105 protein-coding genes and 7 tRNA genes (2 of these 112 only partly in view) are annotated in these 111,942 nt (G+C 74.1%); 78 read left to right on the top strand and 34 right to left on the bottom strand.

Annotated features, from left to right (window positions below):
- Positions 1–337, top strand: partial view of a MerR family transcriptional regulator gene (locus tag ACFYNX_RS23010; protein ID WP_388663697.1) — the 3' portion only. Its footprint begins 311 nt before the window's first position; 337 of the gene's 648 nt are visible here — the last part of the coding sequence; its start codon lies beyond the left edge, outside the window; it ends in the stop codon at positions 335–337.
- A gap of 177 nt (positions 338–514) precedes the next feature.
- On the opposite strand, the gene ACFYNX_RS23005 is transcribed toward ACFYNX_RS23010, so the two are convergent.
- Complete coding sequence (locus ACFYNX_RS23005; RefSeq protein ID WP_365539987.1) at positions 515–1,351, bottom strand: siderophore-interacting protein; 837 nt, start codon at positions 1,349–1,351, stop codon at positions 515–517.
- A gap of 84 nt (positions 1,352–1,435) precedes the next feature.
- Positions 1,436–2,341 (bottom strand): 5'-3' exonuclease H3TH domain-containing protein, encoded by a 906-nt coding sequence (locus ACFYNX_RS23000; RefSeq protein ID WP_388663930.1) that lies wholly within the window; start codon positions 2,339–2,341, stop codon positions 1,436–1,438.
- Between the two features lie 273 nt (positions 2,342–2,614).
- Between ACFYNX_RS23000 and ACFYNX_RS22995 the strand changes: the two genes are divergently transcribed.
- The 4 genes from ACFYNX_RS22995 to ACFYNX_RS22980 all read left to right on the top strand — a co-directional run bounded on the left by ACFYNX_RS22995 (position 2,615) and on the right by ACFYNX_RS22980 (position 7,104).
- On the top strand, positions 2,615–3,811 hold the full coding sequence (locus tag ACFYNX_RS22995; protein ID WP_365539986.1) for a glycine betaine/L-proline ABC transporter ATP-binding protein: 1,197 nt from the start codon (positions 2,615–2,617) through the stop codon (positions 3,809–3,811).
- Positions 3,804–5,591, top strand: coding sequence for an ABC transporter permease/substrate binding protein (locus ACFYNX_RS22990; RefSeq protein WP_388663694.1), 1,788 nt, complete (start codon positions 3,804–3,806; stop codon positions 5,589–5,591). The genes ACFYNX_RS22995 and ACFYNX_RS22990 overlap by 8 nt, the downstream gene beginning before the upstream one ends.
- A gap of 174 nt (positions 5,592–5,765) precedes the next feature.
- Positions 5,766–6,317, top strand: coding sequence for an XRE family transcriptional regulator (locus ACFYNX_RS22985; protein ID WP_365539984.1), 552 nt, complete (start codon positions 5,766–5,768; stop codon positions 6,315–6,317).
- 61 nt (positions 6,318–6,378) lie between these two features.
- A complete protein-coding gene (locus ACFYNX_RS22980; RefSeq protein ID WP_388663692.1) occupies positions 6,379–7,104 on the top strand; it encodes a helical backbone metal receptor in 726 nt (241 codons plus the stop codon).
- Here the strand turns inward: ACFYNX_RS22980 and ACFYNX_RS22975 are convergent.
- Entirely contained in the window at positions 7,031–8,206 is a 1,176-nt protein-coding gene (locus ACFYNX_RS22975; protein ID WP_388663690.1) for a TDT family transporter, read from the bottom strand. The genes ACFYNX_RS22980 and ACFYNX_RS22975 overlap by 74 nt on opposite strands.
- Before the next feature lie 433 nt (positions 8,207–8,639).
- Here ACFYNX_RS22975 and ACFYNX_RS22970 point away from each other — a divergent pair, with 433 nt between their 5' ends.
- Positions 8,640–9,524: a LysR family transcriptional regulator gene (locus ACFYNX_RS22970; protein WP_388663928.1), complete on the top strand. Its 885-nt coding sequence runs from the start codon at positions 8,640–8,642 to the stop codon at positions 9,522–9,524.
- A gap of 11 nt (positions 9,525–9,535) precedes the next feature.
- Here the strand turns inward: ACFYNX_RS22970 and ACFYNX_RS22965 are convergent, their stop codons facing one another.
- Positions 9,536–11,164, bottom strand: a complete 1,629-nt coding sequence (locus ACFYNX_RS22965; RefSeq protein ID WP_388663688.1) for an amidohydrolase — start codon at positions 11,162–11,164, stop codon at positions 9,536–9,538.
- Positions 11,165–11,404: 240 nt separating this feature from the next.
- Positions 11,405–12,055 (bottom strand): TetR/AcrR family transcriptional regulator, encoded by a 651-nt coding sequence (locus tag ACFYNX_RS22960; protein ID WP_388663686.1) that lies wholly within the window; start codon positions 12,053–12,055, stop codon positions 11,405–11,407.
- 69 nt (positions 12,056–12,124) lie between these two features.
- Here ACFYNX_RS22960 and ACFYNX_RS22955 point away from each other — a divergent pair, with 69 nt between their 5' ends.
- The gene (locus ACFYNX_RS22955; RefSeq protein ID WP_365539979.1) at positions 12,125–13,579 is read left to right on the top strand and encodes a cytosine permease; all 1,455 of its coding nucleotides are present in this window, start codon (positions 12,125–12,127) and stop codon (positions 13,577–13,579) included.
- 12 nt (positions 13,580–13,591) lie between these two features.
- Here the strand turns inward: ACFYNX_RS22955 and ACFYNX_RS22950 are convergent, their stop codons facing one another.
- The 3 genes from ACFYNX_RS22950 to ACFYNX_RS22940 all read right to left on the bottom strand — a co-directional run bounded on the left by ACFYNX_RS22950 (position 13,592) and on the right by ACFYNX_RS22940 (position 16,646).
- Positions 13,592–14,278, bottom strand: a complete 687-nt coding sequence (locus tag ACFYNX_RS22950) for a gamma-glutamyl-gamma-aminobutyrate hydrolase family protein (RefSeq protein WP_365539978.1) — start codon at positions 14,276–14,278, stop codon at positions 13,592–13,594.
- Positions 14,279–14,308: 30 nt separating this feature from the next.
- A complete protein-coding gene (gene eat, locus ACFYNX_RS22945) occupies positions 14,309–15,790 on the bottom strand; it encodes an ethanolamine permease (RefSeq protein WP_388663683.1) in 1,482 nt (493 codons plus the stop codon).
- 127 nt (positions 15,791–15,917) lie between these two features.
- Positions 15,918–16,646, bottom strand: a complete 729-nt coding sequence (locus ACFYNX_RS22940) for an FCD domain-containing protein (protein ID WP_365539976.1) — start codon at positions 16,644–16,646, stop codon at positions 15,918–15,920.
- A gap of 89 nt (positions 16,647–16,735) precedes the next feature.
- Here ACFYNX_RS22940 and ACFYNX_RS22935 point away from each other — a divergent pair, with 89 nt between their 5' ends.
- From ACFYNX_RS22935 to ACFYNX_RS22920, 4 genes are all read left to right on the top strand, one after another.
- On the top strand, positions 16,736–18,100 hold the full coding sequence (locus ACFYNX_RS22935; protein ID WP_388663681.1) for a glutamine synthetase family protein: 1,365 nt from the start codon (positions 16,736–16,738) through the stop codon (positions 18,098–18,100).
- 8 nt (positions 18,101–18,108) lie between these two features.
- The gene (locus ACFYNX_RS22930; protein ID WP_388663679.1) at positions 18,109–19,464 is read left to right on the top strand and encodes an aldehyde dehydrogenase family protein; all 1,356 of its coding nucleotides are present in this window, start codon (positions 18,109–18,111) and stop codon (positions 19,462–19,464) included.
- A gap of 5 nt (positions 19,465–19,469) precedes the next feature.
- Positions 19,470–20,255: a 3-oxoacyl-ACP reductase gene (locus tag ACFYNX_RS22925; protein ID WP_388663677.1), complete on the top strand. Its 786-nt coding sequence runs from the start codon at positions 19,470–19,472 to the stop codon at positions 20,253–20,255.
- Between the two features lie 68 nt (positions 20,256–20,323).
- Positions 20,324–21,580: an HAD family hydrolase gene (locus ACFYNX_RS22920; protein WP_388663675.1), complete on the top strand. Its 1,257-nt coding sequence runs from the start codon at positions 20,324–20,326 to the stop codon at positions 21,578–21,580.
- Between the two features lie 21 nt (positions 21,581–21,601).
- Here ACFYNX_RS22920 and ACFYNX_RS22915 read toward each other — a convergent pair whose 3' ends face one another.
- Positions 21,602–22,804, bottom strand: coding sequence for an amino acid deaminase/aldolase (locus ACFYNX_RS22915; RefSeq protein WP_125665443.1), 1,203 nt, complete (start codon positions 22,802–22,804; stop codon positions 21,602–21,604).
- Positions 22,805–22,912: 108 nt separating this feature from the next.
- On the opposite strand from ACFYNX_RS22915, the gene ACFYNX_RS22910 reads away from it, so the two are divergent.
- From ACFYNX_RS22910 to ACFYNX_RS22900, 3 genes are read left to right on the top strand one after another with little or no spacing between them, the layout of a single operon-like run.
- Positions 22,913–24,445, top strand: coding sequence for a hypothetical protein (locus tag ACFYNX_RS22910; RefSeq protein WP_388663673.1), 1,533 nt, complete (start codon positions 22,913–22,915; stop codon positions 24,443–24,445).
- Positions 24,442–25,659, top strand: coding sequence for a type VII secretion-associated serine protease mycosin (gene mycP, locus ACFYNX_RS22905; protein WP_388663671.1), 1,218 nt, complete (start codon positions 24,442–24,444; stop codon positions 25,657–25,659). The genes ACFYNX_RS22910 and mycP overlap by 4 nt, the downstream gene beginning before the upstream one ends.
- Before the next feature lie 9 nt (positions 25,660–25,668).
- Positions 25,669–26,418: an SseB family protein gene (locus ACFYNX_RS22900; RefSeq protein WP_388663669.1), complete on the top strand. Its 750-nt coding sequence runs from the start codon at positions 25,669–25,671 to the stop codon at positions 26,416–26,418.
- Positions 26,419–26,449: 31 nt separating this feature from the next.
- On the opposite strand, the gene ACFYNX_RS22895 is transcribed toward ACFYNX_RS22900, so the two are convergent.
- Positions 26,450–26,827, bottom strand: coding sequence for a DUF1844 domain-containing protein (locus ACFYNX_RS22895; protein ID WP_030214668.1), 378 nt, complete (start codon positions 26,825–26,827; stop codon positions 26,450–26,452).
- 330 nt (positions 26,828–27,157) lie between these two features.
- Here ACFYNX_RS22895 and infC point away from each other — a divergent pair, with 330 nt between their 5' ends.
- The 10 genes from infC to ACFYNX_RS22845 all read left to right on the top strand — a co-directional run bounded on the left by infC (position 27,158) and on the right by ACFYNX_RS22845 (position 38,666).
- The gene (gene infC, locus ACFYNX_RS22890) at positions 27,158–27,841 is read left to right on the top strand and encodes a translation initiation factor IF-3 (RefSeq protein WP_365539967.1); all 684 of its coding nucleotides are present in this window, start codon (positions 27,158–27,160) and stop codon (positions 27,839–27,841) included.
- A 123-nt stretch (positions 27,842–27,964) separates the two neighbouring features.
- The gene (gene rpmI, locus ACFYNX_RS22885; RefSeq protein WP_015032399.1) at positions 27,965–28,159 is read left to right on the top strand and encodes a 50S ribosomal protein L35; all 195 of its coding nucleotides are present in this window, start codon (positions 27,965–27,967) and stop codon (positions 28,157–28,159) included.
- 106 nt (positions 28,160–28,265) lie between these two features.
- On the top strand, positions 28,266–28,652 hold the full coding sequence (gene rplT, locus ACFYNX_RS22880; protein WP_019884941.1) for a 50S ribosomal protein L20: 387 nt from the start codon (positions 28,266–28,268) through the stop codon (positions 28,650–28,652).
- Positions 28,653–28,824: 172 nt separating this feature from the next.
- Complete coding sequence (locus ACFYNX_RS22875; RefSeq protein ID WP_388663667.1) at positions 28,825–29,664, top strand: TrmH family RNA methyltransferase; 840 nt, start codon at positions 28,825–28,827, stop codon at positions 29,662–29,664.
- 92 nt (positions 29,665–29,756) lie between these two features.
- Positions 29,757–30,908, top strand: coding sequence for an ATP-binding protein (locus ACFYNX_RS22870; protein ID WP_365539965.1), 1,152 nt, complete (start codon positions 29,757–29,759; stop codon positions 30,906–30,908).
- A gap of 157 nt (positions 30,909–31,065) precedes the next feature.
- On the top strand, positions 31,066–32,205 hold the full coding sequence (gene pheS, locus ACFYNX_RS22865) for a phenylalanine--tRNA ligase subunit alpha (RefSeq protein ID WP_388663664.1): 1,140 nt from the start codon (positions 31,066–31,068) through the stop codon (positions 32,203–32,205).
- Positions 32,205–34,733 (top strand): phenylalanine--tRNA ligase subunit beta, encoded by a 2,529-nt coding sequence (pheT, locus tag ACFYNX_RS22860; protein WP_388663662.1) that lies wholly within the window; start codon positions 32,205–32,207, stop codon positions 34,731–34,733. The genes pheS and pheT overlap by 1 nt, the downstream gene beginning before the upstream one ends.
- A gap of 321 nt (positions 34,734–35,054) precedes the next feature.
- Positions 35,055–36,122, top strand: a complete 1,068-nt coding sequence (locus ACFYNX_RS22855) for a PP2C family protein-serine/threonine phosphatase (RefSeq protein ID WP_388663660.1) — start codon at positions 35,055–35,057, stop codon at positions 36,120–36,122.
- A gap of 464 nt (positions 36,123–36,586) precedes the next feature.
- Positions 36,587–37,927 (top strand): transcriptional regulator, encoded by a 1,341-nt coding sequence (locus ACFYNX_RS22850; RefSeq protein WP_388663658.1) that lies wholly within the window; start codon positions 36,587–36,589, stop codon positions 37,925–37,927.
- Positions 37,928–38,135: 208 nt separating this feature from the next.
- Positions 38,136–38,666 (top strand): NUDIX hydrolase, encoded by a 531-nt coding sequence (locus tag ACFYNX_RS22845; RefSeq protein WP_185893396.1) that lies wholly within the window; start codon positions 38,136–38,138, stop codon positions 38,664–38,666.
- Between the two features lie 111 nt (positions 38,667–38,777).
- On the opposite strand, the gene ACFYNX_RS22840 is transcribed toward ACFYNX_RS22845, so the two are convergent.
- Positions 38,778–39,638 (bottom strand): 3-hydroxybutyryl-CoA dehydrogenase, encoded by an 861-nt coding sequence (locus tag ACFYNX_RS22840; protein WP_125663463.1) that lies wholly within the window; start codon positions 39,636–39,638, stop codon positions 38,778–38,780.
- A gap of 198 nt (positions 39,639–39,836) precedes the next feature.
- Between ACFYNX_RS22840 and ACFYNX_RS22835 the strand changes: the two genes are divergently transcribed.
- Entirely contained in the window at positions 39,837–41,102 is a 1,266-nt protein-coding gene (locus ACFYNX_RS22835; RefSeq protein WP_388663656.1) for a glycoside hydrolase family 10 protein, read from the top strand.
- A 7-nt stretch (positions 41,103–41,109) separates the two neighbouring features.
- On the opposite strand, the gene ACFYNX_RS22830 is transcribed toward ACFYNX_RS22835, so the two are convergent.
- Positions 41,110–41,310, bottom strand: coding sequence for a DUF1918 domain-containing protein (locus tag ACFYNX_RS22830; protein WP_365539960.1), 201 nt, complete (start codon positions 41,308–41,310; stop codon positions 41,110–41,112).
- Positions 41,311–41,481: 171 nt separating this feature from the next.
- The gene (locus tag ACFYNX_RS22825; protein WP_388663654.1) at positions 41,482–42,558 is read right to left on the bottom strand and encodes an EamA family transporter; all 1,077 of its coding nucleotides are present in this window, start codon (positions 42,556–42,558) and stop codon (positions 41,482–41,484) included.
- On the opposite strand from ACFYNX_RS22825, the gene ACFYNX_RS22820 reads away from it, so the two are divergent.
- From ACFYNX_RS22820 to ACFYNX_RS22795, 6 genes are all read left to right on the top strand, one after another.
- The gene (locus tag ACFYNX_RS22820; protein ID WP_388663652.1) at positions 42,557–43,993 is read left to right on the top strand and encodes a PLP-dependent aminotransferase family protein; all 1,437 of its coding nucleotides are present in this window, start codon (positions 42,557–42,559) and stop codon (positions 43,991–43,993) included. The two genes, ACFYNX_RS22825 and ACFYNX_RS22820, sit on opposite strands and share 2 nt — an antisense overlap.
- A gap of 135 nt (positions 43,994–44,128) precedes the next feature.
- A complete protein-coding gene (locus tag ACFYNX_RS22815) occupies positions 44,129–44,584 on the top strand; it encodes a GNAT family N-acetyltransferase (protein ID WP_388663650.1) in 456 nt (151 codons plus the stop codon).
- Positions 44,585–44,616: 32 nt separating this feature from the next.
- The gene (locus ACFYNX_RS22810; protein ID WP_125668497.1) at positions 44,617–45,192 is read left to right on the top strand and encodes a histidine phosphatase family protein; all 576 of its coding nucleotides are present in this window, start codon (positions 44,617–44,619) and stop codon (positions 45,190–45,192) included.
- A gap of 120 nt (positions 45,193–45,312) precedes the next feature.
- On the top strand, positions 45,313–46,473 hold the full coding sequence (locus ACFYNX_RS22805; RefSeq protein WP_388663647.1) for a methyltransferase: 1,161 nt from the start codon (positions 45,313–45,315) through the stop codon (positions 46,471–46,473).
- A 120-nt stretch (positions 46,474–46,593) separates the two neighbouring features.
- Positions 46,594–47,610: an MDR family NADP-dependent oxidoreductase gene (locus tag ACFYNX_RS22800; protein ID WP_388663645.1), complete on the top strand. Its 1,017-nt coding sequence runs from the start codon at positions 46,594–46,596 to the stop codon at positions 47,608–47,610.
- A 39-nt stretch (positions 47,611–47,649) separates the two neighbouring features.
- A complete protein-coding gene (locus tag ACFYNX_RS22795; protein ID WP_365539954.1) occupies positions 47,650–48,120 on the top strand; it encodes a MerR family transcriptional regulator in 471 nt (156 codons plus the stop codon).
- Between the two features lie 82 nt (positions 48,121–48,202).
- Here ACFYNX_RS22795 and argG read toward each other — a convergent pair whose 3' ends face one another.
- Entirely contained in the window at positions 48,203–49,648 is a 1,446-nt protein-coding gene (gene argG / locus ACFYNX_RS22790) for an argininosuccinate synthase (RefSeq protein ID WP_125668573.1), read from the bottom strand.
- Between the two features lie 229 nt (positions 49,649–49,877).
- Between argG and ACFYNX_RS22785 the strand changes: the two genes are divergently transcribed.
- The 6 genes from ACFYNX_RS22785 to ACFYNX_RS22760 all read left to right on the top strand — a co-directional run bounded on the left by ACFYNX_RS22785 (position 49,878) and on the right by ACFYNX_RS22760 (position 56,290).
- Positions 49,878–51,233, top strand: a complete 1,356-nt coding sequence (locus tag ACFYNX_RS22785) for an ankyrin repeat domain-containing protein (RefSeq protein WP_388663642.1) — start codon at positions 49,878–49,880, stop codon at positions 51,231–51,233.
- Positions 51,234–51,343: 110 nt separating this feature from the next.
- Complete coding sequence (argC, locus tag ACFYNX_RS22780; RefSeq protein WP_388663640.1) at positions 51,344–52,372, top strand: N-acetyl-gamma-glutamyl-phosphate reductase; 1,029 nt, start codon at positions 51,344–51,346, stop codon at positions 52,370–52,372.
- Positions 52,373–52,460: 88 nt separating this feature from the next.
- Positions 52,461–53,627, top strand: a complete 1,167-nt coding sequence (gene argJ, locus ACFYNX_RS22775; RefSeq protein WP_365539951.1) for a bifunctional glutamate N-acetyltransferase/amino-acid acetyltransferase ArgJ — start codon at positions 52,461–52,463, stop codon at positions 53,625–53,627.
- On the top strand, positions 53,624–54,535 hold the full coding sequence (gene argB / locus ACFYNX_RS22770; protein ID WP_365539950.1) for an acetylglutamate kinase: 912 nt from the start codon (positions 53,624–53,626) through the stop codon (positions 54,533–54,535). The genes argJ and argB overlap by 4 nt, the downstream gene beginning before the upstream one ends.
- A 14-nt stretch (positions 54,536–54,549) precedes the next feature.
- Complete coding sequence (locus ACFYNX_RS22765) at positions 54,550–55,752, top strand: acetylornithine transaminase (protein WP_388663926.1); 1,203 nt, start codon at positions 54,550–54,552, stop codon at positions 55,750–55,752.
- A 7-nt stretch (positions 55,753–55,759) separates the two neighbouring features.
- Positions 55,760–56,290 (top strand): arginine repressor, encoded by a 531-nt coding sequence (locus ACFYNX_RS22760; protein ID WP_030214728.1) that lies wholly within the window; start codon positions 55,760–55,762, stop codon positions 56,288–56,290.
- Positions 56,291–56,300: 10 nt separating this feature from the next.
- Here the strand turns inward: ACFYNX_RS22760 and ACFYNX_RS22755 are convergent, their stop codons facing one another.
- The 3 genes from ACFYNX_RS22755 to ACFYNX_RS22745 are packed head-to-tail and all read right to left on the bottom strand — an operon-like array spanning position 56,301 to position 59,019.
- Positions 56,301–57,005, bottom strand: coding sequence for a L,D-transpeptidase (locus ACFYNX_RS22755; RefSeq protein ID WP_388663636.1), 705 nt, complete (start codon positions 57,003–57,005; stop codon positions 56,301–56,303).
- Positions 57,006–57,061: 56 nt separating this feature from the next.
- The gene (locus tag ACFYNX_RS22750; protein ID WP_365539948.1) at positions 57,062–57,670 is read right to left on the bottom strand and encodes a pyridoxamine 5'-phosphate oxidase family protein; all 609 of its coding nucleotides are present in this window, start codon (positions 57,668–57,670) and stop codon (positions 57,062–57,064) included.
- A gap of 23 nt (positions 57,671–57,693) precedes the next feature.
- Positions 57,694–59,019 (bottom strand): hypothetical protein, encoded by a 1,326-nt coding sequence (locus tag ACFYNX_RS22745; protein WP_388663634.1) that lies wholly within the window; start codon positions 59,017–59,019, stop codon positions 57,694–57,696.
- 185 nt (positions 59,020–59,204) lie between these two features.
- Between ACFYNX_RS22745 and argH the strand changes: the two genes are divergently transcribed.
- The 3 genes from argH (at position 59,205) to ACFYNX_RS22730 (ending at position 62,953) form a co-directional block, all read left to right on the top strand.
- Positions 59,205–60,632: an argininosuccinate lyase gene (gene argH, locus ACFYNX_RS22740; protein WP_365539946.1), complete on the top strand. Its 1,428-nt coding sequence runs from the start codon at positions 59,205–59,207 to the stop codon at positions 60,630–60,632.
- A gap of 228 nt (positions 60,633–60,860) precedes the next feature.
- Positions 60,861–61,412, top strand: a complete 552-nt coding sequence (locus tag ACFYNX_RS22735) for a helix-turn-helix domain-containing protein (protein ID WP_365539945.1) — start codon at positions 60,861–60,863, stop codon at positions 61,410–61,412.
- Complete coding sequence (locus tag ACFYNX_RS22730; RefSeq protein WP_365539944.1) at positions 61,409–62,953, top strand: MFS transporter; 1,545 nt, start codon at positions 61,409–61,411, stop codon at positions 62,951–62,953. The genes ACFYNX_RS22735 and ACFYNX_RS22730 overlap by 4 nt, the downstream gene beginning before the upstream one ends.
- A gap of 75 nt (positions 62,954–63,028) precedes the next feature.
- Here ACFYNX_RS22730 and ACFYNX_RS22725 read toward each other — a convergent pair whose 3' ends face one another.
- A complete protein-coding gene (locus tag ACFYNX_RS22725; RefSeq protein WP_125665922.1) occupies positions 63,029–63,700 on the bottom strand; it encodes a 1-acyl-sn-glycerol-3-phosphate acyltransferase in 672 nt (223 codons plus the stop codon).
- A gap of 241 nt (positions 63,701–63,941) precedes the next feature.
- On the opposite strand from ACFYNX_RS22725, the gene ACFYNX_RS22720 reads away from it, so the two are divergent.
- The 3 genes from ACFYNX_RS22720 to ACFYNX_RS22710 all read left to right on the top strand — a co-directional run bounded on the left by ACFYNX_RS22720 (position 63,942) and on the right by ACFYNX_RS22710 (position 66,456).
- Positions 63,942–65,129 (top strand): glycerophosphodiester phosphodiesterase, encoded by a 1,188-nt coding sequence (locus ACFYNX_RS22720; protein ID WP_365539943.1) that lies wholly within the window; start codon positions 63,942–63,944, stop codon positions 65,127–65,129.
- Positions 65,130–65,238: 109 nt separating this feature from the next.
- Positions 65,239–65,934 (top strand): sigma-70 family RNA polymerase sigma factor, encoded by a 696-nt coding sequence (locus ACFYNX_RS22715; RefSeq protein WP_388663630.1) that lies wholly within the window; start codon positions 65,239–65,241, stop codon positions 65,932–65,934.
- 36 nt (positions 65,935–65,970) lie between these two features.
- Positions 65,971–66,456, top strand: a complete 486-nt coding sequence (locus tag ACFYNX_RS22710; protein WP_365539941.1) for a GNAT family N-acetyltransferase — start codon at positions 65,971–65,973, stop codon at positions 66,454–66,456.
- A 10-nt stretch (positions 66,457–66,466) separates the two neighbouring features.
- Here ACFYNX_RS22710 and ACFYNX_RS22705 read toward each other — a convergent pair whose 3' ends face one another.
- Both ACFYNX_RS22705 and ACFYNX_RS22700 read right to left on the bottom strand, forming a co-directional pair.
- Positions 66,467–66,874: a hypothetical protein gene (locus ACFYNX_RS22705; RefSeq protein WP_125665930.1), complete on the bottom strand. Its 408-nt coding sequence runs from the start codon at positions 66,872–66,874 to the stop codon at positions 66,467–66,469.
- A gap of 2 nt (positions 66,875–66,876) precedes the next feature.
- Positions 66,877–67,239, bottom strand: a complete 363-nt coding sequence (locus ACFYNX_RS22700; RefSeq protein WP_365539939.1) for a hypothetical protein — start codon at positions 67,237–67,239, stop codon at positions 66,877–66,879.
- Positions 67,240–67,843: 604 nt separating this feature from the next.
- Between ACFYNX_RS22700 and ACFYNX_RS22695 the strand changes: the two genes are divergently transcribed.
- From ACFYNX_RS22695 to ACFYNX_RS22660, 8 genes are all read left to right on the top strand, one after another.
- The gene (locus ACFYNX_RS22695; protein ID WP_388663627.1) at positions 67,844–68,926 is read left to right on the top strand and encodes a methionine ABC transporter ATP-binding protein; all 1,083 of its coding nucleotides are present in this window, start codon (positions 67,844–67,846) and stop codon (positions 68,924–68,926) included.
- The gene (locus tag ACFYNX_RS22690; protein WP_125668062.1) at positions 68,923–69,591 is read left to right on the top strand and encodes a methionine ABC transporter permease; all 669 of its coding nucleotides are present in this window, start codon (positions 68,923–68,925) and stop codon (positions 69,589–69,591) included. The genes ACFYNX_RS22695 and ACFYNX_RS22690 overlap by 4 nt, the downstream gene beginning before the upstream one ends.
- Before the next feature lie 94 nt (positions 69,592–69,685).
- Positions 69,686–70,543 carry a MetQ/NlpA family ABC transporter substrate-binding protein gene (locus tag ACFYNX_RS22685; RefSeq protein ID WP_388663624.1) on the top strand — a complete coding sequence of 286 codons (858 nt, stop codon included), beginning with the start codon at positions 69,686–69,688 and terminating at the stop codon, positions 70,541–70,543.
- 181 nt (positions 70,544–70,724) lie between these two features.
- Positions 70,725–71,360, top strand: a complete 636-nt coding sequence (locus tag ACFYNX_RS22680; RefSeq protein ID WP_388663621.1) for a GNAT family N-acetyltransferase — start codon at positions 70,725–70,727, stop codon at positions 71,358–71,360.
- A 73-nt stretch (positions 71,361–71,433) separates the two neighbouring features.
- Positions 71,434–72,678, top strand: a complete 1,245-nt coding sequence (gene cbiE / locus ACFYNX_RS22675; protein ID WP_388663619.1) for a precorrin-6y C5,15-methyltransferase (decarboxylating) subunit CbiE — start codon at positions 71,434–71,436, stop codon at positions 72,676–72,678.
- Between the two features lie 303 nt (positions 72,679–72,981).
- The gene (cobT, locus tag ACFYNX_RS22670; RefSeq protein WP_388663617.1) at positions 72,982–76,419 is read left to right on the top strand and encodes a nicotinate-nucleotide--dimethylbenzimidazole phosphoribosyltransferase; all 3,438 of its coding nucleotides are present in this window, start codon (positions 72,982–72,984) and stop codon (positions 76,417–76,419) included.
- A 302-nt stretch (positions 76,420–76,721) separates the two neighbouring features.
- Positions 76,722–77,981 carry a uroporphyrinogen-III C-methyltransferase gene (gene cobA, locus ACFYNX_RS22665; RefSeq protein ID WP_365539934.1) on the top strand — a complete coding sequence of 420 codons (1,260 nt, stop codon included), beginning with the start codon at positions 76,722–76,724 and terminating at the stop codon, positions 77,979–77,981.
- A gap of 70 nt (positions 77,982–78,051) precedes the next feature.
- Positions 78,052–78,870 (top strand): RNA methyltransferase, encoded by an 819-nt coding sequence (locus tag ACFYNX_RS22660; protein ID WP_365539933.1) that lies wholly within the window; start codon positions 78,052–78,054, stop codon positions 78,868–78,870.
- A gap of 14 nt (positions 78,871–78,884) precedes the next feature.
- Here ACFYNX_RS22660 and ACFYNX_RS22655 read toward each other — a convergent pair whose 3' ends face one another.
- Complete coding sequence (locus ACFYNX_RS22655; RefSeq protein ID WP_365539932.1) at positions 78,885–80,096, bottom strand: serine/threonine-protein kinase; 1,212 nt, start codon at positions 80,094–80,096, stop codon at positions 78,885–78,887.
- Positions 80,097–80,617: 521 nt separating this feature from the next.
- On the opposite strand from ACFYNX_RS22655, the gene ACFYNX_RS22650 reads away from it, so the two are divergent.
- The 3 genes from ACFYNX_RS22650 to ACFYNX_RS22640 all read left to right on the top strand — a co-directional run bounded on the left by ACFYNX_RS22650 (position 80,618) and on the right by ACFYNX_RS22640 (position 82,274).
- Complete coding sequence (locus ACFYNX_RS22650; protein WP_365539931.1) at positions 80,618–80,785, top strand: hypothetical protein; 168 nt, start codon at positions 80,618–80,620, stop codon at positions 80,783–80,785.
- Between the two features lie 159 nt (positions 80,786–80,944).
- A complete protein-coding gene (locus tag ACFYNX_RS22645; protein ID WP_388663613.1) occupies positions 80,945–81,913 on the top strand; it encodes a phosphotransferase in 969 nt (322 codons plus the stop codon).
- A gap of 67 nt (positions 81,914–81,980) precedes the next feature.
- Positions 81,981–82,274 (top strand): zf-TFIIB domain-containing protein, encoded by a 294-nt coding sequence (locus ACFYNX_RS22640; protein WP_356548418.1) that lies wholly within the window; start codon positions 81,981–81,983, stop codon positions 82,272–82,274.
- Positions 82,275–82,328: 54 nt separating this feature from the next.
- On the opposite strand, the gene ACFYNX_RS22635 is transcribed toward ACFYNX_RS22640, so the two are convergent.
- From ACFYNX_RS22635 to ACFYNX_RS22615, 5 genes are all read right to left on the bottom strand, one after another.
- Positions 82,329–82,403 (bottom strand) — tRNA-Val (locus ACFYNX_RS22635).
- A gap of 40 nt (positions 82,404–82,443) precedes the next feature.
- Positions 82,444–82,515, bottom strand: a tRNA-Val gene (locus tag ACFYNX_RS22630).
- A gap of 34 nt (positions 82,516–82,549) precedes the next feature.
- Positions 82,550–82,621: transfer RNA gene (locus ACFYNX_RS22625), tRNA-Val, on the bottom strand.
- A gap of 1 nt (position 82,622) precedes the next feature.
- A tRNA-Cys gene (locus tag ACFYNX_RS22620) sits at positions 82,623–82,696 on the bottom strand.
- Between the two features lie 39 nt (positions 82,697–82,735).
- Positions 82,736–82,808, bottom strand: a tRNA-Gly gene (locus ACFYNX_RS22615).
- Positions 82,809–83,064: 256 nt separating this feature from the next.
- Here ACFYNX_RS22615 and ACFYNX_RS22610 point away from each other — a divergent pair.
- The 3 genes from ACFYNX_RS22610 (at position 83,065) to ACFYNX_RS22600 (ending at position 85,861) form a co-directional block, all read left to right on the top strand.
- A complete protein-coding gene (locus tag ACFYNX_RS22610; protein ID WP_388663611.1) occupies positions 83,065–84,132 on the top strand; it encodes a chorismate-binding protein in 1,068 nt (355 codons plus the stop codon).
- Positions 84,129–84,959, top strand: coding sequence for an aminotransferase class IV (locus ACFYNX_RS22605; protein WP_388663609.1), 831 nt, complete (start codon positions 84,129–84,131; stop codon positions 84,957–84,959). The genes ACFYNX_RS22610 and ACFYNX_RS22605 overlap by 4 nt, the downstream gene beginning before the upstream one ends.
- A 62-nt stretch (positions 84,960–85,021) precedes the next feature.
- A complete protein-coding gene (locus ACFYNX_RS22600; RefSeq protein ID WP_388663607.1) occupies positions 85,022–85,861 on the top strand; it encodes a GNAT family N-acetyltransferase in 840 nt (279 codons plus the stop codon).
- A gap of 18 nt (positions 85,862–85,879) precedes the next feature.
- Here ACFYNX_RS22600 and ACFYNX_RS22595 read toward each other — a convergent pair whose 3' ends face one another.
- Positions 85,880–86,395: a DsbA family protein gene (locus ACFYNX_RS22595; RefSeq protein WP_365539926.1), complete on the bottom strand. Its 516-nt coding sequence runs from the start codon at positions 86,393–86,395 to the stop codon at positions 85,880–85,882.
- Positions 86,396–86,578: 183 nt separating this feature from the next.
- On the opposite strand from ACFYNX_RS22595, the gene ACFYNX_RS22590 reads away from it, so the two are divergent.
- Both ACFYNX_RS22590 and ACFYNX_RS22585 read left to right on the top strand, forming a co-directional pair.
- A complete protein-coding gene (locus ACFYNX_RS22590; RefSeq protein ID WP_388663605.1) occupies positions 86,579–86,995 on the top strand; it encodes a hypothetical protein in 417 nt (138 codons plus the stop codon).
- 121 nt (positions 86,996–87,116) lie between these two features.
- Positions 87,117–87,305 (top strand): hypothetical protein, encoded by a 189-nt coding sequence (locus ACFYNX_RS22585; RefSeq protein ID WP_388663603.1) that lies wholly within the window; start codon positions 87,117–87,119, stop codon positions 87,303–87,305.
- An 18-nt stretch (positions 87,306–87,323) separates the two neighbouring features.
- On the opposite strand, the gene ACFYNX_RS22580 is transcribed toward ACFYNX_RS22585, so the two are convergent.
- Both ACFYNX_RS22580 and ACFYNX_RS22575 read right to left on the bottom strand, forming a co-directional pair.
- Entirely contained in the window at positions 87,324–87,881 is a 558-nt protein-coding gene (locus tag ACFYNX_RS22580; protein WP_125667926.1) for a CGNR zinc finger domain-containing protein, read from the bottom strand.
- 191 nt (positions 87,882–88,072) lie between these two features.
- A complete protein-coding gene (locus ACFYNX_RS22575) occupies positions 88,073–88,486 on the bottom strand; it encodes an SsgA family sporulation/cell division regulator (protein ID WP_003959770.1) in 414 nt (137 codons plus the stop codon).
- A gap of 189 nt (positions 88,487–88,675) precedes the next feature.
- On the opposite strand from ACFYNX_RS22575, the gene ACFYNX_RS22570 reads away from it, so the two are divergent.
- Both ACFYNX_RS22570 and ACFYNX_RS22565 read left to right on the top strand, forming a co-directional pair.
- The gene (locus tag ACFYNX_RS22570; protein WP_365539923.1) at positions 88,676–89,098 is read left to right on the top strand and encodes a TIGR02611 family protein; all 423 of its coding nucleotides are present in this window, start codon (positions 88,676–88,678) and stop codon (positions 89,096–89,098) included.
- A 53-nt stretch (positions 89,099–89,151) separates the two neighbouring features.
- Positions 89,152–89,226: transfer RNA gene (locus ACFYNX_RS22565), tRNA-Val, on the top strand.
- Between the two features lie 69 nt (positions 89,227–89,295).
- On the opposite strand, the gene ACFYNX_RS22560 is transcribed toward ACFYNX_RS22565, so the two are convergent.
- Positions 89,296–91,944: an SCO7613 C-terminal domain-containing membrane protein gene (locus ACFYNX_RS22560; protein WP_388663600.1), complete on the bottom strand. Its 2,649-nt coding sequence runs from the start codon at positions 91,942–91,944 to the stop codon at positions 89,296–89,298.
- An 83-nt stretch (positions 91,945–92,027) separates the two neighbouring features.
- Here ACFYNX_RS22560 and ACFYNX_RS22555 point away from each other — a divergent pair, with 83 nt between their 5' ends.
- Together ACFYNX_RS22555 and ACFYNX_RS22550 are read left to right on the top strand one after the other, a co-directional pair.
- A complete protein-coding gene (locus ACFYNX_RS22555; protein WP_388663598.1) occupies positions 92,028–92,468 on the top strand; it encodes an SRPBCC family protein in 441 nt (146 codons plus the stop codon).
- Positions 92,469–92,507: 39 nt separating this feature from the next.
- Positions 92,508–92,579, top strand: a tRNA-Val gene (locus ACFYNX_RS22550).
- Positions 92,580–92,642: 63 nt separating this feature from the next.
- Here the strand turns inward: ACFYNX_RS22550 and ACFYNX_RS22545 are convergent.
- Positions 92,643–93,371: a 3'-5' exonuclease gene (locus ACFYNX_RS22545; protein ID WP_365539920.1), complete on the bottom strand. Its 729-nt coding sequence runs from the start codon at positions 93,369–93,371 to the stop codon at positions 92,643–92,645.
- A gap of 121 nt (positions 93,372–93,492) precedes the next feature.
- Here ACFYNX_RS22545 and ACFYNX_RS22540 point away from each other — a divergent pair, with 121 nt between their 5' ends.
- From ACFYNX_RS22540 to thrS, 3 genes are all read left to right on the top strand, one after another.
- Positions 93,493–94,059, top strand: a complete 567-nt coding sequence (locus ACFYNX_RS22540; protein WP_356548406.1) for a DUF4365 domain-containing protein — start codon at positions 93,493–93,495, stop codon at positions 94,057–94,059.
- Positions 94,059–95,495 carry a hypothetical protein gene (locus ACFYNX_RS22535; protein ID WP_388663596.1) on the top strand — a complete coding sequence of 479 codons (1,437 nt, stop codon included), beginning with the start codon at positions 94,059–94,061 and terminating at the stop codon, positions 95,493–95,495. The genes ACFYNX_RS22540 and ACFYNX_RS22535 overlap by 1 nt, the downstream gene beginning before the upstream one ends.
- A gap of 140 nt (positions 95,496–95,635) precedes the next feature.
- Positions 95,636–97,621 carry a threonine--tRNA ligase gene (gene thrS, locus ACFYNX_RS22530; protein WP_365539918.1) on the top strand — a complete coding sequence of 662 codons (1,986 nt, stop codon included), beginning with the start codon at positions 95,636–95,638 and terminating at the stop codon, positions 97,619–97,621.
- A 23-nt stretch (positions 97,622–97,644) separates the two neighbouring features.
- Here thrS and ACFYNX_RS22525 read toward each other — a convergent pair whose 3' ends face one another.
- Positions 97,645–98,340 carry a potassium channel family protein gene (locus ACFYNX_RS22525; protein ID WP_388663594.1) on the bottom strand — a complete coding sequence of 232 codons (696 nt, stop codon included), beginning with the start codon at positions 98,338–98,340 and terminating at the stop codon, positions 97,645–97,647.
- A gap of 65 nt (positions 98,341–98,405) precedes the next feature.
- Between ACFYNX_RS22525 and ACFYNX_RS22520 the strand changes: the two genes are divergently transcribed.
- Complete coding sequence (locus ACFYNX_RS22520) at positions 98,406–98,969, top strand: HIT domain-containing protein (RefSeq protein WP_125667736.1); 564 nt, start codon at positions 98,406–98,408, stop codon at positions 98,967–98,969.
- Positions 98,970–99,038: 69 nt separating this feature from the next.
- On the opposite strand, the gene ACFYNX_RS22515 is transcribed toward ACFYNX_RS22520, so the two are convergent.
- Positions 99,039–100,679 carry a hypothetical protein gene (locus ACFYNX_RS22515; RefSeq protein ID WP_365540148.1) on the bottom strand — a complete coding sequence of 547 codons (1,641 nt, stop codon included), beginning with the start codon at positions 100,677–100,679 and terminating at the stop codon, positions 99,039–99,041.
- A 193-nt stretch (positions 100,680–100,872) separates the two neighbouring features.
- Entirely contained in the window at positions 100,873–103,125 is a 2,253-nt protein-coding gene (locus tag ACFYNX_RS22510; RefSeq protein ID WP_388663592.1) for an elongation factor G-like protein EF-G2, read from the bottom strand.
- 342 nt (positions 103,126–103,467) lie between these two features.
- On the opposite strand from ACFYNX_RS22510, the gene pgsA reads away from it, so the two are divergent.
- The 11 genes from pgsA to ruvB all read left to right on the top strand — a co-directional run.
- Positions 103,468–104,130, top strand: coding sequence for a phosphatidylinositol phosphate synthase (gene pgsA / locus ACFYNX_RS22505; protein WP_366377597.1), 663 nt, complete (start codon positions 103,468–103,470; stop codon positions 104,128–104,130).
- Entirely contained in the window at positions 104,127–105,161 is a 1,035-nt protein-coding gene (locus ACFYNX_RS22500; protein ID WP_388663589.1) for a phosphatidylinositol mannoside acyltransferase, read from the top strand. The genes pgsA and ACFYNX_RS22500 overlap by 4 nt, the downstream gene beginning before the upstream one ends.
- Complete coding sequence (locus ACFYNX_RS22495; RefSeq protein WP_388663587.1) at positions 105,158–106,312, top strand: glycosyltransferase family 4 protein; 1,155 nt, start codon at positions 105,158–105,160, stop codon at positions 106,310–106,312. Before ACFYNX_RS22500 ends, ACFYNX_RS22495 begins: the two co-directional genes overlap by 4 nt.
- Positions 106,313–106,526: 214 nt before the next feature.
- Positions 106,527–107,168, top strand: a complete 642-nt coding sequence (locus ACFYNX_RS22490) for an N-acyl homoserine lactonase family protein (protein ID WP_388663585.1) — start codon at positions 106,527–106,529, stop codon at positions 107,166–107,168.
- Positions 107,169–107,179: 11 nt separating this feature from the next.
- Positions 107,180–107,722: a hypothetical protein gene (locus ACFYNX_RS22485; RefSeq protein WP_125659606.1), complete on the top strand. Its 543-nt coding sequence runs from the start codon at positions 107,180–107,182 to the stop codon at positions 107,720–107,722.
- Between the two features lie 115 nt (positions 107,723–107,837).
- Positions 107,838–108,752: a pyridoxal 5'-phosphate synthase lyase subunit PdxS gene (pdxS, locus tag ACFYNX_RS22480; protein WP_121831719.1), complete on the top strand. Its 915-nt coding sequence runs from the start codon at positions 107,838–107,840 to the stop codon at positions 108,750–108,752.
- Between the two features lie 6 nt (positions 108,753–108,758).
- On the top strand, positions 108,759–109,352 hold the full coding sequence (gene pdxT, locus ACFYNX_RS22475) for a pyridoxal 5'-phosphate synthase glutaminase subunit PdxT (RefSeq protein WP_356549003.1): 594 nt from the start codon (positions 108,759–108,761) through the stop codon (positions 109,350–109,352).
- Between the two features lie 62 nt (positions 109,353–109,414).
- Positions 109,415–110,167: a YebC/PmpR family DNA-binding transcriptional regulator gene (locus tag ACFYNX_RS22470; RefSeq protein WP_365539911.1), complete on the top strand. Its 753-nt coding sequence runs from the start codon at positions 109,415–109,417 to the stop codon at positions 110,165–110,167.
- Between the two features lie 108 nt (positions 110,168–110,275).
- The gene (gene ruvC, locus ACFYNX_RS22465; protein WP_125659616.1) at positions 110,276–110,842 is read left to right on the top strand and encodes a crossover junction endodeoxyribonuclease RuvC; all 567 of its coding nucleotides are present in this window, start codon (positions 110,276–110,278) and stop codon (positions 110,840–110,842) included.
- A complete protein-coding gene (gene ruvA, locus ACFYNX_RS22460; protein ID WP_365539909.1) occupies positions 110,839–111,468 on the top strand; it encodes a Holliday junction branch migration protein RuvA in 630 nt (209 codons plus the stop codon). The genes ruvC and ruvA overlap by 4 nt, the downstream gene beginning before the upstream one ends.
- Before the next feature lie 50 nt (positions 111,469–111,518).
- A protein-coding gene (gene ruvB / locus ACFYNX_RS22455; RefSeq protein ID WP_388663581.1) for a Holliday junction branch migration DNA helicase RuvB crosses the window boundary here: on the top strand, positions 111,519–111,942 show its beginning. Its footprint extends 677 nt past the window's final position; the window shows 424 of its 1,101 coding nt (coding positions 1–424); it begins with the start codon at positions 111,519–111,521; its stop codon lies off the right edge, out of view.

The raw sequence follows: 111,942 nt of genomic DNA, 5'->3' as shown, positions 1-111,942 counted from the left end.
GAGGAAGAGGGCCGCCGCGCTGATCGAGGCGCGCGGATGGCGCACGTACGAGGGGAGCCCCGCGGCGGAGGCCCTGGCGACGGCGATCGCCGCGCTCGAGGAGGTCGGCCACGGCCGGTTCGTCGAGGTCCTCGACGCGTACGCGGACGCGGCGGAGCGGGTGGCGCGGGTCGACCTGGAGTACGTGGCGCGGCGGGTGGCGCGGGAGGAGCTCGTGGAGAGCGTGGTCGTCGGCACGGTCATCGGCGACGCCGTCTTCGCCGCCATGCGCCGGCTCGCCCACGTGGACGCGTCGGACCGGGTCTTCGGGGAGCGGCGGGATGCCCTGACGGACTGACGGACTGGCGTACTGACAGGCTGGCGTACTGGCGTACTGGCGTACTGGCGTACTGGCGTACTGGCGTACTGATGGGCCGGCGGACTGGTGGACTGGTGGTGTGTTCGGTCGGTGCCGGTCAAGCGGACGGGGGTGGCCGGGGCGTTTCGCCCCCGCCACCCCCGTCCGAGAGGCCGCTCAGCTCTCCTGTTCGCGTTCCACCTGGTCGTTCCACTCGCGCTTGATCGCGCGCCAGGCCTCGTCCGTCTTGCCCAGGCGCCAGTAGCCCGAGATCGACAGGCGCTCGCGCGGCACCTCCCGGTCCAGGCGCAGGTGGCGGCGGAGCTCCTTCACGAAGCCCGCCTCGCCGTGGACGAAGGCGTGGACGTCACCCGCCGGGAAGTCCAGCGTCCGGACCGCCTCGACCAGCGCCTCGCCCACCGGCCGGCCGGCCCGGTGGAGCCACGTGATGTCGACGCCCGCCGCCGTCTCCGGCTTCTGCTCCTCCGACGCGTCCTCGATCTCCACGAAGGCGTGCGCCCGCGCCCCGGCGGGCAGCCGCTCCAGGGCCGCCGCGATCGCCGGAAGGGCGCTCTCGTCGCCCACGAGCAGGTGCCAGTCCGCCGTCTCGTCCGGCGCGTAGCCGCCGCCGGGGCCGAGGAAGCGCACGGTGTCGCCCGCCTCGGCGCGCGCCGCCCACGGACCCGCGAGGCCCTCGTCGCCGTGGACCACGAAGTCGATGGTCAGCTCGCGCCGCTCCGGGTCCCAGGCCCGGACCGTGTAGGTCCGCGTCGTCGGCCACTGCTCCCGGGGGAACTCCTCCCGGATCCGCTCCATGTCGAACGGCTCCGGGTAGGTGACGCCCTCGGGGGCGAAGAGCAGCTTCACGTAGTGGTCGGTGTACTCGCCGACCTCGAAGCCGTCGAGCCCCGGACCCCCGAGGACGAGCCGCACCATGTGCGGAGTGATCCGCTCCGTGTGCACCACGCGCGCTTCGGTGGCCTTCGGTGACCTGCGGGCCGGCTGCTCTGCCACGACGTGCTCCCCTGACTCTGCGTACTTAGGTATGCCTAAGCTAGCACCTCGCCGTGCGGAGGGTCCGGTTCCGGCCCGGCCGGTTCAGCGCTCCAGGACGGGCAGCAGACGTCCCACGGCCCCGGTGAGGCCCCAGCGCTTCACCAGCGCGTCCAGAGCCGCCGGATCGCGGGGCCCCGCGGGCAGGGCGGGGTCGAACTCCGGCAGCGGCACGTCGGCGGCGACCCGCACCACCGTCGGCGCCACGTCCAGGTACGCGGCCGCCTCCACGATCCCGCGCCGCTTGGCCGGGGTCAGCCTCGACGCCGGGTCCTCCGCCGCCGCCCGCACCCCCGCCAGGTCCCCGTACTCCGTGATCAGTTGCGCCGCCGTCTTCTCGCCGATGCCCTTCACGCCCGGCAGCCCGTCGCTGGCGTCGCCGCGCAGCGCCGCGAAGTCCGCGTACTGGTCGGGCCGCACCCCGTACTTCGTACGGATCAGCTCGCCGTCCACCAGATCGCAGTCGCCGACGCCCTTGCGCGGGTACAGCACCCGCACCCCCCGGGCGTCGTCCACCAACTGGAACAGGTCCCGGTCGCCCGTGACGACGTCCACCGGCCCGGCGGCCCGCCCCGTCAGCGTCCCGATCACGTCGTCCGCCTCGTACCCCGCCGCCCCGATCCGCGCGATGCCGAGCGCCGCCAGGACCTCCTCGATCACCGGCACCTGCGGGGACAGGGTGTCCGGCACCTCCTCCTCGTCCGGGCCCGTCTCCGTCTCCACGGCCACCCGGTGCGCCTTGTACGACGGGATCAGGTCCACCCGCCACCGCGGCCGCCAGTCCTCGTCCCAGCAGGCCACCAGATCGTCCGGGCGGTGGTCCTGGACGAGCCGGCCGATGAAGTCGAGCAGCCCGCGCACGGCGTTCACCGGCGTGCCGTCGGGGGCCCGGACGGAGTCCGGCACGCCGAAGTAGGCGCGGAAGTAGAGGCTGGCGGTGTCGAGGAGCATCAAACGTCGCGTCACCCGGCCGATCCTATGGCGCGGCGCGGCGCACCGGGGGAACACCGGAAACGGGACGTCCGGACCGTTCTGCCGTGACCCCCGTCACCTTTGCGTTTGCGACCTTCGGCCCCGGGCATGCGCGGCCCCGGAGTGAACCCCGGTGCGGAATCCGACCCAAGGATCCCGCACGCGGCGGGGCGCGGGCCGATCCCGCGGGCTCCACGGTCCGGCCTCGCGGGGGTGGCGGGGCCGTTCTTCGTTCCTACCCGTGAGGTGTATGTGTCCAGGCTCCAGGCCGACCACCTGTACAAGGTGTTCGGCAGACGACCCGACGAAGCCGTTCGCAGGCTGGCGGACGGCGCCGATCGCGAGGAGCTGCGCGCCGAGGGGACGACAGCGGCCGTCGTGGACGCCGGCTTCGTCGTCGAGCCCGGCCAGATCTTCGTCGTGATGGGCCTGTCCGGCTCCGGGAAGTCCACGCTCCTGCGCATGCTCAACGGGCTGCTCGAACCCACCGCCGGCCGGGTCCTCTTCGACGGCGACGACCTCACCGCGCTCTCCCCCCGGGACCTGCGCGCGGTCCGCTCCCGCCGGATCAGCATGGTCTTCCAGCACTTCGCGCTCTTCCCGCACCGGAACGTCCTGGAGAACGCCGCCTACGGCCTGGAGGTCCAGGGCGTGCCCCGCGCCGAGCGCGAGACCCGCGCCGCCGAGGCCCTCGCCCTGTGCGGCCTCGCCGGCTGGGAGAAGTCCTGGCCCGACGAGCTCTCCGGCGGCATGCAGCAGCGCGTCGGCCTGGCCCGGGCGCTCGCCACCGACGCCGACCTGCTCCTCATGGACGAGTCGTTCAGCGCGCTCGACCCGCTGATCCGCCGCGACATGCAGGACCAGCTCCTCGTCCTCCAGAAGCAGTTGAAGAAGACCATCGTCTTCATCACCCACGACCTCAACGAGGCCATGCGCCTCGGCGACCGGATCGCCGTCATGCGCGACGGCAGGATCGTCCAGCTCGGCACCGCCGAGGACATCCTCGTCCGTCCCGCCGACGACTACGTGGCCTCCTTCATCCAGGACGTCGACCGCTCCCGGGTGCTCACCGCCTCCGCCGTCATGACGGAGGGCGCCGCCGCGGCCGACTGCCCGGACGACTGCGCCTGCCGGTCCGTCGCGCCCGACACCCTCGTCGCGGACCTGTGCGCCGTCGCCGCCGGCGCACCGCACCCCGTGACCGTCGAGGACCCCGACGGCACCGTCCTCGGGGTCGTGTCCCCGGAGCGCCTCCTCGGCGTGATGGGCGGCCTCGGCACGCACGACGCCACCGTGGACGACATCACCACGAAGGGCGTCGAGAACAGGCGCGCGGCCACCAAGGGCCCCGGCGCGGAGAAGGCCGACGCCCGGAACGCCGTCACGAAGGGCGGCGCCGCCGAGAACGTCCCCGCGAAGAACGGGCAGGAGGTGACCGCCGGTGCCTAGGCTGCCCCTCGGCCGGTGGGTCGACAGCTCCGTCGACTGGCTCCAGGCCCAGCTCTCCTGGCTCTTCGACGCCGTCACCACCGGCGTCACCGGCCTCTACGACGGCATCGACGCCGTCCTGTCCGCGCCCCAGCCCCTGCTGTTCGCCGGCATCCTCGCCGTCGTCGCCTGGTGGCTGCGCGGCTTCGCCGCCGGCCTCCTCGCCTTCGCGGGCTTCGCGCTCGTCGACTCCGTCCAGCTCTGGGACGAGGCCATGGCGACGCTCTCCCTGGTCCTCGTCGCCACCCTGGTCACCCTGGTGATCGCCGTGCCGCTCGGCATCTGGGCGGCCCGCTCGAAGACCGTCAGCGCCGTCATGCGCCCGGTCCTCGACTTCATGCAGACCATGCCGGCGATGGTCTACCTGATCCCCGGCATCATCTTCTTCGGCGTCGGCGTGGTCCCCGGCATCATCGCCACCATCGTCTTCGCGCTGCCCCCGGGCGTCCGGATGACCGAGCTCGGCATCCGCCAGGTCGACGGCGAACTCGTCGAGGCCGCCGAGGCGTTCGGCACCACCCCGCGCAACACCCTGCTGCGCGTGCAGTTGCCGCTCGCCCTCCCCACGATCATGGCCGGCGTCAACCAGGTCATCATGCTGGGCCTGTCCATGGTCGTCATCGCCGGCATGGTCGGCGGCGGCGGACTCGGCGGCGCCGTCTACCGCGCCATCGGCAACGTCGACATCGGCCTCGGCTTCGAGGCCGGTGTCTCCATCGTCGTCCTCGCCATGTACCTCGACCGGATGACCGGCGCCCTCGGCCGCCAGGTCTCCCCGCTGGGCCGCCGCGCCGCAGCCAAGGCGCGCGCCGCGACCGCCAAGCGCCCCGGCGCCAAGCTGTGGGCCCACCGACCGCAGCCCGTCACCGCCCTCGTCGGCGTCGTCGTCCTCGCCCTCGTGGCGGGCGGCACCGGCTTCCTCGGCACCGGCTCCGGGAACGCCGGCGGCAACGGCAAGAAGGTCAGCATCGGCTACATCCCCTGGGACGAGGGCATCGCCTCCACGTACCTGTGGAAGGAGCTCCTGGAGCGGCGCGGCTACGAGGTCGACACCAAGCAGTTGGAGGCCGGCGCGCTCTACACCGGTCTGGCCGGCGGACAGCTCGACTTCCAGACCGACTCCTGGCTCCCGGTCACCCACGCCCAGTACTGGGAGAAGTACAAGAACAAGCTGGAGGACCTCGGCTCCTGGTACGGCCCCACGTCCCTGGAGCTCTCCGTCCCCTCGTACGTGAAGGGCGTCGACTCCCTCGCCGACCTCAAGGGCAAGGCGGGGCAGTTCAAGGGCCGGATCGTCGGCATCGAACCCAGCGCCGGAATGATGGGCATCCTCAAGGACAAGGTCCTCGAGGAGTACGGCCTGGAGGGCGAGTACAAGGTCGTCGACGGCTCCACGCCCGGCATGCTCGCCGAGCTGAAGCGCGCGTACGAGCGCAGGGAACCGGTCGTCGTCACCCTCTGGTCCCCGCACTGGGCCTACTCCGCCCACGACCTGAAGAAGCTGAAGGACCCCAAGGGGGCCTGGGGCAAGGGCGACGGCGTCCACACCCTCGCCCGCAAGGGTTTCACCGAGGAGAACCCCGAGGTCAGCGCCTGGCTGAAGGACTTCGAGCTGTCCGAGAAGCAGCTCACGGACCTCGAAGCCGTCGTCCAGGAGACCGGCAAGGGCAAGGAGCAGCAGGCCGTCCGCACCTGGCTCGACCGCAACCCGGGCCTCGCGGAGAAGCTCACCCCGCAGTAGCCGCCCGACGGGACCGGAACGGTTCCCGTCCGAAAAGGGGTGGTCGCCGTACGTGTCCGGCGACCGCCCCTTTTTCGGCACGACGCGAAACCCCGCCCCAAAGCTGCGTAAGGTTCAGGTAACCGACCGGTACGAGGATCGCGACGGGCACGCGGCGAGAGGGAGGGAGCCGACATGGACGAGAAGGAGTCACCCCGCGTGGGCGCGGCCGTCAAGAGGCGCCGCAGAGCGCTCCAGCTCACCCTGGCCGTCGTCGCCTCCCGCAGCGGCCTCTCCGTGCCCTTCCTCAGCCAGGTCGAGAACGACCGGGCCCGCCCCAGCCGCCGCTCCCTCGAACTCGTCGCCGGGGCCCTGGAGACCACGGCCGGCGAACTCCTCGCCGTCGCCGAGTCCTCCCGCACCGTCGACGTCGTCCGGTCCGGGGAGGACTCCCCCGACCTGCCCGAGGGCATCCGGTCCCTCGTCCGGGGCCGCCACCAGTTGCACGCCCTGGAGTTCACCGGCGAGCAGGACGCGGGCCGCGAGTTCCAGCACCGCAACGACGAGCTGCTCTACGTGGCCGACGGCGCCGCCGAGGTCGAGGCCGAGGGCCGCGCCTACCGGCTCGACCGGGGCGACACCCTCTACCTCTCCGGCGGGGTGCGCCACCGCTGGCGCGCCACCGAGCCCGGCACCCGGCTCCTGGTCGTGGCCGTGGGGGAGCACGTGGAGGCGGAGGAGGAATGACGGGCCGGGGGGATTCCGGGAGCACGGCCACGAACGACCGAGGGATCCCGGAGGTACGGCGATGAGGGTCGTCTCGCTCGTGCCCTCCCTCACCGAGGCCGTCGCCTTCACCCTGCCCGGCGTCCTCGTCGGCGCCACCGACTGGTGCGCGCACCCCGCCGGCCTCGACGTCGTCCGGATCGGCGGCACCAAGAACCCCGACGTCCCCGCGATCACCGCCCTGCGTCCCGACCTCGTCCTCGCCAACGAGGAGGAGAACCGCGCCCCCGACCTCGACGCCCTGCGGGCCGCCGGACTCGACGTCCTCGTCACCGAGGTCCGCACCCTCGACCAGGGCCTGCGCGAACTGGAACGGGTCCTCACCGCCTGCGGCGCGCCCCGGCGGCCCCGCTGGCTGGCGGAGGCCGAGGACGCCTGGGCCGCGGTCGCACCCCTGCGCCCGGAGGCACCGCTCACCGCCGTCGTGCCGATCTGGCGCCGCCCCTGGATGGTCCTGGGCCGCGACACCTTCGCCGGCGACCTGCTCGCCCGCCTCGGGATCCGCAACGCGTACGCCGGCCACCCCGAGCGCTACCCCCGCCTCCCGCTCGACGAGCTCCGCGCCGCCGCCACCGACCTGGTCGTCCTGCCCGACGAGCCCTACCGCTTCACGCGCGACGACGGCCCCGAGGCCTTCCCCGGGACCGCCGCCGCCCTCGTCGACGGGCGGATGCTCACCTGGTACGGGCCGTCACTGGCCGAGGCTCCGGAGAGGCTCGCCCGGGCCCTGCGAGCAGCGCGCCGCTGACGAGCCCGCGCAGGGTGTGGAGACCGGCCACCAGCCAGGCCGCCACGAGGAACGCGTACAGCCCGACCGCCAGCCACCGGAAGGCGGCCAGACCGGTGTGTCCGGCCAGCCCCTCGGCGCCGGTCACGCACGTCCCCACCGGGAAGGTGAACGCCCAGAAGGTCATCGCGAAGCCCATGCCCCGGCGGCGCGCCCGCAGCACCATCGCCCCGGCGAGCGCCAGCCACAGCAGCGCGAAGCCCATGACGGGCACCCCGTAGAGGACGGCGAAGGCGGCGAAGCCGTGCGCGTACGGCTCGGGCAGCACGCCCGGGGCCGCGTCGGCGAACTTGTTCGCGGCGGTCGTCGACTGGCCGAGGGGGCCGAGGACCAGGAAGAGGGTGGGGGTGAGCGCGAGCGGCGGCGGACCGCCGGTGACGAGCCGCCCGAAGACCAGGGGCAGCACGACCAGGGTGGCGAGCAGGCTGAGGCCGAACAGCGCGTAGCAGGCGATCAGGAGCGTCTGCCGGGCCTGCCCCGGGGGCAGGTGGGGGACGAGCAGCGGGCCGAGGGCGGCGGAGACCATGGGGGCGACCAGCGGCAGCAGCCACACCGGGGACGCGGTCTCGATCCGGTGGCGCACCACCATGAGGTACGGGACGGCCACGGCCGTCACCAGGCCGATCAGCGTGCCGGCGCCGAACAGGACGGTGTCGAGCGCGACGGCCGCCGGGAGTCCGATCCAGTCCCGGCCCACGACCAGGGCCCCGCCGCCGACCGCGAGCAGCGCCATCGAGAGGCAGCCGTAGAACGGGGCCACGGCCGGGTCCAGGAGGTGGGCGCGGGCCTGGTCGCGGTGGTGGATCCAGTGCAGCGCGCGGGCCGGGAGCAGGACGAGCAGCATCGCGAGCGACAGGGCCCAGACCGCCGCGCAGGCGGTACGGAGGCCGGGGACGTGCACCGGGAGGACGGCGCCCGCGGTGGCGACGATCGCCGTGCCCATCACGGAGGCGTACCAGTTGGGTCCGAGGTGACGGACGGAGCGGATCCGCAGACCCGGCCCGGCGCCGGGGGTGGTGGCGCGGGGGAGGGGTGCGGGACGGGGAGGTGCGACGCTTGCCATGGCTCCACCGTCGTCCCGTTCCGGCACCCGGACCAGGGATCATGCGGCTATGACGTCATAAGCTGGGTTTATGAGCAGGGGAACGCGGGGCGGCGAAGCCCACGGGGACGGGACGGGCGGGGACGGGACGCGGGGCGGTGCGGCTTCGAGTGGTGCGGCTTCGAACGGTGCCGTGTCCGGGGGCGGGCCGGTGGTCGGAGGCGGTCCGGCGGCTGGAGACGGTCCGCTGACCGGAGACGGTCCGGTGACCAGTGGCGGCCCCGCATCCCCCCGCGGCCCCGCGTCCGCCGACGTCCCCACGTCCGCCCGCGGTCCCGCGAGCCGTGGCGGTCCCGCGGTCTCCGGGGCCCGTGGTGGTCCGGGCGCTTCCGGTGGGGCCGGAGCCCCACGCCCCCACCTCTCCCACCGCGTCCCCGACCTCGGCGCGCTCGAGCTGCTCCTCGCCGTCGCCCGGCACGGCAGCCTCGGCGCCGCGGCCCGCGAGGTGGGGATCACCCAGCCCGCCGCGAGCAGCCGGATCCGCTCCATGGAACGGCAGTTGGGGGTGGCCCTGGTCGACCGTTCGCCGCGCGGCTCCCGGCTCACCGACGCGGGCGCCCTCGTCACGGACTGGGCGCGGCGGATCGTGGAGGCGGCGGAGGCCTTCGACGCCGGGGCGCAGGCCCTGCGCGGCCGGCGCGACTCGCGGCTGCGGGTGGCCGCGTCCATGACGATCGCCGAGTACCTGCTGCCCGGTTGGCTGATCGCCCTGCGCGCCGAACGCCCCGACACCGCCGTGTCGCTCCAGGCCGGGAACTCGGCGGCCGTCGCGGAACGCCTCTTCGCGGGCGACGCGGACGTCGGCTTCGTGGAGGGCCTCGCCGTGCCGGACGGCCTCGACGGCGTGGTCGTCGCCCGCGACCGGCTCGCGGTCGTCGCCGCCCCCTCGCACCCGTGGGCTCGCCGCCGCGCCCCGCTGGACCCGGCCGAGCTGGCCGCGACCCCGCTGGTGCTGCGGGAGCGCGGCTCGGGCACCCGGCAGGTCCTCGACGCGGCGCTCGCCGACCACGGGGGCCTCGCGCGACCGCTCCTCGAACTCGCCTCCACGACCGCGGTGAAGGCCGCCGCCGTCAGCGGGGCGGGCCCGGCCGTCCTCAGCGAACTCGCGATCACCGAGGAACTGGCCTCCCGCCGCCTGGTCGCCGTCCCGGTCGAAGGGGTGCTCCTCCGCAGGGACCTGCGGGCCGTCTGGCCCGCAGGCCACCGCCCCACGGGCCCGGCCCGGGACCTGCTCTCCCTGACCCGCGACCGGCCCGGCGACCTGTCCCGGGGGCGCTGAGAGGGCGCCGATCAGACGCCCGCCGCCCGGTGGGTGATCCGCCCGTCGAGGACCGTCAGCAGGACCGGCAGGTCCGGCAGGTCCGTCGCGGCCGTGGTCAGCGGGTCGCCGCCGAAGACGGCCAGGTCGGCGCGGTGGCCGAGGGCGATCCGGCCCGCCTCGTGCTCCTCGCCCGCCGCGTACGCCGGAGCCGTCGTCAGGCCCCGCAGCGCCTCCAGCGGCGTCAGCGCCTGCTCGGGGCCGTGCGGCGCCTGCCCGAGGTCGCGGCTCGGGCGCCGGTGCCGGGCCCCGGCCATCACGCCGAGCGGCGGGAACGGCGCGATCGGCCAGTCCGAGCCGAGGACCACGGTCGCCCCGGAGTCCAGCAGGTCCCGGCAGCGCCACGCGCGCGAGGCGCGCTCCTCGCCGAGCCGGCGCGACCAGTTGTCGGTGTGGTCGGCGCGGGTGAAGTCGCAGCAGTGGGTGGGCTGCATGGAGGCGAGGACGCCCAGCTCCGCGAAGCGGCGCAGGGTGTCGTCCGGGACGGTCTCGATGTGCTCGACCCGGTGCCGCACCCCTTCGCCGCCCGAGGCGCGCGCCTTCTCGACGGAGTCGAGGACGTGCCGGACGGCCGCGTCCCCGATGGCGTGCGTCGCGGTGGGCACGCCCGCCCGGTGCAGCTCGCCGACGATCCGGGTGTACGCCTCGGGGTCCGGCCAGAAGGCGTGCGTGGACTCGCCGTGGCAGTCGGGGCGCTCCAGCCACGCGGTGCCGTTGTCGATGGTCCCGTCCATGAAGAGCTTCACGCCGGCGACCCGCCACAGCGCCCCGCCGGTGCCCTGCCGCCCGATCAGCTCGCGCACGCCGTCGGCGTCGGTGCCGGGCTGGCACCAGGGCGCCACCCGCAGCCGCAGCGGCAGCTCACCGGCCGCGTCGAGCTCTCCGTACAGGGCGAGGCTGTCGCCGTTGGCGTCCATGGCGTGGCCGCCGGTCAGGCCCGCGGCGGCCATGGAGCGCAGCGCGGCCGCGAGCCGCTCCCGGCTCTCCTCGCGCGTCGGGCGCGGGGCGACCCGCTCGACCAGCTCGCAGGCGGCGTCCTCCTGGAGGAGGCCGGTGGGGCGCCCGTCGGCGTCGCAGACGACCTCGGCGGAGGCCTGGTCGAAGGTGCGGGGGCCGTCGACCCCGGCGAGTTCGAGGGCCCGGCGGCTGGCGAGGGCCGAGTGGGCGTCGAAGAGCAGCAGGAAGGCGGGCACCCCGTCGAGGACGGAGTCGAAGGGGGCGGTGCCGACGGGGTGGCCGCCGAAGACGTTCGGGTCGAGGCCCCAGCCGAACAGCCACGCCCCGCGCTCCAGGGTCCGCACCTCGCGGGCGAGGGCCTCCCGCACGTCGTCGAGGTCGGCGCAGTACGACAGGTCGAGGCCGTGCGTCAGCTCGGCGCCGCTGACGGGGTGCACGTGGCCGTCGACGAGCCCGGGGGTGACGACGGCCCCCCTGAGGTCGACGACGGTGGTGGCCGGCCCGGCGAGCGCGCGGATCTCGCGGTCGTCGCCCAGGGCCGCGATCCGGCCGTCCTCGGACACGGCGAGCGCGGTCTCCGGCAGGAACGCCCCCGTACCGGGGTCGAGCAGACGGGCGGAGAGCAGGACGAGACGGGTGCGCACGGGTGGCTCCAGGGGTGCGGGACGGTTCTTCGGCGGTACGGGTGTGGGTGTACGGGCACGGGGGCGGGCCGCGGGGGAGGGCGGAGGCGGGCCGTGAGGGAAGGCGGAAGCGCGTACAGGGGACGGGCCGCGGGGGAGGACGGAAGCGCGTACGGGGCGGCCCCGCGGGGAAGGCCGGTGCGGATCAGTCTGTACGCACCGGGCCCGCCCGGCGGGCCGACGTGCCGTACGACCGGCCGCTCAGTCCGGCACGGTCGGCGGCGGCGTCCCCGTCAGCGTCCCGGCCGCCAGGCCGAGCGCGCGTTCCGCCGTGGTGACGGCCATCCGGGTCACCGCCTCCGGCCGGTCGGTCCGGTCGGTGTTGGCGTGGGCGCCGAGGCCGTCGAGGACGACCAGGATCTGGATGGCCGCGGTGCGCGGGTCGTCCGTGCGGAACTCGCCCCGCTCGACGCCCTCGCGGATGAGCCCTTCGAGGCGGTCGTCGGAGGCGCGCTCCTGCTCGGCGACCCGGTCGCGCAGCACGGGCCGGTAGCGGCTGAGGTGCCGGGCGTTGATCCACAGGCGGCTGATGTCGTCGTACGCCTCCCCGGCCGAGAGGGCGAAGTAGCGCGCGAGGTACTGCGCGGGGGTGCCGTGCGGCCGCTCGGCGGGCAGCAGGGAGTCGAGCTCGCCGGTGGAGGCCACGGCGAACGCCTCGGCCACCAGCTCCTCCGCCGAGGGGAAGTAGTGGCTGATCAGGCCCGGCCGCACGGCCAGCTCCTCGGCGATCCGCCGCAGGGTGACGCATTCCAGGCCCTCGGTCAGGGCGACCCGGGCCGCGGTCTCCACGATCTCCGCCCGCCGGGCCTCCGGAGTTTTCCGAACGCGCTTGCGCTCGACGCTTGACGACATACCGGGGATGCTATTGAGTGTGCGACCAATAAGCAACCAGGTGGGCACCACACGCTTCCGGAGGGCCGCATGGCTTCCACGATCCCCGACCAGAACCCGGCTCCCCGGGCCGCACAGGTCACCCCTCCGGCCGCCGACCGGCCCGGCCGCATCGAGGCCCACGGCATCGACCACATCCCCGACGAGGAGCGCCACGGACACCCCCGCGAGCTCTTCTCCGTGTGGGCCGCGGCGAACGTCAACTACCTGAGCCTGGTCATCGGCGGCGCCCTCGTCCTCATGGGCCTGAGCCTCTGGCAGGCCCTCGGCGTGATCGTCGTGGGCAACCTCTTCTGGCTCCTCACCGGACTGCTCGCCACCTCCGGTCCGGCCGCCGGCGCGCCCAGCGAGGTGATCACCCGGGCCGTCTACGGCGTCCGCGGCAACCGCGTGAACAACGCGATCGGCGGCTGGCTGGTCTCCGTCTGCTACTTCGCCCTCAACCTGGCCGCCGCGGCCACCGCCGCCTTCGCGCTCGTGGAGAAGGCCGGCGCCGCGGTCACCGTCCCCGTCGAGGTGGCCGTCGTCGTGGTGATCGCCGCCCTCACGCTGGTCATCAGCGTCTACGGGCACGGCCTGATCATCAAGCTGTACCTGCCGATCACGCTCGCCCTCGCCGCGGCCTTCGCCGTCGTCGCGTTCGCCGTCCTGCGCCACGCCGACTTCTCGTACGCCCCCGCCGCCCGCCTCTCCGGCGCCGAGCTGTGGTCGCTGCTCCTCGCGGGCACCACGATGATCGCCTCGGGCCCGCTCTCGTACACCACGAGCGCCGACTTCTCCCGCTACCTGCCCCGCACCGCCTCGAAGAAGGCGATCGCCGGCTGGACCGCCCTCGGCGCCTTCCTGCCCAGCGTCGCCGTCTGTGCGCTCGGCGCCCTCGCGGCCACCGCCGTCGACATGACCGATCCGCAGACCGCGCTCCAGGAGATCCTGCCCGGCTGGTTCGTGCCGGTCTTCCTGCTCGCCCTGGTCCTCGGCACCATCGCCATCAACGCCCTGACCGCCTACAGCGCCGGACTCGCGCTCCAGGCCGTCGGCCTGCGCGTCCGCCGCTCCGTCAGCGTCCTCCTCGACGGCGCCGTGGCCGTCGCCCTCACCCTGTACGGCGTGCTCGTCTCCCACTTCCTGGAGACCGTGAGCAACGCCCTCCAGGTGATCACGGTCCTGGTCGGCCCGCTCATGGCGGTGTACGCCACCGACGTCCTGCTGCGCCGCTGCCGCTACGACGGCGTCGCGCTCTCCGACGAGACCCCCGGCGGCCCCTTCTGGTACACCGCCGGGGTCAACCGGGCCGGGGCACTCGCCCTCGTCGCCGGCGTCGCCGCCGCGTCCCTCTGCGTCGACACCCTCTACACCGGGCCCGTGGCCACCGCACTCGGCGGCCTCGACCTCTCCCTGCCCGTCGGCATGGGCGTCTCCGCCGCCCTCTACGCCCTCCTGATGCGCGGCGACCGCACGGTGCTCGCCGCCCGCGCGGCCGCCTGACCGGTCCTTACGTCAGGTCCGGGCCGCTGCCGCTTCGATCAACCCCCGCATCACCCGCGTGTCCTCGCCCATCTCCGGGTGCCACTGCACGCCGAGGGCCCAGGCCGGCGCGGCCAGTTCCACCGCCTCCACCGTGCCGTCCTCCGCGTGGGCCGAGGCCGCGAGCCCCGCGCCCAGCCGGTCCACGGCCTGGTGGTGGTAGGTCGGGACCTCGGCCGGCTCCGGGACCAGGGAGGCGTAGAGGCTGCCCGGCACCGGCTCGACCTTGTGCCGGCCGATCACCCCGACCGCCTCCGCGTGCCCGTCCAGGTGCTGCACCAGCGTGCCCCCGAGCGCCACGTTGAGCAGTTGCATCCCCCGGCAGATGCCCAGGAGCGGGGTGCCGGAGGCCAGGGCCGCGTCGATCAGGGCAAGCTCCCAGGCGTCCCGCTCCCTGGCCGGAGGGCCGGTACGGGGGTCGGGCTCGGCCCCGTACCGCACGGGCTCCACGTCCGCCCCGCCCGCCACGACCAGGCCGTCGAGCCGGGCCACGACCGCCGCGGCGGCGGCCGGTCCGTCCGGCGGGAGCATCACCGCGAGCCCCCCGGCCTCCCGTACGAGCCGGGGGTACGCGGCGGGCAGCAGCGCGGCCTCCATGTCCCACACGCCCCAGCGGGCCCGGTTCAGATAGGTGGTCACGCCGATGAGCGGCTCGGACACCACAGTTCCTCCAAGGGGGTCGGGACGACGTCAGCCGCGTTCGAGTTCGGCCTCGGCCGCGGCGAGCGCCGCGAACTCCTCCTCGGGCGCCTTCGCCACCAGGTGGTGCCGACTGTAGAACGCGAAGTAGGCGAGGGCGATCACGTACACCCCGAGCGCCATGAGCGCCGCCGTCCGGTCCACCAGGAAGGTCGCCACCAGGGCCGACAGGGCCAGGACGAGGGCCGTCGACGAGGTCGCGATCCCGCCGGGCGTGCGGTACGGCCGGTGCAGGTGCGGCTCGCGGCGGCGCAGCACGATGTGCGAGAGCGCCATCAGGGCGTACGAGATGGTGGCGCCGAAGACCGCGATGTTCAGCATCCGCGCCCCGTTCCCCGTCCCGGCCGCGAGCGCGAAGCCGATCGCGCCCGGGATGAGGAGCCCCAGGTAGGGCGACTTGCGGCGGCTGGTCAGGGAGAGGAAGCGGGGCAGGTAGCCCGCCCGGGAGAGGGCGAACAACTGGCGCGAGCCGGCGTAGATGAGGGAGAAGAAGGAGGCGACCAGACCGGCCAGGCCCGCGTAGTTCACGAACCGGCTGAGCGCCGTCGGCTCCCCGTCGCCCTGGAGCGCCACGACCAGCGGGTTCCCCGCCTCCTGGACGGCCGCCGAGCCGCGCGCCCCGGTGGCGGCGAAGAAGGTCATGACGGCGAGCAGCACCAGGACGCCGAGCGAGATCGCCAGCGCCCTCGGCATGGACCGGACCGGGTCCTTCGCCTCCTCGGCGGCCAGCGGCACGCCCTCGACGCCGAGGAAGAACCACATGCCGAAGGGGAACGCGGCCCAGATCCCGAGCAGGCCGAACGGCAGCCAGGAGTTCGAGCCGAACGCCTCGCCGTCCACCGGGATGTCGTTCAGGCCGTCCACGTGGAAGTCGGTGAACGCGCCGAGCGCGAAGACGACCAGGGCCGCGACCGCGATCGCCGTCACGACCAGGCTGAACCGCAGCGCCTCGCCCACGCCCCACAGGTGGATCCCGATGAAGAGCGCGAAGCAGACCAGGTAGACCGGCCAGCCGGACTCCAGGCCGAAGAGCCCGAGCGACTCGACGTAGTCGCCGATGAAGATGGAGATCGCGGCGGGGGCGAGGACGTACTCGATGAGGATCGCGGTGCCGGTGAGGAAGCCGCCCCAGGTGCCGAGCGCCCGGCGGGCGAAGCCGTAACCGCCGCCCGCCGTGGGCAGGATGGCGGAGAGCTCGGCGAGCGCGAAGACCAGACAGGCGTACATCGCGCCCATCAGGACGGTGGCGACGGCGAGCCCGCCGAAGCCGCCCTTCGACAGGCCGATGTTCCAGCCGGAGAAGTCCCCGGAGACGACGTAGGCGACGCCGAGGCCGGTGAGCAGCAGCCAGCCGGCGCTGCCGCGGCGCAGCGCGCGCCGCTCCAGGTAGTCGTCCTCCGGCGGGGCTCCGGACGTCTTCCCGTCCCCGGGTGTCTTCCCGGACGTGCTCCCGGTCGTGTCTTCGAGCGTCATGGCAGCGTCAGCTCCCCGCAACGGGCCCAATGGATTGAGGCCATACCTTTGCGCCGCCCCGGCGGGAACGCAACCCCCGTGCGTTACTTTCGGGTTACGGGACCCCTTCGTGCGGCCCGGACGCCGCTCACGTCAGGAAGCCCCGCAGCAGCGCCGCCGTGCCCGCGCAGTGCTCCCGCATCACCTCGCGCGCCGCGTCCGCGTCCCCGTCGAGGACCGCCTCCACGAGCGCGGTGTGCTGGTGCTGGGAGTGCTCCAGGTTCCGCACGAGCAGCGGGATGCAGTCGAGCAGGTCGTTCACCGTCGCCCGGACCGCCGCGTACTGAGCCGTCAGGGTCGGCGAGCCGGACAGCTCCGCGAGCGTGAGGTGGAGCAGGGTGTCCTGGCGCCGGTAGTCGCCGAGCGGGGCGTCGTGGGTCGCCGCGAGGGCGGACCGCAGCCGCCCGGCGCCCGCCGCGTCGAGGCCGTGGGCCGCGCACAGCCCGGCGGCCCCCACCTCCAGGACCTCGCGGAAGCGCAGGGTGTCCTCCATGTCGACCGAGGCGATCCGGCGGCGCAGCTCGTCCTCGTCGCCCGTCCGCACCCGGGGCAGCACGAACGTCCCGCCGTACCGGCCGCGCCGGCTCTCCACGAGCCCCTGCTCCTGGAGGACCTTGAGGACCTCGCGCAGGGTCACCCGGCTGATCCCCATCCGGTCGGCCAGCTCCCGCTCGGCGGGCAGCCGCTCCCCGTCCGGCACCAGGCCGAGCCGCACCACCTGGAGGATCTGCTCCAGGGCCTCCTCGAACCCGTTGCCCGCCCGCACCGGCCGCAGCACGGGCGTCAGCCGGTCCGCCGGTCCACTCGTACTGGCCACGTTCTCGTTTCCTTTCCTCCGGTACTTCCCAAGCAATGGTCTTCCGCAATACCTTATGGCTCCCGGCAGGCCGAAGGAGGAGCAATCCCGTGGCAGACCGCACACCCCCGCTCGACGTCGAGGAGCTGCGCGCCCTCGTCGCGAGCGGCGAGATCGACACCGTAGTCCTCGCCTTCCCCGACATGCAGGGCAGGCTCCAGGGCAAGAGGTTCGCCGCGCAGTTCTTCCTGGACGACGTCCTCGGCCACGGCACCGAGGGCTGCAACTACCTCCTGGCCGTCGACACCGAGATGAACACCGTCGACGGCTACGAGATGTCCTCCTGGGACCGCGGCTACGGCGACTTCGCCATGCACCCCGACCTCACCACCCTCCGCCGCGTCCCCTGGAACGAGGCCACCGCCATGGTGACGGCCGACCTCGCCTGGGGTGACGGCACCCCCGTGGTCGCCGCGCCCCGCCAGATCCTCCGCCGCCAGCTCGAACGCCTCGCGGAGCACGGGCTCACCGCCCACGTCGGCACCGAGCTGGAGTTCATCGTCTTCAAGGACACCTACGAGCAGGCCTGGGACGCCAATTACCGCGGCCTCACCCCCGTCAACCAGTACAACGTCGACTACTCCGTCCTCGGCACCGGACGCGTCGAACCCCTCCTGCGCCGCATCCGCAACGAGATGACCGCCGCCGGACTGACCGTCGAGTCCGCCAAGGGCGAGTGCAACCCCGGACAGCACGAGATCGCCTTCAAGTACGACGAGGCCCTCGTCACCTGCGACCGGCACGCCGTCTACAAGACCGGCGCCAAGGAGATCGCCGCCCAGGAGGGCTGCTCGCTCACCTTCATGGCGAAGTACAACGAGCGCGAGGGCAACTCCTGCCACATCCACCTCTCCCTCCAGGACGCCGAGGGCACGAACGTGATGGCCGGGGACGACGAGCACGGCATGTCCGCGACCATGCGGCACTTCCTCGCCGGACAGCTCGCCGCCCTCCGCGACTTCTCCCTCCTCTACGCCCCCAACGTCAACTCCTACAAGCGGTTCCAGCCCGGCTCCTTCGCCCCCACCGCCGTCGCCTGGGGCCACGACAACCGCACCTGCGCCCTCCGCGTCGTCGGCCACGGACGCTCCACCCGCTTCGAGAACCGCCTCCCCGGCGGCGACGTCAACCCCTACCTCGCCGTCGCCGGCCTGGTCGCCGCCGGCCTCCACGGCATCGAGCAGCGCCTCGAACCGCCCGAGCCCTGTACGGGCAACGCCTACGCCGCCGACTACGCCCACGTCCCCACCACCCTGCGCGAGGCCGCCGAACTCTGGGAGACCAGCGAGATCGCCAAGGCCGCCTTCGGCCCCGAGGTCGTCGCCCACTACCGCAACATGGCCCGTGTCGAACTCGACGCCTTCGACGCCGCGGTGACCGACTGGGAACTGCGCCGCTCCTTCGAACGCTTGTGAGGAAAGAGTTGCTCCAGGTACTGAACCCGGCGACCGAGGAACACGTCGCCCACGTCCCCGCGGCCACCCCCGCCGACGTCGACGCCGCCGTCGCCCGGGCCGCCGCCGCCCAGCGGGGCTGGGCCGCCGCCGCACCCGCCGACCGCGCCCGGCTGCTCCGCCGCTTCGCCGCCGCCGTCGACGGACACACCGAGGAACTGGCCCGCCTGGAGGTCACCGAGGCCGGCCACACCCTCGGCAACGCCCGCTGGGAGGCCGGCAACGTCCGCGACCTGCTCGACTTCTCCGCCGGGGGAGTGGAGCGCCTCAACGGACGCCAGATCCCGGTGGCCGGCGGCCTCGACGTCACGATCCTCGAACCCCTCGGGGTCGTCGGCGTCATCGCTCCCTGGAACTTCCCGATGCCGACCGCCGCCTGGGCCACCGCGCCCGCCCTCGCCGCCGGCAACGCCGTCGTCCTCAAGCCGGCCGAGACCACCCCGCTCACCGCGCTCCGCCTCGCCGAACTCGCCCTGGAGGCGGGCCTGCCCGAGGGACTCTTCCAGGTCCTCCCCGGCACCGGCCCGGTCGCCGGGAACGCCCTCGTCGAACACCCCGGCGTCGCCAAGATCGTCTTCACCGGTTCCACCCGGGTCGGCAAGTCCATCATGGCCAAGTGCGCCGACCGGGTGAAGCGGGTCACCCTCGAACTCGGCGGCAAGAGCCCCAACGTCGTCTTCGCCGACGCGGACCTCGAAGCCGCGGCCGCCGCCGCCCCCATGTCCTTCCTCGACAACAGCGGCCAGGACTGCTGCGCCCGCACCCGCATCCTCGTCCAGCGCGGCGCCCACGACCGCTTCCTGGAGCTGCTCGCCCCCGCGATCGAGGAGATCGTCGTCGGCGACCCCTCCGACGAGCGCACCCAGATGGGCCCGCTCATCTCCCGGGCCCAGCTCGACCGCGTCCGCTCCTACGTCCCCGACACCCTCGAAGGGATCCGGGGCAAGGCGCCCGAGGGCCCCGGCTTCTGGTTCCCGCCGACCGTCCTCACCGGCCTGCCCGAGGACGCCCCCTGCGCCGTCGACGAGGTCTTCGGACCCGTCGCCGTCGTCCTCCCCTTCGAGGACGAGGCCGACGCGATCCGGCTCGCCAACGCCACCGAGTACGGCCTGTCCGGCTCCATCTGGACCCGGGACGTCGGCCGCGCCCTGCGCGTCTCCCGCGCCGTCCGCGCCGGCAACCTCTCCGTCAACTCCCACTCCAGCGTCCGCTACTGGACCCCGTTCGGCGGCTACCAGCAGTCCGGCCTCGGCCGCGAACTCGGCCCCGACGCCCTGACCGCCTTCACCGAAACCAAGAACGTCTTCATCAGCACGGAGGCCTGAACCGCATGACCACCGAAGAGAACATCTGCCGCCGTCTGGTCGGCCGCACCGCCGTCATCACCGGTGCCGGCAGCGGCATCGGCCTCGCCACCGCCCGCCGCCTCGCCTCCGAGGGCGCGAACGTCGTCTGCGGCGACATCGACGAGACCGCGGGCAAGGCCGCCGCCGAGGAGGTCGGCGGCACCTTCGTACGGGTCGACGTCACCGACCCCGAGCAGGTCGAGGCGTTGTTCAAGACCGCCTTCGACACCTACGGCTCCGTCGACGTCGCCTTCAACAACGCCGGCATCTCGCCCCCCGACGACGACTCCATCCTGGAGACCGGCCTGGAGGCCTGGAAGCGCGTCCAGGACGTCAACCTCACCTCCGTCTACCTCTGCTGCAAGGCCGCCCTGCCCTACATGCGCCGCCAGGGCCGGGGCTCCATCATCAACACCGCCTCCTTCGTCGCCCTCATGGGCGCCGCCACCAGCCAGATCTCCTACACCGCCTCCAAGGGCGGCGTGCTCGCCATGTCCCGCGAGCTGGGCGTCCAGTTCGCCCGCGAGGGCATCCGCGTCAACGCGCTGTGCCCCGGGCCCGTCAACACCCCGCTCCTCCAGGAGCTGTTCGCCAAGGACCCCGAGCGGGCCGCCCGCCGCCTCGTCCACATCCCCGTCGGCCGCTTCGCCGAGGCCGACGAGATCGCCGCCGCCGTCGCCTTCCTCGCCAGCGACGACTCCTCCTTCGTCAACGCCACCGACTTCCTCGTCGACGGCGGCATCGCGGGCGCGTACGTGACGCCCCTCTAGCAGCCACCCCTCCGACAGCCGGGCGTCGCAAGGCGCCCGGCTGTCCGCGTACCGACAGGAGCCTGTCCGTGAACCACCGCCTCCGCACGTCCGCCGCCGTCGCCGCGCTCGCCCTCGCCGCGACCACCCTCGTCTCGGCCGCCCCGGCACAGGCGAAGCACCGCCCGTGCCCCACCCTGAGCGTCTCCGGCGGCTGGTACGGCGACAACAAGGCCCGGCTCGACCGCCTGATCGCCGGCCACTGCGCCGACGCGAGGACGAAGGGCCGGAAGCCCCTCGCCGTCTTCGACTGGGACAACACCGTCATCAAGAACGACGTCGGCGACGCCACCCTCTACTGGCTCCTGCGCAACGACCGCGTCCGCCCGCCCCGGAACGACGACTGGTCCACCACCAGCCGCCACCTCACCCCCGCCGCCGCGACCGCCCTCCGCGCGGCCTGTCCCACCGGCGTGCGCACCCTGCCCACCGCCACCGACACCCGCTGCGCCGACGAGATCCGCTCCGTCTACTCCGACGGCGCCACCACCGGCGGGGCGGCCGCGTTCGCCGGCTTCGACCACCGCCGGACGGAACCCCAGTACGCCTGGCTGGCCCAGCTCCTGCGCGGCTGGACCGTCCGCGAGGTCGAGTCCTTCGCGGCCGCCGCCCGCGCCGAGAACCTCGCCGCCCCGCAGGGCGCCACCCAGCGGGTCGGCACCGCCCGGGTCACCGGCTGGGTCCGCCACTACGACCAGCAGCGCGACCTGATCGACACGCTCCGGCGGGCCGGATTCGACGTCTGGATCGTCTCCGCCTCGCCCGAGCCCGTCGTCGACGTCTGGGCCCGGGGCGTCGGCATCGACCCCTCGCACGCGATCGGCATCCGCAACACCACCGAACACGGCCGGCTCACCGCCCACTTCCAGGGCTGCGGCACCGTCCGGGACGGCGAGGACACGATGATCACCTACATCGACGGCAAGCGCTGCTGGATCAACCGGGAGATCCTCGGCGTCCGGGGCCCCGCCGCCGAACGCGTCCAGCCCGCCGCCCGACGCCAGGTCCTCGCCGCCGGGGACTCCGACACCGACGTCACCTTCCTGCGGGACGCCACCGGGCTCCGCCTGGTCCTCAACCGCAACAAGGACGAGCTGATGTGCCGGGCGTACGAGAACGGCGACGGGCGCTGGCTCGTGAACCCCGTGTTCATCGAGCCGAAGGCCCGGAAGACCACCCCGTACCCCTGCGCCACCACCGGCCACACGGCGGGCGACGGCACGGCGGGGCCGGTCCGGCGGGCCGACGGCAGCGTGATCCCGGACCAGGAGGACACGGTGTACTAGCGGTGCACCGGAGGCCGGCCGCTAGAGAAAGGTGCGGCCCTCGCCCCGGTACGTCGGCACGGTCGCCGTGATCCGGTCGCCCTCGACCAGGTGCAGGCTCTCGAACCGCTCGCACAGCTCGCCGGCCTTCGCGTGCCGGAACCACACCTTGTCGCCGATCCGCAGGTCGTCGGCCGGCGAGCCGAGCAGCGGGGTCTGCACCTCGCCGGCCCCCTCCCGCGGGTCGTACCGCAGCCCCTCCGGCAGGTACGGCACGGGCAGCCGGTCCGGGCCCGCCGCCCCGGAGGCCGGATAGCCGCCGCCGAGCACGGTCACCACGCCCACGCCCGGCCGCCGGACCACGGGCTGCGCGAAGAGCGCGGCGGGCCGGCCGCTGAAGGAGGTGTAGTCGTCGAAGAGGCGCGGCACGAAGAGGCCCGAACCGGCGGCGATCTCCGTCACCGCGTCCTCGGCGGCCGTGTGCTGCACGCTGCCGGTGCCGCCGCCGTTCACGAACTCCAGGTCCGGCGCCACCGCCCGCACGGCCCGCACCACGGCCGCCCGGCGCTCCGCCAGCTCCCCGCGGGCGGCGGACTGCATCAGCCGGACCGCCCGCGACCGCAGCGGCCGGCCCGCGACCGCGTCCCCGACCCCCGCGACGTGCCCCTCGTACGCCATGATCCCGACCAACCGGAACCCCGGCCGCCGACCCACCGAGCGGGCCAGCTCCGCCAGCTCGGCGGGCTCCCGCAGCGGGGAGCGGCGGGCGCCGATCCGGATCCGGCCGCCGAGCAGGCTGAGCGCGGTGTCCAGCTCCAGACAGACCCGGACCTCCTCCGTCCCGCCCGCGCGGGAGGCGTCGATCAGATCGAGCTGCGCCACGTCGTCCACCATCACGGTCACGGCGGCGGCGAGCTTCGGGTCCCGTGCCAGCTCCCCGAACCCGGCGCGGTCCGCCGACGGGTACGCGAGCAGGACGTCCTCGAACCCGGCCCGCGCCAGCCACAGCGACTCGTCGAGCGTGAACGACATGATCCCGGCGAAGCCCTCCCGCGCGAGCGCCCGCTCCAGGAGCGCCCGGCACCGCACGGACTTGCTCGCCACGCGTACGGGCTTGCCCCCGGCCCGGCGCACGAGGTCCGCCGCGTTGGCGTCGAAGGCTTCGAGGTCGACGATCGCCACGGGCGCGTCGAGGTGAGCGGTGGCCCGGTCGTAACGGGCCCGGTCGCCGGCACGGGGAGTCATGGCCCGAGCTTGCCAGACAGGTTTACGGGTGGGTAGCCCCTGAGTTCCCGTGCGGCGGGGAACAGCCCGTAGAGTGACGGGCATTGTCGACACGAGCGGGAGACGGGGATGACCAGCGAGCACCGCCCCACGTCCTCCCGCATCACGGAACTCCTCCTCCCGACGCCCCCTGCCACGGCAGGAACCCCCACCACCACCGACCCGGCGACACCCGAAACCCCCGGCCCCTCCGCTCCCACCGGCCCGCCGGCCCCCGGGACCTCCGCCCCCGGCCCGCCGGCCTCCGGAACCGCCACCACCGGCCGCTCGCACGACTCCGTGACCTCGACTCCCACCGGCCCGCCGGCCTCCGGAACCACCACCGGTCACCACCCGGCACCCGGCACCTCCGCCCCCGCCCGCCCGGTGACGGCCGGCGCCGCCGGCCTGCCCGCCGTCGAGACGACGGCCCGGCTCCGCGCGATCCGCCCCACGGACCCCACGCCACCGACGGGCCCGGCGCGCCCGGCGCAGGGCCCGTCCGCCCCGGCGCACCCGTCATCCGCACCGCCGCAGGCGGCACCGCCCCGGCCGTCGTCGCCGCCCGCCCCGTCCGGGCCGCTCGCCCCGCCCCCTCGGACGTCCGCGTTCCCCGCCCCGGCGCGCCCGGCGGCCGTACCGGCCCAGCCGTCGGCCGCCCGCCCCGCGCCGCCGCGGGCGACACCGCCCTCGCCGGCCCCGGTGCTTCCGGTGGCACCGCCGGTGGTCCGGCCCGCGGCCGCGCCCGCCGCCTTCGCACCGCCTTCGCCGCCGTCGTCGTACGGCCGCGTCCCCGGTCACCCCACGAGCCACGTCCTGCCGCCCGAGGCGCCCGTCGAGACCACCACGCGGCTGCGGCCCGTCCGGGACCGGGGGAGCGCCGGGCGGACGGCCGCGGTCGCCGCCTGCGCCGTGCTCGGGTTCGGGCTCATCGGCGGCGCCCTCGCCGGGGTGTGGCTGGCGGCCTCCGAGCCCGGGAAGCGCGCCGAGCCCGCCGGGTACGCCGAGGCCCGGGAGCTCTGGCACAACGCCCCCGTCGACACCCTCTTCCCCCGCACCCTCGACGGCCCCCACACCGGCCCCGGCGCGGCCGGACGCACCTGGACCCGGATCGTCGTCGCCCCGGACGCCCCCTGCTCGTCCGCCGTCCTCGCCGAGCGCCTGCTCGCCGCCGTCGAGCCGCTCGGCTGCGAGCGCGTCCTGCGCGCCACGTACACCGACGCCACCGCCAGCAGCGTGATCACCGTCGGCCTCGTCTTCACCCGCGCCGACGCCACCGCGCAGCGCGCCCTCGGCCGGGGCCTCACCGCCCGCCTCGGCCAGGACGTCCCCCCGGCCCTCCCCGGCCCCGCCACCGTCGCCGCCCGCTTCGGCGACCGGCAGCGCGCGAGCTGGTGGACCAGCGCCCCCGCCGACCTCCCCGTCGTCGTCACCGCCGTCTCCGGCTTCGCCGACGGCCGCACCGTCGACGCCCCCCAGCCCGCCGACCGGGCCACGGCCGAGGGCCGCACCGACGCCGTCGCCCAGTCCGGCCTCGGCCACGAGGCCAAGGGCATCACCGAACGCCTCGAACGCCTGCTGCGCACGACCGCCACCGCCGCGGCGAAGGAGGAGAACCGGTGACCCGCCCCGTCCGCCGGCACGCGCGCGGCGGCGCGGCCCTCCTGCTCGCCACCGCCTTCTCCGTCCTGCCCGCCACCACCGCGCCCGCGCACGCCGACACCATCCGGGCCCGGCAGTGGGGCCTCGAAGCCCTCCACACCGCCGAGGCCTGGCGCACCACCAAGGGCGCGGGCGTCACCGTCGCCGTCCTCGACACCGGTGTCGACGCCGAGCACCCCGACCTCGAAGGCTCCGTCCTGCCCGGCCACGACCTCATCGGCTTCGGCGCCGAACGGGGCGACCGCGCCTGGGCCCGGCACGGCACCGCCATGGCCGGGATCATCGCCGGGCACGGCCACGGCCCCGACGGCGAGGACGGCGTCCTCGGCATCGCGCCCGAGGCCGAGATCCTGCCCGTACGGGTCATCCTGGAGTCCCGCGACAAGGCCCGCGACAAGGCCCGCAAGAGCCGCGGCACCGCCCTCGCCCAGGGGATCCGCTGGGCCGCCGACCACGGCGCCGACGTCATCAACCTCTCCCTCGGCGACGACTCCAAGTCCGCCCACCCCGACGCGGGCGAGGACGCCGCCGTCCAGTACGCCCTCTCCAAGGGGGTCGCCGTCGTCGCCTCCGCCGGCAACGGCGGCGAGAAGGGCGACCACATCTCGTACCCCGCCGCCTACCCCGGCGTCATCGCCGTGACCGCCGTCGACCGCTACGGCACCCGCGCCTCCTTCTCCACCCGCCGCTGGTACGCCACCGTCAGCGCCCCCGGCGTCGACATCGTCATCGCCGACCCCGACCGCCGCTACTACGAGGGCTGGGGCACCAGCGCAGCCGCCGCGTTCGTCTCCGGGGCCGTCGCCCTCGTCCGGGCCGCCCACCCCGACCTCACCCCGGCCCAGCTCAAGACCCTCCTCGTCGACACCGCGCGCAGCCGCCCCGAGGGCGGCCGCAGCGACGCCAAGGGGTACGGGACGGTCGACCCGGCCGCGGCCATCGAGGCGGGCGCCCGGTCGAAGGGCGGCGACCCGAAGGACACCGCCGCCGGCTACCGGGGGCGCTACTTCGGTCCCGGCCCCACCGCCCCCGCCGAGGAGCCCCGCTCCTTCGGCCTGCTCGCCCCGCTCCTCGGCGGCCTCGGCGCCCTGCTGCTCCTCACCGCCGTGGTGCTCCGGCGCGCCCACCGCTCCGGCCGGCACCCGGCGGACCTGGCGCACCGGCCCGGCGGCTAGGCTCGGGGCGTGGCGCTCAAGAACATTCCGGACCCCGGTTTCTCCGACGACGACGGCACCGCCGACCCGCGGCTCGCCGCGGCCCTCGCGGCCTGGGCGGAGGACAGAACCGCCCACGGCCCCGTCCTCGCGGCGCTGCGGGAGGCCCGGCTGCTCGTCCCCGTGGTCGCCGTCCTCGGCGAGGTCGAGACCGACGAGAACGGTCTGCGCCGCGAGAAGACCAGCGACATGGCCGTCCCCACCCTCACCGCCGGCGACCGGCGGGCCCTGCCCGCCTTCACCTCGACCGCCTCGCTCGCCCTCTGGGACCCGCAGGCCCGGCCCGTGGCCGTCCCGCTGCACCAGGCGCTCCAGGCCCTCGCGCACGAGAAGGCGGACACGCTCGTCCTCGACCTCGCGGGACCCGTGCCGTACCAGGTCACCGGCCCGGCCCTGCTCGCCCTCGCCGAGGGCCGCGCCGACGTCGATCCGCTCGCCGACCCCGCCGTGCGGGAGGCGGTCCGCGCGGCCGTCGCCGCCGAGCCCGCCGTGCTCCGCGCCCACCTGGGTCCCGGCGCCGCCGACGGCACCCTCGCCCTGGTCCTCGCCGGGGACGCCTCCCCGGCGGAGACCGCCCAGCGCGTGGCGCGCGCCCTGGCCGCCGACGCAACACTGAGGGCCCGCCTGGTGCGGGGCCTCGACCTGGCACTCCTGCCGGCCTCGGCCACGCCTCCGGGCGAGCCCTTCTACGTACGGAACGTGCAGACGTACGGAACGTAAAGACGTACGGAACGCGCGGACGTACGCGTTCCTAGCCGTACACCGGCCCCGTGTACTTCTCGCCCGGTCCCTGGCCCGGCTCGTCCGGGATCAGGGACGCCTCGCGGAAGGCGAGCTGGAGGGACTTCAGGCCGTCCCGCAGGGGCGCGGCGTGGAAGGAGGAGACCTCCGTCGCGCCGGCGTCGAGGAGACCCGCGAGCGCGTGCACCAGCTTGCGGGCCTCGTCGAGGTCCTTGTGCTTGTCGCCCTCCTCGGTGAGCCCGAGCTTCACCGCGGCGGCGCTCATCAGGTTGACGGCGACGGTCACGATCACCTCGACCGCCGGAACCTCGGCGATGTCACGGGTCATGGCTTCGAAGTCGGGGGTGTCGGAGGAGTCGGGGGACTCGTTCTGGGGCGTCTCGCTCATGCCCCACACGATATGCCGGTCCCCGGTTAGCGGAGACCGCCGGGTCCTGCTAACCTTGTGTAACGACCGGCTGGACACGTGTGTGCCCGGCCCACAAGTGGAGGCTCCGTACTCCCACCCGACCACCCTCACGGGCGGCGGGTCACCGGTCAGGTGGCGCCCATCGTTCCGTACGGACGATGGAGCCGCCCGATGCGCGCCCCGCGGTTGACCGCGGCGGTGTTCCGGTATTCCCCTGGAGCCCCGCCTGTGTCCCGTCCGGGGCATTTTTCATGTACCGGCTCGGTTGGTCTCATAAACAGACGTTGCGCGTCCGTCCGCCAGGCGGTCGTGTGGTGCTACCGAGGAGGATCCATCAGCGCCGAGCCCCGCATCAACGACAGGATTCGCGTTCCCGAGGTGCGACTTGTCGGACCCAGCGGCGAGCAGGTCGGGATTGTTCCGCTTGCCAAGGCCCTGGAGCTCGCACAGGAGTACGACCTCGACCTGGTCGAGGTGGCGGCGAACGCCCGTCCTCCCGTGTGCAAGCTCATGGACTACGGGAAGTTCAAGTACGAGTCGGCCATGAAGGCCCGTGAGGCGCGCAAGAACCAGGCGCACACGGTCATCAAGGAGATGAAGCTCCGGCCGAAGATCGACCCGCACGACTACGACACCAAGAAGGGTCACGTCGTCCGGTTCCTCAAGCAGGGCGACAAGGTCAAGATCACGATCATGTTCCGTGGTCGTGAGCAGTCCCGCCCCGAGCTCGGCTTCCGGCTGCTGCAGCGGCTGGCGTCGGACGTCGAGGAGCTTGGCTTCATCGAGTCCAACCCGAAGCAGGACGGCCGGAACATGATCATGGTTCTCGGCCCGCACAAGAAGAAGACCGAGGCCATGGCCGAGGCGCGTGAGGCCCAGGCCGCACGCAAGGCCGAGCGCCAGGGCGTCACCGCCGAGGAGACGTCCGAGGCCCCGGCGCCCGAGGCCGAGGCCCCGGCCACCGAGGCTCCGGCCGAGACCCCCGAGGCGTGATCCGAGGGGCTGCCACCCAGGCAGCCCCGGGCTCCGCCCGGACCCACCGAACGAAGAACTGACGCTCCCGGATGTCCGGTGCCCGCACCGGGGGGAGCGCCACTGACGAGGAGATACGGCGCGATGCCGAAGAACAAGACGCACTCCGGTGCCAAGAAGCGCTTCAAGGTCACCGGCTCCGGCAAGATCCTGCGCGAGCGCGCCGGCAAGCGCCACCTGCTCGAGCACAAGTCGTCCAAGCTGACGCGTCGCCTCACCGGCAACGCGGAGATGGCCCCGGGCGACGCGGCCAAGATCAAGAAGATGCTGGGCATCTGATCTGATCACCCGCCCTCGGCGACGAGGGCCACCGGCCAGGTCCGGGACCCATTCGTTTTTCGGGTCGTGTGAGTCCAACCACGACCCCGCTACAAGGAGTTAACAAGTGGCACGCGTCAAGCGGGCAGTCAACGCCCACAAGAAGCGCCGGGCGATCCTCGAGCAGGCCTCCGGCTACCGCGGTCAGCGTTCGCGCCTGTACCGCAAGGCCAAGGAGCAGGTCACCCACTCGCTGGTCTACAACTACAACGACCGCAAGAAGCGCAAGGGCGACTTCCGTCAGTTGTGGATCCAGCGCATCAACGCCGCTGCCCGCCTGAACGGCATGACGTACAACCGCCTCATCCAGGGTCTGAAGGCCGCCAACATCGAGGTGGACCGCAAGATCCTCGCCGAGCTGGCCGTCAACGACGCCAACGCGTTCGCCGCCCTCGTCGAGGTCGCGCAGAAGGCCCTCCCGGCCGACGTCAACGCGCCGAAGGCCGCCGCCTGATCTTCCAGGCCGCAGTCCCTCCGCCCGGACCCGCAGACGCTCACGCGCCTGCGGGTCCGGGTGCGTCCGCCCCCTGGACCACCCGGCCCGCGCCGCGTCCCGTGCCGTACCGGAGCGCGACCGCACCCGGCTTCCGCAGCCCCCGGCCCCGAAGAGAGAACCGCCGCACGCCATGGTCACCCCCGAGCTGATCTCCCCGCGTTCCCCGCGCGTCGTCGCCGCCCGACGGCTCGCCAAGCGCAACTTCCGGGGCAAGGACCGCCTCTTCATCGCCGAGGGTCCCCAGGCCGTCCGCGAGGCCGTCGAGCACCGGGGGCCCGGCGGGGAGCCCACCCTCGTCGAGCTGTTCACCACCGTCGAGGCCGCCGAGCGCTACGCCGCCATCATCGAGGCGGCCCACGCCGCCGGGGCCCGCGTCCACCACGCCTCCGACGCCGTCCTCGCCGAGGTCTCCCAGACCGTCACCCCGCAGGGGCTCGTCGGCGTCTGCCGGTTCCTCGACTCGCCGTTCGAGGAGATCGTCGCGGCCCGCCCCAAGCTGGTCGCCGTCCTCGCCCACGTGCGCGACCCCGGGAACGCCGGCACCGTGCTGCGCTGCGCCGACGCGGCCGGCGCCGACGCCGTCGTCCTCACCGACGCCTCCGTCGACCTCTACAACCCCAAGTCCGTGCGCGCCTCGGTCGGTTCGCTCTTCCACCTGCCGGTGGCCGTCGGCGTCCCCGTCGAGCAGGCCGTCGCCGGGCTCAAGGCCGCGGGCGTACGGATCCTCGCCGCCGACGGGGCCGGTCGGGACGACCTCGACGACGAGCTGGACGCCGGGACCATGGGCGGGCCCACCGCCTGGATCTTCGGCAACGAGGCCTGGGGGCTGCCCGAGGAGACCCGGGCCCTCGCCGACGCCGTCGTCCGCGTCCCGATCCACGGCAAGGCCGAGAGCCTCAACCTCGCCACCGCCGCCGCGGTCTGCCTGTACGCCTCCGCGCGCGCCCAGCGCCCCCGCACCTCCGCCTGAGGCACCCCGGAAGGGACCATTCCGCCCCGCCCGCCCAGTAGAGTGACGCACTCGGGGGCCCACTGCGCTACACGGAGGGGTGGGGGACGGGGATGACGGTCGGCACGGACAGTCCCGCGGAGGCACGGAGCGACGGTCCGCACGCCCCGGAACGGGCCGAGCCCGCGGACGCCACGGCCCCCGCGGACTTCGCCGGGATCTCGCCCGACGACCTGCCCGACGGGCTCGTCGTCGCCGACGGGACGGGCCGCGTCGTCTGCTTCAACGCCGCCGCCGCCCGCATCACCGCCGTCCCCGCCGACCGGGCCCTCGGCCTCCCCCTCGACCGGGCGCTGCCCCTGGAGGACCTCAAGGGCCGCCGCTGGTGGCCGCTGACCGACCCGTACGGCGGACTCGCCACCCGCAGCGGACAGCCCGAGCGCAACCTGCTCCTCCCCGGAGGACGCGAGGTCCTCGTCTCCGCCCGCTACGTCCGGGAGCACCCCACCGGCCCCGTCCGCCGGGTCGTCGTCTCCCTGCGCGGCACCGAGGCGCGCCGCCGCACCGAGCGCAGCCACGCCGAGCTCATCGCCACCGTCGCCCACGAGCTCCGCTCCCCGCTCACCTCCGTCAAGGGCTTCACCGCCACCCTCCTCCACAAGTGGGAGCGGTTCACCGACGAGCAGAAGCGGCTGATGCTGGAGACCGTCGACGCCGACGCCGGCCGCATCAAGCGGCTCATCGCCGAACTCCTCGACATCTCCCGGATCGACTCCGGCCGCCTGGAGGTCCGCCGCCAGCCCGTCGACATCGCGGCGGCCGTCGGCCGGCACGTCCACGCCCACACCGCCGGCGGCCAGTCCCCGGACCGCTTCTTCGTACGGATCCGGCCGCAGTTGCCCCCGCTCTGGGCCGACCCCGACAAGATCGACCAGATCCTCGGGAACCTCCTCGAAAACGCGGTGCGCCACGGCGAGGGAACCGTCACCATCGAGGTGGCACCCACCACGGCGGGCGACGACGGAGAAGAGGGGACGGAGGTCACCGTGAGCGACGAGGGCCCCGGCATCCCCGAGGAGTCCGTGAGCCGCGTCTTCACCCGCTTCTGGCGGGGCAGCAAGCGCGGCGGCACCGGTCTCGGCCTCTACATCGTCAAGGGCGTCGTCGAGGCCCACGGCGGAACCATCACCGTCGGACGGGGCCCCCGCGGCGGGGCCGAGTTCCGATTTATCCTGCCCGTCGGCACGCCGGCCCACCTCCTCTGACGTCCCGCTCCGCGAGACCGCGGACGACCAGGAGCCGCCCGGCCCGCCCACGGGCTCATTCGCGTCCCCCCACCCCGTTAGACTCGACCTTTGGCACGTTTGCGCCCTTGACGTCGAGCGGGGCCGCCCAGCCAAGCCAACGGAAGCACGGGAAGAGATGTCCGCACCCAATAAGTCGTACGACCCGGTTGAGGTCGAGGCACTGAAACCGGAAGAGATCGAGCGCATGCGGGACGAGGCGCTCGCCGCCTTCGCCGCCGCGGGCGACCTCGACGCGCTCGCACACGCGAAGACCGCGCACACCGGTGGCACCTCGCCGCTGGCGCTCGCCAACCGGGAGATCGGCGCCCTGCCCCCGCAGGCCAAGGCCGCCGCCGGAAAGCTCGTGGGCCAGGCCCGCGGCGCCGTCTCCAAGGCGCTCGCCGCCCGCCAGAGCGAGCTGGAGGCCGAGCGCGACGCCCGCGTCCTCGTGGAGGAGGCCGTCGACGTCACCCTGCCGTACGACCGCGTCCCGGCCGGCGCCCGCCACCCGCTCACCACCCTCATGGAGCGCGTCTCCGACGTCTTCGTCTCCATGGGGTACGAGATCGCGGAGGGCCCCGAGGTCGAGGCGGAGTGGTTCAACTTCGACGCCCTCAACTTCGTCCCGGACCACCCGGCGCGCCAGATGCAGGACACCTTCTTCGTCGAGGGAACGTCCGTCGGGGGAACGGTCACCACGGGCGACGAGTCCGGTGTCGTGCTGCGCACCCACACCTCCCCGGTGCAGGCCCGCACGCTCATCGACCGGGAGCCCCCGGTCTACGTCGTGTGCCCCGGCCGCGTCTACCGCACCGACGAGCTCGACGCCACGCACACCCCGGTCTTCCACCAGATCGAGCTGCTCGCCGTCGACGAGGGCCTCACCATGGCCGACCTCAAGGGCACCCTCGACCACATGGTCCAGGCGCTCTTCGGCCCGGACATGAAGACCCGGCTGCGCCCGAACTTCTTCCCGTTCACCGAGCCGTCCGCCGAGATGGACATGCTCTGCTACGTCTGCCGCGGCGAGTCCGTCGGCAACCCGGACCGCCCCTGCCGCACCTGCGGCAGCGAGGGCTGGATCGAGCTCGGCGGCTGCGGCATGGTCAATCCGAAGGTGCTCGTCGCCTGCGGCGTGGACCCCGAGAAGTACAGCGGATTCGCCTTCGGGTTCGGCATCGAGCGGATGCTGATGTTCCGCCACAACGTCGAAGACATGCGAGACATGGTCGAGGGTGACGTCCGGTTCACCCGGCCGTTCGGGATGGAGATCTGATGCGGGTCCCGCTTTCTTGGCTGCGGGAGTACGTCGACCTGCCGGCGACGGAGACCGGCCGAGACGTCCAGGCCAAACTCGTTTCGGCAGGCCTGGAGGTCGAGACCGTCGAGCGGCTCGGCGCCGGCCTGTCCGGCCCGCTGGTGGTCGGCAGGGTCCTCACCATCGAGGAGCTGACGGAGTTCAAGAAGCCCATCCGCTTCTGCACCGTCGACGTCGGGCAGGCCAACGGCACCGGCCAGCCCCAGGAGATCATCTGCGGCGCCCGGAACTTCGCCGAGGGCGACAAGGTCGTCGTGGCCCTGCCCGGCGCCGTGCTCCCCGGCGACTTCCGGATCGCCGAGCGCAAGACGTACGGCCGCGTCTCCCGGGGCATGATCTGCTCCGGCGACGAACTCGGCATGGGCGACGACGGCTCGCACGGCATCATCGTGCTGCCGCCGGAGCACGAGGTCGGCACCGACGCCACGGTCCTCCTGGAGCTGTTCGACGAGGTCCTCGACATCGCCGTCACCCCGGACCGCGGCTACTGCCTCTCGATGCGCGGCGTCGCCCGCGAGACGGCCACCGCCTACGGCCTGCCGCTGCGCGACCCGGCGCTGCTCGACGTGCCCGCGCCGAACTCGTACGGCTACCCGGTCCAGATCACCGACCCGATCGGCTGCGACCGCTTCACCGCGCGCACCGTCGTCGGCCTGGCGCCCGAGGCCCGCTCCCCGATCTGGCTCCAGCGCCGCCTCCAGAAGGCCGGCATGCGCCCGATCTCGCTGGCCGTCGACGTCACCAACTACGTGATGCTGGAACTCGGCCAGCCGCTCCACGCCTACGACCGCACCCGGCTCGACGGCCCCATCGGGGTCCGCCGCGCCGAGGCCGGCGAGAAGATCACCACCCTCGACGGCACCGTGCGCGTCCTGGACGCCGCGGACCTGGTCATCACCGACAACCGCGGCCCGATCGGCATCGCGGGCGTCATGGGCGGCGCCCACACGGAGATCGCCGACCCGGTCACCGACCCGGAGACCGGCGTCGTCACCGGCACCTCCGAGGTCGTCGTCGAGGCCGCGCACTTCGACCCGATCTCGATCGCCCGCACGGCCCGCCGCCACAAGCTGGCCTCCGAGGCGTCCAAGCGCTTCGAGCGCGGCGTCGACCCGCAGGCCGCCGCCGCTGCCGCGCAGCGCACCGTCGACCTGCTCGTACTGCTCGCGGGCGGCACGGCCGAGGCCGGCGTCACCGAGGTCGTGGCCCCGTCCGCGCCCCGGACGATCGTCGTCCCGGCGGACCACCCGGACAAGGTCGCGGGCGTCGCCTACGGCCGCGAGACCGTCGTCCGCCGCCTCCAGGAGGTCGGCTGCGACGTCTACGGCCAGGACGAGCTGATCGTCACCGTCCCCTCGTGGCGGCCCGACCTCAACGAGCCGAACGACCTGGCCGAAGAGGTCATCCGCCTGGAGGGCTACGAGAACCTGCCCTCCACGCTGCCCAAGCCCCCGGCCGGCCGCGGGCTCACCGAGCGCCAGCGCGTCCACCGCCGGGTGGGCCGCGCCCTGGCCGGCGCCGGCTACGTCGAGGCGCTGAACTACCCGTTCATCGGCGAGCAGGCCCTCGACAACCTCGGCCTCGACGCGGACGACGCCTCCCGCCGTCTGGTGAAGCTGGTCAACCCGCTCTCCGACGAGGAGCCCGCGCTCCGCACGACGCTGCTCCCGGGCCTGCTCGGGGCGCTGCGCCGCAACGACAGCCGGGGCGGCCACGACCTGGCCCTCTTCGAGACCGGCCTGGTCTTCCGGGCCGGCGAGCGGCCGGGCGTCGCCGTGCGCCTCGGCGTCGACCGGCGTCCCACGGACGAGGAGATCGCCGAGGTCAACGCGGCCCTGCCCGCGCAGCCCCGGCACGCCGCCGTCGTCCTCGCCGGCGCGCGCGAGCAGGCCGGCTGGTGGGGCAGGGGCCGCCCGTCCGACTGGGCGGACGCGGTCGAGGCCGCCCGCACGGTCGCCCGCGAGGCCGGCGCCGAGCTGATCGTGCGCCAGGGCCAGTACGGTCCGTGGCACCCGGGCCGCTGCGCCGAGCTGCTCGTCGTCGTCGACGGCGAGGAGCGCACGGCGGGCCACGCGGGCGAGCTGCACCCGCGCGTGGTGAAGTCCTTCGGCCTGCCGGCCCGGACCAGCGCCATGGAGCTCGACCTCGACCTGGTCGAGGCGGCGTCCGAGGGTCCCCTCAAGGCCCCCCGGATCTCCTCCTTCCCGGTCGCCACCCAGGACGTCGCCCTGGTCGTCGCCGCCGGCGTCCCGGCCGCCGCGGTCGAGGCCGCCCTGCGCGAGGGCGCGGGTGAACTCCTGGAGTCCATCCGGCTGTTCGACGTCTACACCGGCGACCAGCTCGGCGAGGGCACCAAGTCCCTCGCCTACGCCCTGAAGTTCCGCGCCCCGGACCGCACCCTGACGGTCGACGAGGCCACGGCGGCCCGCGACGCGGCCGTCGCCCTGGCGTCCGAGCGCACCGGCGCCGTCCTGCGCGGCGCCTGACCTCGCGGCGGTACCCAGGAGGGCCGTCCCGGAGACCTTCTCCGGGGCGGCCCTCCGTCGCTTGCGGAACCGTGGACCTCTGCTATGTAAGAGCAGAGTTCCATCCTTGAGCTACGCACCTCTGTACGGGAACGGCGCGCCCGTGCCGATGGCGCACCCCTGGCGCGGGGCGGCGCGCCGAGGGCGCTCACTCCTTCGGGTGAGATCGCCGGAGGGCGTTCCGCGAGGGTGCGCGCGGTCGGGAGAATCGACGCGGTCGCAGGGGCGGACCTGCGTGCCGCGGCGCCTCCGGGCGCCGTCGGGGCTCGGGAAGGGCCGTGCATGATCCGTACGAGGTCGTTGTACTCCGATGGCTCCCGGCTCCGCCGGCCGGCCCTGTTCGCTCTTCCCGCCGCCTGGGGCGCGACGGCCGTGGCGTGGAGGTTCGCCTGCCCGCCCGCCAGGGAGCCGGGGCTGCCGATGCGGATCGCCGCCGGCGTCGTCTTCCTCTCGGTCGGCATCGGTCTCGTCCTCGGCGTCCGGCGCGGGCTCATACGCGAGCTGGCCCGGGCGCGGGCCGTCGCGGCCGCCACCCAGCAGGTGCTGCTGCGACCGCCGCCGGGCCGCCTCGAAGGGCTGACCCTGGCCGCCGGGCAGCTCTCCGCCTCCCGGGGCGCCTCCGTCGGCGGGGACCTGTACGAGGCGGTGGCCACCCCCTACGGGGTGCGGATCGTCCTCGGGGACGTCCGGGGCCACGGGCTCGCCGCGCTCGGCGCCGTGGTCGCGGTGCTCGGCAGTTTCCGCGAGGCCGCCCACGACGAACCCGAACTCGCCGGGGTGCTGCGGCGGTTGGAGCGGGCCCTGGAACGGCACCTGCGGGAGCGGGCCCGGGACGAGCACCCGGCGCGGGCCGGGACGGACCCCGAACACCCGGCGGCGGAGGAGTTCGTGACGCTGCTGCTCCTGGAGATCGGGCCCGACGGGCGGCTCGCCCTGTTCAACTGCGGCCACCCCGCCCCGTACCGCCTCGGCCGGAAGCCTGAGCGGCTCCCCGTGGGGGACCCGCTGCCCCCGCTCGGGGTGCTGCCGCTGCCCGCCGGCCTCGCGCCGCACACGGCGGCCCGGCTGCTGCCCGGTGAGACCCTCGTCCTGCACACCGACGGCGCGGAGGAGGCCCGGGACCGCCGGGGCCGGTTCTTCGCGCTCGACGCCGCCCTGGCCGGGCCGCCCGGCGAGGCGCCCGCGGCCCTGGTCCGCCGGGTCCACGCGGAGCTGCTGCACCACACGGGCGGCAGGCCCGCCGACGACGTCGCGCTCCTCGTCGTGCGGAACGACCGCGCCAGGGTGCCGGCGCAGCCCGCCGAACCCGGGCTGCGCCGGCCCCGGCCCGCCCCCTCCTCCCACTGTTGAGGGGAGGGGGACGGGCACCGGCGCCGCCCGCCCCGCCACGGAGTGTCGGGCAGATCAGCGGGGCGGGCGACGCGGACCGGGCGGCCGCACTGTACGAGGGGGAGCCGGCGGCCCGGTCGTCGCCTTGCGGCGAGAAGCACAGTCAACCGGGGCCGGGCCGGGCGCGGCAGAGCGCGCGGACCGGAAGAACGGGTGCTCCGTTCACACCCCGTGCGAAACCCCGGTACAGAACCCCGGACGAAGCTCCGGTGAGGAACCTCCGGTCCGGAACCCCCCCGTCCGGAACCCCCGGTCCGAAACCCCCGGACGAAGCTTCGGTGCGGAACCCCCACGGGAGGTCTCCGTGCCCCTCCGCGCGTACACCTCGTGCACGCGATCCCCCTCGTACGGGCCACTCCCCGCCACTTCGCCCCGTACGAAATCGGCCACCGCTACGCTGAGTTCACCGAGCGACCGGAGCGGCCATGCAGCCCAACACCTTGCTCGACGCCCTGCTCGACGAAGCGGGCGTCTCGCACGCCGGCCTCGCCACCCGGGTGAACCGGGCCGGCCGGGCCAGGGGACTCACCCTGCGTTACGAACACACCGCTGTAGCGCGCTGGTTGAAGGGCCAGCGGCCGCGCGGCCAGGTGCCGGACCTGATCTGCGAGGTGCTCGCCGCCCGGCTGGACCGGCAGGTGACCCTGGACGACATCGGCCTCGGGGTCCCGGGCGGCCCGGTCCAGGCGCCCGGTTCGCCGCTCTCCGGCTTCGTGGACCGGGCGGCCGCCCTCTGGCGCTCCGACGAGCAGCAGCGGCCGTACGTCGTCTCCGCGCCGGCCCTGACCGGCACCCCCGCGGTGATCCCCGTGTGGGAGTGGGAGAACCCGCCGGAGGACGTGGACGTCTCCCGTACCGGCCGGACCGCCGTCTCGGCCGCCGACATCGCCGTCCTGGTCGCCGCCCGGTCCCACTACGAGCAGATGTACCGCAAGGCCGGGGGCGTCGCGACGCGGGCCCGGATCGTCGGCTTCCTCACCGCCGAGACGGCGCCGCTGCTCCGGGGCACGTACGGCGACGCCCTCGGGCGGGAGCTGCACCGCGCCGCCGGCGGTCTGGTGGCGGTGGCCGGGATCTGCGCCTACGACGCCGACGCGCACGGCCTGGCCCAGCGCTACTTCCACCAGGCGCTGCGGCTCGCGAAGGCCAGCGGGGACCGGGGGCTCGGCGCGTACGTGATCGCCCTCCTCGTCAACCAGTCGCTGTTCGCGGGGGAGTACCGGCAGGCGGTGGCGTTCGCGGAGGCGGCGCTGCGGTCGGCGGGGCGGCGGATCACCCCGGCGCTCGCCGCCGACCTGACGGCGATGCAGGCGAAGGCGTACGCGCACCTGGGCGACCGGGTGACCGCGCTCGCCTGCATCCGGCGGGCCGAGGAGGCGGCGGAGCGGATCAGTCCGGGGGAGGAGCCGGCCGAGACGGGCTACGTGCAGCCGGGGCTCGTCAACGTGCAGATCGCGGAGGCCCTCCTCGGCCTGGGCGACCTTCCGGCGGCCCACGACCACGCCGTGGCGGCGGTCGGGGCGCCCTCGCACGACCGGGGGCGGGTGCACCGGCTCGCCATGCTGTGCCGGGTCCAGTTGCGGCAGGGGGAGGCCGACGGGGCGGCGCGCACGGCGGTGGAGATGACCGAGCGGGCGCGCGGAATGGAGTCGCGGAGGCTGCGGGACCGGCTGCGGGAGGTGCGGGAGCACCTCCTCGCGAGCGACGCGGCGGACGCGCGGGAGGCGGCGGCCCTCATCGACGGGGCCCTGCGCGTTCCCCTCTGACCCCCTGCCCCTGATCCTCCGGCCCCCCGACCCCCTGATCCTCCGGCCCCCCGCCCCCCTGATCCTCTGGTCCCCCGACGCTTCTGGCCTGTTCCGGTCGTTTCCGGCCGTCTCTGTCCTTCTCCGCTCTCCTGCGATCCCCTTCGGTCTCCCAGTGCTGCGATATTGCCACCAAACAAGCTCCGATCAGTCGGAAGGTGGCAAGAACGTGCAGTGGACGAAGTTGAGCGAACGCTCTGTCTATGAGAACCGTTGGTTCCGAGTGAACCTCGCGGACGTCGAACTCCCGGACGGCCGCCACCTGGACCACTATCTGATCCGGCTCCGGCCGGTCGCCGTCGCGACCGCCGTCAACGAGGCCGACGAAGTCCTGATGCTCTGGCGCCACCGCTTCATCACCGACAGTTGGGGCTGGGAACTGGCCGCCGGAGTGGTCGAGGACGGCGAGGACGTCGAGTCCGCCGCCGCCCGCGAGATGGAGGAGGAGACCGGCTGGCGGCCGGGGCCGCTGCGCCACCTCCTCACCGTCGAGCCCTCCAACGGCCTCACCGACGCCCGCCACCACCTCTACTGGGCGGAGCGGGCCACGTACACCGGACCGCCCGAGGACGCGTTCGAGTCCTCGCGGCGGGCCTGGGTCCCGCTGAAACAGGTCCCCGACATGATCGCCCGGGGCGAGGTCCCGGCCGCGAACACGGCCGCCGGGCTGCTGATGCTCCACCACCTGCGCCTCGGCTGAGCCGGGAAAGGCCGGACGGCCCGTACCTGTGCGGGAGTACGGGCCGTCCGGGTGGTGCGGAGAGTGGTCTGTGAAGGGACCCCGGGAGCGAGGGCCCGGGAGGCGGGGGCCTCAGGAGTACGGGTAGAAGCCCGAGCCCGTCTTCCGGCCGAGCCGGCCCGCGTCCACCATGCGCTGGAGCAGCGGGGGAGCGGCGTACAGCGGCTCCTTGAACTCCGAGTACATCGAGTCGGCGATCGAGGCGATCGTGTCCAGGCCGATCAGGTCGGACAGCTTCAGCGGGCCCATCGGGTGGGCGCAGCCGAACTCCATGCCGTTGTCGATGTCCTCGCGGCTCGCGATGCCCGACTCGAACATCCGGATCGCGGAGAGCAGATACGGCACGAGCAGCGCGTTCACCACGAAGCCGGAGCGGTCCTGCGCGCGGATCGCGTGCTTGCCCAGCGCCTTCTCGGCGAAGGCCTGGGCCCGGCTGATCGTGCCCTCGGAGGTGGTGAGGGCGGGGATCAGCTCGACGAGCTTCTGCACCGGGGCCGGGTTGAAGAAGTGGATGCCGATGACCTGGTCGGGGCGGGAGGTCGCCACGGCCAGCTTCACCAGCGGGATCGAGGAGGTGTTCGAGGCCAGGATGGCGTCCGGACGGGTGATCACCTGGTCGAGGATCTGGAAGATCTCGGTCTTGACCTGCTCGTTCTCCACCACGGCCTCGATCACGAGGTCGCGGTCGGCGAACTCGCCCAGGTCGGTGGTGAAGCTGAGGCGCGCGAGGGTCGCGTCCCGCTCCTCCTCGCTGATCTTGCCGCGCTCGGCGGCCTTCGCCAGCGAGTTGTAGAGCCGGGTGCGACCGATCTCCAGCGCCTCGCCGGTGGTCTCGGCGACCCTCACATCGAGGCCGCTCCGGGCACACACCTCCGCGATGCCCGCGCCCATCTGGCCGCAGCCCACCACTCCGACGCGCTCAATGTCGGCCATGGAGTCCGTCACCTCGTGCCTTTCGCTCTTCTGCCGGCGGCGGGCCCGTGTGATTCCGGTGCGTCCGCCTCGATCCCCCGACGTTACCGCTCATTAACCGATGATCGATCGCCCGGGACGTGGGCATGCTCTCCCGGTGAGTGTGACGTATCCGACAGAGGAGGGGTACAAGTGCGGCTTATCGGGAGAAGAGGGTTCGTGGTCGGCACCACGGGAGCGGCGCTCGCCGTGACGGGAACGACAGGGACGGCGACGGCGGACGAGACGGCTCGCGGGGACGCGGAGGCGGGCGCGGCACCCGAAGTGAGGAGCCAGGCCCGGGGGAGGCCGTACCGCCGCCGGGAGTTCCGCGGCATGTGGCTGGCGACGGTGAGCAACATCGACTGGCCCTCCGCGCCCGGCCTGACCGCGGACCAGCAGCGCGCCGAACTCCTCGTCCACCTCGACACGGCGGTCGAGCGGCGCCTCAACGCCGTGGTCCTTCAGGTCCGGCCGACCGCCGACGCCCTGTGGCCCTCGCCGTACGAGCCGTGGGCGGCGTGCCTCACCGGCACCCAGGGCCGCGACCCCGGCTGGGACCCGCTGGGCACGGCCGTCGTCGAGGCCCACGCGCGGGACCTCCGGCTGCACGCCTGGTTCAACCCGTACCGGGTGGCGAACCACACCGATCCGGCCCGGCTCGTCGCCTCCCACCCGGCGCGGCGGCACCCGGAGTGGGTGCTGCCCTACGGCGGGAAGCTGTACTACGACCCCGGCCTCCCCGAGGTCCGGCGCTTCGTCCAGGACGCCATGCTGGACGCGGTGCGCCGCTACGACGTCGACGCCGTGCACTGGGACGACTACTTCTATCCGTACCCGGTCGCCGGGCAGGACTTCGGCGACGACGGGACGTACGCGCGTCACGGCGGCGACTTCCCCGACCGGGCGTCCTGGCGGCGGCACAACACCGATCTGCTGGTCTCCGAGATGTCCGCCCGGATCAAGGAGGCCAAGCCGGACGTGGCCTTCGGCGTGAGCCCCTTCGGGGTCTGGCGGAACGCCGCCACCGACCCAGAGGGCTCGGACACCGCCGCCGGCGTCCAGACGTACGACGACCTGTACGCCGACACCCGCAAGTGGGTGCGGGAGGGCTGGCTCGACCACATCGTGCCCCAGCTCTACTGGCACATCGGCCTGGCCGCCGCCGACTACGCCGCGCTGTTGCCCTGGTGGGACGAGACGGTACGGGGCACCGGCGTCGGCCTCTACGTCGGCGAGGCGCTCCACAAGGCGGGCGACCCCGCCCAGCCCGCCGCCTGGCAGGACCCCGCGGAGCTCTCGCGCCACCTGGAGCTCGCCAAGGGGTACGCCGGGGTCGGCGGCCACTGCTTCTTCTCGGCGAAGGAGGTCGCGCGGGACCGGATCGGGGCGATGGCCAGGGTGGTGGCCGATCACTACCCGACCAGGGTCCGCCCGCCGGAGTGACGGCCCTTCAGCCGGTCCCCGCCTCCGGGTGGTGACGCACGACGGTGTCGGGGCCGGGCGACATCAGGGCCTCGTGTCCGTCGTCGAACTTCACGCGGTACGGGGGAGTGCCGTCCTCCCCCAGTACCTGAAGGACCTCGGCCGTACGGTCGTGGTGGCCGACGGTCCGTCCGTGCACCAGCAGTGTGTCGCCCACGCTCGCCTGCATCGGGGTGACCTCCTCGCGACCGGACGCGTGCCGGTTCTCGCTCTTCGGAGTCCTTGCTTGCCATTGTGACCGTTTCGCCCGGTTCCGTCGCCCCGGGCTCCCCGGGCTCCTTGAGCTCCTTGGTCACCCCCTCACCCCGCCACCTCGTCACCCGGTCACCCGGTCACCCGGTCACGACTTCGACCGCTGGGTGACCGCGATGCAGACCAGGACCGCGACCGCCGCGACGGGGGCGGTCGGCGACAGGTCCTCGCCGAGCAGGGAGACCGACCAGACGAGGGTGAGGAGCGGCTGGGCGAGCTGGAGCTGACTGGCCTTCGGGATGCCGATCGCCGCCATGCCCCGGTACCAGACGTACAGGCCGAAGAAGGTCGAACCGGCGGCGACCCACACCAGGCCGACGACCCCGTGGGCGTTCAGGTGGACCGGCTCCAGGGACAGGGCGACGGCCGAGGCCACCAGCATCGGCGGCAGGCAGAACACCAGGGCCCAGCCGATCACCTGCCAGCCCGGCATCAGGGCGGCGAGCCGGCCGCCCTCGGTGTAGCCGGCCGCGCACACGAGCAGCGCCCCGAAGAGGTACAGGTCGCCGGTGGAGGGCGCCCCGCCGCTCTCCGCGAGCGTGAAGCCGAGCACCACCACGGCGCCGGAGACGGCCGCGATCCAGAAGGTGCGGGAGGGGCGCCGGCCCGTCCGCAGGGCGGCGAAGGCCGCAGTGGTGAGCGGCAGGAGGCCCACCACCACGGCGGCATGGGAGGTGGTGGAGGTCTGCAGGGCCAGGCTGGTCAGGAGCGGGAAGCCGACGACGACCCCGCCGGCGACCACCGCGAGCCCCGCCCAGTGGCGCCGCTCCGGCAGCGGCACCCGGCCGGCGAGCAGGAAGACGCCGGCGAGGAGGGCGGCGAGCGTGGACCGCACGGCCACGAGCGACCAGGGGCCGAAGCTTTCCAGGCCCCAGACGGTCGACGGGAAGGTGAGCGAGAACGCGACGACGCCGAGCCCGGCGAGCAGGGTGCCCCGGGACCGGGGGTCGGACGCGGGGGTACGGGAGGGGGCCGCGGGGCCCGGAGCGCCGGACGGCCCGGTGGCGGAGGAGACGGCTCCGGGAGCCGAGGGCCCGGACGGCCCGGTGGTCCGGGAGGCACCTCCGGTCCCGGCGGCTGAAACGCCCGACGGTCCGGCCGTGCGGGGCTCCGGGGCGGTGACCGCTATCGCGGTGGAGGCAGTAGCGCTATCGTGTGCTCTCATGCATGAGCGTAGCAGTGTCGCGGAACTGGTAAAATCCCTGAAGAGTGAGCTCGACCGCTACTCTCCAGGTGGAAAGCTGCCATCGAGTCGCGCGCTCGTCGAGCGCTACCGCGTCTCCCCGGTCACCGTCACCCGCGCCCTCGCCCAGCTCGCCGCCGAAGGGCTCGTCGTCACCCGGCCCGGCGCCGGCGCCTTCCGCGCGGAACCCCGCACCCCCGCCCCGGCCGCCGGGGACACCTCCTGGCAGGAGGTCGCCCTCAGCGCCGACACCGCCACCGAGCTCGTGCCCCGGGCCGTCGACGCCTCCGGCGTCCTCGTCACCCTCTCCGCGCCCCCGCCCGGCGTGATCGAGTTCAACGGCGGCTACCTCCACCCCGCCCTCCAGCCCGAGCGGGCCCTCGCCGCCGCCCTCGCCCGCGCCGGCCGCCGCCCCGGCGCCTGGAGCAGGCCGCCCGTCGACGGCCTGCCCGAGCTGCGCGAATGGTTCGCCCGCGAGATCGGCGGCAGCGTCACCGCCGCCGAGATCCTCGTCACCGCCGGGGGGCAGTCCGCGATCACCACCGCCCTGCGCGCCCTCGCCCCGCCCGGCACCCCCGTCCTCGTCGAGTCGCCCACCTACCCGGGCATGCTCGCCGTCGCGCGCGCCTCCGGACTCCGCCCGGTCCCCGTGCCCACCGACGCCGGGGGAGTCCGCCCCGAGCTCCTCGAAGCCGCCTTCCGCGCCACCGGGGCCCGCGTCCTCGTCTGCCAGCCGCTCTTCCAGAACCCGACGGGCGCCGTCCTCGGACCGGAGCGGCGCCGGGAGGTCGTCCGGATCGCCCGCGCCGCCGGGGCCTTCGTCGTCGAGGACGACTTCGCCCGCCGCCTCGTCCACGAGGACGCCCCGCCGCTCCCCGAGCCCCTCGTCGCCGAGGACCCGGACGGCGTCGTCGTCCACGTCCGCTCCCTCACCAAGCCCGCCTCGGCCAGCCTCCGCGTCGGCGCCCTCGCCGCCCGGGGACCCGTCCTGGAACGGCTGCGCGCCATCCAGGTCGTCGACAGCTTCTTCGTCCCCCGGCCCCTCCAGGAGGCCGCGCTCGAACTCGTCGGCTCCCCGGCCTGGCCCCGGCACCTCCGCGCCGTCTCGCAGGAGCTCAAGGCCCGCCGGGACGCCATGGCCGGCGCCCTCGCCCACCACCTCCCCGAACTCGCCCTGCCCCACATCCCCTCCGGCGGCTACCACCTCTGGCCGCGCCTCCCCGACGCCCTGCCCGAGGCCTCCCTCCACGCCACCGCCCTGCGCACCGGGGTCGCCGTGGCCCCCGGCCGCCCCTACTTCTGCGCCGAACCGCCCGCCGGCCACATCCGGCTGAGTTTCGCGGGTGTCGCGGGCCCCGTGGAGATCGCGGAGGGGGTGCGCCGCCTGCGGGCGGCGGTGGACGAGCTCACCGGCTGACCGCCCGGCCCGGGCGGCGCGAGCGCCCCGCCCGGCTCCGGCCCCGCAAGACCTCCGGTCACATGCGCCCGACAAGCCCCGCGCTCCCGGAAGCCTCCGCCCGTCGGTGGCCGCACCCTTCCGGAGGACCCCGTCATGCACGGGGCGTACGAGATCTCGTCCGGCCCCGCCCGGACCGCCGCCGCCCGCGTCCACCGCCGGACCTCCACCACCACCCGCCGGGCCCACGCCCGACCTCGGGAGAAGCGGGACCGGGCCGTCGCGGGCCCGCCCGGCCCCGGCGCCCACCCCCGCGAGAGCGGCGGGGCGAACGCCTCCGCGCACGTCGTCACCGACTACGCCACCTCCGCCCGGCTCCGCGACGTCCACGCCGACCACCCGGCCCGGGGCGCCGGACCCGGCTCCGCGTCCGTCACCCCCGTCCGGGACCTCCCGGAGCCGTACGGGCCGAGCCGCGTCGTGCCCACCACCGCCGGCGCGCACGGCGTGGACGAGGAGGTGGGTTTCGCGCCACTGCGAAATCCGGACAAGTGGACGGCTCTCGGGCGGCCCCGGCCCCGGCCCCCTCCGTCCCCCGAAGCGAACCCTTGACCAGCGGCGCCACCGGCCTCACGATCGCGGCCATGGGTCTTCGAGTGACGTTCGTCACGGCGGCACGCAGCTCCTCCCTGCTCGCCGAACGCTTCGACGACGACCGGCCGATGGACGAGGCCGGCTGGTACGAGGTGCAGCAGGCCGCGCCCGCGCTCATCCCGCTCGGCGCGGCCGAACTGCGCTACTGCTCCCCGACCCCGCGCAGCCGCGCCACCGGCACCGCCCTCGGCTACGCGCCCCTCGTCCAGCCCGCCCTGCGCGACTGCGACATGGGCCGCTGGCGCGGCCTGACCCTCGCCGAGGTCGCCGCCCTCGAACCGGCCGCCGTCGACGCCTGGCTCACCGACGCCCGCACCGCCCCGCACGGCGGCGAACCGCTCCTCGCCTTCATCACCCGGATAGGGAACTGGCTCGACACCCGGCCCGCCGAGGACTGCGACATCGTTGCCGTCGCCGAGCCCTCCGTCGTACGGGCCGCCCTCGTGTACGCCCTGAAGGCGCCGCCCGCCACGTACTGGAACGTCGACGTCCGACCCCTCTCCACCGTCACCCTCGCCGGCCGCCCCGGCCTCTGGCACCTCCAGCTCGACGCGGCCCTGCGCTGACGGTCCGCGCCGCCGGGACGGGGGCGGGGGCGCACGGCGGCGGAGCGGGGCGTACGGCGGAGAAGGGCGTACGGCGGGCAGGGCGGGCCCGGCCCCGCGACCGGCTAGCCTGAACCCACGATGAACCGTTTGAGCACGTCATGGGGCGCCTTCACGCTGACCCGCCACCCCGAGGACCCGCGCGACCCGCTGCGCGCCTGGGACGCGTCCGACGAGTACCTCCTGGGGCACCTGGCCGACACCGGCACCGACCTCTCCGGCACCGTCGTCGTCCTCGGCGACCGCTGGGGAGCCCTCGTCACCGCGCTCCGGGCGGCGGGCCCCGGCGAACTGGTGCAGATCACCGACTCGTACCTCGGCGGGAGGGCGACACGGACCAACCTCGCGCGCGCCGGCGCCGCCCCGGACGCCGTCCGGCTGCTCACCACCCAGGACCCGCCGCCCGAGCGGATCGACGTGCTCCTCGTCCGCGTCCCCAAGAGCCTCGCGCTCCTGGAGGACCAGCTCCACCGCCTCGCCCCCGCCGTCCACGAGGGCACCGTCGTCGTCGGCACCGGCATGGTCAAGGAGATCCACACCTCCACGCTGAAGCTCTTCGAGCGGATCCTCGGCCCCACCCGCACCTCCCTCGCGGTGAAGAAGGCCCGGCTGATCCACACCACCCCCGACCCCGCCGCCGCCCCGGGCCCGAACCCCTGGCCGTACCGCTACGACCTCCCCGGCGACACCCCCGCGCCCGGCCTCCCCGGGCGGACCGTCACCAACCACGCCGGCGTCTTCTGCGCCGACCGCCTCGACATCGGCACCCGGTTCCTCCTCGCGCACCTGCCCCGCGGCCTCGGCCGGGCCCGCGTCGCGGACCTCGGCTGCGGCAACGGCGTGGTGGGCCTCGCGGTCGCCCTCGCCGAGCCCGGGGCGGAGCTGGTCTTCACCGACGAGTCGTACCAGGCCGTCGCCTCGGCCCGGGAGAACTTCCGCGCCCACGCGGGCGACGGGCGCGCGGCCGAGTTCCTCGTCGGCGACGGGCTCGCGGACCTGGCCCCCGGCTCGATGGACCTGGTCCTCAACAACCCGCCGTTCCACAGCCACCAGGCCACCACCGACCGCACCGCCCGCCGCATGTTCGCCGACGCCCGGCGCGCCCTGCGCCCCGGCGGCGAACTGTGGGTCGTCGGCAACCGGCACCTCGGCTACCACGTCACCCTCCGCCGGATCTTCGGCAACGGCGAACTGGTCGCGAGCGACCCGAAGTTCGTGGTCCTGCGCGCGGTCCGCCGCTAGGGGGCGTCCGGCGGATCAGGGTCGGACGGGTCCCAGGGGAGCCCGGCGGGCTTGACCCTGACCCGCGGGTCAGGGTTTACGGTCCCGCCGACCCGCCCGCCCTCCTCCCTGGAGCCCGCCATGGCCACCCACCGCGAGATCCGGCTGCGCACCCGCCCCGCGCACGGCCTCCCGTCCCCCGAGCACCTCGAACTCGTCACGACCGCGCTCCCCGTCCCCGCCCCCGGCGAAGTCCTCGTCAGGAACCGCTGGTTCGCGGTCCAGGCCGCCCTGCGGACCCTCATCTCCGGCCGGATCGAGGGCGCGCCCCTGCCGTCCGTCGAGCCGGGCGACACGCTGTTCGGCGCGGCCGTCGGCGAGGTCGTGTCCGCTCCGCCCGGCGGCCCGCGCCCTGGAGAGCCGGTCTTCCACTGGCAGGGCTGGCGCGAGTACGCCGCCGTCCCCGTCTCCGCCTGCACGCCCCTCGGCGACGCGCTGCCCGACCCGGTCGCCCACCTCTCCCAGGGCAGGACCGCGTACGCGGCCCTCACCCGGGGCGCGGAGGTGCGCGCCGGCGACACGGTCCTCGTGACCGGCGGGGCGGGCGCGGTGGGCACGATGGCCGGGCAGATCGCCCGGCTCCTCGGCGCGGGCCGGGTCGTCGGCACCACCGGCTCACCGGCCAAGGCCGAGCGGCTCGTCTCCGGACTCGGCTACGACGCGGCCGTCGTGCGGGACACCGGCGAGCCCCTCGCCGCCCAGCTCGCCGGGGCCGCGCCCGACGGCATCGACGTGATCTTCGACAACGTCGGCGGCGAACAGTTGCGCGCGGCCGTCGACGCGGCCCGCCCCGGAGCCCGCGCCGTCCTCGTCGGCGCCCTCTCCGGCCAGCTCGACCCCACCGGGACCGGTGCCACCGCGCGCGTGGAGCTCGATTCGTACGCGCTCGTCCTCAAGCGGATCGCGCTGCGCGGCTTCAGCCCGCTCGACCACCCGGAGGCGGACGCCGAGTGGCGGGAGCGCTTCGGAAGCTGGCTCCGCGCCGGCGAGATCACCTTCCCGCACGTCCGGGTGGCGGGCATGGAACGGGCCGCCGGGGCGTTGCGCGAGGTGATGACGGGGCGGCACCTCGGCGCGGTCGTGGTCGAGTTGCCCTGACGGAGGTGGCCGTCCGGGCCACGGCGGAGGGCGGACGGCATGCGGATCGGCGACGCGGCGGCAGCGGCGGGGACCACACCCAGGGCCCTGCGCCTGTACGAGCAGCGGGGTCTCCTCCCACCGCCCGTCCGCACCCCGTCCGGTCAGCGGGAGTACGGCCCGGACGATGTGGCACGCGTGCGCGTGGTGCGCGAGCTCCTCGCCCTCGGCCTGACGATCGAGGACGTCCGCGCCTGCGTGGACCGCCTCCCCCTCCTCGACGTGGACGCGATCCGCTCCCGGCGGATCCCGGAGGGCGTCTGCGTGCGGACCTCCACGGTCGTCGACCGGCGGATCGCGGCCCTCGACGAGGAGATCGCCCGGCTGACCCGGATGCGCGACGAACTGGTCTCCCGCGCGGCCGCGCCGCGGGGCCGCCGCCCGGAGGAACGGGCCGCCCCGCCCGGGAACGCCGGGACGCGAAAGGGCCGGCCCGGCACCGAGGGTGCCGAACCGGCCTTCCGTGGCTGACAGGGCGCCGACCACACGCACGTACGAACGAACGGGCCGTACGTACGGGCCGTATTGACGAGCCGTCGCCCGGTGTCCGCCGTCAGTCCGTGCCGGACTCCATCGCGGCCCGGTCGAGCAGCTCGTCCTCGTCGGAGGACGCGCCGCGCGAGGCGATGGCCTCGGCCCCGCCCTCCGGCATGTTGCCGATCAGTCCGGTCGCGGCGGCCTGGGCGGCGCCGATGGCCGGGCCGGCGGTGCCGATCAGGCCGAGGCCCGCGTACTGCTCCAGCTTGGCGCGGGAGTCGGCGATGTCGAGGTTCCGCATGGTGAGCTGGCCGATCCGGTCCGACGGGCCGAAGGCCGAGTCCTCGGTGCGCTCCATGGACAGCTTGTCCGGGTGGTAGCTGAACGCCGGGCCCGTGGTGTCGAGGATCGAGTAGTCCTCGCCGCGCCGCAGCCGCAGGGTCACCTCACCGGTGACGGCCGCGCCGACCCAGCGCTGGAGCGACTCGCGGACCATGAGGGCCTGCGGGTCCAGCCACCGGCCCTCGTACATGAGCCGGCCGAGGCGCCGGCCCTCGTTGTGGTACTGGGCGAGGGTGTCCTCGTTGTGGATCGCGTTGACCAGGCGCTCGTACGCGGCGTGCAGCAGGGCCATGCCGGGGGCCTCGTAGATGCCCCGGCTCTTGGCCTCGATGATCCGGTTCTCGATCTGGTCCGACATGCCCATGCCGTGGCGGCCGCCGATGGCGTTGGCCTCCATGACGAGGTCGACGGCGGAGGAGAACTCCTTGCCGTTGACGGTGACCGGGCGGCCCTGGTCGAAGCCGATCGTCACGTCCTCGGCGGCGATCTCGACCGACGGGTCCCAGAACCGGACGCCCATGATGGGCTCCACGGTCTCGACGCCCGTGTCCAGGTGCTCCAGGGTCTTGGCCTCGTGGGTGGCGCCCCAGATGTTGGCGTCGGTGGAGTACGCCTTCTCCGTGCTGTCCCGGTAGGGGAGGTCGTGGGCGAGGAGCCACTCCGACATCTCCTTGCGGCCGCCCAGCTCGGTCACGAAGTCGGTGTCCAGCCACGGCTTGTAGATCCGCAGGTGCGGGTTGGCGAGCAGACCGTAGCGGTAGAACCGCTCGATGTCGTTGCCCTTGAAGGTCGATCCGTCGCCCCAGATCTGGACGTCGTCCTCCAGCATCGCCCGGACCAGCAGGGTGCCGGTGACGGCGCGGCCCAGGGGCGTGGTGTTGAAGTAGGCGCGGCCGCCCGAGCGGATGTGGAACGCGCCGCAGGTGAGCGCGGCGAGGCCCTCCTCGACCAGCGCCGCCCGGCAGTCGACCAGGCGCGCGATCTCGGCACCGTAGGTCTTCGCGCGGCCGGGCACCGAGGCGATGTCGGGCTCGTCGTACTGGCCGATGTCGGCGGTGTAGGTGCAGGGGACGGCGCCCTTGTCGCGCATCCATGCGACGGCGACGGAGGTGTCGAGGCCGCCGGAGAAGGCGATGCCGACGCGCTCGCCGGCGGGCAGGGAGGTGAGGACCTTGGACATGGGAAGAGTATGCATCATCTCGCATGGTCATGCAAAGAGGGCGCGGGGGAGCCCCGGGAAAACCCGTGAGGGGGGCGGGGGCGCGAGGGCGGTCGCGCCGCCGGGCCGGGGGAGGGGCCGTGCTCGCTCGCCCGCATCCTTGACGCGGCCGCCTCCGACGTAACGTGCGTGGTGAACCGGGACGGGCGGCCGGCGATCCGTTCCGGTACGAGACGGGGGAGGGCGGAACATGGACGACGCGCGGCTCGTGGCGGCGGTCCGGCGGGGGGACGCGGAAGCCGTGACCGCCTTGCTGGAGGCCGGGGCGGATCCGGACGCGGTCGCGGACGACGGCCTGCCGGTGCTCTGCCTGGCGGTCGCCGCCTACGACGCCGCCGTCGCGGAGGCGCTCGTCGAGGGCGGCGCGGATCCGGACCGGGAGCTGCCGGACGGAACGACCCCGCTGGTACGGGCGGTCGACGGCGGTTCTCCGGCGGTGGCGGGGGCCGTGCTGGGCCGGGAGCCCCGGCTGCGCCTCCCGGAGGCGGAGAGGGGGCGGCTGCTCGCCCTGGCCCGGCACTGGTACGAGCGGGGCGCGGAGGGCGGGCTCCGCGACAGGACGGGGGAGCCCGGCCCCGTCCGCCGGGCGCGGGTGAGGGACGACGAGTACCACTCCGTGTCGGAGCTGACGCTCGGCGGCCTGACGGTCCGCGACGGGCACGGCGCGATCCTCACCGGCCTGGAACGGGCGTTCCGCGTCCTGGCGCCCGTGGACGAACTGGTGGCCAGGGCCGTGGCGCGGCGCGATCCCGAGCACGTCGACCGGTCCTCCGCCCTGTGGACCCTCGACGGGCGTCGCAGCAGGGAGACGTGGTCGGCCGTCACGGCACACCGCCACGGCCCGGATCCGGAGCGCCGGCTGTTCGTCCTCGACGTCCTCCGCCTCCACCTCCTCTTCACCTCGAACTGGCGGAACTCCTACGAGCGGGAGACGGCGGAGCTGCTCGTCGCCTGGGCGGCCGGCGGCGAGGACGACTCCCGCGTCCTCGCCGAGGTGCTCCGCGTCCTGAGCGAGGCGGAGCACCGGGACCTGGAGGCCGTGGGACTGCGGCACGCCGGTCACCCGGATCCGCGTGTCCGCGCCCGGGTCCCCGTCCTGCTGTTCGACGGGGAGGGTCCCGCCCCCGGCGCGGCGACCCGCGCCGCCCTGCTCGCGCTCGCCGGGGACGAGGACCACGAGGTGCGCGCCGAAGCCGTCCGGGCGGTGGTCGCGGCCCACGGCGCCGGTCCCGGTTTCACGGACGCCGTCGTCGCCCTGCTCCGGGACCCGGCGGCCGGGGTGCGGGCCCGCGCGGCGGAGGCCGTCGCGAACGGCGCGGACCGCGCCGGGGCGATCGCCGACGCCCTCGCGGCCCTGTGCGACGAGGACGACTTCGAGACGCGGCTCCATGCCGCCTACGGCCTCCTCCGGCGCCACGACCCGCGCACCGAGGAGGCGGTCCGGCACCTGGGCCCGCTCTTCCGGCCGGGCTACGAGCACGACCACCGCCTCTCCGCGGTCGTCCACTGGAACCGGGAGCGCGAGAGCCGTTCCGCCGCCGAATGACGCCGACGCCCCGAGCGGGGCCGCGTGAGGTGTGGTCGGCGGCCCCTCGCGACTCGTTGCATAAAACTGCAAGCCTGCGTATAGTCATGCCATCCATGAGGAGGGTTTCGATGACGGTACGAGTAGCGGTGGCGGGTGCGAGCGGATACGCGGGCGGAGAGCTCCTGCGCCTGCTCCTGGCGCACCCCCACGTCGAGATCGGGGCCCTGACCGGCCACTCCAACGCCGGTCAGCGACTCGGGGCCCTCCAGCCCCACCTGCTCCCGCTCGCCGACCGCGTCCTCGTGCCCACCGCCGCCGAGGAGCTCGCCGGGCACGACGTCGTCTTCCTCGCGCTGCCGCACGGCCAGTCCGCCGCCGTCGCCGAGCAGCTCGGCCCGGACGTCCTCGTCGTCGACATGGGCGCCGACTTCCGCCTCGAGGACCCCGCCGACTGGGAGACGTACTACGGCTCCCCGCACGCCGGAACCTGGCCCTACGGCCTCCCCGAACTGCCGGGCGCCCGTGCCGCGCTCCAAGGGTCCAGGCGCGTCGCGGTGCCCGGCTGCTACCCCACCGCCGTCTCGCTCGCGCTCTTCCCGGCGTACGCGGACGGCCTCGCCGAGCCCGAGGCCGTGATCGTCGCCGCCTCCGGGACCTCCGGCGCCGGCAAGGCGGCCAAGCCGCACCTGCTCGGCAGCGAGGTCATGGGCAGCATGTCCCCGTACGGCGTCGGCGGCGGCCACCGCCACACCCCCGAGATGATCCAGAACCTCAGCGGACCGGCGGGGGAGCGGGTCACCGTCTCCTTCACCCCCACCCTGGCCCCGATGCCCCGCGGCATCCTCGCCACCTGCACGGCCGCCGCGAAGCCGGGCGTCACCGCCGAGGCCGTGCGCACCGCGTACGAGAAGGCCTTCGCGGACGAGCCGTTCGTCCACCTGCTCCCCGAGGGGCAGTGGCCGGCGACCGCGTCCGTCTACGGCTCCAACGCCGTCCAGGTCCAGGTCGCGTACGACCCCGGCGCCCGCCGGATCATCGCGATCAGCGCCATCGACAACCTCACCAAGGGCACCGCCGGCGGCGCGGTGCAGAGCATGAACATCGCCCTCGGCCTCCCCGAGAGCACCGGACTTTCCACGATCGGAGTCGCTCCGTGAGCGACGCACGCGCAGCCACCGGTCTGCAGATGACGACGAAGCCCGCACCTCTGCGCTGCGCGGGCGGAGAAGCGAACGGAGAAGAACAGTGAGCGTCACCGCAGCGAAGGGATTCACGGCGGCGGGCATCGCCGCCGGGATCAAGCAGAACGGCAACCCGGACCTGGCCCTCGTGGTCAACACCGGGCCCCGCCGCGCCGCCGCGGGAGTCTTCACCTCCAACCGCGTCAAGGCCGCCCCCGTCGTCTGGTCCCAGCAGGTCCTCGCCGACGGCGAGCTGACCGCCGTCGTCCTCAACTCCGGCGGTGCCAACGCCTGCACCGGCCCCCGGGGCTTCCAGGACACCCACGCCACCGCCGAGAAGGTCGCCGAGGTCCTCTCCGCGAAGGGCGGGGAGGTCGGCGCCGGCGAGGTCGCCGTCGCCTCCACCGGCCTCATCGGCGTCCTGCTCCCCATGGACAAGCTGCTCCCCGGCGTCGAGAAGGCCGCGGCCGAACTCTCCGAGCACGGCGGCGAGAAGGCCGCCATCGCCATCAAGACCACCGACACCGTCCACAAGACCGCCGTGGTCACCCGGGGCGACTGGACGGTCGGCGGCATGGCCAAGGGCGCCGGCATGCTCGCCCCCGGCCTCGCCACCATGCTCGTCGTCCTCACCACCGACGCCGACGTGGACGCCGAGGCCCTCGACGACGCCCTCCGGGGCGCCACCCGCGTCACCTTCGACCGGGTCGACTCCGACGGCTGCATGTCCACCAACGACACCGTCCTGCTCCTCGCCTCCGGCGCCTCCGGGACCACCCCAGGCCAGGAGGAGTTCACCGGAGCCGTACGGGCCGTCTGCGACGACCTCGCCCGCCAGCTCATCGGCGACGCCGAGGGCGCCAGCAAGGACATCCGCATCGAGGTGGTCAACGCCGCGACCGAGGACGACGCCGTCGAGGTGGGCCGCTCCATCGCCCGCAACAACCTCCTCAAGTGCGCCCTCCACGGCGAGGACCCCAACTGGGGCCGCGTGCTCTCCGCCATCGGCACCACGGCGGCCGCCTTCGAGCCCGACGAACTCAACGTGGCCATCAACGGCGTCTGGGTCTGCAAGAACGGCTCCGTGGGCGAGGACCGCGACCTCGTCGACATGCGCTACCGGGAGGTCACCATCACCGCCGACCTCGCCGCCGGCTCCGAGTCCGCCGTCATCTGGGCCAACGACCTCACCGCGGACTACGTCCACGAGAACAGCGCGTACTCGTCGTGACCGGCGCCACGCGGAAGCACACCGCGCTCCCCAAGGCCCAGATCCTCATCGAGGCGCTGCCCTGGCTCACCCGGCACCACGGCAAGACCGTCGTGGTGAAGTTCGGCGGCAACGCCATGATCGACGACGACCTCAAGGCCGCCTTCGCCCAGGACGTCGTCTTCCTGCGCCACGCGGGCCTGCGGCCGGTCGTGGTGCACGGCGGCGGCCCCCAGATCAACGCCGCCCTCGACCGGCACGGCCTGGTCAGCGAGTTCAAGGCCGGGCTCCGGGTCACCACCCCCGAGGCGATGGACGTCGTGCGGATGGTGCTCGCCGGACAGGTCCAGCGCGAGCTGGTCGGACTGCTCAACCAGCACGGCCCGTTCGCCGTCGGCATGACCGGTGAGGACGCCCGCACGATCACCGCCACCCAGCACCGGCCGGTCATCGAGGGCGAGCAGGTCGACATCGGCCGGGTCGGCGAGATCACCGCCATCGAGACCGGCGCCATCGAAGCCCTCCTGGAGGACGGCCGGATCCCGGTCGTCTCCTCCATCGCACGCTCCCAGGACGACGGACATGTCTACAACGTCAATGCTGATACGGCGGCTGCGGCACTCGCTGCGGCGCTGGGTGCCGAGACCCTGATGGTCCTGACCGACGTCGAGGGCCTCTACGAGGACTGGCCGAACAGCGACGAGGTCATCAGCCGGCTCACCGCGAGCCAGTTGGAGAAGCTGCTGCCCGAGCTCTCCAGCGGCATGGTCCCCAAGATGGAGGGCTGCCTGCACGCCGTGCGGAACGGGGTCACCACGGCCCGCGTGATCGACGGCCGCGTGCCGCACGCGATCCTCCTGGAGATCTTCACCGACGAGGGCATCGGCACGATGGTCGTCGCGGACGACCGGAACGGACGGGAACACTGATGACGGGGGAACCGATGAGCGGCACCGGCAACACGGAGCTGACCCGGCGGTGGCAGGGCTCGCTCATGAACAACTACGGCACGCCCCGGCTGCCCCTCGTCCGCGGCGAGGGCGCCCGGGTCTGGGACGCCGACGGCAAGGAGTACCTGGACCTCGTCGGCGGCATCGCCGTCAACGCCCTCGGCCACGCCCACCCGGCGGTCGTCGAGGCCGTCACCCGCCAGGTCGGCACCCTCGGCCACGTCTCCAACCTCTTCGTCGCCGAACCGCCCGTCGCCCTCGCCGAGCGGCTCCTCGGCCTCTTCGGCCGGCCCGGCAGGGTCTTCTTCTGCAACTCGGGCGCCGAGGCCGTCGAGGGCGCCTTCAAGCTCGGCCGGCTCACCGGCCGCCCCCGCATGGTCGCCACGCACGGCGGCTTCCACGGCCGGACCATGGGCTCCCTCGCCCTCACCGGCCAGCCCGCCAAGCAGACCCCCTTCCTGCCGCTGCCCGGCGACGTCACCCACGTGCCGTACGGCGACGCCGAGGCGCTGCGGGCCGCGGTCACCGAGGACACCGCCCTGGTGATCATCGAGCCGATCCAGGGCGAGAACGGCGTCGTCGTCCCGCCCCCCGGCTACCTGAAGGCGGCCCGGGAGATCACCCGCGCCACCGGCACCCTGCTCGTCCTCGACGAGGTCCAGACCGGCATCGGCCGCTGCGGCCACTGGTTCGCGGCCCAGGCGGAAGGCGTCGAGGCGGACGTCGTGACCCTCGCCAAGGGCCTCGGCGGCGGCCTCCCGATCGGCGCGACCGTCGCCTTCGGCCCGGCCGCGGACCTCTTCGGCCCCGGCCACCACGGCACCACCTTCGGCGGCAACCCGGTCGCCTGCGCCGCCGGACTCGCCGTCCTGGACACCCTCGCCGCCGACGCGGCCCTCGACCACGTGAAGGCGGTCGGGGAGCGGCTGCGGCAGGGAATCGAGGCCCTGGGCCACCCGCTGGTCTCCCACGTCCGTGGTGCGGGCCTCCTGCTGGGTATCGTGCTCACGGAGTCCCTCGCGCCCCAGGTGCAGCAGGCGGCTCAGGACGCCGGCCTCCTGGTGAACGCGCCCGCCCCCGATGTCGTACGGATCATGCCTTCGCTGCTCCTCGCCGACGCCGAGGCGGACGCCTTCGTCCGGGCGCTGCCCGGGGTCCTCGACGTGGTGAACGGGCAAGGACGAAGCGGAGAATGAGACGACGATGACCGACGCGCAGGAGAACGAGCACGGAGGGCCGTCCGTTCCGCAGACCCGCACCGCACGCCACCGCAGGATCGTCGACATCCTCAACCGGCAGCCGGTGCGCTCGCAGAGCCAGCTCGCCAAGCTCCTCGCGGACGACGGCCTGAGCGTCACGCAGGCGACGCTCTCCCGCGACCTCGACGAGCTGGGCGCGGTGAAGATCCGCAACACCGGCGGGGAGCTGATCTACGCGGTCCCCAGCGAGGGCGGCTTCCGCACCCCGCAGGCCCCGCTCGGCGAGTCCGCCAAGGAGGAGCGCATGCGGCGCCTCTCCGGCGAACTGCTGATCTCCGCCGAGGCCTCCGCGAACCTGGTGGTCCTGCGGACCCCGCCGGGCGCCGCCCAGTTCCTCGCGTCGGCCATCGACCAGGCCGAACTGCACGCCATCCTCGGTACGATCGCGGGCGACGACACCCTCCTGCTGATCAGCCGCGACCCGGTGGGCGGCCAGGCCCTGGCGGACCACCTCCTGAAGCTGGCCCAGAAGTGAGTCCGGGGGCTCAGTAGCGCGTGATCGCCGTCGGACCGCCCCGTGTTCCGACGGCGATGTGCGGCCGCCGGGCCGGATCGGCCCAGGCGAGGACCGCGCGCATGGCGTCCGCCGGCACGGAGACGCAGCCGGCCGTCGCCCCGCTCCCGTTCACGTGCAGGAAGATCCCGGCCCCGCGCCCGCGCACCGGACGCCGGTAGTTGAAGCCGATGACGAGGGCGTGCGCGTACTGCGTGCGGTACGAGGCGAGGTGCTCGGCCTCGTCGGCCCGGCAGTCGTCGGGCAGCCCCTCCACCCAGCGGTTGTACGCGCGGGAGCCGTTGTCCTGGCACCACCAGGAGTCCTCGGTGACCCGGGCGTACCGGTAGGCGGTCCCGGGCGGCGGGGGCTCGTTCCCGAAGGCGTACGGAAGCCGGTGGAGGCCGGTGGGGGTGGTGTTCGTCCCCTGCCGCCGCTCCTTCCCCTCGACGAGGCCGCCGGCGCCGAACCGCGCGGGCGCGGACCCGGCCCGCACCCATCGCCCGCCCCGCCGGTCCCACCAGGTGAGCGTGCCCGTGGTGGCGCCGGTGTCGGCGGCCTCGGCGGTGATCAGTTGCGAGCCGCCCCCGGTGTCGGCCATCAGCGCGGGCAGCGGTACGGAGGCGGAGGCGGGCGCCGGGGGCGCGGCGGCGCCCAGGGAGAGCAGGGCGGCGCCGAGGACGAGGAGGGTGCGCATGGGCGCGAGGCTAGGCCCGCGGCCCGGACCGCGCCCGCCGGGGAACCCGTACGGGTCTACCCGGCCGCGCCGGCGGGCATCGGCGGCAGCGGCAGCGGGAGCGCGGGCAGCCCGTCCAGGCTGTGCGCGAGGTGCTCCTTGCCCTCGCAGTACGCGTTGAACTCCTCGTCCGTCTTCCGGTTGAAGTACTCGGCGTGCAGCGTCCGTTCCTCCCGGTACTCCATCAGCGGGACGGCGAACCCGCAGGCGTCCCTGATCAGCCGCGCCCGCACCACGACGATCGCCCGGGCGCTGCCCTGTCCCTCCACGGCCTCGGCCGGGAACCGGGCGAACAGCTCGCCCCAGCGGGGATCGTCCCGGAACACCGCCTCCCCGGTCCCGTGCACCCGCACCACCGTCGGCGGCCCCGCGAACGCGGTCCACATCAGGGTGATCCGCCCGTTGCCCGGCTCCCGCAGGTGCGCGATCGTCTCGGCGCCGCTGCCGCCGAAGTCCACGTAGGCGAGGGTCAGTTCGTCGAGCACCACGAGGGTGCCGCGCCGCCCCTTGGGGGAGAGGTTGACGTGCCCGTCACCGGTCAGGGGAGCGGTGGCGGTGAAGAACACCGGCTGCTCCTCGATGAAGGCGCGCAACCGTCCGTCGATGCGTTCGTATGTCTTTCCCATGACCCGCATTCTTCCCGGCCCGGTCACCCGGAGCGATCCTTTGGCAAGTCCCTTGCGAAAGAAGGCGCTTCTCCCCGCGCCCGGCGCGCCCGGTCCCGCACCACCGGGTCCGGGTCGCCGACGAGCACCCGGACGGCCTCCCGGAACGGCGCACCCCCGGCCTCGGCGAGCAACCGCAGCGCACCCCGCCGGACGTGCGGGGCGGGGGCGGTGGTCGCGCGCCGGAGGAGCTCGTCGGCCGGGAGCCGGTCGGCCCACGGCAGCAGGGCCGTCACGGCCTCCCGCACGACCCGCGCCGAACCGTCGTCGAGCAGGGGGACGAGGGGACCGACCCGTACGGCGTCGAGCCGGCGCAGCCCCGCCACGGCGCCCGCCCGCACACGGGGCCGCCCGTGGCGCGCCAGCGCCCACAGGGCCGGGGTGTCCACGGCCCGGTCGCCGCACTCGGCGAGTCCGAGCGGGGCTTCGTCGGGCACCCCGGCCCCGGCGGCGCAGCCCGCTCGGTAGAGCGGCAGCGGGTCCGTGCCCGCCTGCCGCAGCACCCAGCGGGCACAGGCGCGCACCAGCGCGGAGCGGTCGTACAGGAACGGCTCGGCCTCGGCGGCCCGCCCCGTCCGGCGCAGTCCCGTGACCCCGGCGGCCCGCACCCGCCCCTGCCGGGAGCGCAGGAGCGGAGCGAGAAGGGCCCCGCCGTTCCCGTCGGTCTCGCCGTCCCCGACCGCCGCGAGCACCGCGTTCGCGCAGAGGTCCTGGACGACCGCGTCGGGGTCGGTGGCGGCGGTCTCCGCGAGCTGTGCGGGGGAGAGGAGGCCGCGCTCCACGCCGGCCCGGTGGGCGAGCCGCCGGACGGCCCGGTCCCCGCTCGCGAACAGGGCGGTCACCCGGTCCTCGGACCCTTCGTGAAGGGCTCCGGCCAGCAGGTCCCGCGCGGCGTCCCCGCGCAGCCGGCCCGCGATCCGCAGGGCGACCGCCAGGAGGACGCCGAACGCCCCGGGCGACAGCCCCGGCAGCTCCGCGCGCAGCACGGCCCGCGCCCGCTCCCGTACGGGCCCGGCCCAGTCGGCGCACCGGACGACGACCAGGGGGAGGAGCTCGGGGAAGCCGCGCACGGCGAAGAGGGCGGCCCCCCGTACCCGCCCGTCCGGACCGCACAGGGCGACGGCCGTCTCGGCGGCGGTGGGCCGCCGGCCCGGGGCGCCGGGGAACCAGGTCTGGGCGGGCGGGACGAGCGAGCCCCACCGCAGCACGGCCCGGGCGTTCTCGTCGAAGTCGGTCCACGCGCCCGCGTCGGTCTCCGTCAGGGCCCGGGCGAGCTGGTCGGCGAGGTCGTCGAAAGCGCTGGTCGGCATGGGTGGAGCCTAGGACCGTGGGGCCGGGGGCGCCGCCGAATATCGGGCCCGGGGCGCACCCGCCGCCCTGCGTTGACAAAGCATACGGAGGATTGCATAGTTATGCCATCGTCTTCCTCTGCCCCGTCGCGAGGTCCGGGGCCGGGAAGGCGGCGGTACACCCACCCTCCCGAGGAGCAGAAGCTGTGAGCAGCAACAACGGTGACGTACGGCTCTGGGGCGGACGGTTCGCCGACGGTCCCGCCGAGGCCCTGGCGAAGCTGTCCGCGTCGGTCCACTTCGACTGGCGTCTCGCCCCGTACGACATCGCCGGATCCCGCGCCCACGCGCGCGTGCTGCACGCGGCGGGCCTGCTCACCCAGGACGAGCTGACCCGCATGCTGGCCGGGCTCGACCGGCTGGAGGCGGACGTCGCCGACGGCTCCTTCGTCGGCACGATCGCCGACGAGGACGTCCACACCGCCCTGGAGCGGGGCCTCCTGGAGCGCCTCGGCCCGGACCTCGGCGGCAAGCTGCGCGCCGGCCGGTCCCGGAACGACCAGGTCGCCACCCTCTTCCGGATGTACCTGCGCGACCACGCCCGGATCATCGGCGGTCTCCTCGCCGAGCTCCAGGACGCCCTCGTCGGCCTCGCCGAGGCGCACGCGGACGTCGCCATGCCCGGCCGCACCCACCTCCAGCACGCCCAGCCGGTGCTCTTCGCCCACCACGTCCTGGCCCACGTCCAGTCCCTCTCCCGGGACGCCGAGCGGCTGCGGCAGTGGGACACCCGGACGGCGGTCTCCCCGTACGGCTCCGGCGCCCTCGCCGGCTCCTCCCTCGGCCTCGACCCGGAGGCGGTCGCGAAGGACCTCGGCTTCGAGAAGGGCAGCGCGGGCAACTCGATCGACGGCACGGCCTCCCGGGACTTCGCCGCCGAGTTCGCCTTCATCACCGCGATGATCGGGGTGAACCTCTCCCGGATCGCGGAGGAGGTCATCATCTGGAACACGAAGGAGTTCTCCTTCGTGACCCTCCACGACGCCTTCTCCACCGGCTCGTCGATCATGCCGCAGAAGAAGAACCCCGACATCGCGGAGCTCGCCCGGGGCAAGTCCGGCCGCCTCATCGGCAACCTCACCGGCCTGATGGCCACCCTCAAGGCGCTCCCGCTCGCCTACAACCGGGACCTCCAGGAGGACAAGGAGCCGGTCTTCGACTCCTGCGACCAGCTCGAGGTCCTGCTGCCCGCCTTCACCGGCATGATGGCCACGCTCACCGTCCACCGGGAGCGCATGGAAGCCCTCGCCCCGGCCGGCTTCTCGCTGGCGACGGACATCGCGGAGTGGCTGGTCAGGCAGGGCGTGCCGTTCCGGGTGGCGCACGAGGTGGCCGGCGAGTGCGTGAAGGTCGCCGAGTCCGAGGGCAAGGAGCTGGACGAGCTGACGGACGAGCAGTTCGCCAAGATCTCCGAGCACCTCACCCCCGAGGTCCGCACGGTCCTCGATGTTCCCGGCGCCCTCGCCTCCCGCGACGGCCGGGGCGGCACCGCCCCCTCCGCCGTCGCCGTCCAGCTCGTCGAGGTCAAGGCGGACCTGGTGATCCAGCACGCCTGGGCCACCGCCAAGCAGTAGGACGCCAGAGGATCACCGCGCCGCCGCCCACTCCGCGAGCGCGTCGAAGTCCGGCCGGATCGACCCGATCCGCTCGTCGACGCGCGGGAGCGGGGCGGCGGCGCGGTGGTTCCGCTCCATGTACGCGCGGTCGTACGGCGTGACGCCGTCGCCGCCCGCGGTTACCTCTGATGAGGCATCGCTTTATTGAATGAGACACGGATGTCTCATTCGGTGTACTCTTGTCTCATGTCAGTCGATCGCACCCAGGTGCTCCGCGCCGCCGCCGCCCTGCTCACCCGCAAGGCGACCGCCACCATGGACGAGGTCGCCCGCGCCGCCGGGATCGGCCGCGCCACGCTGCACCGGCAGTTCGCCGGGCGCGACGCCCTGGTGCGGGCCCTCGAAGAGCTCGGCCTCCAGGAGCTGGAGGCGGCCCTCGACGCGGCCGCGATCGACGAGGGACCCGAGGACGAGGCCGTACGCCGGCTCGTCTCCGCGGTCGAGCCCGTCGCCCCCCTGCTCTCCTTCCTCGTCACGGAGAACCAGCTCTTCGAGGGCGACCAGCAGAACGAGGGCTGGGCGCGCATCGACGCCCGGATCTCCGCGCTCTTCCGGCGCGGACAGGAGCACGGCGTCTTCCGGATCGACCTGACCCCCGCCTGGCTCACCGAAGCCCTCTACGGGCTCATCGGCTCCGGCGCCTGGGCCGTGCAGGACGGCCGGGTCGCCCCCAAGGACTTCCAGTACATGATCGTCGAGCTGCTGCTCGGCGGAGCGCGCAGGAGCGTGGAGAAGTGACCACCCGTACCCTCAGGACCACGGCCCGTACCGAGGGCGCGCACCGCCCCGGCCGGTGGCTCGCCCTCTCCGTCCTCGTCCTGGCCGTGCTGCTCGTGGCGGTCGACGCCACGGTGCTCGGCCTCGCCACCCCCTTCCTCTCCGAGGACCTCGAACCCACCGGCACCCAGCTCCTCTGGATCGGCGACGTCTACTCCTTCGTCATCGCCGGACTCCTGGTCTCCATGGGCAGCCTCGGCGACCGCATCGGCCGCAAGAAGCTGCTGCTGATCGGCGCCACCGCCTTCGGCGCCGTCTCCGTGCTCAACGCCTACGCGACCAGCCCCGAGACGATGATCGTCGCCCGCGCGCTGCTCGGCGTCGCCGGCGCGACCCTGATGCCGTCCACCCTGGCGCTCATCCGCAACCTCTTCCACGACCCGCGCGAGCGCAGCCTCGCCATCGGCATCTGGGGCGCCATGGCCTCGGCCGGCGCGGCCGTCGGACCGGTCGTCGGCGGCTTCCTCCTGGAGCACTTCTGGTGGGGCTCGGTCTTCCTCATCAACCTGCCCGTCATGGCCGTCCTCGTCCTCGTCGGCATCAAGCTGATCCCCGAGTCGAAGAACCCGGACCCGGGCCCCTGGGACCTGCCCAGCGTCGCGCTCTCCCTCGTCGGCATGATCGGCGTCGTCTACGCGATCAAGGAGCTGGCCTCGCACGGCCCCTCCCTCGACGCGGGCCTCGCCGCCCTCGCCGGCGCCGGCGCGCTCACCTGGTTCGTCCGCAGGCAGCTCACCCTGCCCGCGCCCCTCCTCGACATGCGCCTCTTCCGCCACCGCGGCTTCTCCGGCGCCGTCCTGGCGGACCTGCTGACCATCCTGGGCCTCTCCGGCCTGGTGTTCTTCCTGTCCCAGTTCTTCCAGTTGGTCCAGGGCCGCCAGCCCCTGGAGGCCGGGCTCGCCGAACTGCCCGCCGCGGTCGGCGCGGTCACCGCCGGTCTGGTCGCGGGCGTCGTGGCCCGCCGCTTCTCCGTACGGTCCGTGGTGGCCGGCGGCCTCGCGGCGGTCGGCCTCGCCCTCGCCGTCCTGACCGGCCTCGACCAGCACACCGGCTACCCGCTGCTCGGCTCCGCCCTGCTCGTCGTCGGCGTCGGCGCCGGCTTCTCCTTCACCGTCACCGCCGACGTGATCCTCTCCAGCGTCCCCAAGGAGCAGGCCGGTTCCGCGTCCGCCGTCTCCGAGACCGCGTACGAGCTGGGCGCCGCGCTCGGCATCGCCGTCCTCGGCTCCATCGTGACCGGCGTCTACCGGGGCTTCCCCGTCCCGGCCGGCGTCCCCTCGGACGTCGCGTCGGCCGCCCACGAGTCCCTCGGCGGCGCCGTCGAGGCCTCCGGCGCCCTCGCCCCGCAGACGGCGACGGCCCTCGTCTCGGCCGGCCAGGAGGCCTTCGTCGACGGCCTGCGGATCGCGGCCGGCGTCGGCGCGGCGGTCCTCCTCGCGACGGCGGTCGCGGCCTGGTTCCTGCTCAGGGGCCAGAAGCTGGAGGACGGCGTCGAGCACTGAGACGCCGGTCCGCACACATGAGGGCGCCCCCGTACGGCATGACCCGTACGGGGGCGCCCCCTGTGCGTAAGGGACCTACGCGGCCTTCGCCTTGGTGGCGTACATGTCCACGTACTCCTGCCCGGAGAGCCGCATCACCTCGGCCATCACCGAGTCCGTCACCGCCCGCAGGACGTAGCGGTCGCGGTCCATCCCCTCGTACCGCGAGAACTCCATCGCCTCGCCGAAGCGGACCGTCACCCGGCCCGGCCGCGGGAAGCCCGCCCCGCCCGGCTGGATCTTGTCGGTGCCGATCATCGCGAACGGCACCACCGGCGCGCCCGTCATCAGGGTCAGCCGCGCGATGCCCGTACGCCCCCGGTACAGCCGGCCGTCGGGGGAGCGGGTGCCCTCCGGGTAGATCGAGAAGACCTTGCCCTCCTCCAGGATCCGGCGGCCCGTCATCAGCGCCGCCACACCGCCCCGGCCGCCGTCCCGGTCCACCGGGATCATGCCGACGCTGGTGAAGAACCAGGCCATCGCCCGGCCCTTGAGGCCCTTGCCCGTCACGTACTCGTCCTTGCCGATGAAGTAGACCGGACGGTCCAGGCAGATCGGCATGATCATCGAGTCGATGAAGGTCAGGTGGTTCCCCGCGAGGATCACGGGACCCGTCCCCGGGATGTTCTCGGCGCCCTCCACGCGGGGGCGGAACATCAGGCGCATGGCCGGCCCGAGCACTGCCTTGATGATCGCGAGACGGGACAACGTTTCCTCCGGTGGGAAGCGGGTCGGGCGAAGGCGGCCGCACCGACGGTGCACCCGGCGACGATACTCGCGGGTCACCACCGCGCGCACATCGGGTTCACCGAGTGGATACACAGTGTTGACGCGTGTTTCCGCCATGTTCGGCGCAGGTCTGCCGCCCGTAGGGGCTCCGTGCCTAGCGTCGGGGGCACCGCCGACAGGTGCGGGACATCACACCCCGGTCCACTCAGGAGGATCCCTTATGACCCAGGGCGAACGCCGGACCCCGGCACGGCGGACGGTTCTCGGCGCGGCGGGCGCCACCGTCCTCGGCGCCTCCACGGCCCTCACCGCCGGCACCGCGCAGGCCGCCGCCCCGGCATCACCGGGCGCCGGGGCGAGCGGCGCGCACGGCCGGGGCCGCGGCCACCGCTCCCTCCCCGTCCCCACCGTCATCGGCCACCGCGGCGCGAGCGGCTACCGCCCCGAACACACCCTGGGCTCGTACCGGCTCGCGCTCGACCTGGGCGCCCACGTGATCGAGCAGGACCTCGTCCCCACCCGGGACGGCCACCTGGTCTGCCGCCACGAGAACGACATCACCGGCACCACCGACGTCGCCGACCACCCCGAGTTCGCCTCCCGGAAGACCACCAAGACCGTCGACGGCACCGAGCTCACCGGCTGGTTCACCGAGGACTTCACGCTCGCCGAGCTCAAGACCCTGCGGGCGAAGGAGCGCATCCCGGGCAACCGCCAGGAGAACACCCTCTACGACGGACGCTGGACGGTCCCCACCTTCGAGGAGGTGCTGCGCTGGGCCGACGAGGAGGGCCGCCGCCGGGGCCGCGAGGTCTGGCTGTACGTCGAGACCAAGCACCCCACCTACTTCCGCTCCCTCGGCCTCGGCCTGGAGGAGCGGCTCGCCAGGCTGCTGCGCCGGTACGGACGCCACCGCGCGCACTCCCCGGTCATCCTCCAGTCCTTCGAACCGAGCAGCATCCAGCGCCTGGCGAAGCTGGTCGACGCCCCCGGCGTGGTCCTGCTCTCCGGTGCGGGCAGCCGCCCCTGGGACTTCACCGAGGCCGGGGACCCGCGCACGGTCGCGGACCTGATCACCCCCAAGGGCCTGCGGTGGATCTCCTCGTACGCGAAGGGCATCGGGCCCACGCTCGACCTGGTGATCCCCCGGGACGCGGCCGGGCGGCTCGGCACCCCGACCACCCTGGTCCGCGACGCGCACGCGGCCGGGCTCGTCCTCCACCCGTACACGCACCGCAACGAGAACGCCTTCCTGCCCGCCGAGTTCCGCCGGGGCACCGACCCGAACGCCTACGGCGACTCCTTCGGGGCCCTGAGGAAGTACCTGGAGACGGGCATCGACGGCATCTTCTCCGACAACCCGGACACGGCCCTGCTCGCCGCCGCGGACCTCACCGCCCGCGGCTGACCCGTACCGCACCCCCTCCCGGGAGGGCTCCGGGCCCGCACGCCCCCCTCCCGGGTGGTTTACGTCCCGGACCGCAACCACGCGCGCGTGCCCCGGCATCGTGCGGGGCATGACCGCTCCCGACACCCTCGCCACACCCGCCGCCGCGACCGTCCCCGCGACCGCACCCGCCGTCGCGGCCACGACCGCATCCGCCCCCGCGACCGCCTCCACGTCCTCGTCCTCGTCCTCGTCCTCGTCCTCGTCCTCGTCCTCGTCCCCCTCCTCCGACACCTCGGCGGCCGGCCTCCTCGCCGAACTCGCCCCGCTCCTCGCCGCCGAGTCGGACGCCGAGGCGCCGGCCGCCGGCGTCGACCCCGGAGACCTGGAACAGGCCGTCTGGCTCCGCCTCCTGGAGCGCCTCCGGGAGACCGGCGCCCCCGAGCGACCCGCCGAGTGGCTGCGCCGGGCCGTCCGGGCCGAGGCCCGCCGCGCCCGCAGGACCAGCGACCGGGAACGCCCCTACCGGGACGAGCCCGTCCACGAGCCGGGCGGTGCCGAGCCCCACGGCTCCCCGGAGCACTCCCTGCTCGCCGCCGAGGGCCGCCGCGCCCTGCGCGCCGCCGTCACCCGCACCCCCGGCCGCTGCCCCGGCGTCCTCACCGCGATGCTCGACCCGCAGGACCCCACCTACCGCGAAATCGCAGGAGAGTTGGGTATCTCACAGGGGAGTCTGGGGCCGACGCGTTCCCGTTGCCTGGGATGCCTGCGCAGAATGCTGGCTGCAGAGGTTCCCGCCCCCGGCCGTCGGGGAAGGGTGTGTTGAACCGATGATCGACAGATGAGCGGGAGGCGTGCACACATGGGCCTGAGTGTGACCATCTCAGCAGCGGACGCGCGGGACGCGGAGCACATCCTGAAGCTGCAGTACCTCTGCTACCAGAGCGAGGCGGAGCTCTACGGGGACTGGTCCATCGAACCGCTCACCCAGTCGCTCGACGCCCTGCGCGCCGAACTGGAGGAGGGGCACGGGCTCGTGGCCCGTCTCGGCGACGAGGTCGTCGCCTCCGTGCGGGCCCGCGTCGACGAGGACGGCACCGTACGGATCGCCAAGCTCATCGTCCACCCGCGGATGCGGCGGCACGGCCTCGGCGGCCGGCTCCTGGACGCCATCGAGCGCCACTTCGCCACCGGGGGTCCCGCCCCCTCCGCCAAGCGCTTCCAGCTCTTCACCGGCCACCGCAGCGAGGTCAACCTGCGCCTCTACCGCAGCAAGGGGTACGCGCAGGTCGCCACCCGGGAACTCGGCCCCCGGCTCACCCTGGTGACCCTGGAGAAGGCCGCCTAGGAACAACCCCCTAGACGACCCTGGACCGCCGCAGCCACCAGATCCCGGTCAGCGGCAGCAGCACCGGGATGAAGACGTAGCCGTAGCCGAAGTCCGACCAGACCGTCGCGTCCGGGAAGGCGGACGGCTCGACCAGCGTCCAGGTCCCCACGACCAGCACGCCCGCGAGCTCGGCGGCGCAGCACACCAGCGCCGCCCTGCGGGCCCTCTCCCCGCCCCGTACCAGCGTGTACGTGATGAAGACGTAGACGACGGCCGCCACCGCCGACAGGGAGTACGCGAGCGGCGCCCGGTCGAACTCGGTGGCGATCTGGTAGATCGAGCGGGAGACCGCGCCGACCGACATCACGCCGTACAGCCAGACGAGCAGCATGCCCGGCCCCTTGACCAGGCGGGTCGTTCCCTCGGTCGCGGTCATGGTCAGCCCACCGTCCAGATGTCGTAGAGACGCACTTCGAGCACGGCCAGGACGACCGCGCCGGCCGCCACGGTCGCCGAGCCCCACCGGCTGCGCTCCGCGAGCGACATGAACCCGGCGATCGGCACCGCGCACAGCGCGCCGAGCAGATAGGCGACGAAGATCGTCGTCCCCTCCTCGGCCTTCTCGCCCCGCGCGAGCTGCACGATGCCGACGATCAACTGGACCAGGACCAGGAAGGTCACCACGGCCATGCCGATGAAGTGCCAGTCCTTGGTCGGCCGGTCGCGGAAGGCGGCGAAGCCGCACCAGGCGGCGAGGGCGAGCGCGGCCGCGGAGACCGCGACCGTCAGGGCGTCGAGCATGCGCCCGAGGGTATTACGGTCCGAATGACCCGATGCGCGCGGCCCTCCCCGTGACGCGCGCGGCCCTCCCCGCCGCCTCCCGCCGCCCTCCCTCCGTCGCCCCCCGCCGCCCTCCGCGCCCGCGTGGCCTTGGCCACAGAACAACCCCCGGCGGGCCTCCGCCCGCGCCCGCCGCCCCTCCCGTCCCCGCAGGCCGCGCAAGGGAAAAGAAGTGGAAGGGGAGCCTCCGGGACTGTCCGAATACCGTCTCAATGACGTCCGCTATTCGGACAGCCCCCTTTCGTCCACGACCGTGCGTGCTTTACTTGCAGACATGACCACGACGAGCAGCCGCACCCTTGCGACCGAGGCGATCACGACGCCCGGTGCTCGTTGTATGTGTCGAATGTGCGCCATCTGAGGGCTCCCGCCGATTTTCGCGCCCCGAAGCGAGACCGACGGCCGCGCCGGACCCCCGCCCCACGGCGGCGGACCGTGCCCGCCCCGCGCACCTGCCGACGCCCGGCCACCCGCCGGACCGGTCCCGTGCGCCTGACTGTCCGATGACGAATGCCCCGTGCGTGACGGACCCCGCGTCGCGCACTCGACAGTGACGGAAACCCCTGTGATCACCACTTCGGGCCTGACCAAGGTCTACGAGTCGCGCGGCCGCCAGGTCACCGCTCTGGACGGCGTCGACCTCCACGTCCGCGAGGGCGAGGTGTTCGGCGTGATCGGCCAGAGCGGCGCCGGCAAGTCCTCCCTCATCCGCTGCGTCAACCTCCTGGAGCGCCCCACCTCCGGCACGGTGACCGTCGACGGCGTCGACCTCACCGCCCTCGCCGGGAAGGGCCGTCGCGCGGGCAGGGCCCTGCGCCGGGCGCGCAGCAGCATCGGCATGGTCTTCCAGCACTTCAACCTGCTGTCCTCCCGCACGGTCAAGGACAACGTCGAGCTCCCCCTGGAGATCCTCGGCATATCGGGGGCCGAGCGCTCCCGCCGCGCCCTGGAACTCCTCGACCTCGTCGGCCTCGCCGACAAGGCCAAGGCCTACCCCGCCCAGCTCTCCGGCGGCCAGAAGCAGCGCGTCGGCATCGCCCGCGCCCTCGCCGGCAAGCCCAAGGTCCTCCTCTCCGACGAGGCCACCAGCGCCCTCGACCCGGAGACCACCCGCTCCATCCTCCAGCTCCTGCGCGACCTCAACCAGCAGCTCGGCCTCACCGTCCTGCTCATCACGCACGAGATGGACGTCGTCAAGACCGTCTGCGACTCCGCCGCCCTCATGCAGCACGGGCGCGTCGTCGAGTCCGGCACCGTCGGCGAACTGCTCGCCACCCCCGGCTCCCAGTTGGCCGCCGAGCTCTTCCCGGTCAGCGGCGCCCCCACCGGCCCCGACCGCACGGTCGTCGACGTCACCTTCCACGGCGAGGCCGCGACCCAGCCGGTCATCTCCCAGCTCTCCCGCACGTACAACGTCGACATCTCGATCCTCGGGGCGGCGATGGACACCGTCGGCGGCAAGCAGATCGGCCGGATGCGGATCGAACTGCCCGGACGGTACGAGGAGAACGTCGTCCCGGTCGGCTTCCTGCGCGAGCAGGGCCTCCAGGTCGAGGTCGTGGAAGAAGCCGGGACCACCGAAGAAGCGACCGACCGGGAACCGGTGTCCGGCGCGGCGACCGTACTGGTGAAGGAAGGTGCCAAGTGACCTGGTCCGAGATGCAGCCCCTGCTGGAGCAGGGCACCGTCGACACCCTCTACATGGTCCTGTGGGCCACGTTCGTCACCGTCCTCGGCGGCCTGCCGCTCGGCATCCTCCTCGTCCTCACGGACAAGGGCGGACTGCTCCAGAACCGGCCGGTGAACAAGGTCGTCGGCGCGATCGTGAACGTGGGGCGCTCGCTCCCCTTCATCATCCTGCTGATCGCCCTGATCCCCTTCACCACCTTCGTCGTCGGCACCTTCATCGGCCCGACCGCGATGATCGTGCCGCTCGCCATCGGCGCCATCCCCTTCTTCGCGCGCCTCGTCGAGACCGCGATCCGCGAGGTCGACCACGGACTCGTCGAAGCCGTCCAGGCCATGGGCGGCGGCATCCCCACCATCGTCCGCAAGGTCCTGCTCCCGCAGGCCCTGCCCTCCCTGGTCTCGGGCGTCACCACCACCGTGATCGTGCTCATCGGCTACTCCGCGATGGCCGGCGCGGTCGGCGGCGAAGGCCTCGGCTCCAAGGCCGTCACCTACGGCTACCAGCGCTTCGACACCACCTTCATGCTCGTCACGGTGGTCGTCCTGGTCGTGATCGTGACCGTCGTCCAGCTCATCGGCGACGGAGTCGTCCGACTCCTCGCCCGCCGGGGCCGCACGGCCTGAGGCCGTCCCGCCCCGCCCTCGGCTTCGTCCTTCGAAGAACAGTCCGGACTTGTTGTCCAGACGCATACCACTCCACCCGAAAGAGGCACTCTTCGTGCGCAAGAACATCAAGCTCACCGCCGGCGTCGCCGCCACCGCAGCCCTCGCCCTCGGCCTGAGCGCCTGCGGCACCTCCTCCGACCCGTCCTCCTCCAAGGACTCGGCCGGCGCCGCCGACAAGCCCCTCGTCGTCGCCGCGTCCCCGACGCCGCACGCCGACATCCTCAACTACGTCAAGGACAACCTGGCCGAGAAGGCGGGCCTGAAGCTGGAGGTGAAGGAGTTCACGGACTACGTCCTGCCGAACACCGCCACCCAGTCCGGCCAGGTCGACGCCAACTTCTTCCAGCACAAGCCGTACCTCGACGACTTCAACCAGAAGAACAAGACCACCATCGTCCCCGTGGTCAACGTCCACCTGGAGCCGCTCGGCCTCTACTCCAAGAAGCTCAAGTCGCTGAAGGACGTTAAGCCCGGCCAGACCGTCGCCGTCCCCAACGACACCACCAACGGCGGCCGCGCGCTCCAGCTCCTCGCCGAGAACGGCCTGATCACCCTCAAGGACGGCGTCGGCACCAACGCCAAGCTCTCCGACATCACGGACAAGAAGGGCCTGGAGTTCAAGGAGCTGGAGGCCGCCACCGTGCCCCGCGCCCTGAACGACGTGGACGCCGCCGTCATCAACGGCAACTACGCCCTCGAGGCCAAGCTGGAGCCGGCGAAGGACGCCATCGCCCTGGAGAAGGCCGAGGGCAACCCGTACGCCAACTTCCTCGCCGTCAAGGAGGGCAACGAGAAGGACGCCCGCGTGCAGAAGCTCGCCGAGCTCCTCAACTCGCCCGAGGTGAAGAAGTACATCGAGGACACCTACAAGGGCTCCGTCATCCCAGCCTTCGGCGCCCCCAAGGAGTAACCGCCGCCCGAGGGACCGTCAGACCGGTTCCCCCGTACGCGCCTTGAGCGGAAGGCCCCCGCACCCCGTCCGGTGCGCGGGGCCTTCCGCCGTACCCGACCCGGCCATGCGCACCGGCGGTGGCATGCTGCATGCTGTGCGTTCACGGTCGATTCGGACGGTCCACGGCATGGAGCTGCGCATGACTACCACCTTTCCGGACATCTCCATCAACACGGACCGGTTGGTGCTGCGCGCGCTCGAGGAGGCGGACGCCCCCGCGCTCGCCGAGATGATGAACGACGAACTCGTCGGCGCCTGGACCGCCGTGCCCCAGCCCTTCACCGAGGCCGCCGCCCGCGAGTGGATCACCGGATACGCGCCCGCCGAGCGCGCCGCCGGTCGCGGACTCGACCTCGCCGTCACCGAGTTCCTCACCCAGCGCCTCGTCGGCGTCGTCCAACTGGGCAACACGAACTGGCGCGTCCGCTCCACCGAACTCTCCTACATCGTCGCCCCCTGGGCCCGCGGCGAGGGCTACGCCACCGAAGCCGCCCTCGCCACCGCCCGGTGGCTCTTCAACGACCGGAAGTTCGAACGCCTGGAACTGCGCACCGCCGCCGACAACACCGCCTCCCAGCAGGTCGCCCAGAAGATCGGCTGCATCAGCGAGGGCGTCCTGCGCAACGCCTGCATAGCCCGCACCCGCACCGAGGACGGCGGCTGGACCGAGCTGCGCACCGACTTCATCCTCTGGGGCCTCCTCCCCGAGGACCTCGACGACGTCGCCGACCAGATGGCCGAAGCCGGATACTCCTCGTACACCGACTGGAACTGATTCCCCGGGGCCATCCCGGGGTACGCTCGGCACGCCCCCGACCTGCGACAACACCACAGGGAGACAGACGACGATGGCCGACCGCGTCACGGTGATCGGCTGGGACGGCTCGCCCCTTTCCCCGGCGGCCCGCTCCGCGCTCTCCGCCGCCACCCTGGTGGCCGGAGCCGCCCACCACCTGGCCCGGCCCGAGGTGCCCCCCGCCGCCGAGCGCATCCGCCTCGGCAGCGTCGACCTCGCCGCCCGCCGCATCGCCGGCCACCGCGGCACCGCCGTCGTCCTCGCCGACGGCGACCCCGGCTTCTTCGGCATCGTCCGCACCCTGCGCGCCCCCGAGCACGGCCTGGAGGTCGAGGTCGTCCCCGCCGTCTCCTCCGTCGCCGCCGCCTTCTCCCGGGCCGGCATGCCCTGGGAGGACGCCCGGATCGTCGTCGCCCACCAGCGCACCCTGCGCCGCGCCGTCAACGTCTGCCGCGCCCACCCCAAGGTCGCCGTCCTCACCTCGCCGGGCGCCGGCCCCGCCGAACTCGCCCTCCTCCTCGACGGGGTCCACCGCACCTTCGTCGTCTGCGAACAGCTCGGCACCGACCGCGAACGGGTCTCCGTCCTCACCTCCGACAAGGCCGCCGACCACACCTGGAGCGACCCGAACGTCGTCCTCGTCATCGGCGGGGGAGGCGGCACCCCGACCGCCCCCTGGCTGGCGGGCCAGGACCCGTCCGTCCGCCCCTTCCGGGGCTGGGGCCTCCCCACGGAGGAGTACGACTCCGAGGGGCACGGCACCGGACCCGGTCAGGCCCGCCCGAAGGCGGGCGAGGACCCCGCCCTCCGCACCGCCCAACTCGCCCGTCTCGGGCCCCGCACCGGCGACCTCGTCTGGGACATCGGCTGCGCGGGCGGCGCCTTCTCCGTCGAGGCCGCCCGCTTCGGCGCCGCCGTCATCGCCGTCGACCTCGACCCGGCCGCCTGCGCCCGCACCGAGGCCGCCGCCCGCCGCCACGGCGTCACCCTCCAGACCGTGCAGGGCCGCGCCCCGCACGTCCTGGAGAGCCTCCCCGAACCCGACGTCGTCCGGATCGCGACCGGCGGCGTCCAGGTCGTCACCGCCTGTGCCGACCGGCGCCCGGAGCGCATCGTCGCCCACGCCTCCACCCGCGACGAGGCCGAGGCCGTCGGGGCCGCCCTCACCGCGGCCGGCGGCTACGCCGTCGAGATCCTCCTCCTCCAGGCCGTCGGACTCGACCCGGACACCTGGTCGGAACGCGATCGTTCGGCCGTCTTCCTGCTCTCCGGACGCAGGATCGAACGCTCCCCCTGACCCGGCCGCCCCACCGGGCGGGGTAGGCTGGCCGATTGTTGTACCGCGTCCGGACACTCGTCACTTCGTGTGCCGATGTCCTGGATGGGTGGCCCTTCGGAGCCGTCGCCGTGGTACGCGACCAGGGGGGACCGCGCGACGTGGCGCAGTCCACAGCGCACCGTGGCGAATCTTCCTGCCACGGAGGCCGAGGGCCGGGACAATGTGCAGGTGTCCGCGTCCTTCGTGCCGCGCGGCGCGCACGCTCGTTCTTGTCGACGGGCGAAGGTCTGAAGGAGCACAAGCGATGGGCGAGGGGTACGCATGACGGACACCGGCCAGGTCCCGGGCGAGGGACTGCCGGAGAACGCAGGCATGGTCGAGCAGCCGGGCATCCCCGCACCGGGCGCGTACACCTTCCTGGACCCCTCCGGACAGACCACCGAGGACGACGACCTCCTTCTGATGCCGGGCGCCCAGGGCGCCTGGAGCGAGCACCCGCCGGGCGTCGTGCCCGCGCCGCCGGTCGCCGTGCCGCCCCCGGCGCCGATGGGCGACCCGCTGACGGACCCCCTGCCGGACCCGCTCACGGACCCGCTCCCCGAGCCCGTCGCCCTCGGCGACGTCCTGACCGCCCCGCAGGGCCGGACCCCGCCGCAGGGCGTACCGCTCGACCCGTACACCGGCACTCCGGCCCACGGCGTCCCGGCGGGCACGCCCGCGCACGGCGTCCCCGTCGCCCCGTACGAGCCGGTCGTCACCGACCACGGCTACGAGCCCGGCATCCTCGACACCGGCGCGCACGGGATCACCGGCCACGAGTCGGGCTCCGTCGACCTCGGCGGCCTCCCCGTGCCCCCGCAGGCCGCGGCGCCGACCCCGCCGCCCGCCCGCCGCCCCCTGCACATGGGCCCGCCCGTGCCCGAGGGCACCGGGGGAGTCGTGCGCTCGCTCGCCGACCGGGGCCCGGCCACCGCGCCCGCCCCGGCCCCGCAGCCCGCTCCGGAGCCCCTCGTGGCCACCGGCCCCGCCCCCGTGCCGGTCCGGACCCCGGGCCCGCCGACCACGGGCCCCGAGTACTTCGAGATCGCGCAGGAGCAGCAGCTCGCGCCCCAGGGCGCCGAACCGTGGACCGCGCAGGAGCCGGTGGCGCTGCCGACCGCAGAAACGGTCGTCCCGCACCCGGACCACTCCGGCCAGTTCGTCCAGGTCGAGGGCACCGTCCCGACGGCCCCGCACCTGGCCCCGACGCCGGCCGCCGAGCCGGAGCCGGCGCCCGAGGCCGCCCCGGAGATCTGGGAGGAGCCGACCGGGTCCGAGGCGGTCGTCGTGCCCGCGCCGCGCGAGCCCGAGCCGACGGCCCCGGAAGCGGTCGAGCCGGAGCCCGTGGTGGCCGCCGCTCCCGCACCGGAGGAGACCGAGCAGGCCCCGGAGGCCGTAGAACCCGAGGCCCCGTCGGAGCAGGCGGCCCCCGCCGAGCCGATCACGGAGGCCGCCCCCGAGCAGTCGCGGGAGCAGGAGACCCCCGAGGCGCCGGAGCCCGTCGCGACGGTGGAAACCGCCCCGACACCGGAACCGGTCCGGACCGAGGAGCCGATCCCGGCCGAGGAGCAGACCCCGGCCGAGCAGCCGATTCCGGCCCAGGAACAGGCGCCCGCCCAGGAGCCCACCCCTGCTCCGCAGCCGATCCCCGTCCCGGAACCGATTCCCGCCCCGGAACCGGCCCCCGCCCCGGAGACCGTCCCGGTCCCGGAAGCCGTCCCGATCCCGGAAGCGGCCCCCGCTCCGGAGGCCGTTCCCCTCCCGGAGCCGGTGCCTGTCCCTGAGGCCGCTCCCCTTCCGGAGCCGGTGCCTGTCCCTGAGGCCGCTCCCCTTCCGGAGCCGGTCCTTACCCCTGAGGCCGATCCCCTCCCGGAACCGGCCCCCACCGAAGAGCCCGCCCCGGAGCTGGTTCCGGAACCGGCCCCGGAGGAGATCACGCCCCTCCCGGAACCGGCCCCGGAAGCCGCCCCCGCCCCGGAGACCGTTCCCGCCCCGGCCCCCGGCTACGACGACGCCGAGCGCGAGGCCGTGCTCCGCGTGATGCGCGAGCGCCGTGACATCCGCAACGGCTTCCGCTCGGACCCGATCCCGCACGAGGTGCTGCTCCGCGTCCTGGAGGCCGCGCACACGGCCCCCAGCGTCGGCCACTCCCAGCCGTGGGACTTCGTCGTCATCCGCTCCGCCGAGACGCGGCAGGCGATGCACGAGCTGGCCCAGCGGCAGCGCGAGGCGTACGCCAAGTCGCTGCCGAAGGCACGGGCGAAGCAGTTCAAGGAACTGAAGATCGAGGCCATCCTCGACACCCCGGTCAACATCGTGGTGACCGCCGACCCCACCCGGGGCGGCCGCCACACGCTCGGCCGCTACACGCAGCCGCAGATGGCCCCGTACTCCTCCGCGCTCGCGGTCGAGAACCTCTGGCTCGCGGCCCGCGCCGAGGGCCTCGGCGTCGGCTGGGTCAGCTTCTTCGACGAGCGTGAGATGGTCCGCGCCCTCGGCCTTCCCGAGCACCTCGAAGTGGTCGCGTACCTCTGCGTGGGCTACGTGGACGAGTTCCCCGAGGAGCCCGAGCTGATGCAGGCGGGCTGGTCCAAGCGCCGCCCGCTGGCCTGGGTCGTCCACGAGGAGACGTACGGCCGCCGCGCCCTGCCCGGCGAGGAGCCGCACGACCTCCTCCAGGAGACCGTCGCGAACATCCGACCGCTGGACGCCAAGGCGCTCGGCGAGGCCTGGGAGCGCCAGAAGCGCATGACCAAGCCGGCCGGCGCACTCGGCATGCTGGAGATCATCTCCGCCCAGCTCGCCGGCCTCTCCCGGATGTGCCCGCCGCCGATCCCGGAGCCCGCGGCCGTCGCGATCTTCGCGGGCGACCACGGCGTCCACGCCCAGGGCGTCACGCCCTGGCCGCAGGAGGTCACCGGCCAGATGGTGGCCAACTTCCTCGGCGGGGGAGCGGTCTGCAACGCGTTCGCCCACCAGGTCGGCGCCGAGGTCTGCGTCGTCGACGTCGGCGTGGCCTCGGAGCTCCCGGCCACCCCGGGCCTCCTGCCCCGCAAGGTCCGCCCCGGCACCGCCGACTTCACCACGGGTCCCGCCATGACCCGCGAAGAGGTCCTGGCCGCGATCGAGGTGGGCATCGAGACGGCCCGCGACCTCGTGGCGGCCGGCAACAAGGCCCTGCTCACGGGTGAGATGGGCATCGCCAACACCACGGCGTCCGCCGCCCTGATCTCGGTCTTCACCGACGTGGACCCGGCCGAGGTCACGGGCCGGGGGACCGGCATCAACGACGAGACCCACGCCCGCAAGGTGGACGTGGTCCGCCGCGCCCTCGCCCTGCACGCCCCGGACCCGGAGGACCCGATCGGCGCCCTCGCGGCGGTCGGCGGCCTGGAGCACGCGGCCCTCGTGGGCCTGATCCTGGGCGCGGCCTCGCTGCGCACCCCGGTCGTCCTCGACGGCGTCTCCACCGGAGCGGCGGCCCTCGTGGCCCGGGCGATCGCGCCCGAGTCGCTCGCGGCCTGCATCGCCGGCCACCGCAGCGCCGAGCCCGGCCACGTGGCGGCCCTGAACAAGCTGGGCCTGCGCCCCCTGGTCGACCTGGACCTCCGCCTCGGCGAGGGCACGGGCGCCCTGCTGGCCCTCCCGCTGGTGCAGAGCGCGGCCCGCGCGATGCACGAGGTGGCCACGTTCGACTCGGCGGGAGTCACCGAGAAGTAGCACCACCGGCGCGGCTCCCGCCTCCATACGCGAGTGGGGGCCGCGCGGGGGTCGCGTCCGGGACGTGAAGCGTGAGGTGGGGCGCGACAAGGAGCCGAACCCTCCGGGGCGGCGGGCGCCGTGAACCACGCGGTCCCGAACGCGACCCCGGAGCGGCCCCCACGTCACGCTCCACGGCGGGGAGATCCGTCACAGGGTGACACCCCGGGGCCACCGATATCGTGGGACCCGAAACAGCGTCCCACCAGCCGCTCCACCGCCGCAGCGGCCGCACCTGCCACGCCCCGAGGAGCCGCTCACCCATGGCCGAGCACGTCGACCCCACCGCGCACGCCGAGAAGGCGACGACCCCCGCCTACCCCGTGGGCCTCCGCCTCACCGGCCGCCGCGTGGTGGTCCTCGGCGGCGGCCAGGTCGCCCAGCGCCGTCTCCCCGCCCTGCTGGCCGCGGGCGCCGACGTCACCCTGGTCTCGCCCTCCGCGACCCCGTCCGTGGACGTGATGGCGGAGACGGGCGAGATCACCTGGATCAAGCGCCGGTACGAGGACGGCGACCTCACCGGCGCCTGGTACGTCCTGGTCGCCACCACCGACCCCGCCACGAACGAGGCCGCCTCCGCCGAGGCCGAGCGGAACCGGATCTGGTGCGTGCGCTCGGACGACGCCGAGGCGGCCACCGCCTGGACCCCGGCCACCGGCCGCGGCGACGGCGTCACCGTGGCGGTGCTCACCGGCCACGACCCGCGCCGCTCGGCCGCCGTGCGGGACGCGATCGTGGAGGGCCTGCGGGACGGCTCGATCGCGGCGCCCCAGCACCGCGCCCGCACCCCGTTCGTGGCCCTGGTCGGCGGCGGCCCCGGCGACCCGGACCTCATCACGGTGCGCGGCCGCCGCCTGCTCGCGGAGGCGGACGTGGTGATCGCGGACCGCCTCGGCCCCCGCGACCTCCTGGACGAGCTGCCCCCGCACGTCGAGGTGATCGACGCGGCGAAGATCCCGTACGGCCGGTTCATGGCCCAGGAGGCCATCAACAACGCGCTGATCGAGCACGCGAAGGCGGGCAGGTCGGTGGTCCGCCTCAAGGGCGGCGACCCGTTCGTCTTCGGCCGGGGCATGGAGGAGGCGCAGGCGCTCGCCGCCGAGGGCATCGCCTGCACGGTCGTCCCCGGCATCTCCAGCTCGATCTCGGTGCCCGGAGCGGCCGGCATCCCGGTCACGCACCGGGGGGTGGCCCACGAGTTCACGGTGGTCAGCGGACACGTGGCCCCCGACGACCCGCGCTCCCTCGTCGACTGGGCCTCGCTCGCCAAGCTGACGGGCACCCTGGTGATCCTCATGGGCGTCGACAAGATCGGGAAGATCGCGGAGGCGCTCGTCGCCCACGGCAAGGCCCCGGACACCCCCCTGGCCCTGGTCCAGGAGGGCACCACGGCGGCCCAGCGCAGGGTGGACGCGACGCTCGCGACGGTCGCGGAGACGGTCAGGACGCAGGAGGTCCGCCCGCCGGCGGTGATCGTCATAGGCGACGTGGTGACGGAAGGCCCGGACAAGCCGACGGCATGAGAAGAACCCACCACCCCGCCCGCCCCACCCCACCCACTCCACCCCACTCCGAACGAGGCAGCAGCACCCCGTGGCCGAACTGATCACGATCGACGCCCCCGACGACCCCCGCCTGCGCGACTACACCGGCCTGACCGACGTCGAGCTCCGCCGCAGACGCGAGCCGGCCGAGGGCCTGTTCATCGCGGAGGGCGAGAAGGTCATCCGCAGGGCGGGGCAGGCCGGGTACGCGATGCGGTCGATGCTGCTCTCGGCCAAGTGGGTCGACGCCATGCGGGACGTCATCGACGGATCCGAGGCGCCGGTGTACGTGATCGACCCGGACCTGGCGGAGCGGGTCACGGGCTACCACGTGCACCGGGGAGCCCTCGCCTCCATGCAGCGCAAGGAGCTCCCGGAGGCGTCCGAGCTGCTGACGGACGCCCGCCGCGTGGTGGTCATGGAGTCGGTCAACGACCACACCAACATCGGCGCGATCTTCCGCAGCGCCGCGGCCCTCGGCATGGACGCGGTCCTGCTCTCGCCGGACTGTGCGGACCCGCTCTACCGGCGCTCCGTGAAGGTGTCCATGGGCGCGGTCTTCTCCGTCCCGTACGCCCGCCTGGAAGGCTGGCCGCGAGGCCTGGAGACGGTGAAGGAGGCGGGCTTCGAGCTGCTCGCGCTCACCCCGGCGGAGCGGGCGGTCTCCATCGACGAGGCCGCCCCGCACAGGCTGGACCGGGTGGCGCTGATGCTGGGGGCGGAGGGTGAGGGCCTGTCGCAGAAGGCCCTGCGGGCCGCCGACGAGTGGGTCCGCATCCCGATGGCCCACGGCGTGGACTCGCTCAACGTGGGAGCGGCGGCGGCCGTGGCGTTCTACGCGGTGGCGACGGGCCGCCCGGAGTCGTAGCGGGCCCGCCCGGCTCAGCCCTGGAGGGCCTGCGCGGCGGCGATGCCGAGGGCGACGACCAGGGTCACGACCACGAAGACGAAGAGCCGCTGCCGCAGCAGCCGGGGGTTGGCGGGGCGGCGGCCGGCCGAGGTGGGGCGGACGCCGGGCCTGGTGCCGGGACGGGACTGCGGGGGCCGGGAGCCCCCGGTCCGCGGTCCGGCGGCGGAGGACCGCGAGGAAGCCCCCCGCCCCTGACCCCGCTCCCGCTCGGAACCGCGGTCGGAGCCACGCTCGCCCGCCCGCTCGGGCCCACGCCCGCGCGTGTCCCGTTCGGTGTACTCGGTGTACCGCTCCGTCGGCCGGACGGTGCTGCGCTCCTCGGACCGCTCCCGCTGCACGGGCGGCCGGGAGACGGGCAGCCCCTGCGCCTCGCGCGCCGCGATCTCCTTGAGCCGCATCGACAACTGGAGGGTGCTCGGCCGGTCCTCGGGGTCCTTCGCGAGACAGGCCCGGATCAGCGGCGCCAGCGCGTCGGGCACGCCGTGCAACTGCGGCTCCTCGTGCACGACCCGGTAGAGCATGACCTCGGAACTGCCGTGCCCGAAGGGGGAGTCGGCCATCGCCGCGTACGCCAGGGTGGCGCCGAGCGAGAACACGTCGGTGGCGGGGGTGACGGCGGCGCCGCGCACCTGCTCGGGGGCGAGGAAGCCGGGCGAACCGACGGCGGTCCCCACGTGGGTGAGGGTGCTGGCACCGGTGGCCCAGGCGATGCCGAAGTCGATGATCCTGGGACCCTTGGGGGAGAGCAGGATGTTGGACGGCTTGAGGTCCCGGTGCACGACGCCGGCCTCGTGGACGGCGACCAGGCCCTCCGAGAGCGCGGCCCCGATGGAGGCCACGTCGGCGGCGCGCAGCGGACCCTCCTCGGCGACCCGGTCGTGCAGGGAGGGGCCGGGGACGTACTGGGTGGCGAACCAGGGGCGGTCGGCCTCCAGGTCGGCGGCGACGAGCCGGGCCGTGCAGCCGCCGCGGATCCGCCGGGCCGCCGACACCTCGCGGGCGAACCGCGACCGGAACTCCTGGTCCTCGGCGAGGTCGGGCCGGATGACCTTCAGGGCCACCCGCTGGCCGCGCCGGTCGGACCCCAGGTACACGACGCCCATCCCGCCGGCCCCCAGCCTGCGGTGGAGCCGGAACGACCCGACGATCCGCGGATCCTCGCGTCGGAGCCGCATCATCGCCATGTCCGTCCCCTCGTCCGTTCGACGTGGCACAGCTTACGTAGTGCCGCCCGCACGTGCTCATAGGCCGCGCCCTCGCACCGGGATCGATTGTCAGTGCTGTGGAGGGCCCCCGGGCGCCGCCGGCGCCCGACGCCCACCAACCCCCTTCCTCTCCGGCCCACTTGACGAGGCACTCGGAACCGAGCCGCCCGCGCCCCGGAGGGAGGGCGCCCCGGCCCGGCGGCCCCGGGCGCACCGCCGACGATCAAGGAAGTGAGCGATGTCACGCCGTCCCCCTCCGTCCTCCGTCCGTACACCCCCCTGACGCAACCCCTCGGGGATGTCCCGGGGTTGCGCGCCCCCGTCTCCACCCAGGGGAGTACGCCGTGCGGGCGGCCGTCATCCTCCGGGAGGCCCGCAAGTCGGTACGCGGGCATGACGCCCCGGCGCTCCCCGCTTCCTAAGGTTGTTGTCACGCGGCGGGTGCAGCACTCGTCCCCCGAGGTCACGCACCTGCCGCGCCACACGACGGGAGAGGAACCATGGCCTACACGGCACCGCGGACGACCAGCCGGCCTTCGGGCCGCCGGCACCCCCTGGTGGCCACCGCCATGGTTCTTCCTCTCGCGGCCCTGCTCGTGGTCGTCTTCGGCGGCTGGGAAGCGGTGGTCACACAGGCGTCGTCCGTGGGCGTGATGCTGGGGCGCTGAGCGGCGCCCCGGACCCGGGAGAGCGGCCCGGGTCGGGACATCCGGCCATCAGCCCCGTGGGGACGGGGGTGCGACGGACGGCAGCGTGGGGCCGGTCGGCCGGGGAGCCGACCGGCCCTCGCGCGTTCCCGGCCCCGCCCCACCCCGTACGCTCCCCGCGTGACCCCCACCCGTCCCGCGCCCGCCCCGGGCGCCCCGCTCGACCGTCTCGCCGCCCTGGCCCGCGCCGCCGCCCATCCGACCGGCGGCGCCCCCTGCGGCTGCGCGGAGGAGGGGCTCGTCGGGGTGCTCGCGGACCGGGAGGACGGGACCGTCGTACGCCACGGGGCGCTCGTCGTGAAGGCGCACGCCCCCGACACCGACCCCGAGGCGCACCGCGCGCGGCTCGCGCTGGCGGCCCGCCCGGACGTCGCCGGGGCCCTCCTGCCGCCCCTCCCGCCGCCGCCGGCGGCTCCGGAGGAACTCGGCGGACGACCGGTCAGCGTCTGGCCGTACGGAGCGCCCGTCGACCCGGGGGACCCCGACGCCGCTCCGTGGGAGGAGGCGGCGCGGCTCCTCGCCCTGCTCCACCGCACCCCGCTCCCGCCCGGGGCCGCGGGCGGCCTTCCGGCGATGCGGGCCCCGCTCAAGGCGGCCCTCGCCGTGGACCGGATGCGCCGGGCCGCACCGGACCACCCGGCCGCGGCCACCGTCCTCGCCGCCCGGCGGACGGTCCCCGAAGCCCCCGCGAACGCCCCCGGGCTGCTCTGCCACGGCGACTTCCACCTGGGGCAACTCGTCCGGCCCGCCCCGGCCCCGTCCGCCCCTCCGGCCTGGCGGCTCATCGACGTCGACGACCTCGGCACGGGGGACCCGGCCTGGGACCTGGCCCGTCCGGCCGCCTGGTTCGCCGCCGGCATCCTGCCCCCGGAGATCTGGTCCCGCTTCCTCGGCGCGTACCGGGAGGCGGGCGGCCCTGCCGTGGGCGCCGACCCCTGGGCCGAACTGGACGTGCCGGCCCGTGCCCTGACGGTGCAGACCGCCGCCCTGGCCGTCGCGAAGTCCACGGCCGAGGACCGGCCGCTGGACGAGGTCGAAGAGGTGATGATCGACACCTGCGCCCGCATCGCCGGACGTCGAACCGGGTAGGCACTTCCGGCGTCCACATAAGGTGAGGCCATCATTCGAACGGCGATGTCAGGGAGTTGAGCCGAGCATGCAGTGTCCCAAGTGTCATGCGGCCATGCACACGTACAACCGCAACGGCGTCCAGATCGAGCAGTGCAGCGGCTGCCGGGGCATATTCCTGGACTACGGCGAGCTGGAGGCCCTGACCCGCCTGGAGTCCCAGTGGGTCCAGCAGGCCCCGCCCGCGCCGCCCGCCCCCCAGGGCTACCCGGCGCAGCACGCTCCCGCCGCGCCCGCCTGGGGCGCCCCGCACCACGGCGGTCACCACGGCGGCGGCCACTACCGCCAGCGCGGCTTCGGACGGATGCTCTTCTCCTCCTGAGGCACCGGAACGAAGAAGCCCCCGGCCGCGAGGTGCGGCCGGGGGCTCTTGCTGTGGTGCGCGATACTGGGATTGAACCAGTGACCTCTTCCGTGTCAGGGAAGCGCTCTCCCGCTGAGCTAATCGCGCGGGGTGGTGCACAACCTACCCGAAGGCGGGCCGTACTGCGTGCGCGATACTGGGATTGAACCAGTGACCTCTTCCGTGTCAGGGAAGCGCTCTCCCGCTGAGCTAATCGCGCGGGGGATCCGGAGATCCGGGACCCGAAGGTCCAGTGGACGATACTGGGATTGAACCAGTGACCTCTTCCGTGTCAGGGAAGCGCTCTCCCGCTGAGCTAATCGTCCGTGGAGGTGGAGACGGGATTTGAACCCGTGTAGACGGCTTTGCAGGCCGTTGCCTCGCCTCTCGGCCACTCCACCAGGAGTGAATACGGGGGTTCGGGAAGATCCCCCACATCGAGCGGACGACGAGATTCGAACTCGCGACCCTCACCTTGGCAAGGTGATGCTCTACCAACTGAGCCACGTCCGCTTGTCGTTTCCGTTCCGCTTGCGCGTCCCGGCGACGTGTTGAACTCTAGCGGATTCCCGGGCCAGCACAAAAACGCGTTTCCGCAGCGTGCTGACCTGCGGGCCGACCGGGGCACCGCCGGCCACCCCCGGCGGGACCACCGGCGGGACCCCCGGAGGGCTCGCGCGGCGTTCACTCGCCGTGTTCCCCGGGTCGCGCGCAGCCCCCGCCGCACACGGCACCGATGTCCCCGTCCCGCCCGACCTAGACTCGACGCGTGTACGACCTCGCTCCCCTGGCCCGTTTCGGCGGCCTCGTCGCCACCGACCTCCGGGACGTCACCCACGACCCCGAGGCCCTGGACTCCACCGGCTTCTGGGCCGTCTGCGCGGACTTCGAGGGGCGCCTGACCTGCGCCCGCTTCGGGGACGTGCGGCCGGACCCGGTGCCCCCGCCCGTGCCGGGCGCCTGGCGCGGTCCCGCCGCCGGCTCCTGGACGTCCTCCCTCGACCGCGCCGCGTACACCGCGGGCGTACGGCGCGTGCGGGAGCACATCGCGCGCGGCGAGGTCTACCAGGCGAACCTCTGCCGGGTGCTGACCGCGCCGCTGCCGGACCCGGCCGCCGCCGACGTGGACGCGCTCACCGCGCTGCTCGCCCGGGGCAACCCCGCCCCGTACGCCGGAACGATCCGCCTGCCCGCCCACGGCGTGGAGATCGCCACCGCGTCCCCCGAGCTCTACCTGCGCAGGGAGGGGCCCCTGGTCTCCTCGGGGCCGATCAAGGGCACCGGCCGCACCGCCGCCGACCTCCTCCCCAAGGACCACGCGGAGAACGTGATGATCGTCGACCTGGTCCGCAACGACCTGGGACGCGTCAGCGAGACCGGCTCCGTCACCGTCCCCGCCCTCTGCGCGGTCGAGGAGCACCCCGGCCTGGTCCACCTCGTCTCCACCGTCGCCGGAGTGCTGCGCGAGGGCGCCGGCTGGCCCGGGCTGCTCGCCGCCACCTTCCCGCCCGGTTCGGTCACGGGCGCCCCCAAGTCCAGCGCGCTGCGGATCATCGAGGCCCTGGAGACCGCGCCCCGCGGCCCCTACTGCGGGGGCGTCGGCTGGGTCGACGCGGACGCGGGCACCGGCGAGCTCGCCGTCGGCATACGCACCTTCTGGATCGACCGCCCCGAGGGCGTGCTGCGCTTCGGCACCGGCGCCGGGATCACCTGGGGCTCCGACCCGGAGCGCGAGTGGGAGGAGACCGAGCTGAAGGCGTCCCGGCTGGTCGCGATAGCGTCGGGCGTCCACGAACCAGGCGCCCCCGAGGTGACCGGAAAGGCCATTTCCCGATGAAACTCTGGGTCAACGGCGGGCTGCACGACGCGGAGACCGCCCGGGTCTCCGTACTGGACCACGGACTGACCGTCGGCGACGGCGTCTTCGAGACGGTCAAGGCGGAGCGCGGCGAGACGTTCGCCCTCACCCTCCACCTGGAGCGCCTCACCCGCTCGGCCCGGGGACTCGGCCTGCCCGACCCGGACCTCGACGAGGTCCGCCGCGCCTGCGCCGCCGTCCTGGAGGCCAACCCGATGGAGCTCGGCCGGCTCCGCATCACGTACACCGGCGGTCTCTCCCCGCTCGGTTCGGAGCGCGGCGACGCCGGGGCCAGCCTCGTCGTCGCCCTCGGCGAGACGGGCCGCCGCCCCGACTCCACCGCCGTGATCACCGTGCCCTGGACCCGCAACGAGCGCGGCGCCCTCACCGGGCTCAAGACCACCTCGTACGCCGAGAACGTCGTCGCCCTCGCCAGGGCGCGCGAGGAGGGGGCCTCCGAGGCGCTCTTCGCCAACACGGCGGGGCAGCTCTGCGAGGGCACCGGCTCCAACGTCTTCGTCGTGGTCGACGGCCGGATCCTCACCCCGCCCGTCTCCTCCGGCTGCCTCGCGGGCATCACCCGCGCCCTCGCCGTGCGGTGGACCGGCGCGGAGGAGACCGATCTGCCCCTCGACGTCCTGGAGAGCGCCGACGAGGTCTTCCTGACCTCCACCCTCCGCGACGTGCAGGCCGTGCACCGGGTCGACGGGCGCGAACTGGCGCCCGCGCCCGGCCCGGTCACCGCCAAGGCCATGCGGGCCTTCGACGAGCACGCGGCCCGCGACCGCGACCCGCGCCTCGGATAACGGCCGCCGGACCGCCGCAAAACCCGATGACGGACGGCCCCGGGGCGGGTAGAACACCTCTGATGACCACCACCCTGCGGCCGGCCGAGCCGCTTCAGCAGTCGCCCGACGGCGGCCGTTCCCGCACCTACGACGTGTGTGTGAACAGCCGCCGCGTCGGCTCCGTCCACCTCGCCACCGACCCCGCCTTCGGCGCGGCCTCGGGAGTGATCCAGGACCTCCGGATCGACGGGCCGGACCGGGGGAGGGGCCGGGGCACGGTCGCCGCGCTCGCCTCCGAGGAGGTGCTGCGGAGCTGGGGCTGCGTCCAGGTGCGCGTGTCCGTGCCCGCCGACGCCGCGCCCGCGCTGCGCATGGTCCGCTCGCTCGGCTACGTCGAGCGCAGCCGGAACATGGTCAAGGAGCTGCCCGACGCCCCTCCCGGCCCGCCGGAGGGCGTCGAGTTCCGGCCGATGACCGGCGCCGAGTACGAGGAGTGGGCGGTGCGGGCCAGGGAGGCCTTCGCGCGGAACTGGACCGAGCGGGGCGTCCCCGAGGACCAGGCGCGCGCGAAGGCCGAGAACAGCCACCGCACCCTGCTGCCCGAGGGCCTGGCCACCCCCGGCACCGCGATCCACGTGCTGGTCCGGGACGGACGGCCCGCCGGCGTCCTGTGGACCGCCCGGGTCGAGCTCGAACCGGGGCGGTGGGCCGCCTACGTGTACGACGTCGAGGTGGACGAGGGGCAGCGCGGGCACGGCTACGGGCGGGCGCTCATGCTGCTCGCCGAACGGGTCGCGCGGGAGGCCGGGGAGACCCTGCTCGGACTGCACGTCTTCGCGGACAACACCCCGGCGGTCCGGCTCTACGAGTCGCTCGGCTACCGCACGACCCACGTCAACGGCGCCAAGCCGCTGCTGTAGACCGTCCGGCCGGGCGGGTCAGCCCGCGAGGAGGCGGTCGGCGATCGCCCCGATCCGCTCCCGCAGGCCCTCCTGGCTCTGGCCGCCGTCCAGGCGCTCGCCGCCGATGACGTAGGTCGGCGTGCCGGTGACCTTGATCGCCTTGCCCTCGGCCTCGTCCGCGTCGACGGTCAGCAGGTGCCGGCCGTCGATCAGGGCGGTGTCGAACTCCTCGGCGTCCAGGCCCAGTTCGGCCGCCAGCTCCAGGAGGACCGGCTCGCCCCGCTCGCCGAGCTCGGCGGTCCTGGCGAGCAGCGCCTCCGCGTACGGCCAGCCCTTGCCCTGCTCGGCCGCCTCCTCGGCGGCCTGGGCGGCGGCGTACGCGTGCTTGTGCTTCGCCAGCGGGAAGTGGCGGAGCTGTACGTCGAGCCGGTCGCCGTACTTCTCGCGGAGCGCGCGGACGTCGTCGAGTGCCCGGAGGCAGTCGGGGCACTGGAGGTCGAACCAGGCCTCCAGGACGACGGGGGAGACGGGTGCGGTGGTGGAGTCACTCATGTCAGCAGTCTCCCTCACCGGGGCCGGGGGTTCGCCGGGCCCGGGGCCTCACCGGGGCCGGGGGAGGGGATCCCTGCCGGGACGACCCGGAGATCTCCCTGAGACCGGCCCGGGGGCATGGCCCGGCCGGAGGCGCGGGTGCAGGATGGAAGGGTCGCATCACCCGGGGACCTGGAGGACCGCATGCTCGCCGAGACCATCTGTTCCGCGGTGTCCGCGGCGGGCCTGGGCATCGCCGCGATCGCGGCGTACCGGAAGCGCTTCCTGTCCGCCGTCCGGATCGCCGCCTACGCCCTGGTGCCCCTCGGTCTGGTGATGACGGGGGCCGTCGCCTGGCTGGCGGACACGGCGTTCAGCCCGGTGGCCTGGGCCGGCTTCGGCGTGCTCGGTCTCGCCTGGGTGCTCTTCCTGTCCACCCGGGCCGTCGAGCGGCGCCGGGCGGGCCGCGGGCGGCCCGCCGTCGAGGAGACCGCCCCGAGAGCCGCGGCCCCGGGGGCCCCGGCGCCCCCGCGCGCCGTGACGGGGAGGCCGAGGGCCGCCGAGCCCGCGGGCGACGACTTCAGCGACATCGAGGCGATTCTGAAGAAGCACGGAATCTGACCGCTTCTGGCGATTCCGCCGACCGTCCCGGTTCGGTGATCCACGGAAAGGGGTGAACCACCCGGTCAGAAGGCGTTTTCCGTGATGCCGGGCGCACCGCGTGCGCGATCATCCCCCCGAGATGCTGGATACCTCGCGGGACCCCGTTCCCGCCCCCACCGACGCTCCCGCCCGCGCCCCCGGCGACATCCCCGGAGAAGAACGGCGCGGCTGTCTGTACGCGCTCTCCCAGCCGCCGCTGATGATCTTCCTCGGCGTCATCGGCTGTCTTCTGCTCCTGGCCGCCGTGCACGACCTCTTCATGCTGTGACGCCCCGGACCGGGGTCGTCAGCCCGCCGCCTCCTTGCGGCGCGCCCGGTACGCGGCCACGTGCAGCCGGTTGCCGCAGGTCCGGCTGTCGCAGTAGCGGCGCGAGCGGTTGCGGGAGAGGTCGACGAAGGCCCGGCCGCAGTCCGGCGCCTCGCAGCGCCGCAGCCGCTCCTGCTCGCCCGCCACGACGATGAACGCCAGGGCCATGCCGCAGTCGGCCGCGAGGTGGTCCGCCACCGAGGCGCCCGGCGCGAAGTAGTGCACGTGCCAGTCGTAGCCGTCGTGGTCGGTGAGCTGCGGGGTGGTGCCCGCGCCCGCCACGAGCTGGTTGATCAGGGGGGCCGCGATCCGGGCCTCGGGCGCGGAGAAGACCGCCGCGAACTTCTCGCGGACCTCGCGCACGGCCCGCAGGTCGGCGGCGTCGAGGACGCCCACGTCGCTGATCTTGTGCGCGCGCACGAAGACGTGGAGGCCCTGGAGGTCGGCGAGCGCGTCGGGGCGGTCGCCCTGGGCCGCGGTGTTCATCAGATCGACGACGGTGTCGAGGGCGATCCGGGTGTCGTGAGGGATCAGCACGATTCGCTCCCTGGCCGGCCGCGGGCGGGCGCCCGCGGAATGGCGCTGACTTTAGCGCGCCCCGGACATGGCACCGGCGCCCACCACCGCGCCGGCTGCGCGGTGGTGGGCGCCGGATGACGTGCGTGTGTGGCTGCCCGCGCGGCGCCGTCTCCCCGAGTCGGACGGCGCCGTGCGGCTCTCGGCCTGGCTCAGCTCTCGGCCAGGATGTGGGAGAGCTCCGTATCGAGGTCGAAGTGCCGGTGCTCGGTGCCCGGTGGCACGGCGGCGTCGGTCCGCTTCAGGAACGACTCCAGGGCCCTCGCCGGGGCCTCGAGCAGGGCTTCTCCCTCGGGGGAGCTCAACGCGATGCAGACGACTCCCTGACCGTGGCTGCGGGACGGCCAGACGCGGACGTCGCCCGTGCCGGTGGGCCGGTGCAGCCCCTCGGCGAGAAGGTCGCGGGCGAAGACCCACTCGACCGTCTCTTCGGCTCCGGTGTGGAAGGTGGCGTGCACGGCATACGGGTCGGCCGTGTCATACCGCAGGCCCGCGGGTACAGGCAGTGAGGACTCGCTCGACACAACGAGGCGCAGGTGCAGCTCGCAGCTGACCGTGGTGTTCATAAGCGCCAGGGCCTTTCGCTCAGTGTGCGCTCGGGGATTCGCACGTCGGCGAAATCGACATGCCACCTACGGTGCCGTTGTAAACCCCTCTGTCGGTTTTGTGGTCGTTCAGGTCCCTCGTACGGACCCGTGTAACTTTGGGTAATACGGCCTTTCCGGTGACGGTCCGTCGTCCGGTAGGTTGGGATCATGCATGCGGAGAGTGACGAGCGCACCGGGGAGTCCGCGGTTGGCCAGGACGCCGAACTGGGATCCCGCGCGCCGGAGTTCATCAAGTCCCGCCGGACCCTGCACCTGAGCTGGCAGGTCGGCGTCTTCGTGGTGGGACTCGCCGTGGTCGGCGCCGGCGTGGTCATGCTGCCGCTCCCCGGGCCCGGCTGGCTGGTCATCTTCGCCGGCATGGCGATCTGGGCGACCGAGTTCGTCTGGGCGCAGCTCGTGCTCCGCTGGACCAAGCGCAAGGTCACCGAGGCCGCCCAGCGCGCCCTCGACCCCAAGGTCCGCCGCCGGAACATCATCCTCACCGGCGTCGGCCTGGTGATCATCGCGGCCCTGCTCGGCATCTACCTCTGGAAGTTCGGCCTCGTCATGCCGTGGAAGATCGACGAGTGACCTCCGCGTGGTGCGGAAGCCCCGCTGACATGGGGTAATGTGTGCCGTGCACCGGGCGATTAGCTCAGTGGGAGAGCACTTCGTTCACACCGAAGGGGTCACTGGTTCGAACCCAGTATCGCCCACCACCCGGACCGAGGGCCCGGAGACGACCACCGTCTCCGGGCCCTCGGCGTTCCCCGCCCCGGAGGACGGCCTCACCGCATCCGCGCCAGTCGCTCCCGCAGCCTCCGGGCGTCCCGCCGCCGCTGCTCGTACGTGGCGCCCACCGCGAGCAGCAGCAGCCCGGCGAGGGCCGGCGGCAGCCAGCGCGGCAGCGCGCCCACCGCCTGCACCACGTACGGCGCCAGCTCGTGCAGCCCGTCCAGGGCGAGCACCGTGCCGCCGAGCAGCAGCAGGGACTGGAGCCGGAACCGCGCCCCGAGCAGCGTCACCACGAGGGCCGCCACTCCCAGGACCAGCGGCCGCACCCACTCCGGGTCCGTCCAGGCCGCGCCCAGGCTCGGCAGCAGCGCCACCGCGAGACCGGGGCCGTACGCCGTCCAGGACGAGGCCTCCGGGTCCCGGCGCCGCCGCAGGAACCCGACGGCGAGCGCCGGGACCGCCACCGGCAGCGTGTACGCCTCCGGAGTCGTCACGCCCCAGGCCCCGAGCCGCACCCAGGCGGCGAGGAGGAACAGCCCCGCCGCCGCCCAGGAGGCGAACGGGCGCCGCTCCGGCCGGACCGCCGTCGCCGCCGCGACCACCCCGCCGAGCGCCAGGGCGAGCGCGAGGAACGCGGGCCGCGGACCGGCGAGCCCGAGGGCGCAGAGCCCCACGGTCGCGCCGGTGACCTCGACCGGCAGCGCCACCGGACGCGCCGTGGCGCCGACGACCGCCGTCGCCGCCGGGACGAGCAGCAGGGCGAGCGCCGTCCAGTGCGCCTCCAGACCGGCCGCCGCCGCTCCCGCGAGCACGAGGCCCGTCGCCGCGAGCACCGCCCCGCAGGCCGACACCGTCCGCCGCGCGCCCGCGCCGAGGACCGCGACGCCCGCGAGGAGCCCGAGGACCACCCCGAGCGCGGCGAACGTGGCCCCCCGCACGTCCAGGGCGAGGGCGACCGCGCCCACGGCCGACAGCAGCCCGCCGGCGTACGCGACCCACCCGAGGACGCCCCCGGGCTCCGCCACGGGAACCCGTGGCCGGACCGGCGGGGCCGTCCAGCCGGACCGGGGCGCACCGAAACCGGTCGGCGGGACCTGCGGCGGGGCCGAGGGCGGGGGCGGAACGGAACCGGAGGCCGACTGCCCCGCCGGGGCGGAAGCCGTCGGGCCGGAAGCCGGCGGTGCGGTACGGCCGGGAGCCGGAGGCGCGGTGGGACCGGTGGTCGGGCCGGCGGTCGTCTTCGTGTCCTGTGCGGTTCCCGCGGCGGTTTCCGGAGCCGTCGCCGGGGCCGGCTCGGCGGTGGCCCCGGTCGTCCCCGGGCGGGGCAGGCCGCGGGTCCACGGGTCCGGGCGGACGGCGGTCCACAGGGTCGCCGCCGCCGTGAGGAGCTGGAGGGCGAGCGTCGTCGCGTACGGCAGGTGCAGGGAGACCGGCAGGGCCGTGAGGAACGCCCACGCCAGGACCAGGGACCCGCAGCGGGCCCACAGCCGGGGGACCGGGGCGAGCGCGGCGGCGGACGCCGCGAGGACCAGGAGGGCCGTCGCGGGATACGCGGCCAGGGCGGGCCCGGCGTGCTCGCCCGACCAGACCTCCGCCGTCCGCGTCAGCGGACCCAGCGCGCCCGCCACGACCGGCGGCAGCGCCCACACGAGGCCCAGCGCCGCCACCGACGTCCCCGCGCCCGCGAGACCCGACCGGATCCCGCGCGGCAGCCGAACGCCCGCGCCCACCCGCCACACCGACACCAGGAGCAGTCCGCACAGCACGTACCCCGGGACCGTCCAGTCGGCGGGGAGCGCCGACCGCGGCGGGCCGCCGACGGCCGCCACCACCGCCAGGCCCGCGACCGCCGAGACGGCCACCGCCGACGCGGGCGCCCGCCACGCCGCGTACAGGCACGCCGCCGCGCCCGCCAGGAGCAGCGGCGCGCCGCTCCACGGCGAGGAGAGGGAGAGCCAGACGCCCGTCAGGAGCGCCCAGCCGCCCAGGGCCACCGCGCCGACGCCCGCCGTGATCCGCACCGGCAGCGGGCGCGCCCACAGAACCGCCGCGCCGTCCGCCGCGGCCGTGACGAGCGCCGCCCACGCGAAGGCCGTCGGCCCGCCCCCGGCCGCGAGCACGCCCAGCGGCAGAGGCAACTGCGCCGCCACCACGGCCGCCGGCAGCGGGACGCGCAGCCGCGACAGCGCCGAGCCGTACGCCGCCCACGCCCCCGCCAGGACCGCCGAGGCCGCCGCCGCGTACCCGGGACCGTCCGTGTCCGACAGGGCCACCCGGTGCAGCGCGTACGCGTCGAGCACCGTCAGGACGAGCCCCAGGACCGCCACCGACTCGGCCGTCGACACGAGGCCCCTGCGCAGCAGGGCCACCGGCGCCGCGAGCGCCGCGCCGGTCACCGCGCACAGCACCGCCGCGCGCCCGCCGATCCCCATCGAGCCCCAGCTCACCAGGGTGAACGCGACGGCCGCGATCGTCAGGAGCGTGCCGCCGAGCGTGAGGAGCACGTTCTGCGCGCTCCGCGGCGTCGAGTCCGTCGCCGGCACTCCCGGCCGCGGTGGCGGCGTCGCCGCCCGGGCCGGCTGGTACAGGACCTGGACCAGCCAGGCCCGCCGGGCCAGCAACCGGGTCCGGTGCGCTTCGAGTCGGGCCAGCTCGCGGTCGACGAGCACCAGTTCGTCCGCGGGCGGCAGGGAGTTGTCCATATGCGGAGTGTCGTCCCGGCCCCGGCCGCCGGGAATGGGCGCCCGTACTCAGATTCCCGCCTGAGTACACCCACACTGGGGCCATGGACCGGTACCGCTTCCGCTGCGTCTGGCGGCTCGCCGCCCCGCCCGACCGCGTCTACGCCGTCCTCGAACGGGCCGAGGACTACCCCCGCTGGTGGCCCCAGGTCCGCGAGGTCGTCCCCCACGACGAGACCTCCGGCACCGCCCGCTTCCGCTCCCTCCTCCCGTACGACCTCGTCGTCACCGTCCGCGCCCTGCGCCGCGACCCCGCGGCCCGGATCCTGGAGGTCGGCCTCGGCGGGGACCTGGAGGGCCGGGCCCGCTGGACCCTCGCCCCGGAGGGGACCGGCACCCGCGTCCTGTACGAGCAGGAGGTCGAGGTCCGCGCCCGGCTCCTGAGGGTCCTCGCCGTCCCCGGCAGACCCGTCTTCCGCGCCAACCACGCCCTGATGATGCGGGGCGGACGACGGGGGCTCGCCGCCCACCTGCGACCGGTTTGAAGGAAGGGCGGAAAGGCCTGTATGGTTCAACCCGTTCCCGGGCGATTAGCTCAGCGGGAGAGCACTTCGTTCACACCGAAGGGGTCACTGGTTCGATCCCAGTATCGCCCACCGGGAGAGGCCGGTCCGTCGAAAGACGGACCGGCCTCTGTCATGGTGCGCACGGCCCGCGGGTCACGCCGCCGCGCGCAGCTCCGGGCGCAGCGGCCACGACGGGTCCACCGTCTCCGGCGTCCCCTGCCGCGCGAACCACGCCTGGAGTCCCCGCGCCTGGGCCGCGTGCCAGACCGCCTGGAGCGTGTGCAGCTCCGCCGGCGTCAGCCGTTCGAGCCGGGACGAGAACCGCCGCGCCACCGCCCGCACGACGTCCATCGCCGCCGTCGCGTCCGCCGCCGCGTCGTGCGCCCCCGTCAGCTCCACCTCGTAGTGGGCGCACAGGTCCGTCAGCGTCCTGCGCCCCTTGCGGTAGCGGTCCAGGTGCTTGTCCAGGACCCGCGGGTCGAGCACGCACAGGGGCGCGCCCGCCAGGTAGTCGCCCAGCGTCGAGGCCCGGTGCCGCCGCAGCTCCCGGTCCAGGAGCGTCAGGTCGAACGGCGCGTTCATCACCACCAGCGGGCGCCCCGCCGCGATCTGCTCGGACAGCGCCCGCGCCACCTCCTCCATCACCGGCGACGGCCACCGGCCGTTCCGCTGGAGGTGATCGTCCGTCAGGCCGTGCACGGCGGTGGCCTCCGCGGGCACCGGTATGCCCGGGTTCACCAGCCAGCGCGTCACCCGCGGCCGCGCCCCGGCCGCGTCCTGCACGACCAGGGCGGCCGAGACGATCCGGTCGCCCTCGACGTCGATTCCGGTCGTCTCCGTGTCGAAAGCCGCCAGGGGCCCTTCGTACCAGTGCATCGTCATCCCCGAACTCCCTGCACACGTGCGGCAGATGGCCAACCCCCTGCCCCGAAACGGTGATACCCGGACTGTTTGCGCCGTACGCGGACCGGTCACAACAGAAGGGACGGGGAAGGAAGAAGACATGGCGCTCGCCCAGCCCGAGTCGGGAGGGCTGCCGCCCCAGCGGGCAGCACCGACGCGCGGCTCACTCGCCACCACCGCCTGCATGGAGACCCTCCAGGTGGGATACCTGCACGCCGTCGCGGCCGCGGCGGGCTGCTCGCTGTCCCAGCCCTTTCCGGACAACGGCATCGACTGGCACGTGAGCCACAGCGCTCCCGGCCACACCGTCGACGACGAGGTGACCATCAAGGTGCAGCTCAAGTGCACCTACCAGATACCGCCGCGCCCGCAGGGGAGCGCGTTCTCCTTCACCCTGGACAACGACCACCTGGTGAAGCTCGCCCGGACCCCCGTGTCCGTGCACAAGATCCTGGTCGTGATGCTCGTCCCGAGGTCGCGCGACGACTGGCTGAGGGCGGGTCACGACCGGCTCGACCTGCGGCACTGCTGCTACTGGACCAACCTGGCCGGACACCCGGTCACGGGACGGCGCCGGACCACCGTGCGCATCCCGACGACGCGGATCTTCGACGACCGGGCGCTCTGCGAGATCATGACCCGGGTCGGGGTGGGAGGGAGACCTTGATGCACCGACCGATCGACGACCCCGGATTCGAGGGAGAGGGGGACGGTGCCGGGTACGGCCCCGTCCCCCCGCCCTACCGGCCCCACCCGGCCCCCGGCGACCCCTCGGGACCCCGGGGCGACGCTTCCGGGCCCCTACGCGACGTCCCCGAGCTCCGGGACGACGTCTCCGGATCCCGGGGCGACGTCTCCGGATCCCGGGGCGATGCCCCCGGGCCCCGGAACGGCGCCCCCGCGCCCCGGTCCGGGATCCCCGGTCCGTCCGCCGGGCCCTGGGCCGGCGCCCACGACGCGCCCGACCCCGGCCGCGTCGACCCCCGGGTCCTCGGTGCCCTGCTCGCCCGCCACGGCTGGCGGCGGCGCGGCGGGGCGGCCGGCCGCTACAGCCGCTGGACCCCGCCCGGCACCGGCACCGGCACGAGCCTCCTCGTCCCCGAGAGCCGCGCCTTCCCGGACTGCGAGGACCTGCTCGGCGAGGCCCTCGCCGCCCTCGCCCGCAGCGCCACGCCCTCCGCCCACGAGGTCCTCACCGGCCTCGCCGTGCCCAGCGACGAGATCCGCTGGTGGCGCGACGTGCCCCCCGGCCCCGCCGGCACCGTCCCCTGGACCGTGCGGGAACAGCTCGGATCGGCCGCCCGCCAGTTCCTCCTCGCCGGGGCGCTCGCCGTGCGCGGCCGGGCCGGCTACTACGGCGCCCGGCACCGGCGCCCCGCCCAGGCCTCCCTGGAGAGCGTCCTCGTCGGCGCGTCCCCCGACGGGCGCGGCCTCACCGCCTTCCTGCCCGCCGACCCGGGCCGCCCGATCGCCGTCCGGCTCTACCACGCCCTCCACGCGGCCCGCGAGGCCGTCGACTACCGCCGGGCCACCGGCGGCACCGAGGCCTTCGACGCCGCCGTCGAGGCGGGCGTCAGCCGCGAGCTCACCGAGGCCCTCGTCGCCCTCGTCCGGGGCACCGAGGGCGCCCGCGTCGCCCTGGAGTGGGCCCCGGCCGCCGGACCGCCCGAGGGGTGCGCCGCCCGGCCCGAACCGGTCGAGTTCTCCCCCGGCGACCTGCCCGCCCTGCGCGAGGCGAGCGCCCGCTACCGGACCGGCGAGCCCTCCGTACCGGTCCGCCTCACCGGCGCCGTCGTCCGCATGCGCCGCTCCGGGCCCCGGGGCGCGGGCACCGTCCGGCTCCGCGTCCTCGGCGGGGCCGAGGTCCCGCACGTCCGCGTCACCCTCGACGAGGAGGCGTACCGCACCGCCGGCCACGCCCATCTCGTCGGACTGCCGATCCGGGTCTCCGGCCGGCTGGAGAGCCGGGGCGGCTTCCGGCGCCTCACCGACGCCTCCGAGGTCGTCCCCGTCCAGGTCGACGAGACGGAGCGGGACCGCCTGATGAAGGCGCTCCACGAGAACCTCGACTTCTTCGAGGAGGCCTGCGGGCCGGAGGACTGAGGCCGGACCGGGCCCGGAAACGCCGAGGACGGGCGTCCGGCGGAGCCCGTAAGATCGACGGTGCGCGGCACCTCGTCTCTGTCGCGCACCGTTGGCGCCGGCACCTCGTGTCTGCCGGTGCCCCAATGTATGGAGCACCAGTGTCTGATGTCCGTGTGACCGTCCAGTCCGCCTCGGAAGCAGAGGAGAGGGCGGTGAGCGCGGGCACCACCGCCGGCGCCCTGTTCGCTGACGACCGTACGATCGTCGCCGCCCGCGTCGGCGGTGAGCTCAAGGACCTGTCGTACGAGCTCGCCGACGGCGACGTCGTCGAGGGCGTCGAGATCTCCTCCCCGGACGGTCTCGACATCCTGCGCCACTCGACCGCCCACGTCATGGCCCAGGCCGTGCAGGAGCTCTTCCCCGAGGCCAAGCTGGGCATCGGCCCGCCGGTCCGGGACGGCTTCTACTACGACTTCGACGTCGACCGGCCCTTCACTCCCGAGGACCTCAAGGTCATCGAGAAGAAGATGCAGGAGATCCAGAAGCGCGGGCAGCGCTTCGCCCGCCGCGTGGTGACCGACGAGGCCGCCCGCGAGGAACTGGCCGACGAGCCGTACAAGCTGGAGCTCATCGGCATCAAGGGCTCCGCGGCTGTGGAGGACGGCGCCGACGGCGCGAACGTCGAGGTGGGCGGCGGCGAGCTGACCATCTACGACAACCTCGACGCCAAGACCGGCGAGCTGTGCTGGAAGGACCTCTGCCGCGGCCCGCACCTGCCGACCACCCGGAACATCCCGGCGTTCAAGCTGATGCGGAACGCGGCCGCCTACTGGCGCGGCAGCGAGAAGAACCCGATGCTCCAGCGCATCTACGGGACCGCCTGGCCGTCCAAGGACGAGCTGAAGGCGCACCTGGACTTCCTCGCCGAGGCCGAGAAGCGCGACCACCGCAAGCTGGGCAACGAGCTCGACCTCTTCTCCGTCCCGGACGAGATCGGCTCCGGCCTCGCGGTCTTCCACCCCAAGGGCGGCATCATCCGCCGGGTCATGGAGGACTACTCGCGCAAGCGGCACGAGGAGGAGGGCTACGAGTTCGTCTACTCGCCGCACGCCACCAAGGGCAAGCTGTTCGAGAAGTCCGGCCACCTGGACTGGTACGCCGAGGGCATGTACCCCCCCATGCAGCTCGACGAGGGCGTGGACTACTACCTCAAGCCCATGAACTGCCCGATGCACAACCTGATCTTCGACGCGCGCGGCCGCTCCTACCGCGAACTGCCGCTGCGCCTGTTCGAGTTCGGCACGGTGTACCGGTACGAGAAGTCCGGCGTCGTCCACGGTCTGACCCGGGCCCGCGGCTTCACCCAGGACGACGCGCACATCTACTGCACCCGCGAGCAGATGGCGGACGAGCTGGACCGGACCCTCACCTTCGTCCTGAACCTGCTCCGCGACTACGGTCTGACCGACTTCTACCTGGAGCTGTCCACCAAGGACCCGGAGAAGTTCGTCGGCTCGGACGAGGCGTGGGAGGAGGCCACCGCGGTCCTCCAGCAGGTCGCCGAGAAGCAGGGCCTCCCGCTGACCCCCGACCCGGGCGGCGCCGCGTTCTACGGCCCGAAGATCTCGGTGCAGGCGCGGGACGCCATCGGCCGCACCTGGCAGATGTCGACCGTGCAGCTCGACTTCAACCTGCCGGAGCGCTTCGACCTGGAGTACACCGCGCCGGACGGCACCAAGCAGCGCCCGGTCATGATCCACCGCGCGCTGTTCGGCTCGATCGAGCGCTTCTTCGCGGTGCTCCTGGAGCACTACGCGGGTGCGATGCCGCCGTGGCTGGCGCCCGTGCAGGCGGCCGGCATCCCGATCGGCGACTCGCACGTCGAGTACCTCCAGGACTTCGCGGCCGAGGCGAAGAAGCTGGGCCTGCGGGTCGACGTGGACGCGTCCTCGGACCGGATGCAGAAGAAGATCAGGACCTGGCAGAAGCAGAAGGTTCCGTTCATGATCATCGTCGGTGACGACGACATGGCGGCCGGCACCGTCTCCTTCCGCTACCGCGACGGCTCGCAGGAGAACGGCATCCCGCGTGACGCGGCGCTGGCGAAGCTCGTCGACGTGGTGGAGAGCCGCGTCCAGGTGTGACGCGGTCCCCGCGCGAGCGGGGGTCAGGCCCCCGGGGAATCCCCCGGGGGCCTTTCCGCGTCCGCCCGCTTCTCGTCCTCCCGCGTGAACGCCTGGATCAGCCAGGACGAGAACGAACCCGTCACCGCCCCCAGCAGCGCGAGGCCGCAGGCCATCAGGCCCACCGCCGTCACCCGGCCGACCGGGGTCACCGGGGACACGTCCCCGTACCCCACCGTCGCCAGCGTCGCGCAGGTCCACCACACCGAGTCGCCGAAGGTGACGATCGTGGCCCCGGGGGCGTCCACCTCGTGGTGGTAGACCGTGAGCGACCCCGCGAAGCCGAGCAGGGAGACGCTGAGGCCCGAGTAGACCATCACGCGCCCGTAGAGGCTGAGCCTCGGACCGTGGCGGCGCTGGACCCGCCCGTACAGGTTCACCATCCGCAGCGGCCGCAGCAGGGGGAGGACCACGACCAGGGTGTCGAGGGGGTGGGCGCGCGGGAAGCGGTGCGGGGCGAGGCCGCTCAGCCGGAGCCGGACCAGGTAGTCCACGACGAAGAGGGTCCAGGAGCCGAGGGTGACCGCCAGACAGGCGTCGTGCCAGACCTGCGGGAGGTCGCGGGCGAGGACGTGGACGGCGTAGGCACCGAGGAAGGCGAAGGAGGCCACCGCGAGCGGGACCTCCATGCGGCGGTCCCAGTGCTCCTGCCGGGACGGTGTCGGTGGCCTGTCGCTCATCGCACCAGCATGGACGGCGGACGGATCCCTCGCCCCGGCGACACGTTCCGAACGGACGACGCAATATGCTGCACGACATGACGACTGAGCCGGAGCAGCAGATCGGAGTGGGGACGCAGGACGCGTTCCAGCGCCTGTGGACGCCTCACCGGATGGCGTACATCCAGGGCGAGAACAAGCCGACCGGGCCGGGTGCCGAGGACGGCTGTCCGTTCTGCTCGATCCCGTCGAAGTCGGACGAGGACGGCCTGGTGATCGCGCGCGGCGAGAGCGTGTACGCGGTCCTCAACCTGTATCCGTACAACGGCGGTCACCTCATGGTCGTCCCCTACCGGCACGTCGCCGACTACACGGACCTGGACGCGGCGGAGACGGCGGAGCTGGGCGACTTCACGAAGCGGGCGATGGTGGCGCTGCGGGCGGCCTCCGGCGCGCACGGCTTCAACATCGGCATGAACCAGGGCGCGGTGGCGGGCGCCGGCATCGCCGCGCACCTGCACCAGCACGTGGTGCCGCGCTGGGGCGGGGACACCAACTTCATGCCGGTCGTCGGACACACGAAGGTGCTGCCGCAGTTGCTCGCGGACACCCGCGGGATGCTGGCCGACGCCTGGCCGGCCGGGGTCTGATCCGTACGCGCGCGAGGATTCGGCCCCGTACGGAATCGGGGGCCGGGTCCTCGCCCGCGTACGGGCCGGTCAGGCGTCGTAGACGTCGGCCTTCCGGGGGCTCGCCTCCTGGACGCCGCCGCTGAGGGCGAGCGAGCGGTTGGTGAAGCGCTCGGTGTCGACGTTGTGCTCGTCGAGGACCTTGATGGTGGCGTTGTGGACGGCGCGCAGCACCGGGGTCGCCATGCGGATGGCGTCGTCGGCCATGAAGCGGTTCTTCCAGAGCGGCCCGGCCCAGACGTGCCGCAGGCCGAAGGGCTCCGGCAGGACGAGCTTGCCGCCGAGGAACTCCAGGACCGGCGGGAACCAGGTGAGCGGGGCGCGGACGGCCATCCGGACGATGTCGTGGGTCTCGGTCAGCCGCAGTTTGATCTCGCGGGTCTCCCAGAAGCGGACGGACTTGGAGACCACCTTCGTCTTCGCCGCGGGCTTGCCGCTGAAGAGGCCGTGGACGGGGCCGAGGGCGTGGCCGGTGACCTCGACGCGGAGCGTGTGGTGGAGCGAGGTCACGGTGACCATCATGGTGAGGACGAGGTTCCCGTCCCACAGGGTGAACTGCACGCCCAGGTAGTGGCGGTTGCCCGCGCCGAACTGCTGCTCGTTGCAGATGCGCTGTATCTCGTGGGGCTTCACCTGGTAGTGGACGATGTTGTCGCCCTCGGGGCGGGTGACGGAGTCGGCGCCCTCGCCCACCGGGACGACGATCCAGTGCTTCACCGTCGGCTTGGGGAAGCCGCTCTTGAGCGAGCCGCGCTCCAGGAGGGTGAGCTGCTCGTGGATCTTGCGGACGACGTCCCAGGTGCGGAAGTCGTGGATCTCCTTGCCGGCCTGGGGGACGAGCTCCTCGGCGAGCGTCCAACTGCCCCAGCGGGTGCCCAGGCCGAGTATGCCCTTGGGGCCGGCGTAGAACACGACGTTCGACTGCTGCTCGGCGGAGAGCTTCTCCAGGTTCTGGCGGAGCTCCTCGGCGGCCTTCTCGCCGGGGTCGCGGGGGGCCGCCTCGGGGATCTTGGCACCGATCCCGCCGCCGCCGAGCAGGGCGCTCCAGCGCTCGCGCAGCTCGACGGCGGTCCGCTCGCAGACGCGGCGGGCGAGGAACCAGCCGACGACCGGGGCCACCAGCATGAGGCGCAGATAGGTCGGCAGGACTCCGGCGAAGGGCAGTTTGAACATCACGAGCAGGGCGAGGAACCCGGCGGCGGCGAGCACGGCGTTGCCGAGGAGGCCGGTGCTCCTGTTCGAGGAGCCGGTGGTGAACCGGCGGAGCTGGATGACGGCGAGCCAGAGCAGCAGGCCGGGCAGGAAGAGGACCGCGCAGACGAGGGTGATCAGGGTCAGCTTCACGTCCCGCTGCTTGCGGATGCGGTTGGCGGCGAGGCAGTGCACCACGACCGGCTGGGGCTCCACGCCGAAGGACTGGATGAGCGTGCCGCGGGCCCCGCCGAGCATCCGCGTCTGGACGGCGTGGGAGAAGGCCTCGCCGAGGTCGGGGTGGAAGAGCCTGTGCAATCGCCCCTGGGTGACCTTCGTCTTGTACAGCTCGTTGTCGGCCTCCGTGATCTTGTCGACCGGGTCGTCGCGGTACGCGGCGGAGGCGAGGGCGTGGGTCGCCGCCGTCTGTCCGTCCGAGCCCTGGAGGGGGACCTGCGCCCCGAGACCGAAACCGTCCATCGTCACTGCCGCCCCCATCGCGCCGAGTCCCTGTGCGGGCTGTTTCCCAACTGCGGTGCCCCGCACACCTTCTGAGCTGGGCGCCCCAGCGTAACCGGGTACCGCCCGGCGCGTCACCGGAGTGCGGGGGGACGGCCGAATGCCGCCCGCCCCGCGACCGCGGAACGGGCGGCTCCGGCCGTCGGACCGTCAACTAGGAGCTCCTTCCGGCCCCTTGCCGGACCTTCTCGGCCAGGTGGGGCGGCATCGGCTCGTGCCGGGCGTACGTGCGGTCGAACCGTCCGGTGCCGTGCGACACGGACCGCAGGTCGACCGCGTACCGCACGATCTCGGTCTCCGGGACCTCGGCCCGCACGAGGGTCCGCCCGGGGCCCGCCCGGTCGGTGCCGACGACGCGGCCGCGCCGCCCGGACAGGTCGCTCATGACCGGGCCGACGTACTCGTCGGGGACGAGGACCTCGATCTCGTCCACCGGTTCCAGGAGGCGGACGGGGACGTCGGCGGCCGCCTCGCGCAGCGCGAGGGCGCCGGCCGTCTGGAAGGCGGCGTCGGAGGAGTCGACGGAGTGGGCCTTGCCGTCGCGCAGGGTGACCCGGACGTCGACGAGCGGATGGCCGGTGGCGATCCCGCGCGCGGCCTGGGCCCGTACGCCCTTCTCGACGGAGGAGACGAAGGGGCGCGGGACCGCGCCGCCGACCACCTTGTCGACGAACTCGACGCCGCTGCCCGGCGGCAGCGGCTCCACGTCGATCTCGCAGATGGCGTACTGGCCGTGGCCGCCGGACTGCTTGACGTGCCGGCCCCGGCCCGAGGAGGCGCCGCCGAAGGTCTCGCGCAGCGCCACCTCGTACGGCACGGCGTCGACCCGCACGCCGTGGCGCTCGCGGAGGCGTTCCAGGGCGACGTCCTGGTGGGCCTCGCCCAGGCACCACAGGACCATCTGCCGGGTGTCCGGGTTCTGTTCGAGCCGCAGGGCCGGGTCCTCGGCGACCAGCCGGGCGAGGCCCTGGGAGAGGCGGTCCTCGTCGGCCTTGCCGTGGGCCCGGACGGCGAGCGGCAGCAACGGCTCCGGCAGGGTCCACGGTTCCATCAGGAGCGGGTCGTCCTTGGCGGAGACGGTGTCGCCGGTCTCCGCGTGCCCGAGGCGGGCGACGCAGGCGAGGTCCCCGGCGACGCAGTGCGCCACGGGACGCTGCTGCTTGCCGAAGGGGGAGGTGAGCCCGCCGATCCGGTCGTCGGCCTCGTGCGGGTCCCGCTCGCGGGGATCCCGCACGTCGGGGTCCGCGCCCGGTTCCGTCCCGTGCGCCTCCGTGAGGCCGTGGCCGCAGACGTGGACGGTCTCGTCGGGGCGCAGGGTGCCGGAGAAGACCCGGACCAGGGAGATCCGGCCCACGTAGGGGTCGGCGGCGGTCTTGACGACCTCGGCGACCAGGGGCCCGTCGGGGTCGCAGACGACCGGGGGCCGGGGCCGGCCGTCGGGGGTGGTGACGGCGCGCGGCCCGTGCTCCAGGGGGGAGGGGAAGCCGCGGGTGATCAGCTCCAGGAGTTCGACGGTGCCGAGGCCCTGGGTGCCGCCCTCGGCGGCGGGGGCGGCCGCGAGGACCGGGTGGAAGGCGCCCCGGGCGACGGCCTTCTCCAGGTCGTCGACGAGGGTCTCCGGGGCGATCGGCTCGCCGCCGAGGTAGCGCTCCATGAGCGTCTCGTCCTCGCTCTCGGCGATGATCCCCTCGATGAGCCGGGCGCGGGCCTCCGCGATCAGGTCCCGCCGGCCCTCGTCGGGCGGCTCCTCCTGCCGCGCCCCCGTGGAGTAGTCGAGGATCCGTTCCGTGAGCAGGCCGACCAGGCCGGTCACGGGCGCGTGCCCGTCGGCGCCCTCGGGGCCGTGCACGGGCAGGTGGAGGGGGAGGACGGCGTCCGGGTCGTCGCGGCCGAAGAGCCCGGCGCAGACCTCGGTCAGCTCCGTGAAGCCGGTGCGGGCGGTGTCGAGGTGGGTGACGACGACGGCGCGGGGCATGCCGACGGCGGCGCACTCCTCCCAGATCGCGCGCGTGGAGGCGGCGACGGCGTCGGCCTCCTGGGCGGCCGAGACGACGAAGAGGGCCGCGTCCGCCGCGCGCAGACCGGCCCTCAGCTCCCCGACGAAGTCGGCGTACCCGGGGGTGTCGATCAGATTTACCTTGTACCCGTCCCAGCCGACCGGGACGACCGAGAGCTGGACGGAGCGGTGGCGGCGCTGCTCGATCTCGTCGTGGTCCGAGACCGTGCCGCCGTCCTCGACGCGTCCGGCCCGGTTGAGCGCGCCCGCGGTCTGCGCGAGGGCCTCGACGAGCGTCGTCTTGCCCGATCCGCTGTGGCCGACCAGCACCACGTTCCGTATGTCCGAGGGCCGGTCGGCCGTCGGAGCCCTGCCGGCGGCCCCGGCGGGTGTCTTCGCCCTGTCACCCATGACGTGTTCCTCCCGACTGCTCGCACGGTGCGGCGGGACGCGGGCGCGGGGGAGCGGTGTGTCGCGGTGGTGCGGCTTCCGCGGTGCCCGCGGTGCCTTGCGGTGGTCCTTCGAGCTTGGCACCGACACCGGGGCGCGGCCATCCGTGCGGGGCGCGGCGCCCGCCCGGTACGCGGAGTCCACCGGACCCCGGGGCCCGTCCGGCCGCGGTCCGCCGGACGGCCCCCGGGGGACGCCGACGCGGCGGGGCGGGTACCCGCCGGTAGCCGGGCGCGCGCGTGGCTACGATGGGCGGGCCGGTGGTCGTAGGGGCCGCGCGGCCCACCGAACCTCGGGAAGGCCATGCTGAACAAGTACGCGCGTGCCTTTTTCACGCGTGTCCTCACACCGTTCGCCGCGTTTCTGCTCCGCAGGGGCGTCAGCCCCGACGCGGTCACGCTCATCGGCACGGCGGGGGTGATGGCCGGTGCGCTGGTCTTCTTCCCCCGCGGCGAGTTCTTCTGGGGCACGATCGTCATCACCCTGTTCGTCTTCTCCGACCTCGTCGACGGCAACATGGCCCGGCAGGCGGGGATCTCCAGCCGCTGGGGCGCCTTCCTCGACTCGACGCTCGACCGGGTCGCGGACGGCGCGATCTTCGGCGGCTTCGCGCTCTGGTACGCGGGCAAGGGCGACGACAACGTGATGTGCGCCGTGTCGATCTTCTGCCTGGCGAGCGGTCAGGTCGTCTCGTACACCAAGGCCCGCGGCGAGTCGATCGGCCTGCCGGTCGCCGTCAACGGCCTGGTCGAGCGCGCCGAACGCCTCGTCATCTCGCTCGTGGCCGCCGGACTCGCCGGGCTGCACGCCTTCGGCGTCCCCGGCATCCAGGTGCTGCTGCCGATCGCGCTGTGGATCGTGGCCGCCGGCAGCGCGGTCACCCTGGGGCAGCGGGTGGTCACCGTACGGCGGGAGTCGGCCGAGGCGGACGCCGCCGCGGCCGGGGGGAGCGGGGCGGCGTCGTGAGCGACCTCAGGGACCGGCTCAGCGACGGCCTGTACGGGCTCGGCTGGGCGACCGTGAAGAGGCTGCCCGAACCGGTGGCCGCGGGCCTCGGCCGACGGATCGCCGACGTCGCGTGGAAGCGGCGCGGCAAGAGCGTCCTGCGCCTGGAGTCCAACCTCGCGCGCGTGGTGCCGGACGCCACGCCCGAGCGGCTCGCCGAGCTGTCGAGGGCCGGCATGCGCTCGTACATGCGGTACTGGATGGAGTCCTTCCGGCTGCCGACCTGGAGCAAGGAGCGGGTCGAGCGCGGGATAGACATCAAGGACATCCACTATCTGAAGGAGGGCCTCGCCTCCGGGCGCGGGGTCGTCCTGGCCCTGCCGCACCTGGCCAACTGGGACCTCGCGGGCGTGTGGGCGACCCGCGTGCTCGGCCTGCCGTTCACCACGGTCGCGGAGCGGCTGAAGCCGGAGTCGCTGTACGACCGGTTCGTCGCCTACCGCGAGTCCCTGGGCATGGAGGTCGTGCCGCACACCGGCGGCTCCGCCTTCGGCAGGCTGGCGCGGCGGCTGCGGGCCGGCGGCCTGGTCTGCCTGGTCGCGGACCGGGACCTGTCGGCCTCCGGCACCGAGGTCACGTTCTTCGGGGAGACCGCGCGGATGCCGGCGGGTCCGGCGATACTCGCCCAGCAGACGGGCGCCCTGCTGCTGCCGGTGACGCTCTGGTACGACGACACGCCGGTCATGAAGGGCCGGGTCCACCCGCCGGTGGAGGTGCCCGGGACGGGTACGCGGGCGGAGAAGGCGGCCGTCATGACCCAGGCCCTCGCCGACGCCTTCGCCGAGGGCATCGCGGACCATCCGGAGGACTGGCACATGCTGCAACGGCTGTGGCTCGCGGACCTGGAGGACCGGGAGCCCGACGAGCGGGGCGCGGCGGGACAGGGCGCGGGGGAGCAGGGTCCCGGCGTGCGGGTCCCGGAGGAGCGGGGCGCGGCGGGGCGGGCCCTCGGCGAGCGGGCCCCGGAGCGGAGAGAGGGCGGGACGGCGTGAGGATCGGGATCGTCTGCCCGTACTCCTGGGACGTGCCGGGCGGCGTCCAGTTCCACATCCGCGACCTCGCCGAGCACCTGATCCGGCTCGGCCACGAGGTCTCCGTCCTGGCCCCGGCCGACGACGAGACCCCGCTGCCGCCGTACGTGGTCTCGGCCGGGCGGGCCGTCCCCGTGCCGTACAACGGTTCGGTGGCCCGGCTCAACTTCGGCTTCCTGTCGGCCGCGCGGGTGCGCCGCTGGCTGCACGACAACGCCTTCGACGTCGTCCACATCCACGAGCCGACCTCGCCGTCGCTCGGGCTGCTCACCTGCTGGGCGGCGCAGGGGCCGATCGTGGCCACCTTCCACACCTCGAACCCGCGCTCGCGGGCGATGATCGCCGCGTACCCGATCCTCCAGCCCGCCCTGGAGAAGATCAGCGCGCGGATCGCCGTGAGCGAGTACGCGCGGCGCACGCTCGTCGAGCACCTCGGCGGCGACGCCGTCGTCATCCCCAACGGCGTCGACGTGGACTTCTTCGCCCGCGCCGAGCCGAAGAAGGAGTGGCAGGGCGAGACCCTCGGCTTCATCGGCCGGATCGACGAGCCCCGCAAGGGCCTGCCCGTCCTCATGAAGGCCCTGCCCCGCATCCTCACCGAGCGGCCCGGGGCGCGGCTCCTGGTCGCCGGGCGCGGCGACGAGGAGGAGGCGGTCGCCTCGCTGCCGGCCGGGATGCGCTCCCGGGTGGAGTTCCTCGGCATGGTCAGCGACGAGGACAAGGCGCGGCTGCTGCGCAGCGTCGACGTGTACGTGGCGCCCAACACCGGCGGCGAGAGCTTCGGCATCATCCTCGTCGAGGCGATGTCGGCCGGCGCGCCGGTGCTCGCCGCCGACCTGGACGCCTTCGCGCAGGTCCTCGACCAGGGCGGCGCGGGCGAACTCTTCGCCAACGAGGACGCCGACGCCCTCGCGGACGCGGCGATCCGCCTCCTGGGCGACGAGGAGCGCCGCGCGGAGCTGAGCACCCGCGGCTCGGCCCACGTCCGCCGCTTCGACTGGTCCACCGTCGGCGCGGACGTCCTCGCCGTCTACGAGACCGTCACGGACGGCGCGGCGGCCGTGGACGCGGACGAGAGGGCGGGCGGCCTGCGGGCCCGGCTGGGGCTGTAGGGGCCGGGCTTCCGCGCCGCACACGCGCGTGGGGGCTGCCCGGCCGTGCGGCGCTCCACCCGGACGGGTCTTCGCGCCATGCGCGCGAGGGCCGCCTCCACGTCCGTGAGGCGGGACCCGGGGCCGTGCGGAGAGGCCGGTGGCAGCGGGAGCGGAGCCGTACGCCCCCGGCTGAATCCCTCCGCCCGCCGGGGCCGGGGCGCACCCTGGGGCGATGGACACGATCACCGTGCACCGGCTCGACCTCGGGCACTTCACCCGCCCCGCCGAGGAGTGGGGCGGGCCCCACGCGCGCGTGGAGCCCGTCTTCGGCTACCTCGTGCGGCACGCGCGCGGGGCGCTCCTCCTCGACACCGGCATGGGCACCGGCTCGCCCGAGACCGACGCCCACTACCGGCCGGTCCGCAGACCGCTCACCGTCGGCCCCGCCGACGTGGACGCCGTCGTCAACTGCCACCTGCACTTCGACCACATCGGCGGCAACCAGCGCTTCCCCGGCACCCCCGTCCTCGTCCAGCGCACCGAACTCGCCCTCGCCCGGGCCGGCGGGCACACCATCGACTCGCTCCTGCCCGGCGTCCGGTACGAGGAACTGGACGGCGAACACGAGATCGCGCCCGGCGTCCTCGTCGTGCCCACGCCCGGCCACACCGAGGGGCACCAGTCGCTGTTCCTCGACCACGGCGACCGCGTGACCGTCCTCGCGGGCCAGGCGTACGACTTCGCGGCCGGGTTCGGGACCCCGTACCGCCCCTGGCTCGGCCGGCTCGCCGAACTGGCCGCCGGCCGCCCGGCCCGTGTCCTGTTCTCCCACGACCACGCCGTTCGGGAAGGCGTGCTGCCACCGCCCCGGTAGCCTGTGCGCCCGTGACCGAAACCCTGATCTGGACCGTCGTCGCGCTGATCGTCATCGGCGTCTACCTGAGCTGGACCGCCGGGCGGCTCGACCGGCTGCACTCGCGCATCGACGCCGCGCGCGCGGCCCTGGACGCGCAGTTGCTGCGCCGGGCCTCGGTCACCCAGGAGCTGGCCACCTCCGGGGTCCTCGACCCGGCTGCCTCGATCGTCCTCTACGAGGCCGCGCACGCCGCCCGGCAGGCCGAGGAGGACCAGCGGGAGGTCGCCGAGAGCGAGCTCAGCCAGGCGCTGCGGGCCGTCTTCGGCGAGCCCGAGCAGATGGAGCTCGTACGGGAGGCCCCCGGCGGCGAGGAGGCCGCGGGAGAACTCGCGCAGGCCGTGCGCCGGGTGCCGATGGCCCGCCGCTTCCACAACGACGCCGTACGGGCCGCCCGCGCCCTGCGCCGCCACCGCACGGTCCGCTGGCTCCGGCTCGCGGGCCACGCCCCCTTCCCGCTGGCCTTCGAAATGGACGACGAGCCGCCGGTGGCCCTTGCCGATCGCCCGGCTTGATCCTTTCGACCTGCGAAAACGAGCCACCGGGTCCACATTGGCCCTTGCCGTGGCCCGCGGGTGGACTGTTTCCTCGTCTCTGTCGTCAACCGCCGTTGTCACCAGTGAGGTATCCGTGTCCACCACGCCTTCCACCCCCTCCTCGTCCCCCGAGACCGGCACCGCGCGCGTGAAGCGCGGCATGGCCGAGCAGCTCAAGGGCGGCGTGATCATGGACGTGGTCAACGCCGAGCAGGCGAAGATCGCCGAGGACGCCGGCGCCGTGGCCGTCATGGCCCTGGAGCGGGTCCCCGCGGACATCCGCAAGGACGGCGGCGTGGCCCGCATGTCCGACCCGAACATGATCGAGGAGATCATCGGCGCGGTCTCCATCCCGGTGATGGCCAAGTCCCGCATCGGCCACTTCGTCGAAGCCCAGGTCCTCCAGTCCCTCGGCGTCGACTACATCGACGAGTCCGAGGTCCTCACCCCGGCCGACGAGGTCAACCACTCCGACAAGTGGGCCTTCACGACCCCCTTCGTCTGTGGCGCCACCAACCTGGGCGAGGCCCTGCGCCGCATCGCCGAGGGCGCGGCCATGATCCGCTCCAAGGGCGAGGCCGGCACCGGCAACGTCGTCGAGGCCGTCCGCCACCTGCGCCAGATCAAGAACGAGATCGCCAGGCTGCGCGGCTTCGACAACAACGAGCTGTTCGCCGCCGCCAAGGACCTGCGCGCCCCGTACGAGCTCGTCAAGGAGGTCGCCGAGCTCGGCAAGCTGCCGGTCGTCCTCTTCTCCGCCGGCGGCGTCGCCACCCCCGCCGACGCCGCGCTCATGCGCCAGCTCGGCGCCGAGGGCGTCTTCGTCGGCTCCGGCATCTTCAAGTCGGGCGACCCGGCCAAGCGCGCCGCCGCCATCGTGAAGGCCACCACCTTCTACGACGACCCGAAGGTCATCGCGGACGCCTCCCGCAACCTGGGCGAGGCCATGGTCGGCATCAACTGCGACACCCTCCCCGAGGCCGAGCGCTACGCCAACCGGGGCTGGTAAGCACCGATGAGCAGCACTCCCGTGATAGGTGTCCTGGCCCTCCAGGGCGACGTACGGGAGCACCTGATCGCCCTGGCCGCGGCGGACGCCGTGGCCAGGCCGGTGAGGCGCCCCGAGGAGCTCGCCGAGGTCGACGGCCTGGTCGTTCCCGGTGGTGAGTCCACCACCATCTCCAAGCTGGCCGCGCTCTTCGGCCTCATGGAGCCGCTGCGCGAGCGCATCGCCGCCGGCCTCCCGGTCTACGGCACCTGCGCCGGCCTGATCATGCTCGCCGACAAGATCCTCGACCCGCGCTCGGGCCAGGAGACCTTCGGCGGCATCGACATGATCGTCCGCCGCAACGCCTTCGGCCGGCAGAACGAGTCCTTCGAGGCCGGCGTCACCGTCGCGGGCATCGAGGACGGCCCCGTCGAGGGCGTCTTCATCCGGGCCCCCTGGGTGGAGTCGGTCGGCGCGGACGTCGAGGTCCTCGCCGAGCACGGGGGGCACGTCGTCGCCGTACGGCAGGGCCGGGCGCTCGCGACCTCGTTCCACCCCGAACTCACCGGCGACCACCGCCTCCACGCCCTGTTCGTCGACATGGTGCGCGCGGCGGGCTGATCCGATCCCGGTAGGATCTCTGGGGTTCGTTCAGAAAAGGGTTACGCGAAGGAGACAGGCAGATGTCCGGCCACTCTAAATGGGCTACGACGAAGCACAAGAAGGCCGTGATCGACGCCAAGCGCGGCAAGCTCTTCGCGAAGCTGATCAAGAACATCGAGGTCGCGGCCCGCACGGGCGGCGCCGACCCCGAGGGCAACCCGACCCTCTACGACGCCATCCAGAAGGCGAAGAAGAGCTCGGTCCCCAACAAGAACATCGACTCCGCGGTCAAGCGCGGCGGCGGTCTCGAGGCCGGCGGCGTCGACTACGCCACGATCATGTACGAGGGCTACGGCCCGAACGGCGTCGCGGTGCTCATCGAGTGCCTCACCGACAACCGCAACCGCGCCGCCTCCGACGTGCGCGTGGCCATGACCCGCAACGGCGGCTCCATGGCCGACCCGGGCTCCGTCTCGTACCTGTTCAACCGCAAGGGCGTCGTCGTGCTCCCCAAGGGCGAGCTGACCGAGGACGACGTCCTGGGCGCGGTCCTCGACGCGGGCGCCGAAGAGGTCAACGACCTCGGTGAGTCCTTCGAGGTCGTCAGCGAGGCCACCGACCTGGTCGCGGTCCGCACCGCGCTCCAGGAGGCCGGCATCGACTACGACTCCGCCGACTCCAGCTTCGTCCCGACCATGCAGGTCGAGCTGGACGAGGAGGGCGCGCGCAAGATGTTCAAGCTGATCGACGCGCTGGAGGACAGCGACGACGTGCAGAACGTCTTCGCCAACTTCGACGTCAGCGACGAGGTCATGGCGAAGGTCGACGCCTGACACCTGCTTTCCGCAGCGGGCCGACGGGGACACGCTCCCGTCGGCCCGCTGCGTTGTCGGTGCCAGCCGATAGCCTGCTCAAACAGGAGATCGAAGAGAGGGGGCGACGTGCGCGTACTCGGAGTGGACCCCGGGCTCACCCGGTGCGGCGTCGGCGTCGTCGAGGGCGTCGCCGGACGGCCCCTGACCATGCTCGGCGTCGGCGTGGTGCGGACGCCCGCGGACGCCGACATCGGCATGCGCCTGGTCGGCATCGAGCGGGGCATAGAGGAGTGGATCGACCGCTTCTCGCCCGAACTCGTCGCCGTGGAGCGGGTGTTCAGCCAGCACAACGTACGGACGGTGATGGGCACCGCCCAGGCCAGCGCCGTCGCCATGCTCTGCGCCTCCCGCCGCGGCATCCCCGTCGCCCTGCACACCCCCAGCGAGGTCAAGGCCGCCGTCACCGGCAGCGGCCGCGCCGACAAGGCCCAGGTCGGGACCATGGTGACCCGGCTGCTCCGGCTCGCCGAGCCGCCCAAGCCGGCCGACGCCGCCGACGCCCTCGCCCTCGCCATCTGCCACATCTGGCGGGCCCCCGCCCAGAACCGCCTCCAGCAGGCCGTCGCCGCCCAGAACCGCCTCCAGGAAGCGGCCGCCCGGCACGCGTCCGCAGTGAAAGGCCGAACCCGATGATCGCCTTCGTCAGCGGCCAGGTCGCCGCCCTCGCCCCCACCACGGCCGTCGTCCAGGTCGGCGGCGTGGGCATGGCCCTCCAGTGCACCCCGGCGACCATCGCCGGACTCCGGATCGGCGAGGAGGCCCGGCTCGCCACCTCCCTCGTCGTCCGCGAGGACTCCCTCACCCTGTACGGCTTCGCCGACGACGACGAGCGGCAGGTCTTCGAACTCCTCCAGACCGCCAGCGGCGTCGGCCCCCGCCTCGCCCAGGCCATGCTCGGCGTCCACAGCCCCGACGCTCTGCGCCTCGCCGTCTCCACCGGGGACGAGAAGGCCCTCACGGCCGTCCCCGGCATCGGGAAGAAGGGAGCGCAGAAGCTCCTCCTCGAACTGAAGGACAAGCTCGGCACCCCCCTCGGCAGCAGCGGCCTCGTCGGCGCCCAGCGCGTCGCCTCCGGCCCCGCCCCCTGGACCGAGCAGCTCGCCGCCGCCCTCATCGGCCTCGGCTACGCGAGCCGCGAGGCCGAGGAGGCCGTCGACGCCGTCACCCCGCAGGCCGAGGCCGCCCTCGCCGAGACCGGCACCGCCCCCGTACCGCAGTTGCTCCGGGCCGCCCTGCAGACCCTCAACCGCGCCCGCTGACCACCTCCGACCCCGCCAGGCCGGGCCGTACGAACGAGAAGGCATCCACCGTGAACTGGGACGACGACACCGCCGCCGAGGCACCCGACGCCGAGGCGCGCATCGTCGACGCCGCCGCCGAGGGCGACGACCAGGCCGTCGAGGCGGCCCTGCGCCCCAAGGACCTCAGCGAGTTCGTCGGCCAGGAGAAGGTCCGCCGGCAACTCGACCTGGTCCTCAAGGCCGCCCGGCAGCGCGGCGCCACCGCCGACCACGTCCTGCTCTCCGGCGCCCCCGGCCTCGGCAAGACCACCCTCTCGATGATCATCGCGGCCGAGATGAACGCCCCGATCCGCATCACCTCCGGCCCCGCCATCCAGCACGCCGGCGACCTCGCCGCGATCCTCTCCTCCCTCCAGGAGGGCGAGATCCTCTTCCTCGACGAGATCCACCGGATGTCCCGGCCCGCCGAGGAGATGCTCTACATGGCGATGG

This window comes from Streptomyces sp. NPDC007872 (assembly GCF_042868165.1).
Lineage (GTDB): Bacteria > Actinomycetota > Actinomycetes > Streptomycetales > Streptomycetaceae > Streptomyces.
The sequence above is the reverse complement of the archived record's forward strand: the minus strand, read 5'-3'. Positions and strand labels throughout refer to the sequence as shown.

Excerpts from the sequence above, each read along its gene's own strand:
- pheT (WP_388663662.1), top strand. The coding sequence starts at position 32,205 with ATGCGGGTCCCGCTTTCTTGGCTGCGGGAGTACGTCGACCTGCCGGCG.
- ACFYNX_RS22875 (WP_388663667.1), top strand. The coding sequence starts at position 28,825 with ATGGTCACCCCCGAGCTGATCTCCCCGCGTTCCCCGCGCGTCGTCGCC.
- ACFYNX_RS22540 (WP_356548406.1), top strand. The coding sequence starts at position 93,493 with ATGGCGCTCGCCCAGCCCGAGTCGGGAGGGCTGCCGCCCCAGCGGGCA.
- ACFYNX_RS22870 (WP_365539965.1), top strand. The coding sequence starts at position 29,757 with ATGACGGTCGGCACGGACAGTCCCGCGGAGGCACGGAGCGACGGTCCG.
- ACFYNX_RS22575 (WP_003959770.1), bottom strand. The coding sequence starts at position 88,486 with ATGAACACCACGGTCAGCTGCGAGCTGCACCTGCGCCTCGTTGTGTCG.
- ACFYNX_RS22855 (WP_388663660.1), top strand. The coding sequence starts at position 35,055 with ATGATCCGTACGAGGTCGTTGTACTCCGATGGCTCCCGGCTCCGCCGG.
- ACFYNX_RS22655 (WP_365539932.1), bottom strand. The coding sequence starts at position 80,096 with ATGGCGATGATGCGGCTCCGACGCGAGGATCCGCGGATCGTCGGGTCG.
- ACFYNX_RS22975 (WP_388663690.1), bottom strand. The coding sequence starts at position 8,206 with ATGGCAAGCGTCGCACCTCCCCGTCCCGCACCCCTCCCCCGCGCCACC.
- ACFYNX_RS22555 (WP_388663598.1), top strand. The coding sequence starts at position 92,028 with ATGGACCGGTACCGCTTCCGCTGCGTCTGGCGGCTCGCCGCCCCGCCC.
- ACFYNX_RS22815 (WP_388663650.1), top strand. The coding sequence starts at position 44,129 with ATGCACGGGGCGTACGAGATCTCGTCCGGCCCCGCCCGGACCGCCGCC.
- ACFYNX_RS22810 (WP_125668497.1), top strand. The coding sequence starts at position 44,617 with ATGGGTCTTCGAGTGACGTTCGTCACGGCGGCACGCAGCTCCTCCCTG.
- ACFYNX_RS22980 (WP_388663692.1), top strand. The coding sequence starts at position 6,379 with ATGAGGGTCGTCTCGCTCGTGCCCTCCCTCACCGAGGCCGTCGCCTTC.
- ACFYNX_RS22490 (WP_388663585.1), top strand. The coding sequence starts at position 106,527 with ATGGACACGATCACCGTGCACCGGCTCGACCTCGGGCACTTCACCCGC.
- ACFYNX_RS22710 (WP_365539941.1), top strand. The coding sequence starts at position 65,971 with ATGGGCCTGAGTGTGACCATCTCAGCAGCGGACGCGCGGGACGCGGAG.
- ACFYNX_RS22910 (WP_388663673.1), top strand. The coding sequence starts at position 22,913 with ATGACCAGCGAGCACCGCCCCACGTCCTCCCGCATCACGGAACTCCTC.
- ACFYNX_RS22650 (WP_365539931.1), top strand. The coding sequence starts at position 80,618 with ATGGCCTACACGGCACCGCGGACGACCAGCCGGCCTTCGGGCCGCCGG.
- argC (WP_388663640.1), top strand. The coding sequence starts at position 51,344 with ATGACGGTACGAGTAGCGGTGGCGGGTGCGAGCGGATACGCGGGCGGA.
- cobA (WP_365539934.1), top strand. The coding sequence starts at position 76,722 with ATGGCCGAGCACGTCGACCCCACCGCGCACGCCGAGAAGGCGACGACC.
- ACFYNX_RS22510 (WP_388663592.1), bottom strand. The coding sequence starts at position 103,125 with ATGGGTGACAGGGCGAAGACACCCGCCGGGGCCGCCGGCAGGGCTCCG.
- ACFYNX_RS22960 (WP_388663686.1), bottom strand. The coding sequence starts at position 12,055 with ATGTCGTCAAGCGTCGAGCGCAAGCGCGTTCGGAAAACTCCGGAGGCC.
- cbiE (WP_388663619.1), top strand. The coding sequence starts at position 71,434 with ATGGCCGACCGCGTCACGGTGATCGGCTGGGACGGCTCGCCCCTTTCC.
- pheS (WP_388663664.1), top strand. The coding sequence starts at position 31,066 with ATGTCCGCACCCAATAAGTCGTACGACCCGGTTGAGGTCGAGGCACTG.
- ACFYNX_RS22745 (WP_388663634.1), bottom strand. The coding sequence starts at position 59,019 with ATGCCGACCAGCGCTTTCGACGACCTCGCCGACCAGCTCGCCCGGGCC.
- ACFYNX_RS22800 (WP_388663645.1), top strand. The coding sequence starts at position 46,594 with ATGGCCACCCACCGCGAGATCCGGCTGCGCACCCGCCCCGCGCACGGC.
- ACFYNX_RS22470 (WP_365539911.1), top strand. The coding sequence starts at position 109,415 with ATGTCCGGCCACTCTAAATGGGCTACGACGAAGCACAAGAAGGCCGTG.
- ACFYNX_RS23000 (WP_388663930.1), bottom strand. The coding sequence starts at position 2,341 with ATGCTCCTCGACACCGCCAGCCTCTACTTCCGCGCCTACTTCGGCGTG.
- ACFYNX_RS22760 (WP_030214728.1), top strand. The coding sequence starts at position 55,760 with ATGACCGACGCGCAGGAGAACGAGCACGGAGGGCCGTCCGTTCCGCAG.
- ACFYNX_RS22590 (WP_388663605.1), top strand. The coding sequence starts at position 86,579 with ATGCTCGCCGAGACCATCTGTTCCGCGGTGTCCGCGGCGGGCCTGGGC.
- ACFYNX_RS22985 (WP_365539984.1), top strand. The coding sequence starts at position 5,766 with ATGGACGAGAAGGAGTCACCCCGCGTGGGCGCGGCCGTCAAGAGGCGC.
- ACFYNX_RS22820 (WP_388663652.1), top strand. The coding sequence starts at position 42,557 with ATGCATGAGCGTAGCAGTGTCGCGGAACTGGTAAAATCCCTGAAGAGT.
- ACFYNX_RS22750 (WP_365539948.1), bottom strand. The coding sequence starts at position 57,670 with ATGGGAAAGACATACGAACGCATCGACGGACGGTTGCGCGCCTTCATC.
- eat (WP_388663683.1), bottom strand. The coding sequence starts at position 15,790 with ATGACGCTCGAAGACACGACCGGGAGCACGTCCGGGAAGACACCCGGG.
- ACFYNX_RS22605 (WP_388663609.1), top strand. The coding sequence starts at position 84,129 with ATGAAACTCTGGGTCAACGGCGGGCTGCACGACGCGGAGACCGCCCGG.
- ACFYNX_RS22795 (WP_365539954.1), top strand. The coding sequence starts at position 47,650 with ATGCGGATCGGCGACGCGGCGGCAGCGGCGGGGACCACACCCAGGGCC.
- ACFYNX_RS22755 (WP_388663636.1), bottom strand. The coding sequence starts at position 57,005 with ATGCGCACCCTCCTCGTCCTCGGCGCCGCCCTGCTCTCCCTGGGCGCC.
- ACFYNX_RS22705 (WP_125665930.1), bottom strand. The coding sequence starts at position 66,874 with ATGACCGCGACCGAGGGAACGACCCGCCTGGTCAAGGGGCCGGGCATG.
- ruvA (WP_365539909.1), top strand. The coding sequence starts at position 110,839 with ATGATCGCCTTCGTCAGCGGCCAGGTCGCCGCCCTCGCCCCCACCACG.
- ACFYNX_RS22545 (WP_365539920.1), bottom strand. The coding sequence starts at position 93,371 with ATGACGATGCACTGGTACGAAGGGCCCCTGGCGGCTTTCGACACGGAG.
- ACFYNX_RS22925 (WP_388663677.1), top strand. The coding sequence starts at position 19,470 with ATGACCACCGAAGAGAACATCTGCCGCCGTCTGGTCGGCCGCACCGCC.
- ACFYNX_RS22595 (WP_365539926.1), bottom strand. The coding sequence starts at position 86,395 with ATGAGTGACTCCACCACCGCACCCGTCTCCCCCGTCGTCCTGGAGGCC.
- rpmI (WP_015032399.1), top strand. The coding sequence starts at position 27,965 with ATGCCGAAGAACAAGACGCACTCCGGTGCCAAGAAGCGCTTCAAGGTC.
- ACFYNX_RS22830 (WP_365539960.1), bottom strand. The coding sequence starts at position 41,310 with ATGCAGGCGAGCGTGGGCGACACACTGCTGGTGCACGGACGGACCGTC.
- ACFYNX_RS22915 (WP_125665443.1), bottom strand. The coding sequence starts at position 22,804 with ATGACTCCCCGTGCCGGCGACCGGGCCCGTTACGACCGGGCCACCGCT.
- ACFYNX_RS22520 (WP_125667736.1), top strand. The coding sequence starts at position 98,406 with ATGCTGCACGACATGACGACTGAGCCGGAGCAGCAGATCGGAGTGGGG.
- ACFYNX_RS22840 (WP_125663463.1), bottom strand. The coding sequence starts at position 39,638 with ATGGCCGACATTGAGCGCGTCGGAGTGGTGGGCTGCGGCCAGATGGGC.
- ACFYNX_RS22715 (WP_388663630.1), top strand. The coding sequence starts at position 65,239 with ATGACCGCTCCCGACACCCTCGCCACACCCGCCGCCGCGACCGTCCCC.
- ACFYNX_RS22585 (WP_388663603.1), top strand. The coding sequence starts at position 87,117 with ATGCTGGATACCTCGCGGGACCCCGTTCCCGCCCCCACCGACGCTCCC.
- ACFYNX_RS22765 (WP_388663926.1), top strand. The coding sequence starts at position 54,550 with ATGAGCGGCACCGGCAACACGGAGCTGACCCGGCGGTGGCAGGGCTCG.
- ACFYNX_RS22680 (WP_388663621.1), top strand. The coding sequence starts at position 70,725 with ATGACTACCACCTTTCCGGACATCTCCATCAACACGGACCGGTTGGTG.
- ACFYNX_RS22825 (WP_388663654.1), bottom strand. The coding sequence starts at position 42,558 with ATGAGAGCACACGATAGCGCTACTGCCTCCACCGCGATAGCGGTCACC.
- ACFYNX_RS22805 (WP_388663647.1), top strand. The coding sequence starts at position 45,313 with ATGAACCGTTTGAGCACGTCATGGGGCGCCTTCACGCTGACCCGCCAC.
- ACFYNX_RS22560 (WP_388663600.1), bottom strand. The coding sequence starts at position 91,944 with ATGGACAACTCCCTGCCGCCCGCGGACGAACTGGTGCTCGTCGACCGC.
- ACFYNX_RS22570 (WP_365539923.1), top strand. The coding sequence starts at position 88,676 with ATGCATGCGGAGAGTGACGAGCGCACCGGGGAGTCCGCGGTTGGCCAG.
- ACFYNX_RS22955 (WP_365539979.1), top strand. The coding sequence starts at position 12,125 with ATGGCTTCCACGATCCCCGACCAGAACCCGGCTCCCCGGGCCGCACAG.
- ACFYNX_RS22640 (WP_356548418.1), top strand. The coding sequence starts at position 81,981 with ATGCAGTGTCCCAAGTGTCATGCGGCCATGCACACGTACAACCGCAAC.
- ACFYNX_RS22525 (WP_388663594.1), bottom strand. The coding sequence starts at position 98,340 with ATGAGCGACAGGCCACCGACACCGTCCCGGCAGGAGCACTGGGACCGC.
- pgsA (WP_366377597.1), top strand. The coding sequence starts at position 103,468 with ATGCTGAACAAGTACGCGCGTGCCTTTTTCACGCGTGTCCTCACACCG.
- cobT (WP_388663617.1), top strand. The coding sequence starts at position 72,982 with ATGACGGACACCGGCCAGGTCCCGGGCGAGGGACTGCCGGAGAACGCA.
- ACFYNX_RS22735 (WP_365539945.1), top strand. The coding sequence starts at position 60,861 with ATGTCAGTCGATCGCACCCAGGTGCTCCGCGCCGCCGCCGCCCTGCTC.
- ACFYNX_RS22785 (WP_388663642.1), top strand. The coding sequence starts at position 49,878 with ATGGACGACGCGCGGCTCGTGGCGGCGGTCCGGCGGGGGGACGCGGAA.
- ACFYNX_RS22600 (WP_388663607.1), top strand. The coding sequence starts at position 85,022 with ATGACCACCACCCTGCGGCCGGCCGAGCCGCTTCAGCAGTCGCCCGAC.
- pdxT (WP_356549003.1), top strand. The coding sequence starts at position 108,759 with ATGAGCAGCACTCCCGTGATAGGTGTCCTGGCCCTCCAGGGCGACGTA.
- ACFYNX_RS22515 (WP_365540148.1), bottom strand. The coding sequence starts at position 100,679 with ATGGACGGTTTCGGTCTCGGGGCGCAGGTCCCCCTCCAGGGCTCGGAC.
- ACFYNX_RS22700 (WP_365539939.1), bottom strand. The coding sequence starts at position 67,239 with ATGCTCGACGCCCTGACGGTCGCGGTCTCCGCGGCCGCGCTCGCCCTC.
- ACFYNX_RS22535 (WP_388663596.1), top strand. The coding sequence starts at position 94,059 with ATGCACCGACCGATCGACGACCCCGGATTCGAGGGAGAGGGGGACGGT.
- ACFYNX_RS22720 (WP_365539943.1), top strand. The coding sequence starts at position 63,942 with ATGACCCAGGGCGAACGCCGGACCCCGGCACGGCGGACGGTTCTCGGC.
- ACFYNX_RS22895 (WP_030214668.1), bottom strand. The coding sequence starts at position 26,827 with ATGAGCGAGACGCCCCAGAACGAGTCCCCCGACTCCTCCGACACCCCC.
- ACFYNX_RS22850 (WP_388663658.1), top strand. The coding sequence starts at position 36,587 with ATGCAGCCCAACACCTTGCTCGACGCCCTGCTCGACGAAGCGGGCGTC.
- argG (WP_125668573.1), bottom strand. The coding sequence starts at position 49,648 with ATGTCCAAGGTCCTCACCTCCCTGCCCGCCGGCGAGCGCGTCGGCATC.